This window comes from Rhodococcus sp. 06-470-2, from assembly GCF_002258235.1.
Classification (GTDB): Bacteria; Actinomycetota; Actinomycetes; order Mycobacteriales; family Mycobacteriaceae; genus Rhodococcoides.
The window spans coordinates 1-115343 of record NZ_NOYB01000047.1 but is presented as its reverse complement, the minus strand read 5'-3'; the positions used below and the strand labels follow the sequence as shown (position 1 = coordinate 115343).

61 protein-coding genes (1 of these 61 running past the window's edge) are annotated in these 115343 nt (G+C 65.4%); 13 read left to right on the top strand and 48 right to left on the bottom strand.

Translation table 11 applies throughout. The annotated features are described in order from the left end of the window. Positions 1-192, top strand: partial view of an esterase/lipase family protein gene (locus CH276_RS26935; protein WP_045200047.1) — the end only. The gene continues 747 nt to the left of window position 1, outside the view; the window shows 192 of its 939 coding nt (coding positions 748-939); the start codon falls outside the window, past its left edge; its stop codon occupies positions 190-192. Positions 193-271: 79 nt separating this feature from the next. Here CH276_RS26935 and CH276_RS26930 read toward each other — a convergent pair whose 3' ends face one another. The 5 genes from CH276_RS26930 to CH276_RS26910 all read right to left on the bottom strand — a co-directional run bounded on the left by CH276_RS26930 (position 272) and on the right by CH276_RS26910 (position 51161). After that, positions 272-6127 (bottom strand): amino acid adenylation domain-containing protein, encoded by a 5856-nt coding sequence (locus CH276_RS26930; RefSeq protein ID WP_094632375.1) that lies wholly within the window; start codon positions 6125-6127, stop codon positions 272-274. Between the two features lie 110 nt (positions 6128-6237). Next, a complete protein-coding gene (locus tag CH276_RS26925; RefSeq protein WP_094689139.1) occupies positions 6238-28011 on the bottom strand; it encodes a non-ribosomal peptide synthetase in 21774 nt (7257 codons plus the stop codon). A 53-nt stretch (positions 28012-28064) separates the two neighbouring features. Next, on the bottom strand, positions 28065-48935 hold the full coding sequence (locus CH276_RS26920) for a non-ribosomal peptide synthase/polyketide synthase (RefSeq protein WP_254924463.1): 20871 nt from the start codon (positions 48933-48935) through the stop codon (positions 28065-28067). Positions 48936-49218: 283 nt separating this feature from the next. Then, positions 49219-49644 carry a PPOX class F420-dependent oxidoreductase gene (locus tag CH276_RS26915; protein ID WP_094632371.1) on the bottom strand — a complete coding sequence of 142 codons (426 nt, stop codon included), beginning with the start codon at positions 49642-49644 and terminating at the stop codon, positions 49219-49221. Between the two features lie 59 nt (positions 49645-49703). Continuing rightward, the gene (locus CH276_RS26910; RefSeq protein ID WP_094632369.1) at positions 49704-51161 is read right to left on the bottom strand and encodes an amidohydrolase; all 1458 of its coding nucleotides are present in this window, start codon (positions 51159-51161) and stop codon (positions 49704-49706) included. Between the two features lie 73 nt (positions 51162-51234). Here CH276_RS26910 and CH276_RS26905 point away from each other — a divergent pair, with 73 nt between their 5' ends. Then, complete coding sequence (locus tag CH276_RS26905; protein ID WP_094632367.1) at positions 51235-51669, top strand: acyl-CoA thioesterase; 435 nt, start codon at positions 51235-51237, stop codon at positions 51667-51669. Here the strand turns inward: CH276_RS26905 and CH276_RS26900 are convergent. The 13 genes from CH276_RS26900 to mftE all read right to left on the bottom strand — a co-directional run bounded on the left by CH276_RS26900 (position 51645) and on the right by mftE (position 67790). Continuing rightward, positions 51645-53591: an acetoacetate--CoA ligase gene (locus CH276_RS26900; protein ID WP_094632365.1), complete on the bottom strand. Its 1947-nt coding sequence runs from the start codon at positions 53589-53591 to the stop codon at positions 51645-51647. The two genes, CH276_RS26905 and CH276_RS26900, sit on opposite strands and share 25 nt — an antisense overlap. Positions 53592-53622: 31 nt before the next feature. Further along, on the bottom strand, positions 53623-55239 hold the full coding sequence (locus CH276_RS26895; protein WP_176459468.1) for an AMP-binding protein: 1617 nt from the start codon (positions 55237-55239) through the stop codon (positions 53623-53625). A gap of 54 nt (positions 55240-55293) precedes the next feature. Then, positions 55294-56067: an ethanolamine ammonia-lyase subunit EutC gene (gene eutC, locus CH276_RS26890; RefSeq protein ID WP_094632361.1), complete on the bottom strand. Its 774-nt coding sequence runs from the start codon at positions 56065-56067 to the stop codon at positions 55294-55296. Between the two features lie 122 nt (positions 56068-56189). Then, a complete protein-coding gene (locus CH276_RS26880; RefSeq protein WP_094632359.1) occupies positions 56190-57602 on the bottom strand; it encodes an ethanolamine ammonia-lyase subunit EutB in 1413 nt (470 codons plus the stop codon). Next, positions 57599-59053: an ethanolamine permease gene (eat, locus tag CH276_RS26875; RefSeq protein ID WP_032397557.1), complete on the bottom strand. Its 1455-nt coding sequence runs from the start codon at positions 59051-59053 to the stop codon at positions 57599-57601. Before eat ends, CH276_RS26880 begins: the two co-directional genes overlap by 4 nt. Positions 59054-59193: 140 nt before the next feature. Continuing rightward, positions 59194-60171 carry a cation diffusion facilitator family transporter gene (locus tag CH276_RS26870; RefSeq protein WP_032397558.1) on the bottom strand — a complete coding sequence of 326 codons (978 nt, stop codon included), beginning with the start codon at positions 60169-60171 and terminating at the stop codon, positions 59194-59196. Between the two features lie 80 nt (positions 60172-60251). After that, positions 60252-60791 carry a DUF779 domain-containing protein gene (locus CH276_RS26865; RefSeq protein ID WP_176459467.1) on the bottom strand — a complete coding sequence of 180 codons (540 nt, stop codon included), beginning with the start codon at positions 60789-60791 and terminating at the stop codon, positions 60252-60254. Next, the gene (gene exaC, locus CH276_RS26860; protein WP_032397559.1) at positions 60791-62314 is read right to left on the bottom strand and encodes an acetaldehyde dehydrogenase ExaC; all 1524 of its coding nucleotides are present in this window, start codon (positions 62312-62314) and stop codon (positions 60791-60793) included. Before exaC ends, CH276_RS26865 begins: the two co-directional genes overlap by 1 nt. A 146-nt stretch (positions 62315-62460) precedes the next feature. Beyond that, positions 62461-63756, bottom strand: coding sequence for a transcriptional regulator (locus CH276_RS26855; protein ID WP_032397560.1), 1296 nt, complete (start codon positions 63754-63756; stop codon positions 62461-62463). A gap of 109 nt (positions 63757-63865) precedes the next feature. Then, complete coding sequence (locus CH276_RS28675; protein ID WP_176459466.1) at positions 63866-64003, bottom strand: hypothetical protein; 138 nt, start codon at positions 64001-64003, stop codon at positions 63866-63868. Between the two features lie 50 nt (positions 64004-64053). Continuing rightward, a complete protein-coding gene (gene mftG, locus CH276_RS26850) occupies positions 64054-65547 on the bottom strand; it encodes a mycofactocin dehydrogenase MftG (RefSeq protein WP_094632357.1) in 1494 nt (497 codons plus the stop codon). A 33-nt stretch (positions 65548-65580) separates the two neighbouring features. Beyond that, positions 65581-66978, bottom strand: a complete 1398-nt coding sequence (mftF, locus tag CH276_RS26845; RefSeq protein WP_094632433.1) for a mycofactocin biosynthesis glycosyltransferase MftF — start codon at positions 66976-66978, stop codon at positions 65581-65583. A gap of 125 nt (positions 66979-67103) precedes the next feature. Next, a complete protein-coding gene (gene mftE / locus CH276_RS26840) occupies positions 67104-67790 on the bottom strand; it encodes a mycofactocin biosynthesis peptidyl-dipeptidase MftE (protein ID WP_094632355.1) in 687 nt (228 codons plus the stop codon). Positions 67791-67860: 70 nt separating this feature from the next. Here mftE and CH276_RS26835 point away from each other — a divergent pair, with 70 nt between their 5' ends. From CH276_RS26835 to CH276_RS26825, 3 genes are all read left to right on the top strand, one after another. After that, positions 67861-68577: a GntR family transcriptional regulator gene (locus tag CH276_RS26835; protein ID WP_032398253.1), complete on the top strand. Its 717-nt coding sequence runs from the start codon at positions 67861-67863 to the stop codon at positions 68575-68577. A 125-nt stretch (positions 68578-68702) separates the two neighbouring features. Beyond that, complete coding sequence (locus CH276_RS26830) at positions 68703-70256, top strand: NCS1 family nucleobase:cation symporter-1 (protein WP_032398254.1); 1554 nt, start codon at positions 68703-68705, stop codon at positions 70254-70256. A gap of 10 nt (positions 70257-70266) precedes the next feature. After that, positions 70267-70998, top strand: coding sequence for an aspartate/glutamate racemase family protein (locus CH276_RS26825; RefSeq protein ID WP_094632353.1), 732 nt, complete (start codon positions 70267-70269; stop codon positions 70996-70998). 62 nt (positions 70999-71060) lie between these two features. On the opposite strand, the gene CH276_RS26820 is transcribed toward CH276_RS26825, so the two are convergent. After that, a complete protein-coding gene (locus CH276_RS26820) occupies positions 71061-71711 on the bottom strand; it encodes a Rid family hydrolase (protein WP_094632351.1) in 651 nt (216 codons plus the stop codon). Positions 71712-71743: 32 nt separating this feature from the next. Beyond that, positions 71744-73321 (bottom strand): flavin monoamine oxidase family protein, encoded by a 1578-nt coding sequence (locus tag CH276_RS26815; RefSeq protein ID WP_032397565.1) that lies wholly within the window; start codon positions 73319-73321, stop codon positions 71744-71746. Positions 73322-73571: 250 nt separating this feature from the next. On the opposite strand from CH276_RS26815, the gene CH276_RS26810 reads away from it, so the two are divergent. Together CH276_RS26810 and CH276_RS26805 are read left to right on the top strand one after the other, a co-directional pair. Continuing rightward, the gene (locus CH276_RS26810; RefSeq protein WP_094632349.1) at positions 73572-75080 is read left to right on the top strand and encodes an APC family permease; all 1509 of its coding nucleotides are present in this window, start codon (positions 73572-73574) and stop codon (positions 75078-75080) included. 2 nt (positions 75081-75082) lie between these two features. Next, entirely contained in the window at positions 75083-75829 is a 747-nt protein-coding gene (locus CH276_RS26805; protein ID WP_230596990.1) for an IclR family transcriptional regulator, read from the top strand. Between the two features lie 9 nt (positions 75830-75838). Here CH276_RS26805 and CH276_RS29150 read toward each other — a convergent pair whose 3' ends face one another. Continuing rightward, the gene (locus tag CH276_RS29150; protein WP_254924461.1) at positions 75839-75961 is read right to left on the bottom strand and encodes a hypothetical protein; all 123 of its coding nucleotides are present in this window, start codon (positions 75959-75961) and stop codon (positions 75839-75841) included. Between the two features lie 97 nt (positions 75962-76058). Further along, a complete protein-coding gene (locus tag CH276_RS26800; RefSeq protein WP_094632347.1) occupies positions 76059-79832 on the bottom strand; it encodes an nSTAND1 domain-containing NTPase in 3774 nt (1257 codons plus the stop codon). Positions 79833-80057: 225 nt separating this feature from the next. On the opposite strand from CH276_RS26800, the gene CH276_RS29145 reads away from it, so the two are divergent. Then, a complete protein-coding gene (locus CH276_RS29145) occupies positions 80058-80384 on the top strand; it encodes a LuxR C-terminal-related transcriptional regulator (protein ID WP_230596991.1) in 327 nt (108 codons plus the stop codon). Between the two features lie 43 nt (positions 80385-80427). Here CH276_RS29145 and mftD (CH276_RS26790) read toward each other — a convergent pair whose 3' ends face one another. Genes mftD (CH276_RS26790) through mftA form a run of 5 tightly spaced genes read right to left on the bottom strand, consistent with a single transcriptional unit; the run spans position 80428 to position 84523 of the window. Beyond that, positions 80428-81660: a pre-mycofactocin synthase MftD gene (mftD, locus tag CH276_RS26790; RefSeq protein ID WP_094632345.1), complete on the bottom strand. Its 1233-nt coding sequence runs from the start codon at positions 81658-81660 to the stop codon at positions 80428-80430. A gap of 8 nt (positions 81661-81668) precedes the next feature. After that, positions 81669-82847 carry a pre-mycofactocin synthase MftD gene (gene mftD, locus CH276_RS26785; protein ID WP_094632343.1) on the bottom strand — a complete coding sequence of 393 codons (1179 nt, stop codon included), beginning with the start codon at positions 82845-82847 and terminating at the stop codon, positions 81669-81671. Next, positions 82847-84079, bottom strand: coding sequence for a mycofactocin radical SAM maturase (gene mftC, locus CH276_RS26780; RefSeq protein WP_032397572.1), 1233 nt, complete (start codon positions 84077-84079; stop codon positions 82847-82849). The genes mftD (CH276_RS26785) and mftC overlap by 1 nt, the downstream gene beginning before the upstream one ends. 34 nt (positions 84080-84113) lie before the next feature. Continuing rightward, positions 84114-84407 (bottom strand): mycofactocin biosynthesis chaperone MftB, encoded by a 294-nt coding sequence (gene mftB / locus CH276_RS26775; RefSeq protein WP_094632341.1) that lies wholly within the window; start codon positions 84405-84407, stop codon positions 84114-84116. A gap of 2 nt (positions 84408-84409) precedes the next feature. After that, positions 84410-84523, bottom strand: coding sequence for a mycofactocin precursor MftA (gene mftA, locus CH276_RS26770; protein ID WP_080730438.1), 114 nt, complete (start codon positions 84521-84523; stop codon positions 84410-84412). A gap of 291 nt (positions 84524-84814) precedes the next feature. On the opposite strand from mftA, the gene mftM reads away from it, so the two are divergent. After that, complete coding sequence (gene mftM, locus CH276_RS26765) at positions 84815-85642, top strand: mycofactocin oligosaccharide methyltransferase MftM (protein ID WP_094632431.1); 828 nt, start codon at positions 84815-84817, stop codon at positions 85640-85642. Positions 85643-85677: 35 nt separating this feature from the next. On the opposite strand, the gene CH276_RS26760 is transcribed toward mftM, so the two are convergent. The 8 genes from CH276_RS26760 to CH276_RS26730 all read right to left on the bottom strand — a co-directional run bounded on the left by CH276_RS26760 (position 85678) and on the right by CH276_RS26730 (position 94366). After that, complete coding sequence (locus CH276_RS26760) at positions 85678-88011, bottom strand: HNH endonuclease signature motif containing protein (RefSeq protein WP_094632339.1); 2334 nt, start codon at positions 88009-88011, stop codon at positions 85678-85680. Positions 88012-88116: 105 nt separating this feature from the next. Then, on the bottom strand, positions 88117-88404 hold the full coding sequence (locus CH276_RS28280; protein ID WP_254924459.1) for a hypothetical protein: 288 nt from the start codon (positions 88402-88404) through the stop codon (positions 88117-88119). A 292-nt stretch (positions 88405-88696) separates the two neighbouring features. Then, positions 88697-89962, bottom strand: a complete 1266-nt coding sequence (locus CH276_RS26755) for an acyl-CoA dehydrogenase family protein (RefSeq protein WP_094632429.1) — start codon at positions 89960-89962, stop codon at positions 88697-88699. Between the two features lie 151 nt (positions 89963-90113). After that, positions 90114-91130 carry a helix-turn-helix domain-containing protein gene (locus CH276_RS26750; protein WP_082073742.1) on the bottom strand — a complete coding sequence of 339 codons (1017 nt, stop codon included), beginning with the start codon at positions 91128-91130 and terminating at the stop codon, positions 90114-90116. Between the two features lie 133 nt (positions 91131-91263). Continuing rightward, positions 91264-92523 (bottom strand): molybdopterin molybdotransferase MoeA, encoded by a 1260-nt coding sequence (locus tag CH276_RS26745; RefSeq protein WP_254925927.1) that lies wholly within the window; start codon positions 92521-92523, stop codon positions 91264-91266. Beyond that, positions 92523-92765 (bottom strand): MoaD/ThiS family protein, encoded by a 243-nt coding sequence (locus CH276_RS26740; RefSeq protein WP_045196011.1) that lies wholly within the window; start codon positions 92763-92765, stop codon positions 92523-92525. The genes CH276_RS26745 and CH276_RS26740 overlap by 1 nt, the downstream gene beginning before the upstream one ends. A gap of 18 nt (positions 92766-92783) precedes the next feature. Then, positions 92784-93797 carry a GTP 3',8-cyclase MoaA gene (gene moaA / locus CH276_RS26735; RefSeq protein WP_141214789.1) on the bottom strand — a complete coding sequence of 338 codons (1014 nt, stop codon included), beginning with the start codon at positions 93795-93797 and terminating at the stop codon, positions 92784-92786. 8 nt (positions 93798-93805) lie between these two features. Further along, positions 93806-94366, bottom strand: a complete 561-nt coding sequence (locus CH276_RS26730) for a molybdenum cofactor biosynthesis protein MoaE (RefSeq protein ID WP_176459465.1) — start codon at positions 94364-94366, stop codon at positions 93806-93808. A gap of 247 nt (positions 94367-94613) precedes the next feature. Between CH276_RS26730 and CH276_RS26725 the strand changes: the two genes are divergently transcribed. Next, positions 94614-95639, top strand: coding sequence for a helix-turn-helix domain-containing protein (locus CH276_RS26725; protein WP_082322636.1), 1026 nt, complete (start codon positions 94614-94616; stop codon positions 95637-95639). Positions 95640-95657: 18 nt separating this feature from the next. Here CH276_RS26725 and CH276_RS26720 read toward each other — a convergent pair whose 3' ends face one another. The 12 genes from CH276_RS26720 to CH276_RS26665 all read right to left on the bottom strand — a co-directional run bounded on the left by CH276_RS26720 (position 95658) and on the right by CH276_RS26665 (position 110102). Beyond that, the gene (locus CH276_RS26720; RefSeq protein ID WP_217901438.1) at positions 95658-96647 is read right to left on the bottom strand and encodes an NAD(P)/FAD-dependent oxidoreductase; all 990 of its coding nucleotides are present in this window, start codon (positions 96645-96647) and stop codon (positions 95658-95660) included. Further along, on the bottom strand, positions 96644-96958 hold the full coding sequence (gene fdxA, locus CH276_RS28780) for a ferredoxin (protein WP_032397576.1): 315 nt from the start codon (positions 96956-96958) through the stop codon (positions 96644-96646). The genes CH276_RS26720 and fdxA overlap by 4 nt, the downstream gene beginning before the upstream one ends. Positions 96959-96994: 36 nt before the next feature. Beyond that, on the bottom strand, positions 96995-99175 hold the full coding sequence (locus CH276_RS26710) for a molybdopterin-containing oxidoreductase family protein (RefSeq protein ID WP_082322638.1): 2181 nt from the start codon (positions 99173-99175) through the stop codon (positions 96995-96997). A 120-nt stretch (positions 99176-99295) separates the two neighbouring features. Further along, entirely contained in the window at positions 99296-99976 is a 681-nt protein-coding gene (locus CH276_RS26705; RefSeq protein ID WP_303396071.1) for a MadR family response regulator transcription factor, read from the bottom strand. After that, positions 99973-101361 (bottom strand): MadS family sensor histidine kinase, encoded by a 1389-nt coding sequence (locus CH276_RS26700; RefSeq protein WP_176459464.1) that lies wholly within the window; start codon positions 101359-101361, stop codon positions 99973-99975. The genes CH276_RS26705 and CH276_RS26700 overlap by 4 nt, the downstream gene beginning before the upstream one ends. After that, entirely contained in the window at positions 101358-102545 is a 1188-nt protein-coding gene (locus CH276_RS26695) for an iron-containing alcohol dehydrogenase (protein WP_254924471.1), read from the bottom strand. Before CH276_RS26695 ends, CH276_RS26700 begins: the two co-directional genes overlap by 4 nt. 198 nt (positions 102546-102743) lie before the next feature. Further along, positions 102744-104261 carry a MadC family VWA domain-containing protein gene (madC, locus tag CH276_RS26690; RefSeq protein ID WP_094632327.1) on the bottom strand — a complete coding sequence of 506 codons (1518 nt, stop codon included), beginning with the start codon at positions 104259-104261 and terminating at the stop codon, positions 102744-102746. Continuing rightward, positions 104258-105295 carry a MadB family AAA-type ATPase gene (locus tag CH276_RS26685; protein WP_094632325.1) on the bottom strand — a complete coding sequence of 346 codons (1038 nt, stop codon included), beginning with the start codon at positions 105293-105295 and terminating at the stop codon, positions 104258-104260. Before CH276_RS26685 ends, madC begins: the two co-directional genes overlap by 4 nt. 82 nt (positions 105296-105377) lie before the next feature. Further along, complete coding sequence (mdo, locus tag CH276_RS26680) at positions 105378-106649, bottom strand: NDMA-dependent methanol dehydrogenase (protein WP_032376592.1); 1272 nt, start codon at positions 106647-106649, stop codon at positions 105378-105380. A 199-nt stretch (positions 106650-106848) separates the two neighbouring features. Beyond that, positions 106849-108033: an MFS transporter gene (locus CH276_RS26675; RefSeq protein ID WP_094632323.1), complete on the bottom strand. Its 1185-nt coding sequence runs from the start codon at positions 108031-108033 to the stop codon at positions 106849-106851. A 123-nt stretch (positions 108034-108156) separates the two neighbouring features. Then, positions 108157-108933: a glutamate racemase gene (locus CH276_RS26670; protein ID WP_094632321.1), complete on the bottom strand. Its 777-nt coding sequence runs from the start codon at positions 108931-108933 to the stop codon at positions 108157-108159. Continuing rightward, positions 108930-110102 carry a cystathionine gamma-synthase gene (locus CH276_RS26665; RefSeq protein WP_032397583.1) on the bottom strand — a complete coding sequence of 391 codons (1173 nt, stop codon included), beginning with the start codon at positions 110100-110102 and terminating at the stop codon, positions 108930-108932. Before CH276_RS26665 ends, CH276_RS26670 begins: the two co-directional genes overlap by 4 nt. A gap of 81 nt (positions 110103-110183) precedes the next feature. On the opposite strand from CH276_RS26665, the gene CH276_RS26660 reads away from it, so the two are divergent. Then, positions 110184-111356 carry an acyl-CoA dehydrogenase family protein gene (locus tag CH276_RS26660; protein WP_094632319.1) on the top strand — a complete coding sequence of 391 codons (1173 nt, stop codon included), beginning with the start codon at positions 110184-110186 and terminating at the stop codon, positions 111354-111356. Between the two features lie 60 nt (positions 111357-111416). On the opposite strand, the gene CH276_RS26655 is transcribed toward CH276_RS26660, so the two are convergent. Then, positions 111417-112802, bottom strand: a complete 1386-nt coding sequence (locus CH276_RS26655; RefSeq protein WP_032397585.1) for a cystathionine beta-synthase — start codon at positions 112800-112802, stop codon at positions 111417-111419. A 96-nt stretch (positions 112803-112898) separates the two neighbouring features. Between CH276_RS26655 and CH276_RS26650 the strand changes: the two genes are divergently transcribed. Together CH276_RS26650 and CH276_RS26645 are read left to right on the top strand one after the other, a co-directional pair. Continuing rightward, positions 112899-113912 carry an SGNH/GDSL hydrolase family protein gene (locus CH276_RS26650; RefSeq protein WP_094632317.1) on the top strand — a complete coding sequence of 338 codons (1014 nt, stop codon included), beginning with the start codon at positions 112899-112901 and terminating at the stop codon, positions 113910-113912. Between the two features lie 71 nt (positions 113913-113983). Beyond that, complete coding sequence (locus tag CH276_RS26645) at positions 113984-115204, top strand: acetyl-CoA C-acetyltransferase (RefSeq protein ID WP_032397587.1); 1221 nt, start codon at positions 113984-113986, stop codon at positions 115202-115204. Positions 115205-115343 lie beyond the last annotated feature (139 nt).

Here is a 115343-nt window from a genome sequence, read left to right as displayed (position 1 = left end):
GTGTCGACACCTCCGGGGAACACCTTCCTCCGGTCGGGTGATCCGTCGACGGTGCACAACGTATGGGTTCAGGACGTGTGCCCGGCCGCCACGACGTCGCACATCGGCCTCGTCACCGATCCCGCGCCGCTGTACATGGTCAAGTCGGCGCTCGACCCCGAGTACGCAGCGACCACCCCGCCACCCTGCTGACACTGCTGACACTGCACGATCCGTAGCCACCGGGGCCTCGACGACATCACGTCGCGAGGCCCCGGTCGCGTTCGAAGACCTACCGGTCCAGCTCGGTCTGCAACACGGGTCCGATTTCGGCCAGTGCGGACTGCGACGCCATCTGCCAGTGTGTCGAATGCACAGGAACCACGGTGACGCCCCCGTCGACCGCGTCCTCCCACGTCGACGCCGCGACGGTTCCGGTCGGATCGTCGACGACCGACGCGAAGAGTATCGACCGCCCGACGAATGTCCGGGGCACGTACGAGTCGATCAGCTCTGCCGAACGGGCGATCCCCTCCAGTATCCCGGCGACCCGGTCGCGGGAAATCTCGTCGAACGGAGCCGGCATCGATGCCAACAGATCCGCCACGGAATCGACCGTGAGCTCGCCGATCTCGAGATCGGAGTCCGCTCCCAAGCCGAGGCCACCGAGCATCTCTCCGGCCGACACAGGACGGTCCACGACGTGGTCGGTCCTGCCCGCGACGAACGAATCCATCATGGCCAGTGTCGACACCGACTCGCCTTCACGCTGCAGTTGCACGGCCATCGCGTGAGCGATCGATCCACCCATCGACCAACCGAGCAGGTGGTACGGGCCCGACGGCTGCACGGTACGAATCCTGTCCACGAACAGGGCTGCCCACTGCTCGATCGATTCCGGCAGCGGCTCGGCACCGGAGAGGGCAGGCGACTGCAATCCGTAGATCGGACGGTCGTCGCCGAGGTACGCCGACAGTCCGCCGAAGGCCCAGGACAGCCCCACGATGGGATGGATGCAGAACAGAGGTGACGAGGAGCCACCGAGCCGAAGAGGAATCAACGTCTCCAGCCCGGTGGAGTCCGCCCCCTCGCTCGACTCCGTCGCAGCCGTCATCCGCGCGGAGAGCGAGCCCACCGACGCGTCGACGAACAACCAGTTCAGCGGTACCGGCGCGCCGCCTAGGGCTGCTCTGAGCTTGGAGACCAACTTGACCGCCAGCAACGAGTTGCCACCCAGCGCGAAGAAGTCGTCGTCCAGCCCGACGCGCTCGACGCCCAACACTTCCGCGAACACCGCGGCGACCGATTCCTCGACCGGAGTCTGCGGAGCCCTGAACTCACGGGTTTCGAATTCCGGGGCCGGCAACGCCCGACGGTCCAGCTTCCCGGCTGCATTGAGCGGCAACGCATCGAGAACCACGAACGCCGACGGCACCATGTACGACGGCACCGCCGACCCCAATTCCGACCGCACCGCCTCGGCATCGACCGCGGCACCGACAGCAGGCACCACATAGGCAGCCAACGACTCCCCCACCGACAACTGCGCGACCACCACGACGGCCTGACTCACCGACGACAACGCCGTCAACGCCGTCTCGATCTCCCCCAACTCGATGCGCTGCCCGCGGAACTTGACCTGAAAATCGGTGCGACCGATGTACTCGAGCCGTCCGGCATCCATCGACCACCGGACCAGATCACCGGTGCGGTACATCCGCGCCCCCGCAGGACCGAACGGATCGGCAACGAAACGCTCCGACGACAGATCGGGCCGCGCAACATAGCCCCGAGCCAACTGCACGCCGGCGAGGTAGAGCTCACCCGGCACACCCGCTGGTACCGGATGCAGCCGCGAATCCAGAACGTGGACAGAGGTGTTCCACTCCGGCACCCCGATGCTCACCGAACCGTCCACCGCGACGTCCTCGGAGACGTCGCGATACGTGACACTCACCGCGGCCTCGGTTGGCCCGTAAAGATTGTGCACCCGCGCGTTCGACACTGCCCGGCACGCACTCACGGTCCGCGCGGGCAACGCCTCCCCGATCACGAAGATGTGCCGAAGCGAAGAGATGGACTGCGCAGCAACCGATTCGGCGAACACCGTGAGCATCGACGGCACGAAGTCCGTCACCGTCACGCCGTGACGGGCGATATCGGCCGCAACGGCCTCCACATCACGTTGCGCGCCCGGGGCCGCCACGATCAACCGGCCCCCGGTGCGCAGCGGCAGGAAGAACCCCCACAACGACACGTCGAACGTCGTGGCAGTCTTCTGCAAGTAGACATCCGACGCGTCGAGACCGTACTCCTGCGCCATCCACTCCATCTGGTTGACGATCGCACGATGCTCCACGGCGACCCCCTTGGGCCGGCCGGTCGACCCCGACGTGAAGAGCACGTACGCCAGATCGCCACCCACCGAGCGAGGGAAGACCAACGGCCCGCTCGGCACCGGTGGGTCCGTGATGTCGACGACCGGAATCGCTGTCCCCGTGACGAATTCGTCCCGCGCCGTCGACAGAACGACAATCGGCGACGCCGTGTCGAGAATGTAGTCGTTACGCTCGGCGGGCTGATCCGGATCCACCGGAAAGTACGCCGCACCGGATCGCAGCACGGCGTACATCCCGACCACCAGCTCGACCGATCGACGCATGGCCAACCCCACCAGCACGCCGGGGCCGGCCCCACGCTCCTGCAACAACGACGCAGTGGCATCCACCCGGTCCGAGAACTCCCGATACGTCAGCGACCGCTCACCGAACACCAACGCCACCGCATCCGGCGATTCGACCACCGTGCGATCGAAGCCGTCCAGCAGCACCTGGCCCGAATCGACAGCCACCGTGCTGCCGTTGCCCCGCAGCGAAAGTTGTTCGCGCTCAGCCGAATCGAGAATCTCGATGTCACCGACCACGACACTCGGACGAGCGGTGACCGCCTCGAGAACGGTCACCAACCGCTGCCCGAAGGACGTCGTGGTCGACTCGTCGAACAGATCCGTCGCGTACATCAACTCGACGGCCGGTCCTGCGCCGTCGCCCCGCTCGGTGAAGGTCACCTGGAGGTCGAATTTCGCCGATGCCACGCCGGAACCGAATGCCTCGACCCCGAGATCGGGCAGCTCGAAGGAACCCTGTGAGAAGTTCTGGAAGAACAGTGCAACCTGCACCAGTGGATGTCGTCCTTGCGAGCGCACCGGATCGAGTACCTCGACCAGACGCTCGAAGGGCACGTCGACGTTGTCGAACGCCTCGAGGTCGGCCGTACGTACCGTGTCGAGAACCTCGGCGAACGAGGCATCCGGGGCAACGGGGGTTCGCAGCACCACCGTGTTGACGAACATGCCGACCAGATCGTCGAGCCGGGCGTCGCCGCGGCCACCCACCGGCGCACCCACGGCGATGTCGGCCGTGCCCGACAGTCTCGCCAGCAGCACGGCCAACGCGGCGTGCACCACCATGAACGGGGTCGACTCGCTCGCGCTGGCGCACTCGAGCACTCGGGCGTGCAGCTCGGGGGCGATGTCGAACGACACCACCGCCCCTCGTCCCGACGCGACCCGAGGGCGCGGCCGGTCGGCGGGCAGCTCCAACTGTTCGGGTAGGCCGTCGAGCGCATGCTGCCAGTACCGAATCTGCTTGTCGGCAACAGAGTTCGGGTCCGATTCGGAACCGAGCATGTCCAGTTGCCACAGCGTGTAGTCGACATACTGAACCGGCAGCGGCGTCCACTGCGGTGCCGATCCGCTCCGTCGCGCGAGGTATGCCGTCATGACGTCCCGAGACATCGGAGCCATCGACAGACCGTCGGCCGAGATGTGATGCGCCACGAAGGCCAGTACGTACTCCGGTACCGAACCGGCGGGATCGGTGACCTCGAACAGTCGAACGCGGAACGGAATTTCGGTCGTGACGTCGAACCCACGCGTGAAGAACTGCGTCACCTCGGCCAGAGCGCTCTCGCGGGTGACAGGCACCACCGCCGTGTCGACCTGCGTGTCGGCCTCGTCGAGCACTCGCTGATATCCGCTGCCGTCGATGTCGGGGTAGACGGTGCGCAGCGATTCGTGGCGACCCACCACATCGAGGACGGCGGCCTGCAGCGCATCGACGTCGAGCGAACCGCGCAGCAGCAAGGCAACCGGCACGTTGTTGATCGCGGACGTGGTGTCGAGTCGATTCAGGAACCACATGCGTTGCTGAGCGGACGAGAGCGGAATGTGTTGCGGCCGGGCCCTCGAGGCATCGAGCCGGGCCCGGACCGGAGCGTCGACGGAGTCGGCTGCGTTCGCGAGCGCTTCGACGGTGGACGACTCGAACACCGAACGCGCAGGCACGTGCACGCCGAGTGCCGATCCCAACCTCGCAGCGAGTTTGGTGGCGATCAACGAATTGCCGCCGAGCGCGAAGAAGTCGTCGTCGAGACCGACGCGTTCGACCCCCAGCAACTCGACGAAGATGTCGGCTACCGTCTGCTGGGTGGGGGTCGTCGGAGCGCGGAACTCGGCGACCTCGAACACCGGCTCCGGCAACGCATCTCGGTCGAGCTTGCCGGTGGGGGTCAGCGGAATCGACTCGATCGGGGTGACCACGGACGGCACCATGTGCGCAGGCAGACTGCGTCCGGCGGCCTCGAGCAGGTTGTCGACGTCGAGCTCGACACCTGTCGTCGGCAGTACGTAGGCCGCGAGAACCGTTGCTCCCGTCGGCCCCCGGTAGCCGAGGGTCGCTGCGAACTCGACACCGTCGAGTGCGGTCAGAACGGCGTCGATCTCACCGAGCTCGATCCGGAATCCTCGAATCTGGACCTGGAAGTCGTTGCGGCCCATGTATTCGACGACGGGTCCGGTCGGCCCGTCGCGCCAGCGCACGATGTCTCCGGTTCGGTACAGCCTCGCCTGATTCGAGTCCCCCTCGACCGCATAAGGATTGGCGACGAAACGGGTTGCCGTCAGGCCGAACCGACGATGGTAGCCGCGAGCAAGACCAGCCCCGGTGAGGTACAACTCGCCCGGCACGCCGGCCGGGACCCGACGCAGCCGGTCGTCGAGAACGTGATGACCCATCTCCCTGGTCGACTGCCCGAGCAACACCGCCTCGCCTGCGGTCAGCGGTTGCGAGATGTTGCACACCATGGACGCTTCGGTCGGCCCGTAGACGTTGTGGAACCGGCGGTCGGTGGCCCATTTCGACATCAGTTCCGACGAGAAGGCCTCACCACCGACGGCGAGCACTCGCAGGTCGGGCACATCTGCCGGGTCCAGCGAGGCCAGCGCCGCCGGCGTGATGAAGGCATGCGTGACTCGGTGGCGGCGCAACACCTCGCTCAGATCGGTACCACCGTAGACGCCCGGTTCGACGATGACCATCGTCGAACCGGCACCGACGGCCATGAGCAGTTCGAGTACGGACGCGTCGAAACTGGGGGACGCGAAATGCAGTGTGCGCGAACCGGAGTCCAGGCCGTACGTCTCGACCTGGGTCGCGGCCAGTGGTGCCAGGCCCGCCTGGGAGACGGCGACACCCTTCGGTAGGCCCGTCGAGCCCGAGGTGTAGATGACGTACGCGAGATCGGACGCGCGAATCGGCGCGCGGCGATCGTCCGCGACCACCGGCCCGTCCGACAGCCCACTCAGTTCGTCCTCGACATCGGATGCGTCGAGCACGATCCACGACACCGCGTTCGGCATCGCAGCCTCGAACTGCGTTGCCGTGACACCCATTCGGACACCCGAATCGGTGGCCATGTGCTCGATACGAGCAGCCGGGTAATTGGGGTCGATCGGCACGAACGCTGCCCCGGTCTTGGCCACCGCCCACACCGCCATGACCGATTCGATCGATCGGGTCAGGGCCAGCGCCACGAAATCCCCTGGCCCGACTCCACGTGCGAGCAGCAGGCGAGCCAGCCGGGAGGATCGGGAATCGATCTCCCGGTAGGTCAGCGACCGGTCCCCGAATTCGGCAGCGATGCCGTCCGGGTTCTTCTCCACCGCGGCCGCCAGCAGAGTCGGCAGCGCAACGGTACGGGCGGGCCGAGTACGCGTCGGCCGAGACCGGGTGGGCCTGGGACGGGCCGGCCGGCCCCCCGCTCGGCCGCCGGACTCGGACGGTGTGCCGGTCGATCCATCCGCACTCATGTTAAGCAATGACTCCTCACCAGTTCTTCGCCGCACCGTCGACCGTGGAGGCGACCGACGGTCACCCCCACGGTTGATCGTTCACGCGGTGGTCGGCGTTGCAGTTGGCCTCAGCCTATCGGTCGGCCCGTCCCGATCGGTTCAGGCAGACGGTGCACCGGGATCCCGTCCTGCATCGCCTCGTGGCGGTCACCGTCGACCGAAACGACGGCGACGAGATCCTCCCGATCGTCGGATGCCGACTCTTCGAGGGCAGCGATCGCTGCTGCGGTGAGGAACGCGTGCGTCGCCCATTCCGCGGACACGATCTCGGCGGCGTCCTCGGCCGACTGCGCCTGATCGAGGATCAGGGCCGCACCTGCCGTCACCGCGACCACTCCGGCCAGCACCGCCGCAGCGGTGTCGAAACGAGCGGGAACCGCGAGCCGCGAATCGTATTCGACCGACCACTCGGTGACGGCTCTCGCCGCCAGTGCCGCGAGGGTTCCGTGATCGACGACGGTTCCGTCGTTCCCGACCAGGGCCGGACTGTCGGGCCCGAGAACCGCGGTCCGATCGGTGTAGGTCACCGGTCGCGGGGAATGGGCGGCGATCGCATCGACGATGTCGGTGCGGCCGAGTGGGACGACCGTCATCGACCCGGCCCATGCCGGTACGTCGTCTTCGTCGACGACCGCAACCGTCGCGCCCGTCGGCTCGACCGACGCGGTCGTACCGTCCGAATCTGCCGGATCGACGGGAACGAGGGCCGCTCCCGCTTTCGCGACCGCCCAACGCGTCGCGACGGCCTGAACCCCGTCCACGATGGCGACGGCGACGACGACGCCCGGCCCGACGCCGTGGTCGATCAGGAGGCGGGCCAGACGCGACGACTGCTCGTCGAGCTCACGGTAGGTCGTCTCGGCACCGCCCGTGGACAGTGCGGGCGCATCGGGATCGGTGTCGACCGCGGTGGTGAGCACCTGGGGCAGTGTCAGATCCGATCGAACCGGTGCCGAACCGGTATCCGTGGTCTCTCGCGCGTCGGACAGCACCGCTCGTTCGGCGGCATCGAGTACGTCGATGTCTCCGACGATCGCAGACGGTGTTGCCGCCACGGCCTCGGCGATACGAGTGAATCGGGCTGCCAGCGATGCCACGGTGGACTCGTCGAAGATGTCGGCGGCGTACACCCACTCCACGATCAGGGTTCCGGTCCCCGACTCCCCTTCGGCGTGCTGTGTCTCCACCGTCACCTGCAGATCGAACTTCGCCGTCGGCTCGAAGCCGCTCACGGGTTCGACCACCAGGTTCGGCAGCTCGAAGCGCGCATCGCCGTGCGGTTCGACCGACAGGACGGTCTGGAACAGCGGGGTGTACCCGGCATGTCGGTCCGGGGCGATGGCGTCGACCACTCGCTCGAACGGCACGTCGGAGTTGGCGAACGCCCGAAGGTCGTTCTCGCGCAGCGTGTTCAACAGTTCTGCGAAGGTGGCGTCCGGGTCGACGTTCGTCCGCAACGCCAGTGTGTTGACGAACATCCCGACGAGCCCGTCGAGTTGTTCGTGCCCGCGGCCGGCGATGGGTGTGCCGACCGCGAAGTCGCGCGAGCCACTCATTCTCGACAACAACACGCCGAGTACCGCGTGCAGCACCATGAACAGGGTGGCGTTGTTCTCGCGCGCGATGGCGACGAGCCCGGAGTGGGTCGATTCGTCGAGCTGGGTACTCAATCCGGCCCCGCGCAGTGTCGCGGTGGCAGGCCGAGGTCGGTCCCACGGCAGCGACACGACCGGAGTGATGCCGGCCAGTTCGTCCGCCCAGAATGCCAACTGCTCGGACAGTATCGAGCTGGGATCGCTGTCCGATCCCAGGACCTGACGTTGCCACACGGCGAAGTCGGCGTACTGCACCGTCAGCGGTTCGGGAGTGTAGGCATTTCCCGAGGCTGCAGCGAGGTAAGCGGTCATGACGTCGCGGGCCAGGGGCGTCATGGACGCGCCGTCCCCACTGATGTGGTGCATGACGATGACGAACACGTGCTCGTCCGGGCCGGTGCGGAACAGGGCTCCGCGGATCGGTGGTGCCGCGGTGACATCGAAGCCGCCGTGGATCATCGCGCGAACACGATCGGCGGTGTCGGCATCGCTCGGCGCATCGACGGGCGTCAGGTCGGGAACGACACCCTCGACGTCCATGATCTCCTGGTAGGGCGAACCATCGGTGTCCTCCGGATACCGGGTACGAAGCGACTCGTGGCGTTCCACCGTCGAGGTCACCGCAGCCTGCAGTGCAGCGACGTCCAGTTCACCTCGAAGACGCAGGGCCAACGGCATGTTGTACGCCCCGGAATCGGGGTCCAGTCGGTTGAGTACCCACATGCGCTGCTGGGCGAGCGAGAGCGGAACCCGTCCGCCGGGTGCCCGTCGCCGCAACGGCACGTCGTTCGCGTCGTCGATACGCGATTCGGCCCGAGCTGCGAGCGCGGCAACGGTCGAGGCCTCGAACAGATCTCTGACACCGACCTTCTTGCCGAGCGCCGCGGCGACGCGTGCGGCGACCCGGGTCGCGATGAGCGAGTTGCCGCCGAGATCGAAGAAGTCGTCGTCCGATCCGACGCGCTCCACGCCGAGCAGTTCGGCGTAGATCTGCGCGATCGTCTCCTCGACGGCAGTTGCGGGAGCGCGGAACGTCTTGACCTCGAACACTGGTTGCGGCAATGCTTTTCGGTCCAGCTTGCCACTGGTGTTGAGCGGGAACTCCGAGAGCACCATCACCGTGGACGGCACCATGTATGCCGGCAGTGCACCGCCGACGAACGTGCGCACCTCGGCCGGGTCCAGCGTTCGGTCCGGCCCGGGAACGACGTAGCCCACGAGCTGATCTCCGGCACCTGTCGTCGCGACCACCGCGGTGGCCTGATTGACGTCGGGATGAGTCAACAGCGCGGTCTCGATCTCGCCGAGTTCTATACGCTGGCCACGGAACTTGACCTGGAAGTCGGTGCGTCCGATGTACTCGAGCACCCCGACCGTGTCCTGGCCCGGACGCCATCTGACCAGGTCACCGGTGCGGTACATCCGGTCACCGTTGGTGGCGAACGGGTTGGCCACGAACCGGTCCATCGTCAGGTCGACGCGGCCGAGATAGCCGTCGGCGAGCTGGGTGCCCGCCAGATACAGCTCACCCGCGGTTCCTGCTGCCACCGGGTGCAGTCGCCCGTCGAGAACGTAGGCCTGGGTGTTCCACTCCGGCGCACCGATCGGAACCGTCGAGACATCCCCCGGCCTGGTCTCCCAGAACGTCACCGTCACCGCGGCTTCGGTCGGCCCGTACAGGTTGTGAATGCCGGCCGAGCTGATCGCTCGGAAATCGGTCACCGTTTCCGGCGGTAGCGCTTCGCCGACCACGAACACGTGCCGAAGCGAACGGCACTGTTCCGCTGTGGCGTACGCGGCGAACACCGTGAGCATCGACGGTACGAAATCGGTGATGGTCACGCCGTGCCGAGCGATCCGATCGGCGACGTACGCGGGATCGCGATGGCCGTCCGGTGTGGCCAGAACAACCGTTGCACCGACCCAGAGCGGTAGGAAGAATCCCCACAGCGACACGTCGAATGTCGTTGCAGTCTTCTGCATGTAGACATCGTTCGCGTCGAGCGAATACTGCTGCACCATCCAGGCCATCTCGTTGACGACGGCTCGGTGCGACACCGCAACGCCCTTGGGTCGTCCCGTCGATCCCGAGGTGAAGATGACGTAGGCGGTGTTTCCCGGGCGCACCGGTGCCAGTCGATCGGCGTCGGTCAACGCACCGGTCGCGTGAACGGTGAGGTCGAGAGTGTCGAGTTCGAGAATCGGGAAACGCTCGGGTAGACCCGCCCGATCACCACTGGTGGAGAGGACGACGACCGGCTCCGCGGTGTCGAGGATGTACTCGATTCGATCCGAGGGGTGGTCCGGATCGATGGGCACGTAGGCACCACCGGCTTCGAGGACGGCATAGATGCCGACCATGAGGTCGATCCCGCGCCGCATTCCGAGTGCGACGAGCGATTGCGGCCCGACACCGAGAGACACCAGGTGTCGCGCGAGGCAATTGACTCGATCCGAGAACTCCGCATACGTGACGGTCGTGTCCTCGAACACCACTGCCGGCGCATCCGGATTCGCGACCACTCGGGCCCGGAACTGCTCGGTCAGCATGACGCCTGCGTCGACCTCGTGCGCGGTGTCGTTCCAGGTCTCGATCACGCGGGTTCGTTCTCGAGCCCCGAGTAGATCGATGTCGCCGACCGCGACCGTGGTGTCGGATACGAAGGTCTCGAGTATGCCGACCAGGCGTGCCAGCACGGAGTCGATGTACGCGGGATCGAACAGATCACTGATGTACTTGAGCGTGAACGAGATTCGGTCCTCGGCCACGACGAGCAGCGTCAGCGGGTAGTGGGTGTTGTCGTTGGAGCTCACGCCTTCGACGGTCATGCCGTCGATGGCCGCGGCCTGTTGCGTCAGTTGCGCTTCGTCCACCGGGTAGGACTCGAAGATGGTCAGCGTGTCGAACAGATTGCCGACGCCGATCGCCCGCTGGATGTCGACCAGCCCCATGTGGTGATGGTCGAGAAGATCTGCTTGTTCACCCTGGATCCGGCCGAGGTACGACTCCACCGTCTCCGCCGGGTCGAATCGCACTCGGACCGGAATGGTGTTGATGAACAGCCCGATCATCGACTCCACGCCCGGCAGACCTGCGGGGCGACCGGAAACCGTCGCACCGAACACGACGTCGGTTCGTCCGGTGATGTGAGCGACCAGCAGACCGTACGCCGCCTGCACCAGAGTGTTGACGGTGACGCCGAGCCTGCCACCGAGCGCTACGAGCGCCGCGGTGGTCTCGACATCGGTCGACGACTCCGCCTCGGCCGATCTCGACGAGATCTCTCGTCCGACACTCGGCGGAGCGACGAAGGTCGGTTCCTCGACACCGTCCAGTGCCCGAGTCCACGCGCTCAGAGACGCAGCCGGGTCCTGTTGATCGAGCCACGCCAGGTACGAGCGATACGTCCGCACCCGAGGCAGCGACTCGGTGGAGCTCTGCGCCGCGTACAGGTACAACAGTTCCTTCATCACCAGCGGCAACGACCATCCGTCGAGCAACACGTGATGATTGGTCATCGCGAGCTTGTACGTGGACGGCGTGATCCTGACGAGCAGGAATCGCAACAGCGGCGCGGTGGAGACATCGAAGTGTCGACGCTGATCCGCGGCCAGAGCGTCGGCCACGGCAGCGTCGCGTTCGGGTCCGTCGAGATGGGACAGATCGATCGTGTTCCAGGGCAGCCGAACATTCCGCTGGACGATCTGCACCGTCTCGCCGTCCGCGGTCGCGGTGAAGGACGTCCGTAGATTGTCGTACCGGTCCAGGAGTGTCTGCGCCGCGCGGTGCAGGCGATCGTCGTCGACGTCACCGGCGAGGTCGAGCACCACCTGCATCGTGTAGACGTCGATCGACGCGTCCGCGAACAGTGCGTGGAAGAGCAGTCCCTGCTGCAGCGGCGACAGAGACCAGATGTCCGTCAGCTCCGGGTACCGCGCCTCGAAGGACGAGATGTCGGGTTGTGAGAGCCGAACCAGCGGCACGTCCGACGGCGTCAGGCCACCCGAGCCGGGGGCCTCGGCATGCGCTGCGAGCGCGGTCAACGCGTCCGACCACAGCTGTGCGAGCCGCTCGACGGTCGCCTCGGTCACCGCTCCGGTCGGGAATGCGAACGACGCACTCAGTACGCCGCCGTCGTCGGTGTCGAGGACGATGGCATTGATGTCGACGGTCTTGTTGGCTGCCATGTCGGCGTCACCGGCCGCCGACAGCTCGTTGTCCGCTGCGGGTAGCCATCCGAGCGACTTCATCTCGTCCGGCACCTCGCCGGTGTTGACGCGTCCGAGGTAGTTGAAGCTGATCTGGCCGGTGCCGAGTTCGGAGAGCTCCGCTGCGGTCTCGGGGTTGAGGTACCGCAACAGTCCCCAGCCCATTCCTCGCTCGGGCAGCTCCAGCATCTGCTCCTTGACCGCCTTGACCGCCTCGCTCAATTGCCGGCCACCGGCGAATGCGGCATCGACGTCGATACCGGTGAGGTCGAGGCGCACCGGGAACAGGCTGGTCAGCCAGCCGACGGTGCGTCCCAGATCGGCTCCCGGCACCACTGCTTCCTCGCGGCCGTGCCCTTCGAGCTGCACCAGCGTGGCCGGTGCCGACATTCCGTGCTCCGCACGCAGTTTCGTGACCGCGAGCGCCAACCCGGCGAGCAACCCGTCGGCGACGCCACCGCGGAAGATCTCCGGCACGGTCGTCAACAGACTGCGGGTCACCTCGGGTGTCAGTTCGACATCGACCCTGTCGAGGGTGGCAACGACGTCGAGTGCAGGATCGAAGGGACGCTCGCCGAGAACGGGGTCCTCGGTGTCGGCGATCCGACGCCACATCGGCAGTTCCGCCAGGCGCGCCTGGCTCGAGGCCGCATCGACCAACGCATGCGTCCACCGCCGCATCGACGTTCCCACCTCGGGAAGAGCCGGGTTCGCTCCCGCGGACAACTGTGCCCACGCGGAGACGAAGTCGGGGATCAGGATTCGCCAGGACACTCCGTCGATCACGAGGTGATGGGCGATGACGGAGAGCGTGCCTGCTTCGGTGGGACCGTGATCGACCCACACGAAGGCCAGCATGCGCCCGGCCTCGGGGTCGAGGGTTCCGACAGCGGAATCGAATGCCGTTGCAGCGGAATCCGTGTCGGCCACAGTCAGCAATGAGCCCGCGTCGACACTCCCCGGTGCCGCAGCGTCGAGCCCCCACCCACGGTCGTCGTGGACCAGGGTGGAGCGCACCACGTCGTGTCGATCGATCACGGCGTTCAGCGTCGCGAGAATTCCGGCTCGGTCTATGCCGATCGGCAGTTCGAGCGTGACGGCCTGGTGGAAGCGCGACCGGCCCCCACTGCGCTCCATCAGTGCGGCACCGAACGGCGGCAACGGCATCCAGCCGATTCCACCGCCGTCGAGTTCCTCGAGCACGACCGCGTCGCTGCCTTCGCCGACGGTCACCGCGATCTCGGCGAGACCCGCGACGGTCTTGCGCTCGAACACATCTCGTGGCCCGAATTGGATTCCCCGCGCCTTCGCGCGGGAGACCAGCTGGATGGAGACGATACTGTCGCCCCCGAGCGCGAAGAACGAATCGTCGACGCCGACGGTGTCGAGCCCGAGCACGTCCGCGAAGACCTCCGCGATGATGCGTTCGGTATCGGTACTGGCGGTGCGGTATTCGGCGTCGCGTCCGAACTCCGGTTCCGGTAGTGCTCGTCGGTCGAGCTTGCCGTTCGGGCCGAGCGGCAAGGCGTCGAGAGTCACGAGACCGGCGGGAACCATGTACTCGGGCACCGATGCGGCGACGGCAGCGGTGACCGCGTCGGCGTCGATCGTCGCCCCGGCAGCGGGCACGAGGTAGCCCACCAGGATTTCACCGGCCGACGGCGTCCGACGCACGAGGACCACCGCCTGGTCGACGGACGGGTGTGCCGTCAGCGCGGCCTCGATCTCGCCCAGCTCTATCCGCAGTCCGCGCAGCTTGACCTGGAAGTCGGTGCGACCGAGGTATTCGAGCTCACCGTCGGCGGTCCACCGAACCAGGTCTCCGGTGCGGTACATCCTCGACCCGGCAGTGCCGTGCGGGTCGGCGACGAACCGGTCTGCGGTGAGGTCCGCCCGCCCCAGATATCCACGGGCGAGTTGAACCCCGGCGAGATACAGCTCCCCGGGTACCCCGACCGGAACCGGGTGCAGGCGTGCATCGAGCACGGTGACTCGGGTGTTCCAGACCGGAGCGCCGATGGGGACCGACGCGACGTCGGCCGGCACCACGCGGTGGTATGTCACGTCGACTGCGGCCTCGGTCGGGCCGTACAGGTTGTGCAGCTCGGTGGTCGGCAGTGCAGCGCGCAGGGCCGAGGCGACCGAGGCAGGCAGCGCCTCGCCGGAGGCGAAGACCGCACGCAAACCGGTGCAGTTCGAGACGCCGTCGGCGGCGGCGAACACCGCGAGCAGCGAGGGCACGAAGTGGGCAACGGTGATACCGCGTTCGGCGACGGTGTTCACCAGGTAGATCGGATCCCGATGACCGTCGGGTTCGGCGATCACGAGCTCGGCACCGATCTGCAACGGCCAGAACAGCTCCCACACCGACACGTCGAACGTGACCGGCGTCTTCTGCAACACCTTGTCGCTCTCGGTGAGTGAGTACTCCGCCTGCATCCACAGCAATCGGTTGACGATCGACTCGTGGCTCACCGCGACACCCTTGGGGCGACCGGTCGATCCGGACGTGAAGATGACGTAGGCGATGTCGGCGGGCCGCAGCGGTGCGATCCGCTCGGCGTCGGTCATCGGCGCAGCGGACACACCTGTGGTATCGACGGCGTCGACCAGGATTCGGGTGACATCGGATCGGAGTCCAGCGCCGTCTCGCTCGGTCGTGAGCAGGACCACCGGTGCTGCGGTGTCGAGGATGTACCCGATTCGTTCGGAGGGCAGATCCGGATCGACCGGAACGTAGGCACCACCGGCGGTGAGCACCGCATAGATGCCCACCAGCATGTCGACCGATCGCCGCATGGCGGTCGCCACGACGGTTTCCGGGCCCACCCCTTCCGAGACGAGAACTCGCGCCAGTGCATTCACGCGGTCCGAGAACTCGCGATAGCTCACCCGTTCGTCGCCGAAGCTCGTCGCGATGTTCTCCGGGCTCGCCGCAACCCGGGACTCGAACAGAGACACCAGCGTCGCCGCGGCATGCACCTCGTGCCCGGTCGCGTTCCACTCCTCCAGGACGCGCGAGCGCTCACCGTCCTCGAGAATGTCGACGTCACCGACCACGCGATCCGGGTCGTCGACGAGAGTGCCGAGAACGCGCACCAGGCGACGCGCGAGCGAACTCATGGTCGACTCGTCGAACAGATCTGTGGCGTAATCGAATTGGACGTCGATACCGGCGGGAGCGCCGGATTCGTCGACGTTCTCCCACAGTGTGACCTGCAGATCGAACTTGGCGAACGCGCTGCCGAGGTCTATTCCCTCGACAACGAGCTCGGGCAGCGTCAACGTCTGCCGTTCGAGGTTCTGGAAGGTCAGCATGACCTGGAAGATCGGATGCCTGGCCTGAGACCTGTCCGGTGCCAGCTCGTCGACGAGCCGCTCGAACGGCACGTCGGCATGCCCGAAGGCACCGAGATCGGCGTCTCGGACGAGCGCCAGTTGCTCGCGCAACGACGCAGCCGCGTTCACCCCGGTCCGCAGCGCGAGCGTGTTGACGAACATGCCGACGAGTCCGTCCAGATCGGCGTCGCCTCGGCCTGCCACCGGGGTTCCGATCGTGACGTCGTCGGTTCCCGCCATCGCCGACAGCAACACGGCCAGGGCGGTGTGCACCACCATGAAGTCGGTCGCATTGGCGGATCGAGCGAGGCGGGCGATGTTCGACTGCAGGGCCGCATCGATCGAGAAGTTGTACGCCGCACCACGATAGGACGCAACGGCGGGCCGTGGACGGTCGGTGGCCAGATCGAGCTGCGCCGGCGCTCCCGCGAGGACCGCCGTCCAGTACGCCAACTGAGCTGCCAGTGGCGACTCGGGGTCGTCCGCCGAACCGAGGACGTCCCGCTGCCACAGGGTGTAGTCCGCGTACTGCACGGCAAGTGGTGCCCACTGCGGACTCTCTCCCGCTACGCGGGCGGTGTAGGCGAGCATCACGTCACGGGTCAGCGGCCCCATCGAGAATCCGTCCGCGGCGATGTGGTGCGCCACGAACGCCAGTACGTACTCGGACTCGCTCAGCCGCAGAATCCGGACCCGAACCGGAACGGCACGGGTCACGTCGAATCCGGCCGAGACGAAGGTTCGCAGGACCTGCTCCACGGAGCCGGCATCGACGTCGTCGACGGCCACCGTCACGCCCGCCTCGGCGGTACCGAGAACCACCTGACTGCCTCGTCCGTCGACCTCCGGGTAGACGGTGCGCAGAATTTCGTGGCGTGCGATCACATCGAGGACGGCACTCGACAGAGCATCGGCATCGATATTGCCGGACAACCGAATTGCCACCGGAATGTTGTTCACGGCAGAGGTCGGATCGAACTGGCTCAGGAACCACATGCGCTGCTGCGCCATCGACAGCGGAACCACGTCGGGCCGCGGACGTGCCGTGAGGGCCCGTCGCGCACCGGTGCCCACCTTGGATTCGACGGCACGGGCGAGCGAGAGAACGGTCGGCGACTCGAATATCGATCGCACCGGCACCTGAGTGTCGAGCGCGGCTCCCAGTCGGGAGACCACCTGGGTCGCGATCAGCGAGTTGCCGCCGAGCGCGAAGAAGTCGTCGTCCAGACCGACGCGTTCCACCGAGAGCACCTCGGCGAACACCGTCGCCACTGCCTCTTCGACCGGGTTGGTCGGTGCACGGAACTGTACGGTCTCGAACTGCTGCTCCGGCAACGCTTTTCGGTCCAGCTTCCCGTTGGCGTTGCGAGGCAATGCATCGAGGATCACGAAAGCCGACGGAACCATGTACGACGGCAGCCGGCCGGACAGAGCCGAGCGCAGCCCGTCGGGGTCCACCGTGGCACCGGCAGCGGGCACGACGTAGGCCACGAGCCGGGCGCCGAGTCCGGTGTCGTCGAGTGCAAGCACCGCAACGTCGCCGACCTCGCTCAGCGACCCCAGTGCAGCATCGATGTCACCGAGTTCGATGCGGAATCCACGGATCTTGACCTGGAAGTCGGTTCGGCCGACGTACTCGAGTTGGCCGTCCTTGCGCCAGGTGACGAGGTCGCCGGTGCGGTACAGCCGTCCGCCCGGAGTGAACGGGTCGGCCACGAAGCGCTCCGCGGTCAGGTCCGGCCGAGCGACGTAGCCCTCGGCCAGCTGCACGCCCGCGAGATAGAGCTCGCCTGCCACGCCAACCGGTACCGGTGCCAGGCGCGAGTCCAGGACGTAGACCCGGGTGTTCCATTCGGGTCCACCGATGGGTACGGAGGTGCCGGTCGTCCGGGCGACGCGATGTGCGGTCACCGACACAGCGGCTTCCGTCGGGCCGTACAGGTTGTCCAGTCGCGCGGTGGAGGCACGCAGTGCGCGGTCTGCGGTCGCCACCGGAAGCGCCTCACCGATCGCCAGGATCCTCTTCAGACTCTTGGGAAGTGATCCCGCCGACGCGGCGACGAGGGCGTCGAGCACGGAGGGCACGGTGTGCAGCGTGGTGACCGATCGTTCGGCGATCAGGTCCACCAGATAGGCCGCATCACCCTGTGCACCGGCCTCGGCGATCACGACGGCACCGCCGGAGATCGTCGCCACCCAGAATTCCCAGACGGACAGGTCGAACGTCGCTGCGGTCTTGAGCAGCACCCGGTCGGTGCTGTCGATTCCGTAATGCTCTGCCTGCCAGAGCAACTGGTTGACGATCGCGCGGTGGCTCACCGCGACGCCCTTGGGTCGACCGGTCGATCCGGACGTGAAGATGACGTACGCGGTGTTGGCGGCGCGCAGCGGAGCGATGCGCTCGGCGTCGGTGACGGGCGCATCGGACAACGCCGCATCCGAATCGTGCAGCCTGGGGTCGGTGTCGATCGACACGACCGGCACCGTTGCGGTGTCGATGTCGACACCGGCGGTGCTGAGCACCAGCGCCGGAGCGGCGACCTCGAGGATGTAGGTGTTCCGCTCCGCGGGCTGATCGGGGTCGATCGGCACATACGCGCCGCCGGCCTTGGTGACTGCGTACATGGCCACCAGCAACTCGACGGACCTGCGGATCGCCAGGGCCACGGTCACCTGGGGGCCGACCCCCGAAGCGATCAAGACCCGCGCAAGCCGGTTGATCCGTGCGTCGAACTCACGGTAGGTCAGCGATTGCCGCGCGTCGATCAGCGCGATCGCGTCGGGGTCCGCCTGCACCCGACGGTCGAACAGTGCCGCCAGGGTCGGATCGGAGTCGACCGGATGCGCGGTGTCGTTCCATTCGTGCACGATGGTGTTGCGTTCGGTCGCAGTGAGGACATCGAGATCCCCGACGACGACCGAGGGGTCGTTCGCCACGGCCCGCAGCACCTCGACGAATCGCTCGACGAAACCGTCGATGGTCGATCGGTCGAACAGGTCTGTGGCGTAACTGAATTCGGCCGCCAACTCGGCCGGTGAACCGTCCGATTCGTACTGGTCCGATATCGACAGCTGCAGATCGGTCTTGGCCGTCGTCGTGTCGGCGTCGACCGCACTGACCGTCAGCCCGGGGAGCTCGAACGTCGAATCGGCGAGGTTCTGGAAACTCAGGCCGATCTGGAACAACGGGTTGCGGGCGGTCGAACGGACCGGGTTGAGCACCTCGACGAGGCGCTCGAACGGCACGTCCGCATGCGCGAATGCGGACAGGTCACGCTCGCGCGACTGCGCGAGCAGCTCCTCGAACGTCATCGACGGCTCGACCGTCGACCGGAACACCAACGTGTTGACGAACATTCCGATCATGGGATCGAGGGCACGCTCGCCGCGGCCGGCGATGGGGCTGCCGATGGCGATGTCCTCGGAACCGGAGAGCTTGGCCAGGAACACCGCGAACGCCGAGTGCACGACCATGAACAGCGTGGACCGATGTGCGCGTGCAAGTTCGGCGAGACCCTCGTGCAGTCCCGCGTCGACGGTGAAACGCACCGTGTCGCCACGGAAGCTCTGGCTCGGCGGGCGTGGGCGATCGGCGGGAAGCGCCAGCTGATCCGGCAGCTCGGCCAGAGCCTGCTTCCAGAACGAAACCTGCCGGGCGGCAAGTGAATCGGGATCGGATTCGGAACCGAGCACGTCACGCTGCCACAAGGCGAAGTCGACGTACTGCACGGGGAGCGGTTCCCAGTCCGGTGCGCTACCGGTCGAGCGCGCGGTGTACGCAGTCATGATGTCCACTGCCAACGGGCCCATCGAGGCACCGTCCGCCGAGACGTGGTGGACGACGAATGCCAGAACGTACTCGGCATCGGCGACGCGGAACAGTCGGGCATCGACCGGCACCTCGGCGGTGACGTCGAAGCCGCGTCGGAAGAATTCCCCGACGACCGCCGCGACATCGTCCTGCTCACCGGCGGACAGGTCGCGGACGGTCAGGTCCAGGGAGACCTCGGCGGCCGGAAGTACCTGCTGGTACGGGCCTTCGGGCGAATCGGGGTACTGCGTCCGCAGCGATTCGTGACGTTCGAGAACGTCGAGAACGGCCGAGTGCAACGCCGCGACGTCGAGGTCACCCGACAGCCGCACCGCGAACGGGATGTTGTCCACCGACGACGTGGTGTCGAACCGGTTCAGGAACCAGTAGCGCTGCTGGGCCGACGACAGCGGCGGGCGTTCCGGACGCGGTCTCGGTGCCAGTGTCGCCCTGGAACCGGATCCGACGGCTGTCTCCACGTGCGCCGCCAGCGCCGCAACGGTCGGGCTCTCGAAGAGGGCCCGTACCGGCACCACGGTGTCCAGAGCCGCGCCGAGCCGCGAGACGACCTGCGTTGCGATCAGCGAGTTTCCGCCGAGTGCGAAGAAGTCGTCGTCGAGCCCCACCCGGTCGATACCGAGCACACCGGCGAACACATCCGCGACGGTCTCCTCGACCGCGGTGGTGGGTGCCCTGAACCGACCGGCCTCGAACACCGGGGCAGGTAGTGCGGTCCGGTCGAGCTTGCCGACCGGGGTCAGCGGGATCGCATCGAGAACCACGATGGACGCCGGAATCATGTACCCCGGCAGCGACTTTCCGACGAAGGCGGCGAGTTCCTCGACATCGATCACGCTGCCGCGCACGGGCAGAACGTAGGACACGAGAGTCGTGACGCCGGAGGGAAGCAGATGACCCACCGTCACTGCGAAATCGACGCTGGGATCGGCGGCGAGCGCCGAGTCGATCTCGCCGAGCTCGATACGGAATCCGCGCACCTTCACCTGGAAATCGGTACGTCCCACGAACTGCAGCTGCAGATCGTCCGTCCACCGCACCACGTCGCCGGTGCGGTACATCCGTGCGCCGTCGATGCCGTACGGGTTGGCCACGAAGCGCTCGGAAGACAGACCGGGCCTACCGAGATAGCCGCGAGCGAGCGCACCGCCCGACAGATAGAGGTCACCCGCGACACCGGTCGGAACCGGTTCGAGTCGGGAATCGAGGATGAGCACGGACATGCCGTGGATGGGTCGACCGATGGTGATCGGTGCGCCGGGCGTCAACTCGGCGAAGCTCGAGATGATCGTCGTCTCGGTCGGCCCGTATCCGTTGAAGTACTTTCGGCCCGGTGCCCATCGGGCGAGCAGTTCGGGAGTGGTCACATCGCCGCCGACCGAGAGCACTTCGAGCGAGTCGATACCGTGCGGATCCATCGTGCCCAGAACTGCCGGGGTGATGATGGTGTGGGTGACCTTCTCCGCCTTCAGCAGTTCGGACAGCTCGGTGCCGCCGAGAATCGATGCCGGTACGACCACCAACGTCGCGCCGACGGAGAACGCTGCCATCCACTCCAGGACCGAAGGATCGAAGTTGGGCGAGCAGACGTGCAGGAACCTCGAGGCCGGCTTCAGGTGGTACAGGTCGGTTGCTGCATCGAGAACACCGCCGAGTCCGGCGTGTGTGACGACGACGCCCTTCGGCTTACCCGTCGAGCCGGAGGTGTAGATGACGTAGGCCGGGTTCTGGAACGTGACGGGCCGCAGTCGGTCGGCGTCGGTGACCGGCTCGGCGGACCGCGTGCGGACCTCGGCCACGAACTCGTCGTCGTCGAGGCTCGACCACGGAAGACTCGGGTGTCCGGCGGACAGCGCATCCGAATGCGCGCTGGTGGTCAGACCGAGCATGGCACCGGAGTCGGCGATCATGTGCCCGATTCGGTCCTCCGGATACGTGGGATCGACGGGCAGGTGGGCCGCACCCGACTTCGCCACTGCCCACACCGCCAGCACCATGAGGTAGGAGCGTTGAAATGCCAGTGCCACAACGGATTCGGGGCCCGCACCGCGTTCGATGAGAACGCGGGCGAGCTGGGAGGAGGTCGCGTCGAGTTCGGCGTAGGAGATCGATCGTCCCTCGTACCTGATGGCCACGGCCGACGGATCGAGGGCGGCTCCGGCCGTGAGTATCTCGGCCAGGGTGCCGCCGGCCAGCACGTCGTCACCGTGCACGTGTGTGAGGCGGTCGTACTCGTCGTCGTAGAGAATCGACAGGTCGCCGACCGGAACGTCCGGTGTGGTGGCAACCGCGTCGAGCAACCACCGGAATCGGCGCGAGAACACTTCGATCGTCTTCTCGTCGAACAGATCCCGCGCATAGACGAAGCTGGCCGCGAGACCGGCTCCACCGGGCTTCTCGTGCAGGGTCAACGACAGGTCGAACTTGGCGGTGTCGACCTCGACGTCCACGGCGGAGACCGTGAGTCCCGGAAGCTCGAAGTGGCTCGGCGGGAGGTTCTCGAAGGCGATCGCCACCTGGAACAGCGGATGACGCGCCGTCGACCGTTCGGGCTCGAGCAGATCGACCAGTCGCTCGAACGGGATGTCCGCGTGCGCGAACGCCTCGAGGTCCACGTCACGGATCTGTGCCAGCAGTTCGGTGAATCCTCGGCTTCGGTCGACCTTCGTGCGCAGCACCAACGTGTTGACGAACATGCCGATCACGTCGTCGAGTACTGCCTCGCCTCGTCCGGCCACGGCCGTACCGACGGCGACGTCGTCGGAGGTCGACATCCGCGCCAGGAACAGGGCGAGGGCACCGTGGACGACCATGAACAACGTGGTTCCGGTCGACTTGGCCAGCTCGGTCAGCGACTCGTGCACCTCGGCATCGATGTCGAACTGGAATCGCCCGCCCTCGTACGACTGCACCGCCGGACGGGGCCGGTCGTACGGCAAGGTCAGCTCGCTCGGCAGATCCGCCAGTGCAGTACGCCAGTAGTCGGCCTGCGTTGCCATCAGGCTGCCCGGTTCGGTGTCGTCTCCGAGAACGTCACGCTGCCATACGGCGAAGTCGGCGTACTGCACCGCCAGTGGTGTCCACGCGGGAGAGTCTCCGGCCACTCGGGCCACGTACGCAGTCATGACGTCGCGGGTCAGCGGACCCATCGACCAACCGTCGGCGCTGATGTGGTGTACCACGAACACGAGCACGTACTCGTCGTCCGAGATTCGGAAGAGCTTGGCGCGCAACGGAGCCGACTCCGTCACGTCGAAGCCCTCGGACGCGAAGGCGACGAGGTCGCCGATCACCTGTTCCGCCGAGGAGGCGATCGGGGTCAGGTCCGGTGCGACGGACGCGGCGGACAGGACCACCTGGTGCCCGGTGCCGTCCACGCTCGGGTACACGGTGCGCAGCGCTTCGTGTCGGTCGAGGACATCGGTGACTGCGGACTGCAGCGCGGAGACGTTCAGCGCACCGGAGAGCCGGATGGCCACCGGAATGTTGTTGACGGCGGATTCGGGCTCGAAGCGGTTCAGGAACCACATCCGCTGCTGTGCCAGAGAGAGCGGGATCTGCTCGGGGCGCTCCTGCGGCACCAACGGTGCCGAAGTCCCGTTTCCGACATGGCTTTCCAATGCTGCCGCCAGGGCCGCAACGGTACTGGCCTCGAACATCACGCGGACGGGCACGGTCGTGCGCAACTCGGTACCCAGCCGCGAGGCGACCCGGGTTGCGACGAGCGAGTTTCCGCCGAGGGCGAAGAAGTCGTCGTCGACGCCGATGCGGTCGATGCCGAGAACGGCAGCGAACACCTCGCCGACGATCTCCTCCATGGGATTCGTCGGAGCCCGGTACTCGGTCGCCTGGAAGTGCGGATCCGGCAGCGCTTTTCGGTCGAGCTTGCCACTGGCACCGAGTGGGAACTCGGCCAGTTCGACCAGTGCGGCCGGAACCATGTACTCGGCCAATCGTTCACGCAGCGCCCCGAGGACCTGGCTGTGGTCGACCGGTCCGTCGGCGGGAACGACGTAGCCCACCAGCTGGTCTCGACGGACCAGCACCACCGCTTGCTCGATGCCGGACAGTTCCAGCAATGCCGATTCGATCTCGCCGAGTTCGATACGCAGGCCACGCAGCTTCACCTGGAAGTCCGACCGACCGATGTATTCCAGTTCACCATCGGGGAGCCACCGCACCACGTCACCGGTGCGGTACATCCGAGAACCCCCGGGTCCGAACGGATCCGCGACGAAGCGGTCCGCGGTCAGGTCGGGGCGTCCCACGTAGCCGCGGGCCAGCTGGGTGCCTGCGAGATAGAGCTCGCCGGTCACCCCTGCCGGTACCGGAACCAGGTGCGAGTCGAGTACGTAGACAGAGGTGTTCCACACCGGCGCACCGATGGGCATGACTTCCGAGTCCTCGTCCGTGACCGCGTGATAGGTCACGTCGACCGCAGCCTCGGTGGGGCCGTACAGGTTGTGCAGTGACAGTTGTGGCAGGGCAGCGCGCAACGCATGCGCTGTCGTGGGGGGAAGCGCTTCGCCGGAGGCGAAGACCAGGCGGAGCGATTCGGCAGCGTGCGGTGCGCGCCGAGCTTCGGGTACGAACACCGACATCATCGACGGCACGAAGTGCACCACCGACACATGCTCACGAGCAATCACATCGAGCAGATACAACGCATCCCGATGACCATCCGGAACAGCGATGGCCACCGACGCACCGTTCTGCAACGCCCAGAAGAACTCCCACACCGACACATCGAACGTCGACGGAGTCTTCTGCAACACCACATCCCCGGCGGTCAACCCGTACTCGTGCTGCATCCACAACAACCGATTCACGATCGCCTCGTGCGAAACCCCCACACCCTTCGGACGACCCGTCGAACCCGACGTGAAGATCACGTACGCGAGATTCGACGCCCGCAACGGTGCCGTGCGCTCGGCATCGGACAACGGCAACGGCGACAGACCCGACACATCGACAGTGTCGATGTCGACCGTCTCGACCCCCGCGAACTGCACATGATCACGCGTCGTCGACAACACCCGAACCGGAGCCGCCGTCGCCACGATGTACTCGTTGCGATCCGCCGGCTGCGACGGATCGATCGGCACGTATCCCGCACCGGCCTTCACGATCGCGTACATACCCACGAACAGGTCCAGACTCCGCCCGATCGCGAGCCCCACCAGCGAATCAGGACCAACCCCCACCGACACCAGAAGTCGCGCAAGACGATTCGCACGCCCCGCGAACTCCGCATACGTCAACCGCTCACCCTCGAACACCAACGCCTGCGCATCCGGAGTCTCGGCCACCTGACGATCGAACAGGTCGACCAGCGTTGTGCCCGAATCGATTTCGGACGGCTCTCCGGCACCGAGCGCGAGAACAGACGTACGCTCGGCCGGGTCGATCAGGTGGATGTCACCGATCGTGGCCGTGGGCGAGTCGGTGATCGCTGCCAGAATCCGCTCGAACCGCCGACCGAATTCGGCCATGGTGGATTCGTCGAAGAGGTCGGCGGCGTAGGTCAGCGCCACGGTCAGACCCGACGGCTCGCCTTCTGCGGCAATCGAATTCCACAACGTCACCTGCAGGTCGAACTTCGCCAGATCCGCCTCGTAGTCGAGTGCGGCAACGCGAAGACCCGGGATCTCCACCGAGGTCTGGTCGAGATTCTGGAACGTGAGCATCACCTGGAACAGCGGATGGCGGGCCTGCGACCGCGCCGGAGCCAACGCATCGACCAGCTTCTCGAACGGTACGTCGGCGTGCGAGAACGCCGCGAGGTCGACGCCTCTCACCTCACGCAGGAAGTCCTCGAACGTCGCGTCCGATTCGACGGCGGTGCGCAGAACCAGGGTGTTGACGAACATACCGATGACGTTGTCGAGCACTGCGTCGCCACGTCCGGCCACCGGTGTGCCGATCGAGATGTCCTCGCTGGCAGAGAGTTTGGCGAGCAGAATCGCCAGTGCGGCGTGCACGACCATGAAGGTGGTCGCACCGTGTGCGCGGCCGAGCTTCTCGAGCGAGAGAACCAGGTCTGCATCGATCTCGAACTTGTACGTGCCACCTCGGGTGGTGGCGACGGCAGGACGGGGCCGGTCGGTCGGCAGTTCCAGTTGGTCGGGCGCTCCGCCGAGGCGTCCGCGCCAATATTCCTGCTGAGCCGAGAGCACCGACTCGGGGTCGTCCTCGTTGCCGAGAACCTTTCTCTGCCACAGCGTGAAGTCGGCGTACTGCACCTCGAGCGGAGTCCACTGCGGATCGTGGCCGTTCGAGCGGGCAACGTAGGCCGTCACCACGTCGCGAGTGAGCGGACCCATGGAGAATCCGTCGGCGGCGATGTGGTGGACCACGAACGCGAGCACGTGCTCGGTGTCCGACAACGCGAGCAGCAATGTCCGGAAGGGTAGCTGCACCGACAGGTCGAACGGGCGTAGAGCGAACTCGAGCAGGGTGGCGGGAAGCTCCGCCTCGTCCGCCGCCGAGATCTCCAGTTCGACTGTGGCCGAATCGGATGGGAGTACGTGCTGGTAGCCGACACCGTCGCGGTCCGGGAACACGGTGCGCAGCGACTCGTGCCGATCGAGAACGTCGGCGAGCGCGGCACGCAGCGCCGTGAGGTCGAGTGCACCGGACAGGGTCAGGGCCACCGGGATGTTGTTGACGGCGGATTCGGGCTCGAATCTGTTGAGGAACCACATGCGCTGCTGAGCCAGCGACAGCGGGACGTGGTCGTGATCCGGCTGCGCGGTCAACGGAATGCGGTGGCCGGTCGAATCCGACGCGTCCACGGCCGCGGCGAGTTCGGCAACGGTGGGAGCGTCGAAGAAGGCACGGACGTCGACGGCCGAACCACGTTCGGCGTTGACCCGCGCGATCACGCGGGTGGCGTTGAGGGAGTTGCCGCCGAGTGCGAAGAAGTCGTCGTCGACACCGATGCGTTCGATACCGAGCACGGTCTCGAAGATCGAGACCAACGCGGTCTCGGTCTCGGTGCTCGGTGCTCGGTATTCCTGCACCTGCGATGCGAAATCGGGTGCAGGCAGCGCTTTTCGGTCGAGTTTGCCGCTCGCGTTCAGCGGAAACTCGTCCAGGACGACGAACACCGACGGCACCATGTACTCCGGCATGCGCCGTCGCACGGCGTCCGCGAGGCCGTCGTGATCGAGATCGGGATCGGTGCTGACGACGTATCCGACGAGCTGCTGTTCCGACTGCTCGGACGAATGGAGCAGCACGGCCGCCTGAGTCACCTCGGGCTCGCCGAGCAGCGCCGATTCGATTTCGCCCAGCTCGATGCGCAGGCCGCGCAGCTTCATCTGGAAGTCGGTGCGCCCGATGTACTCGATGAGGCCGTCGCCGCGTCGGCGCACCAGGTCGCCGGTGCGGTACATGCGGTCACCCGGCTCACCGAACGGGTCGGCCACGAACCGGTCGGCGGTCAGGTCGGTGCGTCCGAGGTATCCGCGAGCGAGCTGCACGCCCGCGAGATAGAGCTCACCCTCGACTCCGCGGGGCGATCGCCGCAGTCCTTCGTCGAGCACGTACAGGTCGGTGTCGTCGACGGCGGTGCCGATGGGAACCGAGGCTTCTTCCACCTGTTGGGTTCGGTAGTACGTGACGTCGACGGCCGCTTCCGTCGGCCCGTACAGATTGTGCAGTTCCGCGTTCGAGATGGAGTGGAACGCGTTGACTGTGCGCGCCGGGAGTGCCTCGCCGGAGGCGAACACCATTCGGAGTGAATGGGCCTGCGCAGCAGTGGGTTCGGCGACGTACACCGAGAGCATGGACGGGACGAAGTGCGTCACGCTCACGCTGCGCTCGCCGATGATGCGGGCGAGGTAGGCGGGGTCGCGGTGGCCCTCGGGCTCGGCGATCACGAGCGTGGCACCGATCTGCAACGGCCAGAAGAACTCCCACACCGATACGTCGAACGTGAACGGTGTCTTCTGCAGCACGACGTCGTCGGTGCTCATCGCATATTCGCGCTGACGCCAGGAGATGTTGGCGACGATGGCCCGGTGGCTCACCGCCACGCCCTTCGGACGTCCCGTCGAACCGGAGGTGAAGATGACGTAGGCGAGGTCGTCCTCGGTCAGGGCTCCGCGCCGGTCGGCATCGGTGATCCGCCCTTCCGGCACCTCGGTCAGGTCGACGTCGTCGACGAGAACGGTGACGGTGCCCTCGGGCAACCGAGGCATGTCCGTCGTGGTCGTCAGAACCAGGACCGGGTTCGCGATGTCGAGAACGTACCCGAGTCGATCGACCGGATGATCCGGGTCCAGCGGAACGTATGCTCCGCCTGCTGCGGAGATCGCGTACATGCCCACCAGCAGATCGAACGATCGACGGATCGACAGTCCCACCGCTGAATCGGGGCCGACACCCTGTGCGATCAGTACCCTGGCGAGACGCTCGACGGAAGCGGCGAACTCGGCGTAGGTGCGAGTCTCGTCGCCGAAGACCAGCGCAGGTGCGTCCGGGGTGCGCTCGGCCTGATCGGCGAACAGAGCGTACAGCGTGGTGGCTTCGGGATCGGCAGAACTCGACGTCGAATCGTCGGCACCGAGAACGGACACAGCATCGGTGACGACGGTCGACACGACCGAGTCCAGACCACCTTCGGTGGCCTCGATCAGGCCCGCGAGGGTGTTGGACAGCACGACCGGGACCAGCGCGTCGGGGCCGAGGACGCCTCCCATGGCCGCGTCGAGGGTGGTGATCTCCTCGTCCAGGCGGGCGTAGGTCAATTCCGTACCGAGGTGCGTGAGAGCCACGCGGTCGGGTTCGACCGCTGCAACGCTCCGAACCAAGCGCGGAAGGTCCTCGACCGTCAGAGCTGCATCGCTTCGACGTCCTACCGCCATCTAACTTTTCCTCCTGATCGATCCACGTGCACAACCGGCGAACTCGGCATTCGTCACGACGACGCGATCACCGACTCCGCCCGTTCGATCAACGATGCCAGAGCGGCGGTCAGCCCCTCCGCACCGAGGGCGGGCAAGATACCCGGAATCAGTGCCGACAGCGTGACCGTCACCAGAGCCTGCGGCTTCATCGCAGAGCCCATCGTTGCCGACATCTGCGCCAGTTTGGCGTGCAGAGCAGCGAAATCGACCGTTGTCGATTCGTGTTCGATGGCCACCGCATCGGGTGCGACGGTCGCTGCCCGGGCAACCAGTTCGGGCAGATCGTCCACCGTCTTGGGTTTGGTTCGCGGTGCGAACTCCGCCTTCTCCTCGTCGGAGAGGATGTCGATCGACCGCAGCACCACGTCCGGATCCGACACGACGGCGTTCAGAATTCGCAGCAACCGATCGGCGAAGGTCGCGATCGACGACTCGTCGAGGATCGCCGTTGCGTAGGTGAACGTCGCCTCGATGTCGCGCAGTGCCCCGGTGTCGTCGAATCGTTCGACGGCGGTCAGCTGCAGATCGAACTTGGCCTGGTCCTCGCCCGCGGGCAAGGCCTGCACCTGCAGACCCGGCAGCTCGAACGTTCCGGTCACGTGGTTCTGGAACGTCAACATCGCCTGGAACAGCGGAGTGTAGGCACTCGATCGCGCCCGGCCCAGTGCGTCGACGAGTCGCTCGAAGGGGACGTCAGCGTGACCGAACGCCGCCAGATCCTTGTCCTTGGCCTGCTGCAACAGCTCGACGAACGTACCGCTCTGGTTCAGTCGAGTGCGCAACACGAGCGTGTTGACGAACATGCCGACGAGCTCGTCGAGTTGCTGTTCGCCGCGACCTGCAGTGGGTGTGCCGATGCTGATGTCGGATGAGTTGCTCAGCCTCGAGAGCAGCACGGCGAAGGCGCTGTGCACCACCATGAACGTCGTCGCGGAGTGTTCGCGAGCGATCTTCTCGATCGCCGATGCGATGTCGGTGCCGAACGAGAAATCGTACGAGGCACCCTGCATCGTCGGGCGAGGCGGCCGCGGTCGATCCAGCGGGAGCGCCAACTGTTCCGGTGCTCCCGCCAACTCGGTCGTCCAGTACGCGAGCTGCTTCGCGAGCGGACTGTCGGGATCGCTCTCGCTGCCGAGCACCTCACGCTGCCACAGCGCGAAGTCGGCGTACTGGACCGGTAGCGGCGTCCATGCCGGCATCTCCCCCGCAACCCGAGCGGTGTAGGCCACCATGACATCCCGGATCAGCGGACCCATCGAGAAGCCGTCGGCGGCGATGTGGTGGGCCACCACGGCCAGTACGTGTTCGTTCTCGCCGACCTGCAGCAGAGCAGCCCGCACCGGAACCGACTTCGTGACGTCGAACCCGGCACCGAGGGTTTCGATCAGGCGGGAGATCACCGCATCCGGTTCCACCTGCTCGGGCGTCAGCTCGATTCCTACCTCGGCGACGGAACCGATCTGCTGGACCGGCCCGTCCACCGAGTCGGGGTACGCCGTGCGCAGAATCTCGTGGCGTCCGAGAACGTCGTCGAATGCCCCGCGCAGGGAGTCGATGTCGAGCTCGCCGGTCAACCGGACCGCGACCGGGATGTTGTAGGCCGAGGAACCGGGGTCGATCCGGTTGATCGTCCACATTCTTTCCTGAGCGATCGAGAGCGGAAGCAGATCGGGTCGCTCTCGGACGGTCAGTTCTCGGCGCGCACCGCCACCGACGAGCGGGGCGATGTGGGCGGCCAGGCCCGCGACGGTGGACGCCGCGAACACTGCTCGCACCGGAATCTGAGCGTCGAGCGCCTGACCCAACCTCGAGACCAATTGTGTTGCGACCAATGAGTTTCCACCGAGCGCGAAGAAGTCGTCGTCGAGTCCGGCGCGGTCGAGGCCGAGCAGTTCCGCCACGGTGGACGCGACGATCTCCTCGATCGGAGTGACCGGGGCCCGGAACTCGGCAACCTCGAACTGCGGTGCCGGAAGGGCCCGTCGATCCAGTTTGCCGTTTGCGTTGAGCGGCAGGGCATCGAGGACGACGAACGCTGCCGGAACCATGTACGACGGCACGGCGCGAGCGAGTTCGGCTTCGACACTCGCCACGTCGAGTACCGCCCCGGACTGCCCGACGACGTAGGCGACCAGCTGATCCCCCATCGATTCGCCGCTGTGCACCACGACGGCGGTGTCGGCCACCGTTGTCTGAGCGCGCAGGGCTGCCTCGATCTCACCGAGTTCGATGCGGAATCCGCGGATCTTGACCTGGAAGTCGGCACGCTCGATGTACTCGAGGCGGGCCGCTGCCGGTTCGCCGTCGACGAGCGGAACCCGCCACCGCACGAGATCGCCCGTGCGATACATCCGCGTTCCGTTCGCGTCGAACGGATTGGCCACGAACCGTTCCGCGGTGAGGTCTGCTCGCCCGAAGTATCCCCGCGCGAGTTGCGTGCCCGCGAGGTAGAGCTCTCCGGTGACCCCGGCCGGAACCGGATGCAGGCGAGAGTCCAGCACGAACACGGCGGTGTTGGCCTCGGGCACGCCGATCGGCACGGCGACGGTGTCGGCATCGGTGACCGGATGCGAGGTCACCGACACCGCTGCCTCGGTCGGGCCGTAGAGATTGTGCAGCTCGGCAGAACCGTTGTGCCGCCGGAAATCCTGCGCAACCGCCGCGGGTAGCGCTTCGCCGATGGCCAGGACGCGTCGCAGATCGGGTGACAGTTCGCCCGCGGCAACGGTGCCGAGCATCGACAACATCGACGGGACCAGATGCAACGTCGTCACCGAGTGTCGACGGACCAGCGTGAGCAGGTAATCGGGATCGCGATGCCCCTCCGGATTCGCGACGACGAGTCGTCCACCCGAGGTCAGCTGCGACCAGAACTCCCACACCGACAGGTCGAACGTCGCTGCGGTCTTGAGCAGCGCCGCATCGGTCTCGTCGAGGCCGTACTCCGCACGCAACCAGTTCAACTGGTTGACGACGGCACCGTGCGAGACCGCAACGCCCTTGGGGCGTCCGGTGGAGCCGGACGTGAAGATGACGTAAGCGGTGTTGTCGGCGGAAAGCACACCCGAGCGCTCCGAGGCATCCACCGGCGCGGGCGAGAAGCTCGCGAGATCGAGCTGTGTCAGATCGACGACCGTGGCTGCAGAGGAGATCTCCGGACCGACGGCACCGGATGTCAGCACGCACAGCGGAGCTGCGGTCTCCAACACGAGCGCGTTGCGCTCGGCCGGCTGATCCGGATCGATCGGGACGTAGGCACCACCGGCCACGGAGATGGCGTACATGCCCACGAGCAGATCCACCGATCGCCGAATGGCAAGCCCCACCGGCACTTCGGGTCCGACGCCCAGGCCGATCAGGTGGCGGGCCAGACGCGAGACCCGTTCGGAGAACTCACCGTACGTCAGCGTCCCGTCGTCGTGCACGAGTGCAACGGCGTCACCGTTGCGCGCTGCCGAGTCCACGAACAGATCGGCGAGCGTGGTGCCGTCTGCGGAATCGAAGTCGCGGTCGGTGTCGTTCCACTCGTCGACGATGGCGGGCAGCTCACCGCCGAGGAACAGATCGAGATCGCCGACCGGCGTCGACGGGGACGCCGCGACGGCGTCGAGAACGGCCTCGAACCGGGCGACGAGCGAGCGAGCGGTGCGCTCGTCGAACAGATCGGTCGCGTACGTCAACAAGGCATCGAAGCCGCCCGACACCTCGTCCTCGCGCGGGGCGTCCGAGACGATCAGGTGCAGGTCGAACTGCGACGTCCCGGTCTCGGTGTCCAGTGCCGAGATGTCCAGTCCGTCGAGCTCGAATTCTCGGCGAGCGAAGTTCTGGAACGAGAAGCCGACCTGGAACAGCGGGTGACGCGCCGTCGACCGGGTGGGGTTGACCACCTCGACGAGCCGCTCGAACGGTATGTCGGAGTTGGCGAACGCCTGCAGGTCGGTCTCTCGAGCCGCGTCGAGAAGGTCCTCGAAGCTCTCTCCCCCCTCGACGTCGAGCCGCAGCACCAACGTGTTGACGAACATGCCGACGAGGTTTTCGATGGCCGCTTCACCGCGACCCGCGATGGGGGTTCCGACGACGATGTCCGGCGATCCCGATATACGCGAGAGCAGGACGGCGAACGCCGCGTGCACCGCCATGAACACCGTCGCGTTGTGCGCACGTGCCAGTTCGGTCAGTCGAGCGTGCGCGGCTGCGTCGATCCGGAAATCGATACGGCCGCCCCGGAAGGTCTGCTCGGCGGGACGCGGACGATCCAGCGGAAGTTCGATCTGCTCGGGCAGCTCGGCCAGCGCAGCTTCCCAGTACCGAATCTGCTGCGCAGCAATCGATTCCGAGTCCTCCTCGGATCCGAGGACCTGGCGCTGCCACAGTGCGTAATCGGCGTACTGCACCGGCAGCGGCGCCCACGCGGGATCGGAGCCGCGGGTGCGAGCGGCATATGCGGTCATGACGTCTGTGGACAACGGCATCACCGACAGACCGTCGGCGCTGATGTGGTGGATGACCATTCCGAGTACGAACTCGGTGTCCGAGACCCGGAAGAGCGCGGTCTTCAGCGGAACTCGGGTCGTGACGTCGAAGGTCGCCGACAGAAGTTCCAGAACCCGAGCGGTCACCGACTCCGCGTCGGTGTCGATCACCTCGAGTGTGGTCGGCACCTCCGACATCGGCACGATCACCTGGTGTGGGCCTTCGGGTGAATCCGGGTACACCGATCGCAGAGTTTCGTGACGCTCGATCACGTGGGAGACGGCACGCTGCAACGCGTCGACGTCGAGGCGTCCGCTGAGCCGAAGCGCGAACGGGATGTTGTACGCCGTGGACTCGGAGTCGAAGCGGTTGAGGAACCACATCCGCTGCTGTGCGAGCGAGAGCGGCACTCGGCTCGGTCGCGTCGATGCCACCAGCGCCGGACGCGCAGCTGCGCCCGAACCCTGCTCGACCCGCGCTGCCAGAGCAGCGACCGTCGGGGCCTCGAACAGCGCGCGGACGGGAACGGTCGTCTGCGCTGCAGCACCCAGCCTGGACACCACCTGCGTCGCGACCAGCGAGTTGCCGCCGAGCTCGAAGAAGTCGTCGTCGAGACCGACCCGTTCGATGCCGAGAACGTCGGCGAAGACATCGGCGACCATGCCCTCCACCGGAGTGGTCGGTGGCCGGAACTCACGTGTGCGCGCCGCCGGCTCGGGCAGGGCTCGTCGGTCCAGTTTTCCGTTGGCGGTCAAGGGAATCGCGTCGAGAACCACGAACGCCGAGGGCACCATGTACTCGGGAAGATTCTCCCCGACCGCTGCCCTGACGACGTCGATGTCGATCGTCGACTCGGCCGCGGGCACGACGTACGCAACCAGGCGTGCGGCACCGGGAGTGTCCTCGCGCACGATCACCGCTGCCTGCCCGACGGCGGGAGCGGATGCGACGGCGGATTCGACCTCGCCCAGCTCGATGCGGAAACCACGGATCTTGACCTGGTCGTCGGCGCGACCGACGAACTCGAGTTCGCCGTCGGTGGACCACCGTGCCACGTCGCCGGTGCGGTAGAGCACCGATCCGTCGCCTGCGAAAGGATCGGCGACGAACCTCGTCGCGCTCAACCCGGCGCGACCGAGATACCCGCGCGCGACCTGACCACCGGAGACGTACATCTCCCCCGGTACACCTGCGGGTACCGGCGACAGCCGTGAATCCAGTACGTACACCGACAGTCCGGAGATGGCGCGTCCCACAAGGGATCCCGATGCCTGCGCCGCGGACCGCGCGTCCACGACACGGTGCGAGACGTGCACCGTGGTTTCGGTGATGCCGTACATGTTGACCAGTTGCGGGGAATCGTCGCCGTGACGCTCGAACCAACCGGTGAGTCGTCGCAGTTCCAACGCCTCACCACCGAACACGATGTACCGCAACGAATAGTCGTCTGCCGAGCCAGCGGTGCGATCGACCTGATCGAGCTGGTAGAAGGCGGACGGAGTCTGGTTGAGAACGGTGACACGCTCACGAACGAGCAACTCCCGCAATGCTTCCGGCGACCGGGAGGTGAAGTAGTCGACCACGACGACGCTACCGCCGGTGGTCAGCGGGCCCCAGAGTTCCCACACCGAGAAGTCGAACGCGAACGAGTGGAACAGCGTCCACACGTCGTGTCGACCGAAATCGAAGTGCCGAGCCGTGTTCGCCAACAACCGTACGACGTTGCGATGCGGGATCAGAACGCCCTTCGGCTTGCCCGTCGAGCCCGAGGTGTAGATGACGTACGCCGTCGATGCCGCGGACGCCGGAACCGGATCGGCCGACGCCCCGTCGCCCTCTGCCGGGGCCGTGTCGATATCGATCCTGGGAAGCGCTGCGGGGAGCGCCACCTCCACACCGGTCCACGTCAGGACGGCCACCGGACGAGAATCGGTGAGGACGAATTCGATGCGGTCCGCCGGGTAGGACGGATCGATCGGTACGTAGGCACCCCCGGCTTTGAGCACCGCGAGCAGTGCCACGACGAGATCGGCGGTGCGCGGCAGCACGACGGCCACCAACGACTCCGGCCCTACTCCCTGAGCGGCGAGGACTCTCGCCAACGCAGTCGAGGACTCGTCGATCTCTCGGTAACTTCTGTGAGCACCCTCGAACACCACTGCCGGAGCGTCGGGGTCCTCGGCCACCCGAGCGGCGAACAGATCGACGATCGTGTCGAGCGAATCGGCGACGGCAGGCGCGTCCTGGGCGAGCGCGAGCACCCGGCCGCGTTCGGCTTCGTCCATCACCGGGAGGTCGCCGATTCGCTGACCCGGATCGCCGGCGACGGACTCGAGGACGCGGATCAGGCGTTCACCGAGTGCACGTGCCGTGCTGTCGTCGTACAGGTCGCGGGCGAAGGTGACGTCGATGGTCATGCCGCCGTCGACGTGGTTCTCGGTGAAGGTGAACTGAACGTCGAACTTGGCCGTCTCGACGTCGAGGTCGACTGCGCGCACGCTCAGGCCGGGGAGTTCGAGCTCGGTCTGCTCCATGTTCTGCACGGTGAGCATCACCTGGACGAGCGGGTGACGAGCAGCCGACCGCGGTGGGTCGAGTACCTCGACGAGCCGCTCGAACGGCACCTCGGCGTGGGCGAACGCCGACAGGTCCGTCTCGCGTGCCCGAGCCAGAAGCTCGGTGAACGCGTCGCCGTGATCGATGTCGGTCCGCAGCACCAGTGTGTTGACGAACATTCCGATGACGTCGTCGAGGGCTGCCTCACCGCGCCCTGCGACCGGGGTTCCGATCGCGATGTCGGTCTCACCGGACAGTCGGGCCAGCAGCACGGCGAGCGAGGAGTGCAACACCATGAACAGCGAGCTCTGGTTGGCGCGCGCCACGTCGCCGAGGCGGCCGTGCGTCTCGGCGTCGAGGGCGAGCGTGATGTTGCCGCCGCGGTACGACGACCGATCCGGGCGGACACGATCGCCGGGGAAGGTGACCTCGTCCGGCAGCGAAGCGAGTGCCCGAGTCCAGTGCCGAATCTGGTTCGAGACCGGTGACGTCGGATCGTCCTCGGAACCGAGGACGGCCTGCTGCCAGAGGGTGTAGTCGACGTAGCGGACGGCGAGTGGAGTCCAACCGGGCTCGGTGCCCGCGCTACGGGCTGCGTACGCAACCATCAGATCCCGAGTCATGGGACCGATCGAGAAGCCGTCCGCAGCGATGTGGTGGGTGACGAACGCGAGAACGTGGCGGTCCGAGTCGAGCTCGAACAACGCCGCACGCAACGGCGGCGCAGCGGTGACGTCGAACCCGCCCATGGCCAGCGCCGCCAGGGCCGACGGCAGTTCGGCGGTGGTGGTCGCAGTCGGCACCAGATCCGGCGTCACCTGTTCCGTAGGAACGATCACCTGAGAGGCGACGCCGTCGACCTCCGGGTAGACCGTTCGCAGGGACTCGTGTCGCTCGACCACGTCGGCCACTGCCGCGCGCAGAGCGGCAATGTCGAGATCGCCGCTGAGCTCGATGGCGACAGGGAGGTTCTCCGTCGCGGATTCGGGGTCGAACCGATTGAGGAACCACATCCGGCGCTGCGCGAGCGAGAGCGGTACCAGGTCCGGTAGATCGGTGCGCACCAGAGGAATCCGACGGCCCGAACCCGAGAGCTCGTCGAGCTTGGCCGCCAGTGCGGACACGGTCGAGGCCTCGAAGATCGTCCGGACGGTCACGGTGGTGTCGAGTGCCGCGCCGATTCTCGACGCGACTCTCGTGGCGACGAGGGAGTTGCCGCCGAGAGCGAAGAACTCGTCGTCGGCACCGACGACATCGATACCGAGAACATCGCGGAACACCTCTGCCACAACGATTTCCGATGTGGTGGACGGCGCGCGGAATGGGCGCTGCTCGATGTTCGGCTCCGGCAGAGCGCGACGATCGAGCTTGCCGTTGGGCGTGAGCGGCAGTGCGTCGAGCACGACGGTCGCGGCCGGAACCATGTAGCTCGCGAGCGAGCGCGACGCGAAGTCGGCCAGCTCGGCGACGTCGACGGTCCCGCCGACCGCGGGTACCACGTAGGCGACCAGCTGGTCGCCCGCGGCAGCGGTCTGCCGAACCAGAACGACGGCGGATTCCACGGACGGGTGTCTGCGCAACACGGTCTCGATCTCGCCGAGTTCGATGCGCAGTCCACGCAGCTTGACCTGGAAGTCGGTGCGGCCCAGGTACTCCAGCCGTCCCGAACCCGAGGACACTGCACGCCAGCGCACCAGGTCACCGGTGCGGTACATGCGAGTACCCGGTTCTCCGAACGGGTCGGGAAGGAACCGATCGGCCGTCAGGTCCGTCCGTCCGAGATAGCCGCGCGCCAGCTGAACCCCGGCGAGGTACAGCTCGCCCGCCACCCCGGGAGCGACCGGAGACAGTCGAGCGTCGAGAACATACGTTCTGGTGTTCCACACCGGCACACCGATCGGAACGAGGTCGACGTCCGCCTCCGTCACCGCGTGATAGGTGACGTCGACCGCAGCCTCGGTTGGACCGTAGAGGTTGTGCAGCGCCACGCCCGGCAGGACGCGTCGGAGCCGGTCGCCGACCTCGGCGGGCAGCGCCTCCCCGGACGCGAACAGAGTCCGCAGAGAGGTGGTCGCAGGCGACGGTGCCGCGGCCACGACGGAGACGAAGACCTCGAGCAGCGACGGTACGAAGTGTGCCGTGGTGACGGACTGCGCCTCGATCGTCTCGAGCAGGTACTGCGGATCACGATGGCCCTCGGGCTTCGCGATGACCAGCGTGGCACCGATCTGCAACGGCCAGAACAGTTCCCATACCGACACGTCGAACGTGACAGGGGTCTTCTGCAGCACGACGTCGTCGGTGGCGAGCTCGTACTCCGACTGCATCCACAGCAGGCGGTTGACGATCGCCTCGTGCGTGACGGCCACACCCTTGGGCTGGCCGGTCGAACCCGATGTGAAGATGACGTAGGCGGTGTTCGACGGTGCCAGCGCACGGATTCGGTCCGCGTCGGTGATCGGCGTATCGGAGAAGCCGGACAGATCGAGGGTGTCGATATCGATGACCTCGACGCCGTCGGCCGCCACCTCGTCGCGCGACGTGGTCAGCACGCAGACCGGTGCCGCGGTTCCGAGAATGTGCGCGATCCGCTCGGCCGGCTGGTCCGGATCGATCGGAACGTACGCACCACCGGCGGCGATGATCGCATGAATTCCGACGAGCAGTTCCACCGAGCGACGGGCAGCGATGCCCACCGCGCTCTCGGGTCCGACACCGCGGGCGATCAGGAACCGAGCCAGGCGGGCGACCCGCTCCTGGAATTCGCCGTGAGTGAGCGTGTCGTCTCCGAAAACCAGTGCAGGAGAGGCCGAATCGACCTGCCCGGCGAGCGAGGCCAATGTCTGGGCCCGGTCGAGCTCGTGCTCGGTGTCGTTCCAGTCGACCAGCACCCGCCTGCGTTCGACGGGCTCGAGCAATTCGATGTCGCCGACCACGGTCGAGAGGTTGCCCGCGACGGCTTCGAGAACTGTGATCAGGCGATCGCCGAGCGCGACGACCGTGGCCTCGTCGAAGAGATCGGTGGCGTAGGTGACGTCGACGGTCATGCCCTGCGGAGCGCCGCTGGGTCCGATCGACTCGACGAACGTGAACTGCAGATCGAACAGCGCGACCAGCGTCTCGAAGTCGACACCCGAGACCGACAGTCCGGGCAGTTCGAGATCCTTCTGTCCCAGGTTCTGGAACGCGAGCACCACCTGCACGAGGGGATGACGAGCCGTGGATCGGGCGGGGTTCAGGATTTCGACGAGACGCTCGAACGGTACGTCCACGTGGGCCAGGGCCGACAGGTCGGTCTCGCGGGTGTCGGCGAGCACCTGGTCGAATCGACGCGAGGTGTCGATCTCGGTGCGCAACACCAGGGTGTTGACGAACATGCCGATCAAGTCGTCCAGGGCGGCCTCGCCACGACCGGCGACCGGGGTGCCGATCGCGATGTCGGCTTCGCCGGACAACCGCGACAGCAGTACGGCCAACGATGTGTGCACCACCATGAACAGCGATGCGTTCTCTGCTCTGGCGGCATCGATCAGTGCGCGGTGCAGATCCTCGTCGATGGAGAACCGCACGAGCGCACCACTGTTGGATGCCACCACGGGCCTCGGGCGATCGGACGGCACGTCGAGCTGGTCCGGCAGGCCGGCCAGAGCGGTTGTCCAGTAGTCGATCTGCTGCGACACGACCGACTGCGGATCGTCCTCGGAACCGAGTACTTCGCGCTGCCAGAGGCTGTAATCGGCATAGTCGACCGGCAGCGGAGACCAGAAGGGCTCCTGGTTCAGCGAGCGAGCCGCGTACGCGTTCATCACGTCTCGGGTGAGCGGGCCCAGCGAGAATCCGTCGGCCGCGATGTGGTGGACGACGAAAACCAACAGGTGCTCGGTTGGGCTGACCTCGAAGAGTCTGGTCCGGAAGGGCAGGTCCTTCGACAGGTCGAATCCGGTGGTCGCCAGATCTCGCAACGCGCCCGCGACATCGTGGGCGGCGATCTCGATGGGCGTCAGATCCGGTGTGGCCGATGCTGCGTCGACGATGACCTGATGAGCGGTTCCGTCGGTCTCCGGGAACACCGTGCGCAGGGACTGCTGCCGGGCCACGACGTCCGCGACCGCGATCTGCATGGCGCGACGGTCCAGCAGACCGGACAGTCGCACGGCGATCGGAATGTTGTTGGCCGCGGATTCGACGTCGAACTTGTTGAGGAACCACATACGCTGCTGCGCCAGAGACAACGGAATATGTTGCGGCCGTTGTTGAGGCACCAGCGGTGGACGGCTTCCGGTGGCGACCAGTGTGCCCAACCGCGCGGCCAGATCGGCCACCGTCGAGGTGTCGAAGAGCTCTCGCACCGCGATTCGGGTGTCCATGGCGACACCCAGTCGCGACACCAGTTGCGTTGCGATGAGGGAGTTTCCACCGAGATCGAAGAAGTCGTCGTCCAGACCGACACGCTCGAGTCCGAGGACCTGGGCGAAGACCTCGGCAACGGTCCGTTCGATGTCGTTGGTCGGTTCCCGGTACTCGGTCACCTCGAAAGCGGGATCGGGCAGGGCCTTGCGGTCGAGCTTTCCACTCGCTCCGAGCGGGAATTCCTCGAGCACGATCAGCGTCGACGGCACCATGTACTCCGCCAGTCGAGACCGCAGCGCGCCGAGGACTGCCCCGGTCTCCACCGAGGCACCGGACGGCACGACGTACCCGACGAGTTGCTCGTGGCGGACCACCACGACCGCCTGGGAGATCGAGCGTTGCGCCAACAGTGCCGATTCGATCTCGCCGAGTTCGATGCGCAGGCCGCGCAGCTTCACCTGGAAGTCCGACCGACCGACGTATTCCAGTTCGCCGTTGCGGTTCCACCGCACGACATCGCCGGTGCGATAGAGGCGTCGGCCGCCCGTTGCGAACGGATGGGCCACGAAGCGGTCCGCGGTCAGGTCCGACCGTCCCACATAGCCACGTGCCAGCTGAGTACCCGCGAGATAGAGCTCACCTGCGACACCGACGGGAGTGGGATTCAGTCGCGAATCGAGCACGTAGACAGAGGTGTTCCACACCGGCGCACCGATGGGCATGACTTCCGAGTCCTCGTCCGTGACCGCGTGATAGGTCACGTCGACCGCAGCCTCGGTCGGGCCGTACAGGTTGTGCAACTCCACTCCCGCGATTGCCCGCCGTAGCGCGCGGGCCGTGGTGGGAGCCAACGCCTCACCGGATGCGAACACCAACCGCAGCGAGGCACCCGACGCTCGGCGTCGCTCCACCTCGGGTACGAACACCGACATCATCGACGGCACGAAGTGCACCACCGACACATGCTCACGAGCAATCACATCGAGCAGATACAACGCATCCCGATGACCATCCGGAACAGCGATGGCCACCGACGCCCCGTTCTGCAACGCCCAGAAGAACTCCCACACCGACACATCGAACGTCGACGGAGTCTTCTGCAACACCACATCCCCGGCGCTCAACCCGTACTCGTGCTGCATCCACAACAACCGATTCACGATCGCCGCGTGCGACACCCCCACACCCTTCGGACGACCCGTCGAACCCGACGTGAAGATCACATACGCGAGATTCGACGCACGCAACGGAGCCGTGCGCTCGGCATCGGACAACGGCAACGGCGACAGACCCGACACATCGACAGCGTCGATATCGACCGTCTCGACCCCCGCGAACTCCACATGATCACGCGTCGTCGACAACACCCGAACCGGAGCCGCCGTCGCCACGATGTACTCGTTACGATCCACCGGCTGCGACGGATCGATCGGCACGTACCCCGCACCGGCCTTCACGATCGCATACATACCCACGAACAGGTCCAGACTCCGCCCGATCGCGAGCCCCACCAGCGAATCAGGACCAACCCCCACCGACACCAGAAGTCGCGCAAGACGATTCGCACGCCCCGCGAACTCCGCATACGTCAACCGCTCACCCTCGAACACCAACGCCTGCGCATCCGGAGTCTCGGCCACCTGACGATCGAACAGGTCGACCAGCGTCACCTGGTCCGGTACCTCGTGTTCGGTGCGGTTCCACGCTGTCACGACTCGGTCGCGCTCGCCGTCGTCGAGAAGGTCGATGTCTCCCACCGACAGCGAGGGATCTGCCACCACGGCACCGAGTATCCGCACGAAACGTTCGGAGAACCCTCTCACCGTCGCGGCGTCGAACAGGTCGGTCGCGTAGGTCAACTCGGCGGCCATGCCCTGCCCGCGACCGTCCACTCCGATGGACTCGGTGACGGTCAACTGCAGGTCGAACTTCGCCACCTCGGCATCGAGAGCGACGCTGTCCACCGACAGACCCGGTAGGTCCACGTGCGTGCGGGTGAGGTTCTCGAACGAGAGCATCACCTGGAACAGGGGGTGCCGCGCCTGCGATCGGGACGGATTGAGCACCTCGACCAAACGCTCGAACGGCAGATCGGCATGTCCGAACGCGCCGAGCGCCACTTCGCGGGCGCGCCCGATCTGCTCCGAGAACGTCCGACCCGACTCGATGTCGGTGCGCAACACGAGGGTGTTGACGAACATGCCGACCACGTCGTCGAGGGCTGCGTCGCCACGGCCTGCGACCGGGGTACCGATCGCGATGTCCTCGGTACCGGACAGACGCGCGAGCAGCACCGCGAGAGCAGCGTGCACGACCATGAACAGCGAGGCGTTGTGCGTGTGGGCCAGCGAGGACAGTCCCCGATGGACCTCGGCCGGTACGTCGAATCGGATCGACGATCCCTGGTAGGACTGGCGATTCGGGCGCGGCCGATCGGTCGGGAGATCGAGCTGGTCGGGCAGACCGGCTAGCATGTCGGCCCAGTAATCGACCTGACCGGAGATCAGTGATTGCGGATCGTCCTCGGAGCCGAGTACCGAACGTTGCCACAGGCTGTAGTCGGCGTACTGCACCTCCAGCGGCATCCACGCCGGGTTCTCCCACGCGGTGCGCGAGGCGTACGCGATCATGAGGTCGCGCGCCAGCGGACCCATCGACCAGCCGTCGGCCGAGATGTGGTGCACCACCATGGCGATGACGTGTTCGCGAGGACCGATCTCGAACAGGCGTGCCTGAATGGGAACGTTGACCGTCACGTCGAACGTGGTCGATGCCAGCGAGAAGACCTGCCGCTGGATATCGGCCGCGGACGTAGGAACGGGCATCAGGTTCGGCACCGTCTGAGCGGCGTCGAGGATGGACTGCTGCGGGCCCGCTGCGGTGTCCGGGTAGACGGTGCGCAGCGACTCGTGCCGGTCGATCACGTCCATGATCGCCACCTGCAGCGCCGCGACATCGAGTTCGCCGGTCAGTCTCAGTGCGAACGGAATGTTGTACGCGGTGGAGTCGGCGTCGAATCGATTGAGGAACCACATCCGCTGCTGCGCGAGCGAGAGCGGGATTCGCTCGGGCCGCACGGTCGCGACGAGCGCGATGCGGCCACCTTCTCCTGCGGCCTGCTCCACCCGTACTGCGAGCAACGCCACGGTCGATGCCTCGAACAGCATGCGCACCGGCACGGTGGCATCGAGAGCAACTCCCAGGCGCGAGACCACCTGGGTGGCGATCAGCGAATTACCGCCGAGCTCGAAGAAGTCGTCGTCCAGACCCACACGCTCGACTCCGAGGACGTCGGCGAAGACGTCGGCGACGATCTCCTCGATCGGTGTCGTCGGAGCACGGAACTCGCGCACCTCGAACACCGGAGCCGGCAGTGCCCGGCGATCGAGCTTGCCGTTGACGGTCAGCGGGATCGCGTCGAGCACCACGAAGGCCGACGGCACCATGTACTCCGGAAGCATCTCTGCGATACCGGTTCTGATGTCCTCGATATCGACGATCGGCCGACCGTCGACCGCAGCGGACACCACGTAGGCGACGAGCCGAGCTGCACCGGGAGAGTCCTCACGAACGATCACGGCGGCCTGGGTGACGGTCGGCTGCGCGGTCACCGCTGCCTCCACCTCGCCCAGCTCGATGCGGAATCCCCGGACCTTGACCTGATCGTCCGAACGACCGAGGTACTCGAGCTCGCCTGCAGCGTTCCACTGTGCGAGGTCACCGGTCCGGTACAGCAACGACCCCTCGTCGGCTCCCGACGCGAACGGGTTCGCCACGAAGCGAACCGATGTCAGTTCTCGGCGACCGAGATAACCACGGGCCAATTGTCCACCGGCAACGTACATTTCGCCGGGAACCCCGACCGGAACCGGATGCAGGCGGGTGTCCAGCACGAACACCCGCAGTCCGGCGATCGGCTTGCCGACCACCGACGCACTGCTCTCGACGGACGCGGCGTCGAGCGCTCGGTAGGACACGTGCACGGTCGTCTCGGTGATGCCGTACATGTTGACGAGCTGGGGCGCACGGTGACCGTGCCGCTCGAACCACCCGGTCAGCCGTCGTTGTTCGAGGGCTTCACCACCGAAGATCACATAGCGCAGCGACAGTTCGCCGTGCTCGGTTGCCGTGGTGCGATCGGCCTCGGAGAGTTGATAGAACGCCGAGGGTGTCTGGTTGAGCACCGTGACCTGCTCGTCGACGAGCAGCCGGTGGAATGCCTCCGGCGATCGCGAGGTGAAGTAGTCGACGACGACCAACGTGCCGCCGTAGAGCAACGGGCCCCACAGCTCCCACACCGAGAAGTCGAAGGCGTACGAGTGGAACATCGTCCACACGTCGTCGGCGCCGAAGCCGTAGACCGACTCGGTGTTGTCGAGCAGCCGAACGACGTTGCGATGCGGAATCATCACGCCCTTGGGCTTGCCCGTCGAACCCGAGGTGTAGATGACGTAGGCGACGTTCTCGGGCCGCAGCGGACTCGTCCGGTCACCGTCGGTGACGGGATCGCCGGACACCGACGACAGATCGACGGTGTCGATGTCGAGCAGTGCTGCGCCGGTGCGAATTTCGACCTCGGGCGGAAGTTCCACTCGGTCCGAGCCGGACAGCAGAACGGTTGTCGGCCGCGCGTCGTCGAGCATGTATTCGACTCGGTCGAGTGGGTAGCTGGGGTCGACGGGCAGGTATCCACCGCCGGCTTTGATCACCGCGACGAGCGCGACGACCAGTTCCGCCGAGCGCGGGAGGGCGACGGCGACCAGGCTTTCCGGGCCGACACCGTGGGAGATCAGAACGCGGGCAAGGCGATTGGTGTGAGCGTCGAACTCGGCGTAGGTCATCGACGAGCCGTCGAAGCGAACTGCGACGGCGTCGGGGTGCGCCGCGGCAGCAGCGTCGAGCAGATCCACCAGGGTGAGTTCGCGAGAGACGTCGTCTCCAGAGGCGTTCCACTGCGAGAGCACGGACCGGTGCTCCGCGGCATCGACGATCGTGACGTCGCCGACCGGCACGGTGGCGTCCGTGGTGACCGCATCCAGAATGGCCAGGAAGCGACGCGCGAAACTCTCGACGAGATCTGCGTCGAACAGATCCGTTGCGTACTCGAACACCGCGTCGATACCTGCGGGTGCGCCGTCGTCGAGATGTTCGGTCAGCCACAGCTGTACGTCGAATTTGGCGATGGGTACATCGAATTCGGCGGCTTCGGCGCGCAGGCCACCGACGGTGAGTTCGCGAGACATTGCCGATTCCAGCGAGATCGCGACCTGGAACAGCGGGTGCCGGGACGTCGAACGCACCGGGTTCAGCACCTCGACGAGGCGTTCGAACGGCACGTCTGCGTGCGCGAAGGCGGACAGGTCCGTGTCACGAACGCGCGAGAGGAGTTCCTCGAACGTCAGCGCCGGATCGACTTCGGTGCGCAGTACGAGGGTGTTGACGAACATGCCGACCAGGTCGTCGAGCGCGGGTTCTCCTCGACCGGCCACGGGAGCACCGATGGCGATGTCGGTGGTGCCGCTGAGCCGGGCGAGCAGCAGCGCGTACGCGGACTGCATGACCATGAACAGCGAGGCGTTGTTGGCACGGGCCAGGCTCGCCAGCGAGGCGTGCAGACGAGCCGGAACGTCCACCCGGAGCTTGCTGCCCGCGTTCGAGGACACTGCGGGGCGCGGCCTGCTCGACGGCAAAGTCAGCTGATCGGGTAGATCCTCGAGAGTCGCTCTCCAGTAAGCGATTTCGCGCGACGCCAGCGACAGCGGATCGGTCTCGGGACCGAGTACCGCTCGTTGCCACAATGCGTAGTCGGCGTACTGGACCTCGAGAGGCTTCCACTCGGGGGCGCGTCCCTTGATCCGGCTCGAGTACGCCACCAGCACATCCCGCGCCAGCGGACCGAACGACGCCCCGTCGGCGGCGATGTGGTGCAACACCATCGCGAGTTCGTGCTCGGTCGGTGAGATCTCGAACAGTGCGATGCGGAACGGTGTATCGACCGTGACGTCGAATCCCTTGCCCACCAGTTCGTGCAGGCGACCGCCCAGTTCGTCGCGTTCGACACGGACCGGCAGAATCGTCGCCGGGGTCCGCGCCGCCGTGAGTACGACCTGTTCGGGAGAGCCGTCCACCTCGGGGTAGACGGTACGCAGCGTCTCGTGCCGGTCGACGACGTCGGCGAATGCGGCCGAAAGTGCCACCACGTCGAGCGGCCCGGTCAGACGCACGGAGAACGGCAGGTTGTACACCGCTGTGGTGGGGTCGAAGCGGTTGAGGAACCACATGCGCTGTTGCGCAGGTGAGAGCGGGATACGCTCGGGCCGTTCCCGCGACTCCAGCACCGGGGTGTCCGCCCCGAGCCGAGCCGCCGATTCGGCCCTGGCTGCGAGTGCCCCGACGGTGGGAGCCTCGAACAGCTCACGAACGCCGAGGCGAACTCCGAGAGCGCTGCCCACTCGGGTCACCAACTGCGTGGCGATCAGAGAGTTGCCGCCGAGCTCGAAGAAGTCCTCGTCCAGACCGACCTTGGAGGCCCCGAGCAGATCCTCGTAGATACCGGCGACGACGTACTCCGCACGACTCTGCGGGGCCCGGTACTTCTTCGCACTGCTGAACATCGGTTCCGGCAACGCTTTTCGGTCGAGCTTGCCGCTGGTGTTCAGCGGCAGGGCATCGAGTACGACGACCGCTGCAGGCACCATGTACGACGGTAGGGAGTGACCGGCGAACTCGATCGCCGCGGCGGATTCGATGGATCGTCCCGGGGTCGCGACGACGTACGCCACCAACTGATCACCGGTGACCGTCTGGACCACCAACACCACTGTCTGCGAGATGGATTCGTGGGCGAGCAGAACCGTTTCGATCTCACCGAGCTCGATGCGCTGTCCACGGAACTTGACCTGGAAATCCGTCCGTCCGATGTAGTCCAGCACGCCGTCGCTGCGCCAGCGCACGAGGTCGCCGGTGCGGTACATCCGTTCGCCGCCGGTGCCGAAAGGGTTGGCGACGAAACGATCCGAGCTCAGATCGGGCCTGCCCACGTAGCCGCGCGCCAACTGGACGCCGGCGAGGTACAGCTCTCCCGATTCGCCGATCGGGGTGGGTCGCAGGCGACCGTCGAGAACGAAGGCTTTCGTGTTCCACTCGGGCACACCGATCGGAACGGTGCGGGTGTCCTGCGGGCCGCTGGGGTGATAGGTGACCGAAACGGCGGCTTCGGTGGGGCCGTAGAGATTGTGCAAACCGGCTCGACACATCGAGCGGAACGCCGCCGCGGTCTCGACCGGCAGTGCCTCGCCGATGACGAACACGTGGCGCAGCGAACTGCAGGTGCCCGCGGGCGCGTTGGCCACGAACACCGTCAGCATCGACGGCACGAAATCGGTGACGGTGACTCGATGTTCGGCGATCTTGTCGGCCACGTAGACCGAGTCTCGATGGCCGTCGGGAGTGGCGAGCACCATCGTCGCGCCGACCCGCAGCGGCAAGAAGAAACCCCAGAGCGAGACGTCGAAGGTGGTGGCCGTCTTCTGCAGGTAGACGTCGGAGGCGTCCATCGGATACTCCGAGAGCATCCATTCCATCTGATTGTGGATCGCCGCGTGTTCGACCGCGACACCCTTCGGACGTCCGGTCGAACCGGAGGTGTAGATCACGTATGCGGTATTCGAAAGTCGCAGTGGCGCAGTACGTTCGGCATCCCGAACCGGCTCCGCGGACCTGGACGTGCAGTCAACGAGGTCGACCGCAACCGTCTCGGTTCCCTCGGGCAGCGCAACGTCGTCGCGAGAGGAGATCAGCACGCAGCGCGGCTGCGCGGAGTCCAGAATGTACGCGGTGCGATCGGCAGGGTGGTCGGGGTCGATGGGCACCCAGGCACCGCCGGCCGCCACGATCGCGTACATGCCGACGACGAGGTCGAACGAACGGCGGATCGAGAGTCCGACGAGAGTCTCGGGGCCTACCCCCATGTCGATCAGGTGGCGAGCCAGACCGTTCACCCGCGCCGAGAGTGCGCCGTAGGTGAGCGCTTCCCCCTCGTACACCAGGGCCGTCGCGTCGGGGTGCGCGGCCGCGGCGGCCTCGAAGGCGGACAGCAACGTGCGTGGTTCGGTCGGGTGCTCGGTGGCATTCCACTCCGCCACGACGAGTTCGCGTTCGACACCCTCGGTCAGGGCCAGGTCCCACACCGCGTCCTTCGGCCCCGATGCCACGAACCGGGCGAAGAAATCGACGAACCTCTCGTGGTTCCGACCGGACTGCTCGGGTCCGTACAGATTGGGATTGGACTCGAAGTCGATGTGGGTGGTCGACCCGGCAACACTGGTGTAGAGGTTGAGCCCGAAATCCTCGATGAGGCCGGTCGAGAGAATGTTGATGCCGCCGACCATCGAACCGAGGCGCACCTCGCCGAAGAACAGCATGATGTTGACCCACGGGCCGAAGAACGAGGCCTGGCCGCTGACCGCTCCGGCATCACGCCGAATGTCCTCGTGCCGGTAGCGCTGGTGACGCAGCGCCCCGGAGACCTCGGCGTTGACGCGCGCGAGCAGCGTCTCGACGGTGGTGTCACCCGAGACGTCGAGACGTAGGGGAACGACGTTGGAGACCATGCCGCCGGAGCGGCGCAACACTGCAGTGGTGCGCGCGGTGACCGGGAGTGAGAGCACGACGTCCTCACGTCCGGTCATCTGCGCGAGGTAGGCGGCGAAGCCGGCGATGACGATGGTCGCCATCGTCGTGTCGGTCTCGACACGCAGGGCTTCGAGTCTGTCCATCGTCTCGGCGGACAGAGCTGTGCTGTCGATCTGGCTCGTCGCCGCAGGGGCAGCGGTGTGACCGGCGAGAGTGGTGACTCCGTCGATGCCGTCGATCCGCGAAGCCCAGTACTCACGGTCGGCCTCGAAGCGGCTCGAGTCACGGTAGGCCACGTCGATGTCGTAGACCTTGGTCAGGTCCGATGCGAGATTCTTGCTCGGTTCGGTGCCCTCGACCGCCGCGGTGTAGAGCTCGGCCGCGCGGTTCATGAACGTGACGGCACCGAATCCGTCGAGCACAACGTGATGCACGCGCTCGTACCAGAACCAGACGTCGTCCTCGAGGCGCAGGACGGTCGCGGCGATCAGTCGGTCGCGGAGAATGTCGATGGGCGCGCTGTAGTCGCCGTGCATCCAGGCCAGGGCCGCTGCCCGCGGATCGGCCTCGCCGCGCAGGTCGAGGTAGTTCAGAGAGTCGTCGAGGGTGGGATCGACGACCTGCCGGGGCTCGGCGTCGATCTCGACGATGCGCACGAATCCGGACTGCAGCTCGAGTGCTGCCTGCGAGGACGCTCGACGAAGCAGATCCACATCGAGGTCGCCGTGCAGCTCGATGTACTGGGCGATGTTCGCGGGTACCGAGGGGTCCACATGCTGCGCGAACCACATTCCCAATTGGGCCGGTGACAGTGGGAACGACGAATGCTCAGGACCGCCGACTCCGTCGTCGCGTCCAGCACCTTCCACACCTAGCGGGTCCAATCGAATCCTCTCTTTCCCACAATCACATGCGCCCCCACCGGCTGCCGAATCGGCAGCGATCGGTGGGCACCGAACACATCGAGCAAATTGCCTACGTCGTTCTTTATTTTCTCACCGGAAACAAGTCGAAGTTACCTTTCAGTACATATCCGTGTGTATGCACCGGGTCGTTACAAGTCGGTACCCGATTCGGAGTCGCCCGACACACTCCGACTCCATTCGGCACCCGGTCAATCTACAGGCCCGATAGCGCGGATCCCGTCGGTCGTCATCCCGTCATGTCGAAAGCGGCGATTACCTTGGTCGGCGTGATCCGAACGATCAATTCGCCCGGTACGCCGTTGCGGATGCCGAACTCCTCGGCTCGCTCGCGGCCCATATACCTGGCCGCGATCCCGGTCGCTGTGCGGACCAACTCCGCCGGGTCCTCGTCGACCGACGCAATGCCCTGCACCTGGACGAATCCGTACGGCGGCTCCTCGAGATCGACGGTGAGGACGACGCGGGGATCACGGCGGATCGATTTTCCCTTGGCCGTGTCTCCCCCGGTGTTGAACACGATCGCGTCGCCCTCGACGACGAACCAGATGGGTGCCACCAGTGGCCTTCCGTCGGAGGCGAGGTACCCGAGCTTTCCGGTGCGGGTGCCCGCGGACAGAAACTCGCGTACGCGCGGATCGGTGATCGACGTCATCGCAGTCACGCTACGCGGGTGGTCCGACAGAATCGATCCGTGGCTTCGCCCGGGCCCACCTACACCGCCGCTGCGTGAGTGAGCGCACCGGCGCAGATCGTGGCTCTGATCTCCGTCTCGGCGAGATCGTGCACCGAGCGGTGCACGGGATGCTCGACGAGCACGGCGATGTCCGCCGCATCCCCCACTCGGAGTGGCCCACGGCCACCGCACGCCGCGCGCAGAGCAACCTCGAGGGGTACTGCTTCGTCGAGGTGCCACGGAGGTCGCTCGTCGTCGGTACGGAACACCGCAGCCGCGACTCCCGCCAACGGCTCCGGCGGACTGACCGGCGCGTCGGAACCGAAGAGCAGCCTCGCACCGCTGCGGTGCAACGTTCCGTAGCCGTAGGCCACCGAACGCCGTCCTGCCCACAGATCCTCGGCGATGTCGCGATCGGACATCGCGTGCTGCGGCTGCACCGATGCAGCGACACCCAAGGCGGCGAACCGCGTGATGTCCTCCGGCAGGATCTGCTGAGCATGTTCGATTCGACCACCGCAGCCGGCGCGCTCGAACGCATCGAGCGCGACTGTGTTGGCGCGATCACCGATCGCGTGGACGGCCGACTCGATGCCGCCGCGTGACGCCCGCGCGACGAGATCGAAGAGACTGCCCGGGGTCTCGAGCAACAGCCCGTACGCGTCGTCCCCGTCGATCCCCGGGTATCGATCGTGGCAACACGCGGTTCGGGTGTTGAGCGAACCGTCGAGCATCACCTTGAGCGGGCCGCGTCTGATCAGGTCCGAGTGGGCCGAGACGTCTCCGGTCCGCTCGCCGCGATCGAGTGCCTCGTCGAGCCATTGGGGCCACACCGTCGTGTCGATGCGGACGGCAGGCGAGCCGGCCGTCAACCGTCGATCCCAGACCGTCTTGTTGTCCGCGAACTCGAAATCCACGACGCCGGTGACACCGCGGACCGCCAGTGCTGCGGTCGCGTCGAGCACGGCCCGATCGAGTTCGGCCGGGTCGTCCTGCTCCTCGAGCGCCATGACCGCTTCGAGGCCGTCGACATCGCGGAGCACACCGGTGGGGTGATCGATACCCAGATCGTCGAGCAGCGCCGGGCTCAGCCACAACGTGTGCAGGTCCATGCTCGTCATCGCCACGCGGGCACCGGGCAGCGCATTCTCGAGCAGGTCCTTGTGCGGCTCCTCCGGCCAGTGCGCGTCACGAAAGCCGTTGGCGCGCACCACCGATTCGCCTGCTGTCCGAGCATAGGGATACACCAGTGCGACGGCATCGGCCGCCGACGCCGCGGGCCCGACGTCGATTCGTCGCCGCGCCGCCGCCCACTGTGTCAGGTGCACGTGCGAGTCCACGAACCCGGGCAGCGCCACCCCGCCACCACCGTCGAGTACCTCGTCGCTCGATGCGCGTCGGGTGCCCGCAGGGGTGATCGACGCGATGACCGAGCCCGCGAGTTCGATGTCGACGAGCAGCCCGGAACCATCCAGTGCGACGTTGGCGATAATCACTCCTGGGACTCTAGAGCGTCCTCCGCACGGGCGCGCATGCCATCCTCTAGCGATGAAGCCAGAGCCTGTTGCGATGCGGACAGAGTCGACCGAGCCCGTCGGATATCACGCGAGCGTGACGGTGCGCTGGTCCGATATGGACGCCTTCGCACACATCAACCATGCCCGGATGGTCACCCTGCTCGAAGAAGCGCGCATCGAATGGCTGCTCAGCGAGGGCGAGGCCAACGAGTCTCTGATCAAGAGTGCGTTGATCGCCGATGTCACCATCGCGTACAAGAAGCCGCTTCGGCACTCGGACGGTCCGCTGGACGTCACGCTGTGGTTCGAGAAGGTGCGCGCAGTCGATTTCACCATCGGGTACGAGGTCCGTGCCGCGGGCGCAGCACCCGATTCACCGCCCGCCGTGGTGGCGACGACCCGGATGGCGATGGTCGACGTCGGTGCCGAGACCTTGCGCCGCATCGCGCCGGAGGAAAAGGCCTACCTGGCCCGCTGGACGCGCTGAAACTCGGTCGCCCGATCCAGGAACCACGCCAACGCGGCCGGATCGTCGACGGCACTCGCATCGAGAGTGCCTGCAGCAGTGGCACCTTGGAAGAGGCGTTTGAGTGGCACCTCGAGCTTCTTCCCGGTCCGGGTGTGGGGTACCGCGGGTGCGGCGATGATGTCGTCGGGAACGTGTCGCGGCGATGCCTGTGTTCTGATGACGGATGCGATGCGCTCCCGCAGTTCGTCGGTCACACCGTCCGGGACCACCACGAACAGGGGCATCCAGTATCCACCGTCGGGTAGCTCGATGCCGAGGACGAGCGCCTCGGTCACCTCGTCCAGAGATTCGACGGCCTGGTAGATGTCGGCGCTGCCCATGCGAATTCCGTTGCGGTTCAGCGTCGAATCCGATCTTCCGTGCACGACGACGCTGCCGCGGTCGGTCATCGTGATCCAGTCACCGTGCCGCCAGATTCCCGGATAGGTGTCGAAATAGGCGTCCCGGTATCGAGATCCGTCGGCGTCGTTCCAGAAGTACAGCGGCATCGACGGCATCGGCTCGGTGACGACCAGTTCGCCGACGGTACCGCGGACGGGATCGCCGTCCTCGTCGTAGGCGTCGAGCGCGACCCCGAGAAAGGGCACCGACAGCTCCCCCGCCCAGACCGGGGCGGTCCGCACTCCCCCGGCGAACGCCGACACCACGTCGGTCCCGCCGGAGATGGAGAAGACCGGCAGGTGCGCTCCGATGTTCTCCGACAACCAGATCGACGACGATGCAGGCATCGCGGACCCAGTGATGCCGACGGCCCGCAGCGCCGACAGATCGTGGTCGGTGCCGGGATGCGTGTCGGCCTTGATGCACGAGAGCACGTACCCGGGGCTGGTACCGAGGTACGTCACACCCAGCCTAGCGGCGATGTCCCACAGCGCATCCGGCGTGGGGAACGCCGGACTTCCGTCGGCGCACACGATCGTGGATCCGACCAGCAGGCCGGCGATCTGGAAGTTCCACATCATCCAGCTGGGGCTGGTGTACCAGAAGAACACGTCTTCGGGGCCCAGATCGGACTGTAGGGCAACGGATTTGAGATGCTCGAGCACCACACCGCCGTGACCGTGCACGATTCCCTTCGGCAGACCCGTGGTGCCCGAGGAGAACACGACCCACAGCGGGTGGTCGAAAGGCACCGACGCCGGGGCCAGTTCACGACTGTGCTCCGTTGCGGCAGACCAGCTCACTGCGTTTCCCGACGCCTCGCCGACCGTCACCACGACCTGCAGTGTCGGCAGCCCCGACGTGAGCGCGTCGACGTCGGCGGCCTTGTCTCGGAACTTCCCTCCGTACACGTACCCGTCGGCAGTGATCAGTGCCGTTGGTTCGAGCTGGCCCAGACGGTCGAGTGCCGCCGAGGCCGAATAGTCCTGCCCGCACGCAGACCAGACCGCCCCCAGGCTCGCGGTCGCCAGGAAGGCGATCACCGCCTCGGGGACGTTGGGCAGGTATCCGACGACGCGGTCGCCGCGTCGGACTCCCGCGTCGGCCAGCATGCCTGCCAGCGCCCCGGCCTGATCGATCATCTCCTCCCACGTCACGGTCCGCGTCGAACCGTCTTCGCGGGCGTGGACGATCGCAGCGCGGCCCGATCGAGCGTGCCGAACGACCTGGTCCACGTAGTTCAGTTCCGTACCAGGAAACCAGTGTGCTCCCGGCATACCGTGCTCTGCGAGCACCGTCGTCGGCACACTGGAGGAGCGAACCTCGAAGAAATCCCACACCGCTCGCCAGAACAGTTCCAACTCGTTCGTCGACCATCGCCACAGAGACGAGTAGTCCGGTAGCAGCACATCGTGGCGTTTCTCGACGAATCGCGCGAACTCGGTCACCCGAGCCTCGGCGACGTCGGAATCCGTCGGTGTCCACAGCGCACTGGTCATGGCAGCGAGTATGGCAGCCCGAGGGCGATATTCAGATCAATCCGAGCGACCGTTCGCGCATTTCCACCTTGCGCACCTTGCCGGTGACCGTCATCGGGAACTCGTCGACCACGTGCACGTATCGCGGGATCTTGTAGTGCGCCAGCCGTCCGTCGCAGAAGGCGCGCACCGCAGTCGAATCGAGAGGCGCTGCACCGTCTTTCATCTTGATCCACACCATGAGCTCCTCGCCGTACTTCGGGTCGGGCACACCGATCACCTGGGCGTCGAGGATGTCGGGGTGGGTGTAGAGGAACTCCTCCACTTCGCGGGGATAGATGTTCTCGCCGCCGCGGATCACCATGTCCTTGATCCGCCCGGTGATCGCCACGTAGCCGTCTTCGTCCATCACCCCGATGTCGCCGGTGTGCATCCACCCCTCGCCGTCGATCGCCTCCGCGGTCTTGTCTGGCTGCTGCCAGTAACCGAGCATCACCGAATAGCCGCGAGTGCACAGCTCGCCGGCCTCGCCTCGGGGCAGCGTCTCGCCGAGGACGGGGTCGACGATCTTGACCTCGAGGTGCGGACCGACGCGTCCGACGGTCGACACCCTCTGCTCGATGGAGTCCTCGCTTCGAGTCTGCAGCGACACCGGAGACGTCTCGGTCATGCCGTAACAGATCGACACCTCGGCCATCCCCATTCGGTCGATGACCTGCTTCATCACTTCGGTGGGACACGGCGATCCGGCCATGATGCCGGTACGCAGACTGCCGAGGTCGAATTCGTCGAAGTTCTCCAGTGCCAGTTCGGCGATGAACATCGTCGGGACTCCGTAGAGCGACGTGCACTTCTCGGCGGCGACGGCCGTCAACGTCGCCACCGGATCGAACGAGGGACCGGGAATCACCATCGCTGCGCCGTGCGAGGTGCACGCGAGATTGCCCATCACCATGCCGAAGCAGTGGTAGAACGGCACCGGAATGCAGACGCGGTCCTCTGCGGCGTAGTGGCAGAGCTCGCCGACGAAGAAGCCGTTGTTGAGGATGTTGCGATGGCTGAGAGTCGCACCCTTGGGGAATCCCGTTGTCCCCGAGGTGTACTGGATGTTGATCGCATCGTCGGGACCAAGTCGCTCGGACACATCGGTGATCATCCGCGGAGTCTTCGCCAACGCTCGATGCCCGCGATCGGTCATCGCCTCCCACTGGATGCTCCCGATGAACAGCACCGCACGCAGGGATTCCACCTCGGGGCGCACGTCGTCGATCATCGCCACGTAGTTCGATCCCTTGAACTCCGTGGCCGACAACAGCACCGACACCCCGGCCTGCTTCAGCACGAACTGCAACTCGTGTGAGCGATAGGCGGGATTGATGTTGACCAACACGGCACCGATCTTGGCCGTCGCGTACTGCGCCAGAACCCATTCCGGGCAGTTCGGAGCCCAGATTCCGACACGGTCCCCCACCTCGACTCCGGCCACGAGCAAGCCGGCCGCCAACAGGTCGACGTCGGCGACGAACTCCGAGTAGGTCCACCGCCGCCCGGACGCGACGTCGATCAACGCGTCACGATCCGAGTACAGCGCCGCGGTGCGATCCAGATCGGCACCGATCGTGTCGTCCAGAACTGCGGTATCCGACGCGCCGGAAGAATAACTGTCCATGGACCCCACGGTAGTGAGCCCGGTCACGTACAGCCACCCCCGAATAGGGGGACGTCACTCGAGTGTGAGGGCCTCGGCCGCTTCGAGCACATCGGCTCGCGAGGTGTCCTTCAACGCCACACCCGACCGCCCGAGTCTCCTGGCACCGGCCAACAGGCCGGCCACGATTCGTGCCGACTGTGCGTACCCCTGTCCCTCCGGCGGATGGATGTTGGAGATGCAGTTGCGATCGGCGTCGGTGCACCCGGGTTTCGGCAGATGCGTCAAATAGATGCCGAGACTGTCGGCAACCGACAACCCCGGACGCTCCCCGATCAGAACCAGCACCGTCCGAACACCCATCGCCGCGGCGATGTGATCACCGAGCGCCACCCGCGCCTCGGTCGCGATCACCGGAGCCGCGATCGAATAACGATCGGAGAGCTCTGCTTTCAACGCGTCCAGCATCGCCACACCGTGATCGGCGAGCGCACGCGGGGACAAGCCGTCGCCCAACACGATGCCGATCTCGTCCTCGGAATGCGGCACCGCCGACAGATCCTTCGGCTGCCGACCCAGATCGGGCCGTCGCAGATACTCCGCACGACTGGTCGCCAACGACGTCACCACCGACGGTGCACCGAGACCGACCTGCTCGACCCGGCCCACGAACTCCTCGACCTCGAGCGGCATGTGCACCGCATCGCGCGCGGCGGCATGAGCAGAGCGAAACTCGAGCACCCGCGTGGTCGGCAACGAATCACCGATGCGCCCCAGTCCGATCCGGGCCTGCGTCATCGCCCGCATCTCGCCCCAGAACTCTGTTTCCGATCGTTCCGCGGGCTCCACTCCTGCACTCCCTGGTCGTTCCGCGGGCTCCACTCCTGCACTCCCTGGTCGTTCCGCGGGCTCCACTCCTGCACTCCCTGGTCGTTCCGCGGGCTCCACTCCTGCCACCTCCGATTCACCGATCATCGCGCACTCATCAAGGCCCGTAGCGGTGAACCCGCCGCATCGACGTCGAGGACCCGGCCGTCGGCGTCCACCATGCCGAGACGGGAGAGCCACGACTCGAATTCCGGTGCCGGCCGCAGACCCAGAACCTGTCGGACGTAGAGCACGTCGTGAAAGCTCAGCGACTGGTATCCGAGCATGACGTCGTCGGCACCGGGAACCGCGATGACGAACGCGACCCCGGCCGCGCCGAGGAGCGTCAGCAGGGTGTCCATGTCGTCCTGGTCGGCCTCGGCGTGGTTGGTGTAGCAGACGTCCACTCCCATCGGCAGTCCAAGCAGCTTGCCGCAGAAGTGATCTTCCAGGCCCGCCCTGATGATCTGCTTGCCGTCGTACAGGTACTCGGGCCCGATGAATCCGACGACGGTGTTGATCAGTAACGGCTCGAGATCGCGGGCCACGGCGTACGCGCGCGTTTCGAGGGTCTGCTGATCGACGGGGCGGTCGCCGGTGCCGACGTGCGCACCCGCCGACAATGCCGAACCCTGACCGGTTTCGAGATACATGACGTTGTTCCCGACGGTTCCGCGGTGCAGCGATCTTCCGGCCTCGTTGGCCTCCCGCAGCAGCGGAACGTTCACTCCGAAGCTCGAATTGGCTCCTTCGGTGCCCGCGATGGATTGGAACACCAGATCGACCGGAACGCCCTTGTCGATCAGTTCCATCGTCGTCGTCACGTGCGAGAGAACGCACGACTGCGTCGGAATCTCGAAGCGTTGCCGAATCTCGTCGAGCAGATGCAGCAGGTCGGCCGTCGCCTGCGGTGAGTCGGTGGCCGGGTTGATCCCGATCACCGCGTCGCCCGATCCGAGCAACAGTCCGTCGAGCGTGGCCGCGGCGATTCCGCGGGGATCGTCCGTCGGGTGATTGGGCTGGAGTCGCGTGGTCAGTGTTCCGGGCAGCCCTATCGTCGTACGGAACGCCGACGTCACCTGCGCGGCCCGCGACACCGCGATCAGATCCTGGTTCCGCATGATCTTGCTGACCGCCGCCACCATCTCCGGGGTCAGTCCGGCAGCAACCGAGCGCAACGTCGCCGCCGCGTTCGGCCCTGCGGTGACCTGCAGCAGCCAGTCCCGCAGACCTCCGACGGTCAGGTGCGAGACCGCCCCGAACGCGATTCGGTCGTGTGAATCGATGATGAGCCGGGTGACCTCGTCGCTCTCGTACGGAACGAGCAGATCGTGCAGGAAGACATCGAGCGAGACCTCCGACAATGCCCACTGCGCTGCAGCTCGTTCGGCATCGGATTCAGCTGCGCAACCGGCCAATTCGTCTCCCGACCGCAGCGGGGTCGCCTTGGCCATCAGGTCCACCAGACCGTCGAAGGTGTAGGTGGTTCCCGAGACCTGTTGGGTGTAGATCGTCATTCCAGTTCGGCCTCGGCCTCGGCCAGTGCGGCGAATTCCTCGTCCGGCGAATTCGCAACCAGATGATGCCTGCTGTAGATGCCGAAGTAGGCCATGAACGCGACGAACACGGCCAGGCACCACAGCGCTGCGGTGGAGTCGACGACGAAGGTGGCGACAACGGCGAGGGCTGCGATGACCAACGCGAATCCTGTGGTCACGACGCCGCCGGGGGTTCGGTATGGGCGTTCCATGTTCGGCTCGTTACGACGCAGCACGATGTGGCTGACCATCATCAGAACGTAACTCAGAGCCGCACCGAACACGGCCATGTTGAGCAACATTCCGCCCTGACCGGTCAACGAGAGCAAGAAGCCGATGACGCCCGGCACGATCAACGCCAGTGTGGGGGCCTTGCGAGAGTTGGTGATGGACAGCGTCTTCGGCAGGTACCCGGCGCGCGAGAGCGCGAACAGCTGGCGTGAGTACGCGTACATGATCGAGAAGAACGACGCGACGAGTCCGGCCAGGCCGATGTAGTTGACGATCTTGCTCGCGGTTCCGTCACCGAGAGCTTCCACCAACGGGTTCCCCGATTCCTTGACGGCGTCGGCACCGCCGGCCCCGGTCACCAGGAACAGCACGACGGCACCGGTGACGAGCAGCACGCCCATGGCGGCGATGATGCCGCGCGGGACGTTCTTCGTCGGATCCTTGGCCTCTTCCGCGGCCAGCGGAACACCTTCGATGGCGAGGAAGAACCAGATGGCGAACGGAACGGCAGCCCAGATTCCGAGGTAGCCGAACGGCAGGAATCCGGAGGCTCCGGCGGCGTCGGTGGGGGCGATGTCGGTCAGGTTGCTTGCGTCGAACTGTCCGATGGCGGCGATGGCGAAGACCACGAGTCCGACCAGTGCGATTCCGGTGATGACGAACATGATCTTGAGGGCTTCGCCTGCGCCGGACAGATGGATCCCGATGAACACGGCGTAGACCACCAGGTAGACCCACCAGCCGTCGGTGATACCGAACAGTCCGAGTGATTCGACGTAGGCACCGATGAACGTGGCGATTGCCGCCGGGGCGATCGCGTACTCGATGAGAATGGCTGTGCCGGTGGCGAATCCGCCCCACGGCCCGAGCGCTCGGCGGGCGAAGGTGTAGCCACCGCCCGCTGCAGGCAGCGCCGAGGACATCTCTGCCATGCCGAGGACCATGGCCAGGTACATGCCCGCGATGATGATCGCCGCAATCAGGAGGCCACCGAAACCGCCCTCCGCGAGACCGAGGTTCCACCCCGAGTAATCGCCGGAGATGACGTAGCTGACTCCGAGGCCTGCCAGCAGGACCCAGCCCGCTGTCCCCTTCTTCAGGGTACGTTTGGCCAGGTAGTCACCGCCCTCGACGTGCGACCGAGTGCCCTCGTGAGAGCCGGATTTCGATTGAGACGACTGGGGGTCTACCACGGACATTGCAAGCCTCTCGTAGCAAGTTCGCTCGGAGCGGGGTCACGCCCGAGGGGACGATTCACAACACGTGTGGCGCGCGAATCGGTTCAAGATAGGCCCGTGATGTAAGCGCCGCGTCATCGGTGAGTGACGGGCGAATTACGTCAGGTTCCGACGGCGTTGACGTCGCCGATGTCTCCCTCGTCCGGTTCGGCGACTGTCAGTACCGCGTCCACCACAGCCCTGTTGGTTTCCAACTCACGCTCCAGCCGCCGGAGCGTGTGCGCGATGCGTGATTCTGCGAAATCACCGACGAGATCGACACTCGCCACCACGTAGATCTGTTTGGGACCGACGAACTCGATGCGCACGAATCTGACCGACGCCACCTCGGGAAGTTGCTCGATCCGCTGCACCACCGCGTTCCATAATGCTCTCGATCCTGGTTCGCCGGTCAGGAATCGGCGGTTTCGATCGATCAACACGAAGGCGACGATTCCGAGCAGTACACCCACCAGAATGGATCCGATGGCATCGAAGGCCGCGGACCCCGTCAGTTGATGCAACCCGATTCCCGCACCGGCGATCACGATGCCGATCAATGCGGCGCTGTCCTCCGCGAACACCGCGCGCAGCGTCGGATCCGAGGTCTCGAGTGCGTAGTCGAGGAAGTCCTTGTCGTATTCGGCCGCTTCACCGCGAATCTGCCGAACCGATTGCAGGAACGACACTCCCTCGAGCAGAAATGCGACGGCGAGCACCACATACGCGACGAGGTAGTTCTCGCTGCTCGATTCGCCGGCGAGCAACGAGGTGATGCCGTGCCACACCGATACCGCAGCACCGGCGACGAAGAGACCGATGGCTGCGAGCGTCGACCAGAAGTAGGTCTCGCGCCCGTAGCCGAGCGGCCGCCGATCGTCGGGCCCGCGCGAACCTCGACGATTGGCGACGAGCAGGAAGATCTCGTTACCGGTATCCGCCCACGAGTGCGCAGCTTCGGCAACCATCGACGCCGACCCGGTGAACACTGCGGCGAACGTCTTGGCGATCGCGACGCCGAGATTGGCGACGAATGCGATCACCACGGTACGCAGGCTTTCGCCGCCCTCGGCCGCGTCGGATTTCGATGAACTCTTCATCGCTCGCACTGTATGCGCTGCGCGCAGTGGTGCGGTTGTGTGCCACCTGCGGCATCCAACCGCACCACTGCCGCAGGCACTCAGCCCTGAAGCATCCCAGGGACGGGACACGCATCGACGGCCTCGGCGACCACCAAGGGGTCTGCGGGAACCTCCGGCCGTCGACCTTCTTCCCAGTCGACTCCCACCAGTGGTGGATGCTGCGCGAGAATGTCGTTCTCCTCGGCGGTGTATGCACGTCCGCGGCTGAGGAACCGCACTCCCTCGGGCGATTCGAGCGAGAATCCACCGCCGCGGCCGGGAACCACGTCGAGCACGAGCTGGGTGTGCTTCCACGCCTGGAACTGGGATCCCGAGATCCACACCGGCACACCGTCGCTCCCGGTCGGCAGGTCCTGTGGGACATCACCGACCCCCAGCCGAAGGTCGATGTACCCCAGGAGAACGTCCCGGTCGCCGACGATGAATTCGCCTGCGGGATAACACATCGGCGACGACCCGTCACAGCATCCCCCGGACTGATGCATCATCAGTTCCCCGTGGATACCGCCGAGGCGACGGAGCAGGTCCATCGCCTCGACGGTGGTCTTCAGCCGCGCGGGCTGCGCAGCGCTGTTCATCAGAAGAAGCCCTGGGCCTTCTGGGCGTAGCTGACGAGCAGGTTCTTGGTCTGCTGGTAGTGATCGAGCATCATCTTGTGGTTCTCGCGGCCGATACCCGACTGCTTGTAGCCACCGAACGCGGCGTGCGCGGGGTACTGGTGGTAGGTGTTGGTCCACACGCGGCCGGCCTTGATGTCGCGTCCGGCTCGGTAGGCGACGCCGCCGTCGCGAGACCAGACGCCTGCACCGAGTCCGTAGAGGGTGTCGTTGGCGATGTCGATGGCATCGTCGTAGTCCTTGAAGGACGTGACCGACACGACCGGGCCGAAGATCTCCTCCTGGAAGATGCGCATGTTGTTCTTGCCGGTGAAGATCGTCGGCTGGACGTAGTAGCCACCGTTCAGATCTCCGCCGAGCTGCGCACGCTCACCGCCGGTGACGACCTGTGCGCCCTCGCCCTTGCCGATCTCGATGTACGAGAGAATCTTCTCGAGCTGATCGTTGGACGCCTGTGCGCCGATCATGGTCTCGGTGTCGAGCGGATCTCCCTGTCGCACAGCCTTGGTGCGGATGGCGGCCAAGGCGAGGAACTCGTCGAAGATGTCCGCCTGGATCAGCGAGCGCGACGGGCAGGTGCACACTTCACCCTGATTGAGGGCGAACATCGTGAAGCCCTCGAGCGCTTTGTCCTGGTAATCGTCGTTGGCCTGCAGCACGTCGGAGAAGAAGACGTTGGGGCTCTTGCCGCCGAGTTCGAGAGTCACCGGAATCAGGTTCTGCGACGCGTACTGCATGATGAGACGGCCGGTGGTGGTCTCCCCGGTGAAGGCGATCTTGGCGATGCGCGGGCTGGACGCCAGCGGCTTGCCTGCCTCGACTCCGAATCCGTTGACGATGTTGACGACGCCCGGAGGCAGGAGGTCGCCGATGATCGAGATCAGGTGCAGGATCGATGCGGGGGTCTGCTCGGCGGGCTTGAGCACCACGGCATTTCCGGCCGCGAGAGCGGGCGCGAGCTTCCATACGGCCATGAGGATCGGGAAGTTCCACGGGATGATCTGCCCGACGACTCCGAGCGGCTCGTGGAAGTGGTATGCCACTGTGTCGCTGTCGATCTCGGAGAGTGATCCCTCCTGCGCGCGGATGCAGCCGGCGAAGTAGCGGAAGTGATCGACGGCGAGCGGAATATCGGCGTTGAGAGTCTCGCGAATCGGCTTGCCGTTGTCCCAGGACTCCGCCAGTGCGATGGACTCGAGGTTCTCGGCGATTCGGTCGGCGATCTTGTTGAGAATCACGGCGCGCTCGGCGGCGGAGGTCTTGCCCCATGCGGGCGCTGCGGCGTGTGCGGCATCGAGCGCGAGCTCGATGTCCTCGGACGTGGAGCGGGCGACCTCGCAGAAGTTCTCTCCGGTGACGGGAGTCGGGTTCTCGAAGTACTGACCCTTGACCGGCGGTACCCACTCGCCGCCGATCCAGTTGTCGTAACGCGACTGGAACGACATGACGGAATCGGCGGAACCTGGACGGGAGTAGACGGACATTGAAAATCCTCCTGATCGACACGTGCTTCACAGTTGATGCGGTGTGTGATTCAGGACACTAGGGCTTGCAACGTTGCAACTACGTTGCCGATGCGACTGCATCTGTGTTGCCGCTGCTGCCGGAGGTACCGACAGTGGCGATAGCGTCAGATTCCGAGTTCGCGGTCGAGGAGATCGATACGCGCACTGACCTGCCCGTACAGCGCGGAGTCTCGGCTCAGGGTGGCCCGGTAGGCCTCCCACGCGATCACGTCCGATCGACCGTGAATCGACGACGTCCACTGCGCCAGTAACACCGGATCTCCGAGTCGGAGCAACGCGGCCTGCATTCGGGACCGCAGTTCCTCGCGGATCTCCTCGATGCCGGGCGCGGACGATCCGGGCAGCACCGGACCCGAGTAGATACGAAGAGCAGCCTCGACGTCTCCGCGGTCGAGGGCACGCCGGATGTCGCCGACGTCCGAGGACAGCTCGCCGACCAGACGGTAGGGCCGCGACGCCAGGCCTGCGGTACCGAATGCCTTGCGCAATCTCGACATCTCGGCGCGAATCGTCACCGAGTCCAGCTCCTGCTCGTCGAGCAGCACCGCGAGGTGGTCGGAGCTGAGCCCTTCGGGATGCTCACCGAGTAGAAGCAGTATCTCCGCGTGTCGCTGGGAGAGCGGTATCCGGCCGGAACCACGCACCACTCCCGGCCGTCCGGATCCGAGAACCTCGAGCCGAGGAGCAGTGTCGCCCAACGATTTCGGCGAGTTCATCAGATGCAGGCGCAATTCGGACTCGGCGGCGGCGACGGTGGCACGCACCAGCGAGAGCACCTCGGGCACCGCGACGCGCGGGCCACCGGTGATGTCGATCGCCCCCAGGATGTGGCCACTGGTGGGGTGGTGAACCGGTGCCGCCGAGCAGCTCCACTCGTGCACCGACCGAGAGAAATGCTCGGACGCGAAGATCTGCACACTGTGGTCGACTGCGAGCGCGGTACCGGGGGCATTGGTGCCCTTGTTCTCCTCGCTCCAATCGACCCCCTCGGCGAAGTCCATCGTGAGCGCTCGGTCCTTGGCTGCGGAGTCACCCTCGACCCACAGCAGCCGGCCTTCGGCATCGGAGATGGCGACGAGTAAGCCGGTGTCCGCCGCGTCCTCGACCAGCAGCTTTCGGATGACCGGACGAATGATCGCCATCGGATGCCCGTTGCGGTAGCGCTCGAGATCCGGCCCGGTCAATGCCGGAGTGTCGTTTCCGCCGTCGGGATCGACCCCCTTGGTGCGACTGCGCATCCACGAGTCGAGTACGACGGACCTCACCGTCGAACCGTGAGTACGGAGGTCGTCCACGAAAGATTGGTGGGCACTGGACATCTGGCGCGCGAGCACAGCGACGTCCTCGCCGGGACGCACTGCGACCCAGGGGTTGCCGCCACTGTCCGATCGGCTTGCCATTCGACGCTTCCTCCGTGACCTGTCCACATCGTTGTTACCCAGCTCACAGACCAGGATACAGCCGTGGCCGGCGCGCGCGGCTGTGGCCGGTCGCGCCGACCTCGGTTGCCTACTTCTTCTTGGCGCTCGACGTGATGATGTCGTTGCTGGTGTCACCACTCGACTTGGCCCGCTTGTCCGCGCGCTTGTCCTTGAGAGATTTGCCGGATTTCTTGGTCATCGTGTTGCGGGGCGATTTGTCCGACATGGCAGTAACCCATCTATCGGGGAACCCGAACGGTCCCCAGACCATGAACGCTACGCCTCGACACCCCTACCGTGGTCTGCAATCAAGGCCGCTGCGCGCTCGGCGAACATGATCGCCGTCGCATGCGGGCCGCGGCTGGGCACCACCGGAAACGCCGAGGTGTCGACGACGAGGACACCGTCGACACCGCGCACCCGGCAGTGGTCGTCGAGCACCGCCTCCGGGTCCGATTCCGGGCCCATCTTGGCGCTGCCGGACAGATGCAGCGAAGTACCGAGTGCCGCGAGGGGGTCGTCGATCGCGGGCACATCGACGATCTCCGACATGATCGGCGACGCCAGTAGATCGCGCGCGAGTTCGACGCCCTCGCGCATAGCGCGCCGGTCGACCTCCGATTCGAGATAGCGGTATCGCACGTCCGGGGACTCGAACGGATCCAAGCTTCGCAGCGTGATGCTCCCGCGTGCCGTCGAGCGCATGAGGCCGACACCGAACACGTGCGGCCCACGCGAAAGACCGGAGATCAATCGATCGAATCTCCTGGTGTACGGCCTGATCTCGACGTCGCCCGAGTGCAACACCGCTTCCAGAGCACGAGATACCGTCGAGAATTCTTCGGTCGTCGCTACCGGAACGGCAACCTCGGGGTGGTCGCTGAAGCCACGGCCGACGCCCGGATTGTCGGAGATCACCGGAATCCCCAGCGCAACACTGCTTTCGGCCGGACCGATGCCGGATCGAAGCAGCAACGCGGGGGTGTGCACAGCACCAGCAGACAAAATCACCCTGTCGGACTTCACGATACTGCGTACACCGTCGACGATGATCTCGACCCCGGCCACCCTGTCTTTCTCGAACATCAACGACGACACCGTCGTATTCCCTTGTACCCGTAGGTTCTTTCGATCGATGACCGGCAGAAGGTATGCCAGAGCGGCACTTACACGGGTACCGTTTCGGATGTTCGACGGAACTGCGCCCACTCCTCCCACGGCCGCGTCGGGTGCGTTCATGTCCTCGTGGAATCGAAAACCTGCGTTCGCGGCCGCCTGCACGAACGATGCGGTCAGCGGATGTCGGTCCTGCTCCGACGTGCGCGAGACCGGCATCGGCCCGCGGGAACCGTGCCACCGATCGACCGCGTCGGCATCGAGATCGGTTTCGGAGCCGATGTAGAACGGCAGCACCTGATCGAACGACCACAAAGACTGCGGCCAGGCATCGAAGTCACCCGGCGTGGCGCGGACGAAGTAGCCGCCGTTCACTGCGCCGGAGCCTCCCAGCACCCGGCCTCGCGCGATCGTCCGGGACACACCGGCCGCGAGTTCGGCCGTATAGGTTCCCACCCATTCGCTACCGGGGCCGATGGGAAGTGTCGACGCGTCGAGCACGGCCGCCGGAACGTCGGCGACGCTGTGGAACGCAGGCCCGGCTTCGAGCAACAGCACCGACCGATCGGGGTTCTCACTGAGCCTCGATGCGAGAACGCAGCCGCAGGAACCACCTCCGACGACGATGACGTCGGCGAACTCGATCGGGTTCACACCGTCGACGGAGCAGACCGGGGTGGCACCACGTCAGCCGTCGAGGCGGGGCTTGAGGGCGTCGACGCTGCGGGCGGACAGTGCACCGTGCCACAGCCCCGCTCCGTAGGCGACGTCATCGGCTCGTTTGTAGAAGGCATAACGCACCGGATCGAGACCGCCGGGCTCCCGGTGCTTGTACCAATCCGAGAACGCCTCTGCCACAGCCAATCCCAGTGCAATTCTACGAATACGACTCGACAGCAGTACGGCGAGCAGGGTGATCGGCCAATAGTGCCGACACAGGGCCGACGCCAGTTGCCACAACCCCGCCACGAAACCCTCGGCCGCGAGGATGGCCGCGATCCGAGTGGGCTGGTCCAGACCGACGAACATCCTGCGCAGGCGAACGATCGTCACGCCGAGTGTGGCGGCAGCGCCGACGAGACCGATCCGCGTCAGACTCGCCGCGAGCAGACATGCAACCAACGTCCACGGGGACATCGCGATGGGCGGCACCATTCCCGGATGACGTGCCGACAACGGTGTGGCACCGGTGCCGTAGAACAGCTTGCGGGCGAACCATTCGGCGAAGGTGACGCGATGCTCGTGCGCGACGTGGGCGACGGGTTCGTAGCGCAGCCTCCACCCCGCTTCCTGCAATCGCCAGCACAGGTCCACGTCTTCGGCCACGTGCATCGACTCGTCGAATCCGTCGCAGTCCATCGCCACCGACCGACGCATCAACATCGCGGCGCTGGGGACATAGGACACCGAACTGCCTGCCCGTACCGCCGCTTCCTTGCGACCCAGGTCGAGCGACGAGCGGGCATGTTCGTACCTGGCCAGCGCACTGCCCTCGGGCTCGAGTGCGACGATGCGGGGGGCCACCAGGGCGACCGCCGGATCCGAGAAGTGGCCGAGCATCACCTCCAGCCACCCCTTACGTGGCACGACGTCGGAGTCCAAGAACGCTACGAAATCCGTTGTTGCACATCGCAAGCCAGTGTTTCGTGCGGCAGCAGGTCCACGTGAGCGCTCGTGCCGCAGCACCGTCATGCTGCCCACGCTCCACGAGATCCGCGGTACGGCGACCGGCACGTCCGAGCCGTCGTCGACGATGATGACGTGCAGCCCGTGGAGCGACGCGATCAAGCGCTCCAACCCCGCCTCGTTGTTCTTGAGCGGCACGACGACGGTGACGTCGCTCGGCGAGGGAATCGACATCGGCCGCGGATTCCCGACTCCGGAGTCGAGCAATTTGCGGGCCACGAGCGCGGACTGCGAGTCGGTCACTTCGATGAACCCGTCGCCGATCATGGCGGCCGCGGTCGGTGCCAGCTTGAGCATGCGGGTCGGTGAACCACCGATCAGGACGCGCCCTTCGGAGAATGTACGTACGCGTGGATCGACTCGCACCCCGAAGCCGTCAGGCAACCGACCTTCACCCATCAAGAGATCGTAAGCGGACAAGCCGCCGGAGTGTCGGCCACCCGAGAAATCGGACGGAACATACCTGTTCCCCGTTTTCCGCAGCTTCTGGTCGGGGTCGCGACCAGGCGTTTCACCGGGTTCGGTCATGAGATCACGCCCTGCTCGGAGGGACTCCATCGCCCGACTGCATGGGCCGCTCGGGTGCACATCTGCTCGAAAGCGCGACGCCCTTCCTCCGCATCGGCCCCGGTCGGATCGCCGAGCACGCCGTTGGCGGTGATCGGAGCCAATCCACCGTCGCGAAGTGCCGGGAGCAGGGCGGCGATATCGGTCACATTTCCCACCTGCGCCTTCGTCATGTCCACCGCCTCGGGCGAAAGATGCAGCAGCAACGACGTTTCGGTCCGGCCGGCGTGAGCATCTGCTCCGGGTATCGCGCACGGAAACCACACGACATTGCGGCCCTCGTACCGGAGCTGCAGCACTGCGGTCCGCACCGTCGGTGCGTTTCCGCCGTGGCCGTTGACGAACACCACCCGCTCGGCCCACCGGCAGGCGGAGCGTCCGTACTCCACCAGAAGCGTTTCGAGCGCGGCCGCACCGATCGAGACGGTGCCGGGAAATCCTTCGTGCTCACCACTGGCTCCGTAGGCGATCGGCGGGGCAACGGTTGCATGCGGAACGGTTCGCGCCACGGCGTCGGCGATACGAGTGTCGGTGTCGAGGGGAAGGTGCGGTCCGTGCTGCTCGATCGAACCGACCGGCACGACGAGGGTTCTCGACCGGTCGACGTCCGGCCAGTACTGAGCACCGAGTGAGTCCCTGGACATGGATGCAGATGATATCGGATGGAACGAAGCCGTCACGCCGCCGAAACACACGGTCGTTAATCTTCCATTCGTGCCACCCCGCCGTCGGTCCATATTGCTCTCGCAATTGTCGATATCGGCACCCGGTGGCCCGCAGCCGTCGATCCTGCGCGAATTGCGTCGGGTAATTCTCGCGGGCGACGCTCCACCGAATACCCCTATTCCGCTCAACGAAGTGGCCGAACTGTTCGGGGTGAGCAGAATACCGGTGCGCGAGTCCCTCAAGACGCTGATCGGCGAGGGCTTGGTCGATCATCGGCCGAATCTCGGCTACACGGTCGCCCAATTGACCGCGGCCGAACTACGCGAAATGTACATCGTCCGAGAGGTTCTGGAGACTGCAGCGCTGCCGATCGCCGTCGAATTCGCCACCGATGCCGACCGTGAACACCTCATCGAGATCAATCGGCAGCTCGAAGCGTCACTGGCTCGCGACGACTCGCGGGAGTATCACCGACTCTCACGTGAATTCCATCTGTCCCTGACGCGGCCTTCTCGGATGCACCGGTTGCTGCACATGCTCGAATCCGCCTGGAACATCACCGAACCCGTGCAGCCGATGGTGCATGTCGCCGGTTCCGACAGGGCATCACTGCACAGCGACCACGCCGATATGCTCACGGCATTCCTGGACGGTGATTCCGCGGGACTGCTCGGCGCAGCACAACATCACCACACGCGTCTCAATTCGGTCATTTCGACACTGTCGAACGACCATGGATTGTTTGCCGATCCGCCGTCGGAATAGCCGAGGGACGAATCCGAAAGATATATCGCTCGCGTCACGAGTGCGCAACACTGCGCCGCTAGCTTTTCCTCATTCGCTCGTTCACCTCCTTCGTTCACCTCAATGCCATGCCGTCAGGAGCATCGATGACAGATACAGCGCACGGTCCCGCTCAAACGGGAGATCTCGTGGAAGCCGCGGGCCACCCCGTCGGCGGTGGCCTGATCAAGGACAGCTACGACCCGCGGCTGACCAACGAGGATCTCGCTCCGCTGAAGAAGCAGACGTGGACCTCGTACAATCTCTTCGCCTTCTGGATGTCCGACGTGCACTCGGTCGGTGGCTACGTGACCGCGGGCAGCCTGTTCGCACTCGGCTTGGCCAGTTGGCAGGTGCTGATCGCGCTGCTCGTCGGCATCACGATCGTGTACTTCTTCTGCAACCTCGTCGCCAAGCCGAGCCAGGTGTCCGGAGTTCCGTATCCGGTCATCTGCCGCAGTGTCTTCGGTGTTCTCGGTGCCAACATTCCGGCGATCATTCGTGGCTTGATCGCCGTGGCCTGGTACGGAATTCAGACATTCCTGGCCTCGGCCGCTCTCGACATCGTGTTGATCAAGCTGTTCCCGTCTCTCGCTCCGTATGCCGTCACCGCCGACTACGGTTTCGCCGGACTCTCGCTGCTCGGCTGGGCGAGCTTCCTGTTTCTCTGGGTCGTCCAAGCGGCGGTGTTCTGGCGGGGCATGGAGTCCATTCGCAAGTTCATCGACTTCTGCGGCCCCGCTGTCTACGTCGTGATGTTCATGCTGTGCGGCTACCTCATCTGGAAAGCCGGCTGGGGCGCAATCGATCTGAACCTCGGAGAAGTCGAGCACACGGGTCTGAGCTCCATTCCGGTCATGCTCGGTGCGATCGCTCTCGTGGTGTCCTACTTCTCGGGCCCCATGCTCAACTTCGGCGACTTCTCGCGTTACGGAAAGTCCTACGCCGCCGTGAAGAAGGGCAACTTCCTCGGTCTGCCGGTGAACTTCCTGGTCTTCTCGATACTCGTCGTCGTCACTGCGTCGTTGACGCTTCCGGTGTTCGGTGAACTGATCACCGACCCGGTCGAGACCGTGGCACGGATCGACAGCACGTTCGCCATCGTCCTGGGCGCGCTGACCTTCACGATCGCCACCATCGGTATCAACATCGTCGCCAACTTCATCTCCCCTGCATTCGATTTCTCGAACGTCAGCCCCCAGCGCATCAGCTGGCGCGCGGGCGGAATGATCGCCGCCATCGGCTCGGTGCTGATCACGCCGTGGAACCTCTACAACAACCCCGACGTCATCCACTTGACGCTCGAGACCCTCGGTGCATTCATCGGACCACTGTTCGGCATCCTCATCGCCGACTACTACCTCGTCCGCAAGCAGAAGGTCGTCGTCGACGAGCTGTTCTCGATGTCGTCCACCGGGCTGTACTGGTACTCCAAGGGTTACAACCCGGCGGCGGTGTACTCCACCGTCGTCGGCGCGCTGGTCGCGATGTTCACCGTCCTCTTCAACGGGGCCATCGACGGCATGGAGATCGCCGGCATGTCGACGGCGTCGAAGTACAGCTGGTTCATCGGCTGCGGTATCGGGTTCGTCATGTACTTCTACCTGGCGACACGAACCAAGCTGGCTGTCACCAACTTCGACGTCCCAGCGAAGGCTTAGGATTTCTTCCGTGCTCATCAAGGTCATCAATCCGAACACCACCAGTTCGATGACCGCAACGATCGGTGACTGTGCCCGGGCCGTGGTCGGCCCGGGCACGGTCGTCGATGCGGTCAGCCCCTCGATGGGGCCCGTGTCCATCGAGAGTCATGTCGACGAAGCACTGAGTGTCCCAGGCATTCTCGCCGAGATCGCCCGGGGGGAGGCCGCTGGGGTCGACGGTTACGTCATCGCCTGCTTCGGAGATCCCGGTATCGACGCGGCCCGCGAGCTGGCGGCCGGGCCGGTCGTCGGTATCGCCGAGGCGGCCATGCACGCCGCGAGTTTCCTGGGTCGGGGATTCAGCGTCGTCACCACACTCGGACGCACCATCGGACGTGCCCAGGATCTGGCGAACCACTACGGCTTCGGACGCCACTGCCTCGGCGTTCATGCGTGCGAGCTGCCGGTCCTCGATCTCGAGACCGATCCCGACGCCCGCAAGATCGTCACCGAGGCGTGCCGCGTCGCCGTCGAGACGGACGGTAGCGATGCTGTGGTTCTCGGCTGCGCGGGTATGGCCGATCTGTGCCGACACATTTCGGCCGAGATCGGAGTACCTGTGGTCGACGGTGTGGCCGCGGGCACGTTGTTCGTGCAGTCCCTGGTCTCGCTGGGACTGAGCACCGGAAAGCGCGGCGAGTTCGCTACGCCACCGGCCAAGCTCTACACAGGAATGCTCGAGGGATTCAGTAGACAGTAGCGCCCGAAATCCGCTGGAGTGCAATTTCTCGATCCGATCGCAAGATCGATGCACTCGAACAACTACTTGACCGCGTCCACTTCTACCTCGACGAGCCAGCCCGGAACCGGAAGCGAGGCGACCTCCAACGCGAATCGGGAAGGTCGCGCGGAGTTGCGTTCCAGCGGTGCCGCAGGCTCCGCGCTACCGAGCGGAACGAGTTCTGTCTCATCCGTATCGAGATTCGTATTTGCGAAGAACTGCCGATAAGCACGGTTCCAGCCCGCATAATCGGCGATGCCGGTGCCGGGCGCGTTGTCGAGAAACACGCGCATCGTCACGACGTCCTCGAGTGTGTAGCCCTCTTGTTCGAGGTTGTCGCGGATCTTCTTCAGTACGTTGATGCCTTGTGCTTCGGTGACTGTGACACCTGGAGGCAACGTGCCACCCGGGAACTCTTCGGTGTCGATGTAGGACTCGGGGGTACCGGTCGCAGCAGCGTCGTTCATGGCTGTACCTCCGATACCGCTGGTCTTGTATACAGTTGCATCGCCGGATATCTCGACGCCTTGCGCGATCATCGGGTTGTCCTCGCCGGGTTCGATCACCGACCGTGCGCCCGCAGTGGTTTCGGTTGTGTCGCCCGAGGCCTCGGAATCCGAGGAGCATGCTGCGGTGAACAGAATGGTTCCCGCTGCTGCAGCGGCGATGAGTGAGCGAGTGACGTGTGACAACGTGGTGCCTTTCGACAGGTATGGGATTTCGATCAGGACGTGGTGACGCGCTCGTGCAGCGCGGTGACGACCTGGCGAGCCGATGTGAAGGCACCGTGCTGCCAGGCAATTGCATTGGAGAGGTGATCGCCTGCGAAATAGATTCGCTCGACAGGTGCGAGCAGTTTCTCGTATTCCGGCGTGGCGGCACCGCCGTGCGAACCACCCGACCCCTCCCAATTGGCCCACGCACTCTCCGAATACTTGGTACGACGCCAACTGCCGGAGAAGGAACTCACGATATCGCGGGTGTATTTGTCGCCGTGAATCATGGATCCTTCGGCGATTGCTTTCGCCAACCTTTGCTTGTGAGTGAGGGATTCGAAGGCCTGATGCCTCTTGCCGCTGTTGTAGTACCCGACGACGACACCGCGATCGGAGTTGTAGTGGTCGTACGGGAACATGATTTGCGAAATGTCGAGGTCGGTGTTGCTGGCACCCCCGTAGATGCGCTCGTCGGTCTCCCACCATCGGCGTGAGTACTCGATCCCGAGCTTGCCCGACGAGAACGGCTTGGCCGCTCTGTTCGCCGCCAACACGTCTGCCGGTAGATTCGTATCGAGGCGTCCGATCAGGTTGGGTGGAATCGTGCAGATCAGGTAGTCGGCGTCGATCGATTCCGCTTTTCCGTCTTTCGTGTATTCGACGGCGACGCGCTCGCCGGCGTTCTTCATCGACGTGACCTCGGCTCCGTAGACGATGTTGTCGACGCCGATCGACTCCTCGAAGGCGTAGTAGATTCGGTCCATGCCACCGACAGGTGAGAACATCAACATCGCTTGGTCGTAACCGAACTCGAAGCTGAAGTTGCGGCCTATCCCGCTGCGGATGACGTCGGACATGCTGTGCGGCTTCGTTTCGGCACCGAAGTCGACACCTGCGCCCGGTTCGGACGAATAGCCGCGCCGCGTCGATCCGAGATACCGCCCGTCATCGGACAGGTCACCGAAATCGCTGAGGAACTCGGACAGGGCGTCCTTGTCGTCGCGGCTGAGCACGTCGTCCAGAGCACCCCGGTTTGCGGCTTTCTGAAGCAGTTCCGACATGTATCCGTACGTGTCTGCTTTCGCCGCTCGGTAGCTCACCGACTGCTGATTGAGCGCCGTGTCGCTCTTGTAGTTGACTACGGTGTTGGCATTTTGATTGCCGAATGTCTGGAGCTCGACACCGAGCTCCTTGCAGTAGTCCATCGTGATGTGGCTCTGCGGTATTCGGGTCGCGCCGACGTTGTAGAAGTGGCCGTCGGAGAACGTGCACGTTTGAGTTTCCCCGTTCAGATCCGTCTCCTCGGCACCACCGCGGACAGACCACACACGGCCGCCCGGCCGGTTCCTCGCTTCGAGAATCGTCACCGAGTATCCCGCTTTGCGGAGCTCGTAACTCGCACACAGTCCTGCAGGACCACCGCCGAGCACGACCACCGAAGGACTTCCCTCGACCCTCCCGATCAGGTCGGACCTCGCCGGCGGTCTGAACCGTGTGGGCACCGCCTGAGCGGATGGAGCGAGGCCGATCGTCGACATCGCTCCATAGGCGAGCCCGGCCCCTCCCGTGACTCCGAGACCTCGCATGAACGATCTCCGTGTTACTGGCAATTCATGCTCCCATTCGTGCTGCCCGGTGCCTCGGTGGTCCGGGATCGAAAAGTTTCGAGTGCAATCCTGAACGGCAGGTAATTCGGGAAGATCAACCTCGGGAAACCATCGAGAAAGCGCGAGTGAGAACGGACAGGATTTCGGACGAGGCATTCCCACTCGTACGGTTCCAGCTGATTCATGTTCGCAATGCCCGTGCAACATGCGCCCACTATTTTCGGCAACCATGTCCGCACTCGAGCACGCGATCGCCAGGTCGTTCTCTGCCGGTGAGCCGGCGCAGCCCGCACTGTCACCTCTCCGCGCGCTCGGAAGGCGACAGCTGTCAGGGGTCGAGGTACTCGCCCAGTCGATCGCCACTACTGCACCCGCTGCATCGATGGTGGTGCTGCCCATCGCCATGCTGACGAACGACACAATGCTCGGAGGTGTGTTGACGATCGCTGCCGCGACGATCGTCGTATCGCTCATCGCATTCTGTATTTCGCAGTTCACCCGCAGGCTCGCCGCATCCGGAGGGTTGTACAGCTTCACCTTCCACGGCGCGCGAGCTCGCGCTGCGCTCACCGTCGGTACTGCCATGCTCGTGAAGTACTGCGCCAGTGGAGCGCTGACTCTCTACAGCGGCGGCCAGGCCGTCATGACTGTGCTCGACCAGTTCCACATCGATGCGCGCGGAGGCATTCCTACGATCACCATCTACCTGCTGATCGCCGCATCGATCCTGGCCTGTCTGCTGCGCGGTGTCAGGTTCGCCGCAACGGCGATACTCGTCGTCGAAGTATGTTCACTGGTTTTCATCCTCGTACTGCTGATGATTCCCGATGGTGCGGGCCGCGCAGTCGATGTGGAGACCGCAGAGTCGTCACACGGGCTACTGCTGGTCGCGCTGGCGGCGATGTTCTCACTGGCAGGCTTCGAGAGCGCCGCGTTCTTTGCTCCCGAGGCACGTCGCCCGCTCGTCAACGTCACTCGCACTGTGATGCTCACCCCCATCATCTGCGGAACACTGTTCACCTTCGCTGCGTGGGCTGTGTGGTCCGGCCGAGGCAGCACTCTCATCGAGGCGTACCTGCACGGTTCGTCCACCGGCATCGATCCGTCGCTCGTGATCGCGGTGAACGTAGGACTGAGTTGCTCGTGGCTGGCCTCCTCGATGGCCTCCTCCAATGCGGCGTCTCGCTTGGTCTACACGCTGGGGATCGAAAGGGTGATACCCCGAATATTCGGCTCTGTTCACCGACGATTCCGCACTCCGTCCGTGGCGCTGGTCTGTGTTGTCGTCGGCTTCGCTTCGGCCAGTATCCTGTTCTCGGTCGTGTCGGAAGGGCCGCTGATCGACAACGTGAAACTTGCTGCCCGCGCCGCCCTGATCGTCGGATACGTACTCGTCGCGGTCGCCGCCGTATTGTTCCTGCGCCGCATCGGTGAACTCGAGACACCTGTTGTCGTCGCAGCCGCGCTCGCCTCGGGCTGCGGCGTCGGGGTCCTGATGCTGCTGTTGTTCACCGACGGGATCACCGACAACCTCGTTCTGATCTCGGTGTTCTCGGTCATTGCACTGTCCGGAACGATATGGGCCTCGTGGCTGCGTACGCGCTCACCTCTCGGCCTTCGATCCATCGGTGTGTTCGACAGCGCGGAAACCACGGACGTGCTGCCCGGTTCCGCGTCCTACGGTGAGAACTCCCGTGGCGCTGTCGCTTTGGTCAAGCAGCCGCGCAGGGAGCGATGACAGTGGCCGTGCGTACACCGCGGGTCGCCGAGGTCTCGGGTCACGAGCCGCGCGCAGTACAGAAAGCGCTCGCTCTCCTCGAAGCCGTCGCACACATCGGACCAGGGGCGAGCGCCAAGGAGATCGCACAGGCAACAGGGGTTGCGCCCGCAACTGCATACAGGCTGCTCAATCTGTTGGTCGCAGACGGGTACCTCGTACGCATCGACGACCTTTCCGGGTTCGCGCTCGGTCGACGTACGCGCGAACTCGCGGGACCCGATCCCGGTCACGATCCCGATTCCATTCGCCGCGACGTGTTGGACAGTCTGCGATCCCACATTCGATTCGGTGTGTACCTCGCGTCGTACGAAGGCGGCCGCATCAGTCTGGTGGATCGAGATCCGGACCACGATTTGGTCGCAGAGAGCGCCATCTTGATACATCCCCATGCATCGGCCATCGGAAAAATGATGCTGGCACGTCGCTCCGAGACCCTCCCGACCGGGAAACTGCGGGTTTTCACATCACACACCATCGCCGACAGCAACGCACTGTCCGCGGAGCTGACCCGAGTTCGCACGTCGGACCTCGCCACCGAAACCGACGAGATGAGAATCGGGCGTTCGGCCATTGCGGTTCCACTTCGAGACGAATCGGGCTCGGTCAGTGGATGTCTGGCAGCGATCGGCAAGACCGGACGACTACGGACGGACGACTCCGATCTGATCGATCTGCTCCGAGCATCAGCGGGGAGGCTGCGCCCATGACAGTCCAATTCAGCGACGAACGGACGCGATCGTGCAGCCGATCGCTCCGCCGGCGACCAGCACGCCGACGAGCAGCAACACAACCTGCAGAGCAGTCGACATCGAGTCCTCGAACGACGCTACGTAGACCACGACACAGGACGCAACGATCGCGATGAGAGCAGACAGTGTCGGGGGGGACCTTCGGTGACTCGTCGGTCATGGTGCCAGTACACCATCTCCGAGTCCATCAGGTCTCGCACAACCTCCGATAGGCAACACCGGGTAGGTACTGTGCCCATTCGGTTTCCGTCACCACCGACCCCCCGGATTCGCACAGCTGAGTACGAACCTCGTCGGGGTCGGTCCGCCAGATGCGGACATCGCGGGCCGTGCCACCGCCGAACAGCACTCGTCCGTCCGCGGCGAACACAGCATCGTTGACACGCATGCCATAGGCGGTGAGGGCAGCGTACTGCGATGGCGCGGCACGGTCCGTGACATTCCACAGCCACACCGAGGATCCCCCGTCGCCCGCGGCCAACCGCGTGCCGGACCGATCGAACGAGAGCGAGTAGATCGGGCTGGAGGGCCCGACGATGCGAGATAGGTGTTGCGGGGCAGCCGCATTCGTCATGTCCCACAGTCGAATCGAACGATCCGCACCGCCGGCGGCGAGAGTTCGCCCATCCGGTGAGATGGCCACGGCCTGAACGGAGCCTCCGAATCCGCCGAGTGTGGTCGTGCGGCGCGGGTCGGTCGGGTTACTGATATCCCACAGTTCGACCACGCCCCCGACACTGGCGATGGCCAGTACCGAACCGTCGGGAGACAGCGCCATGCCCGCCGGATAGTTCCCCGCCTGCAAGGTCGACATCTTCATCGGGGCAGCCGGATCCTCGAGCGACCACACCGACACGTCGTTCGAGTTCTGACCCGACGCGACCAACATCGTCCCCGAGCGATCGAACGCCAGCACCGCGGTCAGGCTGCCGGTCGCCTCCCGAACGCAACCCAGGGCCACCGGATCGCCGAGATCGGTTGTGTCCCAGAGCTGAAATCCCCCAGTTGCGGTGCCGACCGCGGCCAGAGTGCCGTCGGCCGTGAGCGCCACCGCACCCGTCTGCGCCATTCCGTCACCGAGGACCAACGGCTTCGACGGCACCGGATGCTCCACGTCCTCGACATCCCAGAGGGTTGTTGCGGACGCGCGACGACCTGCACCGACCAGTAGCCGGGTGCCCGCTGTATCGACAGGATTCTGGAAGATCGTGTCTCCGGCGTCCGCGAGGGCCGGACCCGGAAGCGGCCAGATTCGGGTTGTGCCATCACCACTGGCGGTCACGATCGACGAGCGATCCGGCGTGAATGCCAGCGAACTCACCTGGATCGGACCGGGAAGCGTGAGCTGCAGCGTCCCCGATGCGGCGTCCCACACCTTGGACGAATTGTCCGAGCTCGCCGCAGCGATCTGGACTCCGTCGCCGCTGAACGCGACATCTTTGACGTAGCTGGTGAATCCCGTCAACGCAGGCAGAGGAGAAAGTCCGCCCGCGTCGACGGCCCACCGCAGAACCTCACGACCGGTGGTACCCGCTGTCAACGTCCTGCTGTCGGGAGAAAATGCCAACTGCAGTGCGGTGTAGGTGGATCCGTCCGAGGGGACGTCGATCAACGGCACGGTGGGGGCTGCCGGAGACGAGGTCAGCTGCCTCGCGTCCCACAATCGCAGCGCGCGGCCGGCACCGACCGTCACCAGGAACCGGCCGTCCGGGCTGAATTCCGTGGCCGACGGCGAACCTGGTTGGGCGATTTCACCGACCGTGCGGGGCGTGGCGGGTTCTGCCACGTCGAGAAGAGGCAATCTGTCGTCCTGGGTGCCGACGAGCAGAAATCGTCCGTCCGGCGAGAACGACAGGTTCCCTACACCGACCACATCCGTGCTCGACAACTTCGTCGGTGTCGCCGGGTCGGATACACCCCACAGCTCGACACCGAAGGTTCCACCGACAGCGATGACGCCTCCGCGCGGATCGAACGTCAGCACCCGCGAGTCACGCGTGACCATCTCACCGAGCCGCGCATGGCCGTCGGCGAGCGACCACATCCGCACGTGCCCGTCGGAACCGCCTGTTGCCACCATGACTCCGCGTGGGTCGACCGCGGTCACGGCATTGCCCTCGACACCGAGCAGCCGCACCGGAGTATGAATCGCCGAGGAATCGAGCAGTGCCGATCGCGCCTCGGACGTTCGGTCCACCTCGTAGGACGCCAGCGCGAAGTAGGCCGCCAGCCCGGGATCCTGCGTTCGTAATTGCTGCGTGACGCCGGCGATCTGACGCGAGACGGCCTCGGCCTCAGCGTGTTCGGCTGCGAGCCGTCCGGCGTTCGCGTCCGATCGGGCGACGAACGCCGTCACTGCCAGTGTCACCGACAGTACGGTCAGAATCGCCAGTGCGGTGACGAGCGTTTCCAGGGTGCGTCGTCGACGTCGGTCGTTTCTGTACTGTTGCTCGACTCGATTCGCGCTCGCTTCGAGGTAGAGCTTCTCGGTGGAGTTGAGGTCGCGCCGACGCACCGGTCCGACGGATTCCTGTACCACCAGCAGCCTGGACTCCGGCAACAGCGAGCCCTCGTCGCGGTCGTTGTTCTCCCACAGTTCGGCCGCCTGGGTGAGCCGACGGTGTTCGACCAGCCACTGACGGTCGTCGTCGAGCCACTCACGCAGCCGCTTCCATGCCGTGAGCAACGCCTCGTGCGTCACCTGGACCGTCTCTTCGTCGACGGTCAGCAGTCTGCGCGCGGCGAACCGTTCGATGACGACATCGACGTCGGTGACCACGTTCATGTCGTCGTCTCCGTGGAACAGCTCGACACGATCGACGCGGCGACGAGTGACCACGTCGTCGTCGAGATTGACCAGACGCATGAAGATGCGGCGTGCTTCGCGCTGCTGCTCGAACGTCAAGGCGGAGAACACTTCCTCGGCGCTCTGGCCGACCGCTCCGCCGATTCCGCCGGTTGCCAGATAGTCCGCGACGGTCAGAGTCCTTCCGCTCGAGACCTGCCACGTCGTCAGCAATGCGTGCGAGAGCAACGGCAGGGCACCCGAGTCGTGGGCGAACTGCGATCCACGCGGACCCAACTCCCCGACCAGTACCTGTACGAGGGCATCGTCGACGGTGACTCCCGCCTTCGCTGCAGGCGAGACGATGACTTCCCGCAACTGCGATTCGGTGAGGCGGCCGACGACCACAGGGTTGTCGGACAGTCCGGCCAGCAGAGCATCCTCCGACACGGCGTTCTGGTAGAAGTCGGCCCGCAGACCGATGACGAGGACCGACCCGGAGTCGGTCGAGTCGGAGGCCGCACGAAGAAAGTTCTCGCGCTCGCGCGCTGTCGCCAGCGTCCACAACTCCTCGGCCTGATCCAGAACGACGACCGATCCCGACGCGAACGACCCGACTCGCTCGGGAAAGGCACGGATATCGCCCACGCCCGAACAGATTTCCGAACCGGCGAACCTCGATGCCAGGCCGGCGCGCAGCAGCGAGGACTTCCCCGAGCCCGATGCACCGACGACGAAGACGATGCCTCCACCGTTGTCGAGAACACCGCGGACGCGCGTGCTCAGACGGTCGATGACGTCGTCGCGTCCGAAGAACCACTCCGAATCGGCGGTCCCGAACGCCTCGAGGCCCTTGTACGGTGGGCTGCCCTTCGCCGGGTCGACCGTGCGCCTGCCCGAGACGGACCGCACCCTGGACACCGCGTCCCACCACCGCGCCCGCTCGTCCTCGTCGTCGACTCCGCAGGCGACCAGTACCGCGGCGAACATCTCGGCGCTGGCCTTCGTGGGTACGTGGTGACCGGAGAACCAGCCGCTGATCGTGCCGTGCAGGCCACCGGAACGCTCGACGATGTCGCGGACCGTGGCATTCGCCTGGATCCTGATCGCACGCAACGCCGCGGCGAATTCGGTGCGATCCGAGATCGACGAGGGATCCGGGCGATCGGAGGTCATGGGCGAAAACTATAGAGCCGGCAGATCATGCACCGATGCCTCGAACAGCCCACTGAGCAGGACAAACAGCAAAATTGCTGCGTTTGAATGACGCACACGTGGAACCCGGAGTCGTCCGTATTGACCTTGTATGGACTTGCGCGCACAGCTGGATCCGCGACGCCATTGCTTCGACGATGGACGCTGAGGTCGGGGATGGACGGATACACGAGGGGGAGAATTTTCGTGCTCGAGCAGACGTCGGCATCGGCGGTACATCACCCGTTTCGAAGGCCGAGAGAGTCGGCACCCACTGCACTCCCGACACCGACCGACACTCGTCGCCCCAAGCCTGCGTTGAGCGCGCGCGAGATCGAGGTCATGCTGGCCTGGTTCGCCTCCGACTCGAAAACGGTCGCAGCTCGGTCCGTCTACATATCGGTGGGCACGATCAACACACACATCACCCGGGTCCGACAGAAGTACGCGGCAGTGGGCCGCAGCGCGCCGACGAAGGCGGCCCTGTTCGCCCGCGCCCTGCAGGACGGTCACACTCAACTCTCCGATTGGTGACCGCCGATGCGGCTGCCCCTCGCGCGGGATGGCCGGGCGCGAATCACCGGATGGGTTGTGCCGTCCTTGTTCGCATCGGCGTCGGGTATTCCGGAACGGGCAGTCGATCGGCGCGAGCGAAGTCGGTCGGTAGTACGACATCGGATGGTCCGAGCGTGTGCACCGATGCGTGCCCGAGACCGAGCATCGCGGAATCCAGTCCGCCGCGGAGGATGTCGAGCACGTTCTCCACTCCTGCTCGACCGTTCGCGGCCAACCCCCATAGATAGGCCCGACCGATCAGCACTGCCCGCGCACCCAGCGCGAGCGCTTTCGCCACGTCGCTTCCCCGCCGGACGCCACCGTCGAGGGTGATCTCGACCTGCTCTCCCACTGCCTCGGCGATGGACGGCAACACCCGAATCGACGCCGGGGAACCGTCGAGATTGTTGCCACCGTGGTTGGACACCGAGATCGCGGTGACGCCGGCGTCGACGGCCCGTAACGCGTCGTCGACCCGCGAGATGCCCTTGAGCATGAACGGACCGTCCCACTGCTGACGTAGCCAGGCGATGTCCTCCCACGTGGGTAGCGGCGTGGACTTCCACTCGCGATATGCGGCGAAAAACGTCGGCGCGGGCTTTCCGGGCGGAGCGAGGTTGGGTGCCGTCAGATCCGGGAGGGTGCCCGTGCGTGCCCACCGCGCAAGCCATCGCGGATGCGCGAGTGCTTCCGGTGCGAACCGGAGCATCGCCCTCGGATCGAGGCGATCGGGAATCACCGGACTCCCCCAGTCTCGCCCCTCGGAGAACGACCAGTCCATCGTCACGATCAACCCGACGGCACCCGCATTGCGTGCCCGATCGAGCATGTGCAGCAACAACTCCCGTGATCCGACCCAGTGAAGCTGAAAGAACGTCTGCGGGTTCGCTGCGACGACCTCCTCGATGGGTTTGCTCGCGAACAACGACAAACCCATCGCCACACCGCGTGCCGCTGCCGCCCTCGCGACGGCAACCTCGCCGTCGGGGTGCACCGCTTGCACGCCCGTCGGGGAGATCATCACCGGAAACGACAGCGGTTGCCCCATCAGCGTCGTCGACAACTCACGTTCGTTCGACAGCCCTGCCACGTGCGGGGCGAACCCGAGTTCGGCGAACGCAGCGGTGTTGTCCGACGCAGTGATTCCGCGTTCCGATCCCGCCACCAACGCCGAGTAGACGGACTTCGGAAGACGCTTCTGCGCGCGCCGCTGGGCCTGCGCAACGGACTCGAACCAACCGGACTCGGTGAGCACGCAGCGCTCTAGACGCCGAGCCTGCGGTCGAACCCGGCCGGCATCACCACATCCGACGGCGAGAGGTCCTGTACCGAGGTGTGCCCGAGCCCGAGGACAGCGGAATCGACTCCGCCGCGCAGGATGTCGAGTACGTTCTCGACGCCCGCCTGACCGTTCGCCGACAGGCCCCACAGATATGCCCGCCCGATCAGCACCGCTCGCGCACCCAACGCCAGCGCCTTCACCACGTCGCTGCCGCGCCGAATCCCGCCGTCGAGGGTGATCTCGACCTGATCGCCCACCGCCTCGGCAATCGCGGGCAGCGCCCGGATCGGTGCGGGAGTCCCGTCGAGGTTGTTGCCTCCGTGGTTGGACACCGAGATCGCCGTGCACCCGGCGTCGACGGCTCGTTTGGCGTCGTCGACGCGCATCACGCCCTTGAGCATGAACGGCCCACCCCACTGCTCACGCAGCCACGCCACGTCCTCCCACGTCGGCAGCGGGGTGCCCATCCATTCGCCGTATGCACCGAAGAACGTCGGGGCCGGACCGCCCGTGGGCGGGGTCAGGTTGGGGGTCGTCAGATCGGGGATCTTGCCGGTCTTCGCGAACTCCCACAACCACTTCGGCCGCATGATGCCCTCGGGAGCGAACTGCACCATCGCCTTGAGGTCCATCTTCTCCGGGATCGACGGGCTACCCCAGTCGCGGCCGTTGGAGAACGACCAGTCCAGGGTCATGATCAGCCCGACCGCCCCGGCTGCGCGTGCGCGCTCCATCCGTTGCAGCAGTATCTCGCGCGATCCGACCCAGTACATCTGGAAGAAGGTCTGCGGGTTCGCCGCCGCGACCTCCTCGACGGACTTGCTGGCGAACGAGGACAAGCCGATCGGAATACCCCGCGCCGCAGCAGCTCTCGCGACCGCGACCTCACCGTCGGGATGCACCGCCTGCACGCCCGTCGGCGAGATCATCACCGGGAACGACAGCGTTTGCCCCATCACCGTCGTCGACAGATCACGCTTGTCCGATAGCCCGGCCACGTGCGGGGCGAAGCCGAGTTCACCGAACGCCGCCATGTTGTCATCGATCGTCAGTCCGCGCTCCGAGCCTGCCACCAGGGCGGCGTACACGGACTTCGGTAGACGCTTCTTCGCACGCCGTTGCGCTTCGGCAACGGTCTCGAACCACGCACTCTTCGCCATCAGCTTTCCTGTTCCATTCCTGCGAGCGGGTTCTCGTCACAGATCTTCGCCGGCGGACGCATCATCAACGTGAGCGGCACCGACTTTCGTGGGGTTTTGCGTTGCCCGGTCCGGGAATGGTCGACACTGGATTTGGGGATCTCCCCCGCCGCTGCCAACGCCATTTCACCGTTCCCGATGACGCATTCGGGGTCCGGTCCGTCCATGGGCAGACCGGTGAAGAATTTCGCTGCCATGCAGCCACCACGGCACGCGTCGAAGTGGGCGCACTTGGTGCACGCGCCCGAGGTCTGCGGCGAGCGCAGATCCTGGAACAATTCCGATGTTTGCCATACGGATTGGAACCCGCCCATGCCATCTTTCGCGTCACGGACGATGTTGCCGGCGAGGAAGTTCTCGTGAATGGCGAACGGGCAGGCGTACACGTCGCCGATCGGATCGATCAGGCACACCACTCGTCCGGCACCACAGAGGTTGAGCCCGGGCAGAGCGTCACCGAATGCCGAGAGGTGGAAGAACGAATCCCCGGTCAACACGCCCTCACCGTTGGCGACGAGCCAGTTGTAGAGCTCACGCTGCTGACCGGCCGTCGGGTGCAGATCGTCCCAGACATCCGCGCCCCGGCCGGATGGCCGCAACCGGGTGATCCGCAGTGTCGCAGCGTATTTGTCGGCCAACGCTTTGAAGTCGTCGAGCTGACTCACGTTGTGCCGGGTGACGACCACCGAGATCTTCGCGTCCCGAAAGCCGGCCTCCTTCAAGTTCTCCAACGCCCGGCACGCCATGTCGAACGAACCGGGTCCGCGGACCGCATCGTTGACCTCGGCGGTTGCGCCGTCGATGGAGATCTGGACATCGACGTAGTCCGACGCGGCCAACCGCGCGGCCACCTTCTTGTCGATCTTGACCCCGTTGGTGGAGAACTTCACACCCACCTGGTGCGCGGTCGCATAATCGACGAGCTCCCAGAAGTCCGAGCGCACCGTCGGCTCCCCACCACCGATATTGACGTAGAACACCTGCATCTTCTGCAGCTCGTCGATGATCGACTTGCACTGCTCGGTGCTCAGTTCGCGAGGGTCACGGCGACCCGACGAGCTCAGACAGTGCACACACGACAGATTGCAAGCGTAGGTCAGCTCCCAGGTCAAGCAGATGGGCGCGTCGAGCCCGAGCTCGAACTGGTCGACCAATTTGCCTACCGGAGCGGGCCTTTCGAGGGTGGAGGTCATGGGCGGAAGTCCTCTTCTACTAATGGGTCAGGCTCTACGGGCGAGTGATCATGCTCGAGTCGGCCAACGTTGCGAGGGCCTTCACGTATGGGGCCGACTGCTCTTCGGTGATCCCTGCGGCCTCGATCGCCGACCGCATGTCCGAGTGTTCCGGCAGCGATTCGATGATCGCCACGATCGTGCGGTTCTTCAGAAACGAGAGCTTGCGAGTTCCGAAGTGATACAACAGGGCCCCGAACGATTCCGGACGCAACGCCACCTGCGGATGCAGAGCCCACGGCGCATCCAGATCGAACTCGTCGAGGTCGTCGCGCACTGCAGTGGTCATGATCAGTACACGCCGCACATGCCGTCGATCGACACTTCCTCGACCAACGACTCCTCGACGAGATCGGATTCGACCACGGCCGTACCGACCACAGCGTTCTCGTTCTTCTTCGACATCTGGAACCTCCTGCGAAATATGCTCGGTCACAATCCGATTGGTTGTGTCTCGGATCACCACGCTAGCGGCCGATCACGACTCGGAAGCGGCGTGAGAGCAGAACTGGTCGGCCGTCGCGATCAACCGTCCATATGGGTAGGTATCGTCCCGTCCGGCGTGCGGGGCCAGCATCGTCCAAGCGGCCCGACCTGGTAGGGAGTGGCCGATTCGTCGACCGATGTGTGGAACGCTCGACCTCACCGAAGGGGCGGCCACGCCGAGTGGACGTGCGACGAACAGAAATGACATCGATGACCGAACTGGATGCACTCGCACCGAGCCCCGATGGAGTCTGGGCGCACGAGAACGTGGTGGTCCGACACCTGCATGGACTCGAGTTCGACGCGGTCCGAACCGGATCGACCGTGCAGGTGTGTCATGGCCTGACGTCGGCCCAGATCGGTGAGCGCCTCGTTCCGATCGTGACCGCACAGGCACGTCATGTGGGTCTTTCGCAGCGGGAATTCGAGTTGGTGCTGGTCGGGATCGTCCGCACCACCGTCGCCGATCCGGTCGACGCCTGGGCCACCTACTATCGCAATTCGCTGGACGAACTACTATCCGGCACTGCCGATTTCGCTCCCGTCCACGATCACGCAGAAAACCTGATCGTCGGATCGGTGCTCGATATGGGATCGTGTTTCGGCTTCTTTCCGCTCCGACTGGCAATGAAGGGGCACTCGGTGACCGCAACGGACCTCTCCGACGGCACCATGCGGTTACTCACCGTCGTAGCCCCGCATCTCGGGATCACACTCGACACCGTGGTGTGCGACGCTGCGAACGTTCCCGTCGCAGACAGCAGCGTCGACACGGTGACTGCTCTGCATCTCCTCGAACACGTCGACGCAGAGACAGGATCTCGCATCGTGAGAGAGGCACTACGCATCGCGCGCACCCGTGTCGTTGTTGCAGTGCCCTTCGAGACCGAGACCACCGCCTGCCACGGACACGTTCGCACGTTCGACGAATCATCGCTGGTGGAATTGGGTCGGTCGACGGGTTCGATGTTCGAGACCTCGGAGCACCACGGCGGGTGGCTCGTGATCGACAAGACCAGGGCACGCCAGTTCACCTGAACAGGTTTCGCATCCGAGGCGTTACCCCAGCACACCTAGAACGGCGGCTCGCCGGTGTCTTCGGCGGTCGGTTCTGTTATCGACTCATGGTTGTCCGGTGGGTCGGGGTAGGCGATGATGCCGGAGTTTCTCGGTTGGGTGGGGATGTGTGGTCTGAGGTCGTTGCCGAGGATGGGAACGGCGGTGCCGTTGGCGGGCAGGGTGATTCGGGTGGTCTTCGATGTCGATGTCCACAGGATCCCTCCGCCGGGGAGCATGACGGCTGTCCAGTAGCGGGCGGTCTTGACAGTGTGGTGGTACTCGCACAGGCACTGCAGATTGTTGACGGTGGTCCAGCCGCCGCCGACGGGGTTGCTGTGGTCGAACGGGTTCACGTGGTCGAGTTGGCAGCGGGCGGCGGGGCGGTGGCAGCCGGGGAAGCGGCAGTGTTTGTCGCGGAATCGGACGGCGGCGGTGGTCAGGGCATCGGGTCGGTAGAACAAGGCCCGGTCGGTCAGGGGGTCACGGGGTACCGACTTTCCGAGGGTGGGGTCAGCGGCGATGGCAGCTTCGAGTGCGGCAGCAAGGGACGCGTTGCCGAGATAGAGGCCGCCGGATGTGCGGGTTACCGATGTGTGGATCGTGCGGTTGTTGGGCCGGATTGCGAAGGGCAGGTCGAGGGCAGAGCTGTGCCGTGTGCCCCGGCCGATGGGAGTGTGGGTACAGAACAGCGCTGCGGCGGAGGCCAGCGATTGCGTCCGCCGTTGCCTGTCCGCGCCTGCCCCGGTCTCGGTCTCGGTCTCGGTCTCGGAAGGAGCTGAATGGGCAGAGGTGTCCCCCGCGGAATCCTCCGTCTGATGATTCTCCGTCTGATCGTGCATCGAAGTCGGTGATGTCGCAGTCCCCGGTTCCGGCGGGATAACTGTTCCTGGCGTGGGGCCCGTTGTCGGTGGTGATACTGATGTCGGCGGGACCGTCCCGGGTCGCTCGAGTCGCTTTGGAGCAGAGCCTGTTTCGCTTCGGTCCGGTGCAGTGCCGGACTCCGGCGATGGTGCTGGATCGGAGTCATGGTCGGGATCTGCCCTTTGGTCGGAGGCAGATCCCGCCGCTGTCGGTGGTGCTGATGCGGTTGCTGTCGCGTTGGTAGTAGAAGGCGAGGTGGTTGTGTTCGCTGCCGGCGCATCGATCGGAGAGCGTACGGGTGTGGGCGATGCTGCGGTTGCGGATTCGTTCGCCGCTTCCGCATGCGGGGCAGTGGTCGCATCGGTGATGACGTCGACGGAAGCACCTGTGGTCGTGCAAGTCTCGGTCTCTGGTTCTGGGTTGCTGTCGGTGCGGCTGCGAGTCTCGGTAGCGCGTGTTCCCGACGCAGTGTTCGTCCCTGAGTCCGCGTCCGTGCCCGTGTCCGCTGTCGCGGCCGACCCTGAGTCCTGTACCCGAACTCGGGTTTTCGGTGTTCGTTCCCATTCCCCGGTTTCCGGGTTCTGCACAGCCAGTCCGAGTTTCTCGGCGAGGGTGACTGCGTCGGTGAGCAGGATCTGCCACTGACTGTTGCGGGCGAGTTCCCGGGCGAGATCAGGATCGATCGAACCGTGTCCGGCCAGATACGCCGGGTTGGCGAGCAGCCCGATCAGGGTGGCTATATCGACGGTGACCATCGTCAACGGCACCCGCCGATCGGGCAACGCCGCATCCTTTTTGGGGCAGTCCTCCCGTCGGCACAGGCACGCCAAGCGGGGTTCGCCGTGCATCCGGGCCATGAACGCATCGCACAGGCGTTCCTTCTTCCCGCGCGGGTCTTTCGGGCACAAGGTGTCGGCCATCTCCTCGAGCAACTGCCACGCAGCGGCAGCTTCCGGGGCGGTCAACTCCGCCCGGATCCGCGCCAGTTCCCCGGCCGGGGTGTAGGTGACGGTCCGGAACCTCTTCGCGAACTCGCGTAGTGCCGCTGCTTCTTCCGGGGCGACCCGCAGCAGGATGTCCCAGATCTCCTTCTCGAGCGGACCCGGCGACAACCGGTGGGCTGCTTCGACGACCTCGGCTTCGACGGAGGTGACGATGTCGTCGGAGAGGTTGTCGAGGATCCGGCACACCGTCCGCACCCGTGGAAGGTCGACCTCCCCGCCCTCGAATGCTTTCCGCAGCAGGGGCAGTCGGGTGTGCAAGGCGACGGCGATGGACACGTACGATTCGGCGACCGTCGCCGAACATCCCAACGCGACGGCCATTTCGGTGCGCCCGTATCGGCTGTAGTGCTTGTACTTGATGTCGTGGGTGATCCAGCTCCGATGGACCTCGTAGCAGGCGGTGATCTTGCGGGCGGCCTGCCGATTCTCCGCACGCGCAGCAGCAGTCAACGCCTCCAGTGACACAGCTGGCAGTGCACCCATCTTTCACCCCCCGGTGAGCAACGTTTCAGAACGTGCGTTCGAACTGAAAGAAGACTAACCCGGGCCACCGACAAGAAAGGAAAGCGCAGACTCGGCAGCTCGTGCTCACCACCCCGACCAGCACAAATCAGCCGAGCTCGAACTCAGAACGTCGTGATCTGAGCCGCGGTCGTGCGGTGCCGACCACAGTGAGCCCAGCCGATACCCTGGCCTTGTGGAGCCCGACCATAGGAGATGTCTCGACGTCAGTAGGGCGTGCGGTTTCTCCAACACTTCGCCGCAACGGTCGTTGAATCGCCGCGCGATGACCCTGGAAACGTCGACGTGTGGAAGATCCTTGCCGACGAGTACCACGTCTGCCGTGCAGAACAAGAAGTCAGCTGCCCGGTGCACCGGGTACGCGAGCCGAATGCGTACATGTCGTAGATCTCTCCGTCTCGAAACCCGCGGCCATATCGTCCAGCGCAGCGTCGAAGACGTGACGCCGCACGTGCCCGACTACCTCACGGTCCGTGACGACCCGACAATCGGTCAGCATCACCACACTTTTAGAATCATCCGACCAAATGACCGAGAACCATTGGCCTCGTTGCCCTTTCTCCAGTGTGTACGAACCGGAATCGGCGCGCGAGCCCGTTCGTGGTGTCAGGATCGATCGAATCCTGACACCACGAGCGCCATCGGCCTAGGCGTGCTCGGGTACCGACAGTCGATTCTCCGCTGCGGCGAGTGAGTCGAATCCGTCTGCCTTGAGCAGATTGTGGACGTTGCGCCGGCGAACGCCCATGTTCCCGCCGTCGTACACCGGGAAGCAGAGGACGTCTTCCATGATCGCAGCGATCGGGGTCAGGTTCGTGTACGCATCGACGCCGACGAGACGCATGGCGTCGTACACCACCTGCACGGCCGTCTCGGACGCGAATATCTTTGCTTCGTTGGCCAATTCACGGTCGCGTCCACCGGTGCGATCGAAGTGATCGGCAGCCTTCCATGCGAAGTAGCGGACCGCCTCGATCCGAGTCTTGATGTCCACCAACATGTATCCCGCGTTCTGGTACTCGATGACGGGTACCGGACCGGACCGGTGGTCGGTCTTGGCGAATTGCAGAGAGTAGTCGAATGCAGCCCTCATCCTGCCCACGCACGCGGCGGCGATGGACGAGCAGGTCCAGGAGAAGGCGGTGGCGACGATGTCCAACCCGTCGCCCGGCTTACCGATGAGGTTGCCGACCGGCACTCGCACGTCGCGGAATTCGACTCGCGGCGAGTTGGTGGCGCGGTGTCCGATGGTGTCGATCATGTCGGTGATCTCGACCCCCGGCGTCCCCTTCTCCACGACGATGACCGCGAGCGACTCCGACGGCGGGAGCGCAGGATCGGTGCGGCACACCACGCTGATCAGGTCGGCACCCTGACCGTCCCAGCCCGAAGCATTGGTGGTGTAGTGCTTGGCACCGTTGATGACCCACTCGTCGCCTTCGCGTCGCGCGAAGGTCCGAATTCCGACGGTAGGGTCCTCCGAGTCGTAGTTGGCCCCACCGGTCACCTCGGTGTATGCGATCGCAGCCAGCCGAGGCTCGCCGTCGCAGAACAGCGGGAGCCAGCGATTCTTCTGTTCCTCGGTGCCGAAATTGATGATCGGATTCAGTCCCAATCCGGTGCCGAGCAACGCTGTCGGAGTGTTGATGTCGACCCGAGCGAGTTCCTCGGCCGCAAGGGCGAACGTCAGGTTGTCGAAGTACGCGCCGCCGTATTGATCGGGAACCAGTCCCTTGACGAATCCGAGCCCGGCCAGCTGCTTGTAGACCGGCTGCAATGCGTAGAAGCGATCCTCCGGCCGGGGCAAGGGCGAAATAGCGGCTGCTACTTCGCTCAGGATCTCGTCTGCCACTTGCCGCGCCTGCATGCGCACGGCCATCTGCTCGGGGCTGAGCTCGAAACTCAGGGTCATGTGGGACTCCTCGATGTCTGTCCTGGTGGGGTGAAGAACGGAATCGGGCGACGCTGCCCTGCACACCAGTTTCATCGGGTGAGTCGTCCTGGTCTTGTACCGGACTGCGCCGTGATCGGTACCGTTCTGCACACTCGGACAGAGCGTTTCGCTACCGCTGCACCAGCTGCGGCAGTTCCCTGGTCTTCATCGACGCTCGGTATTCGACCGGACTGCATCCGAAGTGCGATCGAAACGACTTGGCCAGGTGCGCCGAATCCGAGAATCCCCACGCCGCTGCGATCGTTCCGATCGACCGATCGTCGCGCGAATCGGCAAGCTCACGACGACACGCCTCGACTCGATGCTCACGTACCACGGCACCGAAAGTCGTTCCCGCCCTCTCGAACAGTGCATGGAGAGTGCGAACCGATACCCCTACGTGGCGGGCTGCCTCGGTGGCGGGAACTCGGCCGAAGGGAAGCCGGGAGTCGATGAACCGAACCGCGGACACCCGGAGTGCTTCGTCGGTCTGCAACGAGCACGCGGTGTCCCGCTCGGCCGTTGCTCCCAGCACCGCGCGGAGCAGATCGACATGGGCGGCACCGATCATCTGCCGCTCGGTGGGGTGCAGTGAGGAATCGCTCCGCCAGGTCTCGACCATCAGTGAGCCGAGCAAGCGAGCCGAGCCCGACGAGCTCGAAAAGCGCCGAGCAGTGGTCCCCGCCGACGGTGCGACGACGTCTGCCAGCAATGGCCGTGGCAGACGGAACGACAGGACCCGCCACAGTTCGTCGTTGCCCGGTTCGACGAACTCGAGGCGGTACGGGCGGGTCGAATCGACGACGGCGAATTCGCCTCGGGAGACGGTGCACTGCCGCCCGTCCTGGGTGGTCGTACAGTGCCCATCCAGTTGGAGGTTGACGAAGACGACGTCCTCGTCCGCGCGGGCGACTTCGCGCTTTCCGTGGTCGATTCGCTGGGTGCAGGAGGCGATCTCCGCGGCATTGCCACCTCCGACAGCCGCAGAGCGCACCCACCCGGGCAGTCCGGACCGGGACGAACTGCGTTCGACGTGATCGCGGGATCGCCACGGTGCCAGTGGGGTGAATGCCTGACACAGGACGTCGGCCCAGTAGCTCATCTGATCGGCATGGCCGAGTCCCCGGGTTGTCCAAAATGACGTCATGATGCACTCCGCGATAGGTTCGAGTGCACCAACGGTAGGCCCTTGGCGTAAGCCATCCGAGGCGTTTGCGTTACGAAATGCGTCCACTCTCCTCACATCGACGGGTGGTGCGCCGAGAGAATTTCTCGGATCTTCAGATGCACGTGCCTCGCCGCGACGAGGCGAGAGAGTCGAGCATCCACGCGGGGTACTCACCGGACGGCCCGAGGTCGCCGTCGGAGGGCGGGATCACGATCACACAGTTGGCGTCGGCGAGCGCACCGACAGAATGCGATCGGATGATTCTGGCCCCTTCACCGTCGACGATGCCCAGCATGACCCGGGGTACCGGTGAGGCAGAAACGGCCTCCCCCGCTACCCTGACCGTTCTGATCGTTCGCTCTGCTCGCGGGTTTCGCAGTGCCGCAACGATGATCGGCCGGACGAACAGTTCGTACGAGATCAACGCGCTGACAGGGTTTCCGGGCAGACAGACGATCGGAGTTCCCTCGACCTTTCCGCATCCCTGCGGTTTGCCCGGTTTGACTGCAACCGAGACGAATTCGACGTCCTGGTCTGCAAGCGCAAGCCGGATCACCTCCTCGGTGCCCGCGCTGATCCCACCGGTCGTGACGACGAGGTCGGCAACCGCCGCGCATCGGGCCAGTGCCGCCCGACACTCATCGACGTCGTCGGCGACGGCCGGTTCGAGGTGAACGTCGGCACCGCACCGAAGCAGATCCGCGACGATCATCGCCGAGTTCGCGTCGTAACACTCGCCGCGTGCGAGTTCGGTCCCGACCGGCCGAACCTCGGATCCTGTCGACAGCACCGCCACGATCGGAGCCGACTCGATCAGCACATGGGTGCGACCGAGCGCCGCCAGAACACCGACCTGTGCCGACGTGACCGATGTGCCTGCCCGGACGGCGACGTCGCCGACCTCGAAGTCCGAGGCACGACTGCGGATGTTGCTCTTCGAGCCGACCGAGTGGATCGTCACCTCCTCGATACCGAATGTCTCGACGAACCCGCTGGTTCCCTCGACCGGAATCACCATGTCTGCGCCGTACGGAACTGCGGCACCGGTCATGACCTGTACCGACTCACCCGGATGAAGGTGCAGCGGTGCCGGTTGTCCACCTGCGACACTGCGCGCGGAGACGAGCAGACGTACGGGCAGATGTTCCGGACCGATGACATCGGCAGCGCGAACGGCGAATCCGTCGACCGCCGAATTGTCGAAGGCCGGCAGTGCGTGGTCGGCAACGACATCCTCGGCGAGCGTTGCCCCTACCGCATTGCCGATCGGCACCGAACGCACCGACGCCGATACTCCCAGTTTTCTTATCGCGCAGCGGTGTTGGTCCACCGTTCGGAGATGGACCTGGACGCTGTCCACTGTCGTCGACATCATCCGCCGGAGATCGGAGGCAGGACCGCGATCTCGTCCCTATCGGAGCACGGCGAATCCTCGTCGCGTGCCAGCGATCGTCCATTGATCCAGATGCGCGACACCGCCAATACCTCCGCGAACGACGCACCGTATCGTTCGACCGCAGTATCGAGCACCTCTCTGACGGTCGATCCCGACATGCTGTTCGACGCCTCCCCGGCAATCTGTCGTGCCGCAGCGAACATCACCAACTCGGCCATACGATCAGCCCCCTTCGATCATCCACCGATGTAGGACATTTCGATCCGATCTCGCACCGGATCCTCGTTCGTTTCCGCTCGAAGTTCCGAGTACCGATCGTCCCGTCGCACCCACAACGCCGTGAGGCGGGATACGAGTTCGTCCTGCGACGCCCCCGAGCGCAGCAACGCGCGCAGGTCCGTTCCGGTCGACGAGAACAGACAGGTGTACACCTTGCCGTCGGCAGACAGCCTCGCGCGCGTGCACGTTCCGCAGAACGGCTCGGACACCGACCCGATCACGCCGATCTCTCCACTGCCGTCGAGGTATCGATATCGAGTCGCCACCTCACCGTCGTACACCGCCTCGACCCGCACCAGCGGGTGGACGCGGCCGATCGTCTCCACGATCGCTTGCACGTCCATGACCTGGGACAACTCCCACCGATTCGTAGCACCGACGTCCATGTACTCGATGAAGCGCACCACGACGCCGGTGCCCTTGAACCGCTCCGCCAGAGTCAGAATCGAATCCTCGTTCACCCCGCGACGCACCACGACATTGACCTTCACCGGAGACATGCCCGCGTCCACCGCCGCGTCGATACCGTCGAGTACCGTCTGCACGGGCACCCGAGTGTCACTCATGCGAGCAAACGTTGCCGGATCCGTCGAATCGAGGCTGACGGTCACCCGCCCCAACCCCGCGTCGACCAACTTCGCAGCATGTGCGCCGAGCAGAGAACCGTTGGTGGTCATCGCCAGATCGATACCGTCGATGGCGCTCAGTCGCTCGACGAGGGAGACAATTCCGGTTCGCAGCAGCGGTTCTCCACCGGTCAGGCGCACCTTGCGAATACCGATGTCGGCAGCAGCTCGGGCGACTCTGTCGATCTCCTCGAACGACAGCAGTTTCGCGGTCTTCAAGAATTCGTGGTCGGGACCGAATTCGGACCGCGGCATGCAATAGACGCACCGGAAGTTGCACCGGTCGGTGACGGAAATACGCAGGTCCCGAAGTGGCCGGCCCCGAACGTCTCTCGCGTCGGTCACGACATCCCTCACGAGGCGGCACCGCAGGTGAGCGGCGACCACTGCGAGGCTGCATGGTGGACGTTCTCGATCTGCACACCGGTCTCCACCCAGGATTGCGCGGCGTCCCGCTGTTCGAGCTTCCACACCGGAACGGACGCCTTGACGATGTCGATGCAGAACTGAGCCGCCAGAAACGCGGCGACGCGATGACCCGCGGACACACAGACCAGGACACTCGCTTCACCCACCGCGACGGATCCGGTCCGGTGCAGCAGGGCGATACGGCCGATGTCGGGCCAACGCTGTTGCGCCGTCTCGGCAATCTCGAACAGGCGTCCGCGCGCGACGGACTCGTAGGACTGATAGTCGATCGACACGACCCCGTCGGTCCGTCGACCTGCGGAGTCCCTCGAATACTCGCGCACAACCCCGGTGAAGGTGACAACGGCCCCGCACTGGGGCATGGTGGCCCAGGCGGTCGCCGCCTCGACCGACAACGCGTCGGAGGTGACTGCGACTCGCACCCCGCTTGCGCGGGATTCACTGTCGTTCCCGTCCAGCTGCACGACTGTGTCGACGTCGCCCATGGTGCACCCCTTTCGTCGAATTCGGTTCCAGCTTGGTCCAGAGGGCTGCAGTGCATTTGACCGCCAGCGACCGTTAGTTGACCTGCAGAGACCTCGCCACGCCGTGCGGATCGGACTTTCCGGCAATGTTACGAACAGCGAATCAACCGGAAACATTGCGCGCTAACCTCGAACAAAGCTCCTGCATCGCAGTGACGACACGGTCACCAGGACCGACGACGGTGGGCTTCGACGAAAAGGGGTTCCCATGCTGTCCAGATCCGGATTCTCGATCCCGACTCGGACGACCAGCCGCAGTGACTGGTGCGACATGCTCAGCGAGCATTTCGTCGCACTGGACGTCGCGGACGTGGCCGACAGCCGATTCACCGGGGCCGTCCGGTCGATGTCGCTTGCACACCTTCAGGTTTCGAGTGTCAGATCCACCACGCAGCACATCGCGCGTACCGACTCGTTGATCGATCGGGATCGCATCGAGTACGTCCAGATCGGAATGATCAGACGCGGCTCGGCCATCGTCGTGCAGGACGGCCGCGAATGCACTCTGACGCGGGGCGACTTCGCGATCTACGACACCTCGCGCCCGTTCGACTGGATCATCGACGGCCACCCCGACGACGATCAATGGGAACTGGAGGTCTTCACCTGGCCCCGTCACATGCTTCGGCTCGACGCCCGTGAATCCAGCGACATGACGGCGATGGCATTCGACGGATCCGCCGGATTCAGTGGGCTACTGGGCCGGTTTCTTCACGATCTGAGTTCGACGCGCTCGTCACTGGACATCACCGGAGCGCAGGCGATAGCGGACGAGGTCGGCGATCTCGTCAGCGTGATCGCCCGCAACACCACCACGAACTCGACCGTCGACTCGCCCAGTGCAGCTCTGGTTCGGTCAGCGCAGCGGTACATCGAGGACCACCTCGCAGATACCGAGCTTTCACCCACCTCGGTGGCGTCGGCGATGTTGGTCTCGACGCGACAGTTGCATCGTGTGTTCGCCTCGAGCGGCACGACGGTGGCCCGCACCATCAGAACCAAACGGCTCGAGCGCTGCCGCCGCGAGATCGTCGGCAGCATCACTCTGGACAAGTCGCTCGGGCAGATCAGCCGGAGATGGGGCTTCGCGGACCTCGCCGTCTTCAGCCGCGCCTTTCGTGAGCAGTACGGCATGAGTCCGCGGCAGTACCGCGCCAGCGTCTGTGCCCGGTCGGACGACCCGCGTGCGGTGACGCGCTCGACACGGCCGACCGACCGAGAACAGAGGTACTGACGCGACGAGCGACTCGAGTCAGTGGATCGAGTCGCTCGAATGGCCCGGAACGATCGGTGCCGAACCGTCGACGAGTGGTGCGATGTGGTTGACCGCCGTGGCGGCCTCGGCGAATCCGACCGCGATCAGCTTGACCTTGTCCTGGTGTCCGGCAACATCACCCACCGCGAATACTCGCCGACGATTGGTCCGCATCGTCCGGTCGACGGCGATATCGCGCTGGTGCTTGTCCAGACCCCACGTCCCGATGGGACCCAATGCCGCTTTGAAGCCCAGTGCGGCAACGACACTCGACACTGCGAGTCGACGGCGTTCGGTTCCGTCTCCGTCGACGATCGTCACCGATTCGACGGCGTCCGAGCCCGCGATCTCCTCGACCTCGTACGGGGTGAGTACATCGACACTCGACCGCTCCAACAGTCCCAAGCTGTGAGCATGAGCCCGAAACTCGTTGCGGCGGTGCACCAATACAACCGACTTCGCGATCGGCTCCAAACTCAGAGCCCAGTCCACCGCCGAATCACCGCCCCCGACGATCATCACGTGTTCGCCGGCCAACTCGTTCAGTCTCGGCACGAAGTAGCGAAGCCCACGATCGTGGAACTCCGAACCCGTCGGCAGCGGTCTCGGCGTGAATTTGCCGATCCCCGCTGCCACCAGAACCGCCTTCCCGACGACGGTGACACCCTTGTCCGTCGTGATCCGGACGGCCTCCTCGGATTCTTCGAGCTCGGTCGCGACGTGTCCCATCAGATACGTCGGTTTCGCCTGCTCTGCCTGCTCCACCAAGGCGTCGACCAGATGCTGCGCCTTGATTGCCGGAAAGCCGGCGACGTCGAAGATCTTCTTCTCCGGGTACAGCGCTGCCAGCTGACCACCGGGATGCGGTAAGGCATCGACGACGGTGACCGTCAGCCCACGAAAGCCCGCGTAGTACGCACCGTAGAGGCCGGCCGGGCCCGCGCCGACGATGATCAGGTCGCACTCGAAATCGGTTGCGTCACTCACTTCTTCGCCACTTCGTCGATCGCCGGGTGGTCGTGTCCGACCGGACCGAGATCCTCCGCGCCACCCGACGCATCGGCATCCTCGCAGAACTCCACTGCGATGTCGACGAACCGCTTCTGCTCGTCCGGGATCTTGTGTTCCCAGAAGATCGCGTCGTTGGGGCACGCGGGCATGCATTTGCCGCAGTCGACGCACTCGTCGGGATTGATGTACATCATCCGAGCACCCTCGTAGATGCAGTCGACGGGGCACTCCTCGGTGCATGCCTTGTCCAGCAGGTCGATGCACGGTTCGGTGACGACGTAGGCCATCTCGAAATCCTCGTTCTCGTAGTAGGGAAGGTGTTGTCAGGCGTCGAGCGGTCGCACGTCGACCAGAGTGTCCGAGAACGTCGGGGCATTCCCGAGGTCCGCGAATGCCGTGGGGTTGAGCGAGGCCGGGGTCGAGAGGGAGAGCATGTTCTTGCGCCACGCGCCCATCGCGCACACCGTCACGCCCTCCATGACCGACTTGTCCAGCTTGGCCAGGACGGTGAACTCACCGCGGTCGTTGAACACTCGAACCACATCACCGGAGGCGACACCCCGCCGCTCGGCGTCGGCTGGGTTGATCAGCAGGGTCGGCTCCTTCTGCACCTTGCGATGCATGTCGAGATTTCCGAAGCTCGAATTCAGGTAGGCGTGCGACTTGGGCGTCAGCAGGTTGAGCGGATACTTCTGCGCCAGTTCGGGGTTGGTGCGAGACGATTCGCGCGGCGCAATGTAGTGCGGAAGCGGATCCACCGGTTGGCCCGGCTGGTGATCGTTCGATCCCTGCCGGAAGAGGGGCAGAACGAAGTTGCCGCCCGCCGCTGCCGAGGACAGGAACTCGGTCTTGCCGGACGGCGTCCGGAAATTGCCCTCGGCGTGGGGGGCGTACTCGTCGGGACCGGGAAGATTGAGCCGCTGCCACCCGAGCTGTTTGAGCGAGTCGATCGAGATGCCCTCCATGGCAGGCGCATTCCAGTCGTACGAGAGGGCTATGAGTTCCTCGTCGGTTCGGGAGAACACCGGCTCGGTGAAGCCCATGGCCTTGGCCAGTCGCCGGAAGAGCTCGGTGTTGGGGACCGCTTCTCCCATCGGCTCGATCGACCGATTGTTGTAGGTGACGAACAGGTGCCCCCACGAGAAGTTGATGTCGTCCTGCTCGAGCTGTGTGGTCGCCGGCAGGATGATGTCCGCGTAATCGGCTGTGTCGGTGATGAAATGGTCACTGACGACGGTGAACAGATCCTCGCGGCTCAGCCCGTCGATCATCCGTTTCTGATCCGGGCACACCACCACCGGATTCGAGTTGTAGACCATCAGGGCCTTGAGGGGCGTGTCCAGATTCAGCCCGCCGGTCAGCGCTTCGCCGAGTTGATACAGGTTGATCACCCGCGTGCCTGGCGTCTGCAGATCCGTCTGCAGGAACTCGGGCCAGTTCACCGGGAAAGCCCACAGGGGTAGCTGCAGGATTCCGCCTCCTGGCTTGCGCCAGGCACCCACCAACGACGGCAGGCAGGAAATGGCTCGGACACTCTGCCCGCCACCGGCGCTCCGTTCGATCGCGACACCGATGCGAATCACGGCCGGCTGACTCTGCGCGTATTCCCGCGCCAGGGTGTAGATGTCCTCGACGGGGATGCCCGTCTCCTCCGATGCCCACTGCGGGGTGTACTGCTTCACCCGCTCGGCCAGCTCGTCGAAACCGATGGTGTGACGCTCGATGTAGTCCGCGTCCGTCAGCCCCTCGTCGATGATGACGTGCATCATCGCCAGCGCGAGCGCGCCGTCGGTGCCCGGCCGGATCGGGATGTACCAACTCGCAGCCTTCGCGGTCCTGGTTTTGACCGGGTCGATCACGACGACCTTGGCACCGCGCTTCTTGGCCTCGGCCACATACGGCCACAGGTGCAGGTTTGTACTCATGATGTTCGACGCCCAGATCAGAATGAACTTCGAATGGACGAAGCTTTCCGGGTCGACTCCCGCCGTATCGCCGACCGTCATCGCGTACGCAGTGCACGACCCTGCGTCGCAGTAGGTGCGCTCGGCAACCGTTGCCCCGAGACGGTTGAAGAATGCGTCGCCGACGTTGAGCCCCTGCGTGATCCCCTGGGTGCCGAGGTAGTTGCACGGCATGATCGCTTCCGGGCCGAATTCCTCGGCGATGGCGGTGAACTTCTCCGCGATGGTCGCAACGGCCTCATCCCACGAGATTCGCTCGAAGCGACCGGAGCCTTTGGGTCCGGATCGCTTGAGCGGGTACAGGACTCGATCGGGGCTGTAGACCTTGTCCAGGTAGTTGTCCACCTTCACGCACAATCCACCGTTGGTGTACGGGTTGGTCTTGCTACCGCTGACGCTGGTCGCCACACCGTCCGCGACGGTGACCACCATCGAGCACGAATCCGGACAGTCCTGGCCGCAGGCTCCGAGAACGGTGAGCTCCGCGGGGCGGTCTGCGGGAGCGTCGTCTTGGCGTGTGCCTTCTTGAACAGTCGTCATGGGGTGCTCCTCGGCATGGATATCACTGGTATGTGTTATCCGAAGCCTGCACCGCCCAGACGCTCTCGACAGGACACCGAGCGCCGTCTACTTTGCACTCTGCGCCCGAAGGCTCTGCAGTCAGATCAAGCCTTGCTTACTCGCCGCGTACACGGCCTCGGCTCGTCTGGACACCGCGAGCTTGCGCATGATGTTGCTGACGTGGAATTTCACCGTCGTCGCCGAGATGAACAGGCGCGCCCCGATCATGTTGTTGGACAGGCCCGTCGCGAGCAGCCTGAGGACCTCGAGTTCACGCTCGGTCAGGCGCTCGATGCTGCTCGGTGTGCCGTTGAGAGAGCGAACGACAGCCGAGGCGCTCCGCGAGTCGAAGGCACTCTCGCCGCGCGAGACCGCGCGGATCGCGCGTACCAACTCGGTGGTGTCGACGTCCTTGACCACGTATCCCCGCGCACCCGCATGCACGGCCTCCACCACGAGCCGGTCGTCGAGGAAGGTCGTGAGCACCAACAGTCCGATTCCGTTGTGTGCCTTCGCCAACTGCGCACACAAGGCAAGACCCTCGTAATCCGAACTGGCCGACAGCTTGAGATCCATCAGCACGATGTCGGGCTCCACCCGCGCGACGACGGCCAGTCCCTCCTCCCGCGTCGACGCCTCCCCCACGATCGTCAGATCCGCCTCGCGTTCGAGCACCGACCGTAGCCCTTCGCGCAGGATCGCGTGATCGTCGACCAGCACGATGCGCACCGTGGGTGCAGCCACATGCCCTTGGCCGTCGCGGATCGTCGGTACGCTCACAGGGTGTCGCCCTTCTCCGATGTACTGCCGAGGGGATCGCTCCCGAGGGGGATTCGCACGGTCACTCGCACTCCTCCGGTACGGGCACGCCTGATCTCGAAGACGCCACCGTGCTCGCGGGTCCGGGCCGCCATGTTCGCCAATCCTCGATGCCTGCCGTCGACGTCGGTGGACTCGGACAGATGCAGCATCATCCGCAGATGGGCCGGATCGCCGTCCCCGTCGTCGGCGATCGACAACTGCACCTGATCGGGCGAGTAGGTCAGTCTCAGAATTGCTCGCGACGCATGGGCGTGCACCGCGGTGTTGAACAGTGCCTCGCCGGCGATGCGCAGCAGAGCGTGCTCGCATTCGCTGCTCAGCTCGACCGGAGTTCCCTCCACTCGCAACGACACCTGCAACTCGTCGGGCATGTGTACCACCGACAGTTGCTCGAGCATCTCGGGCAGGGACGTTCGATCGGCATCCTGCGGATGGTTGAGCGCATAGATCGCAGACCGCAACTGTTCGACGGCTCGACGCGTCAACTCCTTGGCCAGATCGAGCCGTTCACCGCGCTCCTCGGCCGGAATGTCGCTGCGGCACACCTCGATCTGCATACCCGCCGACAACACCGCCTGCGTCACGCTGTCGTGCAGTTCGCGGGCGATGCGATGGCGTTCGTCGTCGAGCACCTGATGTCGATGCGCGGCGCCCAGCTGCCGCTGAGTCACCTCGAGTTCGGCGTTGCGGGCCGCCAGATCCGCTGCTGTGCGGTGGGCCTGCGCGTAGGCGTTCTCGGTGCGTTCCAGCAGCTGTCGCCGGCTCTGGAACAGAGCCGAATTCTGCAGTGCCACAGCCGTTTGACTCGCCAGAATGCTCAACACAGCCGCGTCGGTCGCGTCGAGCACCCGGTGGTCGCCGGTCCACGCCGCGAACGCGCCGACGACGCCACCGTCGAACGCGATCGGCACGAATGCGTGATGGGCCGAGATGACCGGACTCTGCCCGTCACCGCACGTATCCGTTCGAATCGACTCGAGGCAGTCGATGACGTCGTCCGGCAGCGGCGGACCCTCGACGTTGTCGACCAGGAACGGCGTCGCGTCCGGTCCGAGCACCAGCCGCCGGGGACCGGCATCCGGGAGCGCACCGTCGGCGAGCGCGAACACGACCCACTGCGCGCTCAGATGGGCACGAGCGGCTTCCGCGACCGCGCACACCAGCGTCTCGGGGCCGTCGACCGTCCGCACCAGAGCCCGCGAAATCAGCTCCAGCGCATAGACGACGCGTTCGAGCCGTTCGGCCGCGCCGCGATACTGGGGATAGAACGTGTTCTTGCCCGAGCGCAGTCCCGTCAGCAGCGACAGATCGGGGCCCGACGTCACATCGGGTCCCGACGTCACAGCGCACTCCGGAACAGTTCGACCATCTCGAGGTGCGTCGCCGAGCGCGGATTGGTGGACATGCAGGCATCGTGCAGAGCGTTGGTGGCCAACACATCGAGATCCGACTCACTGACTCCGATCTGTGCGAGGCCGGACGGGACACCGACCTGTCGCGCGAGGCGGTCGACGCGGTCTGCCACGGCCATCGCGGCCTCCTCCGGCCGGGCTCTGCCCTCGGGAAGTCCGAGGCTCGTCGCGATGGCCACGTACGGCAGCGGATCCTCGGCTGCATTGAAGCGGATGACATGAGGCAGCAGTACGCCGTTGATCACACCGTGCGGCAGGTCGAGCAGTCCACCCACCTGATGGCTCATGGCATGCGTTGCACCGAGGATCGCGTTGGTGAAAGCCAGGCCGGCTTCGAGGCTCGCCTGGGCCATCGATCCGCGCGCAACCATGTCGGCGGGTTCGTCGATGGTGCGTGCCAGCTGCGACATCACCATGGTGATGGCCCGTAGGGCATGGTGATCGGTGAGTTGGTTGTGTCCGAGCGAGACGAAGGCCTCGATACCGTGAGTCAGGGCATCCAAACCCGTTGCTGCGTTGAGCCATTCGGGCATCGTGGTGAGCAGTCGCGGGTCGATCACGGTGATATCGGGGACCAGAGCTCTGCCGAGAATGGTGATCTTCGTCGAGCGCGCCGTATCGGTGACGATGCAGAACTGGGACACGTCGGCACCCGTACCGGACGTCGTCGGCACCATGACCAAGGGTGGAATCGGGCGCGTGGCCTGATCGACACCTTCGTAGTCGAGGATTCTGCCGCCGTTACCGGCCAGGATCGCAATGCCTTTGGCCGCATCCATCACCGATCCCCCGCCGATGGCCACCAGCACATCGCAGACCGACTCGGTGTAGACCGCATACCCGGCTTCGATCTCGACATCCTTGGGATTGGGCGTCAGCTCGCTCCACACCTGGGGAAACAGGCCCTGTGCGGTGAGCAGATCGATCAGCTGACCCGCCCACCCGCTGTCGATCAGACCGGCATCGGTCACCACGAGCGGACGCACTCCGCCCAGCCGAAGCGTCGCGTGCGCCACTTCACCCAACGAATCCTGACCGAACACGATCTCCGGGGCATGGAACTTGAGCACGCGCGGTGCCTCCGGGCGGCTGCGTCGATCTTCGAGGTCGTGCAGCGCCTTGCCTACGTTCGCAGTAGCTGCCTGGTCCACCGTTCACACCCTCGCTGTCCATCGGCCCGAGACATCCGGGCATGTGATTCAGGTTACAACCCTACGAGGGGGGCCCGTCGAATCCCACCAGCACCGGACCAGGTTCCCACCTACCCGATCGGGTAGGTACCCGAACCCCGACGGTCAGGGTCGGAGGCTGGCTCAGGACAGCGCATGCCCCAGTTCGGCCGCCTGCGCCGTCAGCTGGTCCCCGTCCCTCGCGACGACGACCCGGTCGCAGACCTGCTCGTAGTCCTCCATCGAACACGCAGCCTGAGCCCAGTAGCGGCGCGCCTCGGGGGTGATCCACGCGACGCGGTGCACCTTGGACCGAATCCTTTTCAGCGCATCGAGTCCCGACGGGCGGCCGTTGCACCGGCCGTCGCCGACGATGATCACCGCGGTGCGCTTGTTCAGCACGTCGGCATGCGAGTCCAACAGAGCGGCGAACATGCTGCCGTAGTCGCTACTGGCTTCGAGGTCCAGACGCGCATCCGCGAGCACCGCCGCCAGCGCGCCGTCCCCCGTACTGGCGAGCAAGGTGGTCGTCACGTCCACCGGCGCGTCGACGAACCCCATCACCGTGCATCGGTGCGCGCGCGCATGCATGGCCTGTGCCAGGCGCAGGGTGAACGCCGTGATCGGCCGAACCGACAGCGAAACGTCGGCGAGCACGAGGAGTCGGACCTTGTCCGGTACCGGTGTCTTCGTCACCAAGCGAAACGGAATTCCGTCGGTTCGCAGACTCGACCGGACGGTGCGCCTCATGTCCAGCGGCCCGCGCGAGTGCTCGCGCGGCCGCGGGCGCGGGGTGCCGCGCATGTGCCGCAGCAGTTCGTGACTCGCGCGCTCGATCTCGGCGTGCCTGCCGATCACCTGCACCGCACCGTCGATCGGTATCGGTGAGGGCATGGTGCCGGTCAGCTCACCCAACGCCGCGACGAAAGCCTCGACGGCATCGGTGATCCGATCCAGCATCGCGGCACTCAGTGGACCCGAATCACCGCCGTCGCCGTAGACGCTCCGCGGATCGTAGTCGTCGAACCACGCCAGCACGCTCGCCGGATCTTCCCAGTTCAGCTGTCCCGCAACCGCTCCGCTGGTACTCGACGCCAACTCCCCTGCCGCCGTCGATCCGGACCGCTCCAGGTCGACGGTGTAGGTGACCCCGCGACGGCCCATGTCGCCGTCGGTGTCGATCGACAGATCATGATCCTCGGACGAAAGGCTGATGTCGTCGTCGTCCTTGTGCGGGTTGAAGCCCTTGTCGGCTTCGGGCGCGTCGAGCAGATCCCCGATCTCCACGGCCCGTTCGTTGTACTCGGCGTACTTGGCGGCCTCGTGGTCCGCTCCCACCTCGAGGTCCGTCGGAAGTCCGCCGGCGACCTGCGCACCCAACGGCGATCGATGCTCGTCCACGGCACTGTCGATGGCGGCCTCGAACATCGACTCGAACGCGAGATCGAAGCCGTGCTGTTCGTGGTCGTACTTGGCGCACGTCGCGCGCAGGGCCGCACGCAGAATCGTGAGGTCCCGGCCCCCGAGGAGACCGAGGACGCGTCGTACCTCGATCACCTCGGCCGGCGACGCCGCTACTCCGAAGCGCCGCAGCGTCCGGCCGAAGACAGCCGCCAGCACGTCGAGCACCACCGATGCCGAGAACGATTCGTGCCCGGTCATCGTCGTATTCCGATGCCGCCCTTGTCGCGTCCACCGTGTCCGCGAAAGGCCGTCGCGGTCGTGTTGACGATAGTTCCCAGTGACGTTGCGGCAGAGGTTGTTTCGGCGACCGGCCCGGCCAAGGCGATCTTCATGTCCGAGGAGTACTTGACCAGCGCGGCGAGCAGATACTTGCGGGTGTCCTCGGAGTGTCCGAGAACCGACGCGATACGAGCCGCGTCGATCACTTCCGAGATCGACGGGCTCTTGCGCAGCGGTAGTTCGCGCAGTTCGGTTGCCAAATCGACGATCTCGGCCACGATGTGCGCGGGCACCTCGGGCGCACGAGCGGTGACGATCTCGCGCTCCCGCGCAGCCGTCGGGTAATCGAGATGGAAGTGCAGGCAGCGTCGCTTGAGCGCCGAGGACAGCTCACGAGTGTCGTTGGAGGTCAATATCACCCACGGATCGCTGCGCGCCGTGAAGGTGCCGACCTCGGGGATCGTCACCTGCTTCTCGGCGAGCACTTCGAGCAACAGTGCCTCCATCGACTCCTCGGTGCGATCCACCTCGTCGACCAGCAGCACCACCGGCTCCTCCGAGAGCACCGACTCCAGCAGGGGGCGCACGGCGAGGAAGGGCTCGGAGTACAGGCCGAAGTCCTTGGCCGCGAGCAGCTTCGAGGCATCGTCGATATCGGTGACGTGCTGGGTGAGCGCGCCGATGTGTTCGCGCAGCATCTGCACGTGCAGCAGTTGCTTGGCGTAGTCCCACTCGTAGAGGGCTCGGTTGTCGTCGAGGCCCTCGTAGCACTGCAACCGAACCAGCTTCCGTCCGCTCGCCGCAGCGAGAGACTTGGCCAACTCGGTCTTGCCCACGCCCGCAGGGCCTTCGAGCAACAGTGGGCGATCGAGCGCTGTCGCCAGATGTACCACGGTGGCGAGGTCGTCGTCGGCGATGTAGTCCTGCTCACCGAGCGCGCGCTGCAGATCGGCGGCGTCGGTGAATCGAACGGTGCCGGTGTCGTCGCTACGCACTGTCGACAGCGAGGTCATGTGTTTCCCTTCGTGGTGCGGCGGAGCCGCAGTGGTGCGGTCATGCGCCGCCCGGGGCACATAACCGCACCACTGCGCAGCATCAGTACGACTCGTTGATCGCGTGCGAGACGACGGGGATCATCGACTCCACGGTCACCTCACGGGGGTTGCCCGGGGTGCACCAGTCCTCCTGGATGTGCTCGGAGATCTTCAGCACCGACTTCTCGTCGCCCTTGATCACGTCGCCCTTGCCCGCGTACTTGCCGGTGTTCATCCTGTTCTTGTCGTACGTCGCCGAACGGATGGAGCCGAAGTTGTCGGGAATTCCGACGTCCTTGGCGAGCCTGATGGCGGCTTCGACGGCAGCATCGGCCGCCTGCACGGTGGTCATGTTCTTGGTATCGACGCCCATGGCCACGGCGATCTCGGCGTAGCGCTCGTAGCGCGAGGGCAGGTTGTACTCCCACACGCGCGGCAGCGCGATGGCGTTGTTGAGGCCGTGAGCGCTGTCGTAGAACGCGCTGATCGCGTGCGAGATCGAGTGGATGACACCGAGTCCGCCGGAGTTGAACGCCTGCGTGGCGATGTACTGGGCGTTCATCATGCCCTCGCGAGCCTTCAGGTTGCCCGGGTCGTACACCGCTTCACGAAGGTGCTTGGACACCAGGCCGATCGAGTAGATGGCGTTGCCGAGCGACGGCGCGAAATCGAGACGCGAGACGTACGGCTCGGCACCGTGGGCGAGAACGTCGAAGCCGCAGAACGCGGTCCACTGCTGCGGGCAGGTGTAGTAGAGCAGCGGATCGTCCAGTGCCAGAGTCGGTGTCGACGCTTCGTCGAACGCCAGCCACTTGTGCGGCTTCTCCATGTCCGAGGTGTCGGTGATGACGTAGGCCCAGGACGTCTCCGAACCCGTTCCTGCAGTGGTCGATACGGCGATGTGCGGTGGATTCTGCTTGTTGGTGGACTTGGAGAATCCCTCGAACTCGTTGATGTTGCGTCCGTCGTGCGCGACGACGACGCGAATGCCCTTGGCCGCGTCGTGGCTCGAACCACCACCGACGGAGATGACGCTGTCGCACTTCTCCTTCTGGTACAGCGCGGCACCGTCCATGACGTTGTAGTCCTTGGGATTGGACTCGACCTTGTCGTAGAGGACCACCTCGACGCCCTGGTACTCGATCTTGCCGATCAGTTCCTCGATGATTCCGGAACCGCGCAGACCGGTCGTGACGAGCAGCGAGCGCTTGAACCCGAGTTCCTTGGCCTCGACACCGATCATGTCGTGGGCACCGACTCCCAGCTTGGCGCGCGGCAGCGGATGAAACTCCTTGATGGGGAATTCCCAGATCTGATTGAGCTCGATAACCATCGGTGTCTCCTCGGTGAGTGTGAGTGACAAGACGCCTTCTGCTGTGATCGGCGTCTCACTGATGACCACACTCCACCGCCGCACACCGCGTTGGGAACACCTCGAGGCGGGAACCCTGCCATCGACCCGACCGAACTACCCGATCGGGTAGGAGTACTCGCTCACCCTCGGCAGAGGAGGAACCACAGACTCTGGCGCACTACCGATCTCGGCGCTGCGCCAGCGAGAATCCGAGAACCGAGAACAACGCCATCGCGATGACGAACGCGCCGTACACCTCCACCGTCGTGCTCAACCCCAGCCGATGCACCGACAGACCGGCGACCACGGCGGGCACGCTGAAGGCGAGGTAGCTGATGACGAACGTCGTGGCGAACACCCCGCCTCGCTCCGCTGCGGGAACCAGGGCACCGAGCGTGCGCATTGCGCCGAGAAAAGTTGCTCCCCAACCCGACCCGGCGATGACAGCCCCGACGAAGTACAGCCCGATCGAGCCGATCTCGACCGATACCAAGGTCAGCGCCACACCGATCGCAAGCACGGACGCGCCGATCATCATCACCCTGCGAGGAAATCCGTTGCGCACCACGGCAGCTGCTATCGAACCGGAACCGAACAGTGCGAAGATCTCCAATCCGCCCACGATGTGGTTGTCGACACCGAAGACAGTGCCGATGATGGACGGACCGAGCGAGAGGTGGAAACCACCGAGAGACCACGTGGCGAACAGGGCGGGGGCGATGAGAAGGAACGGTGCCCGCACCGACTTCGGGATCGACATCCTCGGCAGCAGGGTCGACGCGAGGTGGCGTCGGGAATCGAAGCCGCGCAACGCCGATGTCTCGGGGACGAACAACAGCGCCACCGCGAGGACGAGCGCCGCGCCGATCAACAGAACGAACACGAGGATCTCCGGTGCCGGAGCCAACTGCACCAGCAACCCGGCACCGAGCGCCCCGGCCGCCAGACCGAACGAAGGTGCCACGCTGTTGAGCAGCGGCCCGGTGGACACGTCGGGCTGGAGATCGATGATGGCCGCACTCATCGCACCCGTGGCCGCGCCTGCAGCAATCCCCTGCACCACGCGAGCGGCGATGAGGAGCGGCACGCTGTCGGAGACGATGAACAGCACCAGGCTCACCACGAGCATCAGCAGCGACGCAATCAGAATCGGCTTACGACCGATGTGGTCCGACAGGCTGCCGACGGTGAGCAGCGTCGCCAGGAGCGCCACCGCGTAGACGGCGAAGATGAGCGTGAGTGTGATCGCGCTGAATCCCCACGACTGCTGGTACACCGGATACAGCGGAGACGGTGCTGCCGACGACGCCATCAGCACGATGAAGGCAACGCCCACCACCCAGAAGGCGTATCGATGCGGCATCCTCGCCGCGGTCCTTCCGGCACTACCGCGCACTTCGACGCCGACCATGTGTTTCCCTTCACCGCAGTGACCGTTAGCTCAGTGAAAGACAACGCTCGGGAGCGTCCTGCATTCCCCGATGGGTCAGTGCTGCTCTGCTCGCAGGTCGTCGAGTAGCAGCTTTCCTTCGGGATACCGCTGCGCGCTCGCAGGCAACCCGCCCTCGATTCCGCTGAGCCACACCGAGACGCGGCCGGTACCCGAACCGCTCGAGCCGACCTCGTCGACGCGCCGGACGGTCTGATTGGCCACGGCCTCGGCGCTGTCGAACATCGTCACCTCGGTGGGCAGCTGCGCAACGATCTCGCCCCGCACCAGCGGGTAGTGCGTGCACCCCAGCACGACCGACTGGACGTCGTCGGGAGTGGCAGCCACGGCGGCGGTGATCGCAGCGCTGATCCCCCGCTCGTCTCCGCGGTCGATCGAATCCGCCAGACCGTGGCAGGCCACGCTCGTCACCGTCCGATGCGAGGCGAACTCCTCGATCAACCGCGCTTGATAGGCACTGGCCGTCGTTGCTGCCGTTGCCCAGATCGCAATCCGATCACTCTGCGCCGCAGCGGGTTTGATCGCCGGGACGGTACCCACCACCGGGATCGTGTCACCGAGCGCGGCCCGAACGTGGCTCAGCGCCGTCACGCTGGCGGTGTTGCACGGAAGCACGACCACCTCGGCACCGAGATCGACGGCGTGCTCGGCGGTGGCGACCACCCGGTCGATCACCCACCGATCCGGTTTGGGTCCCCAGGGAGCGTTGTCGGGATCCATCATCAGCACCAGATCGAGCTCGGGTCGCACCTGGCGAAGCCGCGCAGCCGTAGGAAGCATCCCCAGGCCCGAGTCGATCAGTGCGACGATCATGCCAATGCTTGCTCGACGTCGCCGACCAGGTCGGCACCGTCTTCGATGCCGACCGACAGCCGCACGAGATCGTCGGGTACCTCGAGCAACGAACCGGCCGTCGAGGCGTGGGTCATCGCGCCGGGATGTTCGATCAGCGACTCGACGCCGCCCAGGGACTCCGCCAGGGTGAAGATCTCGGTCTTCGCGCAGAAGTCGAGTGCAGCCTGCTTGCCGCCGGCCAGCCGCACCGAGACCATGCCGCCGAACCGTCGCATCTGCTTCGCCGCGACCGCATGAGACGGGTGCGATTCGAGTCCGGGATAGATGACCTGCGAAATGGCCGGATGCCCCTCGAGGAATTCCACGATCTTCTCGGCGTTGTCGCTGTGTCGCTCCATCCGCAGCGCGAGAGTCTTGATGCCGCGCAAGGTCAGGAACGCGTCGAACGGTCCCGGAACACCGCCCGCGCCGTTCTGCAGGAACGCGAACGCCGTATCGAGCTCTTCGCTGTCGGTCACCAGTGCGCCGCCGACGACATCGGAGTGTCCGCCGATGTACTTGGTGGTCGAGTGCAGCACTACGTCGGCTCCGAGGCTCAGGGGCTGCTGCAGGTACGGGGACGCGAACGTGTTGTCGACGACCAGCTTGGCCCCGCCCTCGTGCGCGACGCCCGAGAGCGCCTCGATGTCACCGACGTTGAGCAACGGGTTGGTGGGCGTCTCGACCCAGACCAGCTTGGTGTTCGGGCGCATCGCCGCGCGGACCTCGTCGACATCCGACACCGCAGCCACCGAGTACTCGATGCCCCACTGGGTGAAGACCTTGTCGATCAATCGGTACGTGCCGCCGTAGGCGTCGTTGGGGATGACGAGGTGGTCACCGGGGCGAAGCGCCGAGCGGAGCAGGCAGTCCGTCGCCGCCATGCCCGAGGAGAACGCGCGCCCGTAGGTGCCGGACTCGATGGCCGCCAGGTTGGCTTCGAGCGGCCGACGCGTCGGGTTGCCGGTGCGCGCGTATTCGAAACCGCTGCGCATACCGCCGACGCCGTCCTGAGCGAAGGTGGAGCTGGCGTAGATCGGCACGTTCACCGCGCCGGTCAGCGGATCCGGCTCGTAGCCGGCGTGCACCGCCTTCGTGGAAAAGCCCTGCCAGGAGGTGTTGTCTGCCTTGCTGCGCTGCTCACTCATGCCCTCCACCCTAATCGGCCTGCGTCGCCCGGCGGGGTCGTGGGTAACCTGCGAAGACAACCCCCAGCGGAAAGAGGCACCGTGGCCAACTCCCAGAGCGTCGACGAACTGTTCGCGATCGATTCACTCCTCGACGACGAGGAGCGTCAGATCCGAGACACCGTCCGCAAGTTCGGCAACGAGCGCATCCGGCCACACATCGCCGACTGGTTCGACGAAGGCACTGTGCCGGCCCGTGAACTGGCCAAGGAACTGGGCTCGCTCGGGTTGCTGGGCATGCATCTCGAGGGCTACGGCTGCGCCGGAACCTCCGCGACGGCGTACGGCCTGGCCTGCCTCGAGCTCGAGGCGATCGACTCCGGCATTCGATCGCTGGTCTCGGTGCAGGGCTCGCTGGCGATGTTCGCCATCTGGAAGTACGGCTCCGAGGAGCAGAAGCAGCAGTGGCTACCGGGCATGGCCGAGGGATCGCTGATCGGTTGCTTCGGGCTCACCGAGGCCGACTTCGGATCGAACCCAGGAGGCATGCTCACCCGCGCCAAGCGCGACGGTGACGACTGGATCCTCAACGGCAGCAAGATGTGGATCACCAACGGGCCGGTCGCCGACGTCGCCGTCGTGTGGGCCCAGACCGACGACAAGGTCAGGGGTTTCGTCGTCCCCACGGACACCCCCGGATTCACCGCCAACACGGTCAAGAAGAAGCTCTCGCTCCGCGCGTCGATCACCGGCGAGTTGGTGTTCGACGACGTCCGGCTTCCTGCCGACGCGATGCTGCCCGAAGCCCGCGGCCTGAGCGGCCCGTTGAGTTGCCTGAACGAGGCCCGCTTCGGCATCGTCTTCGGTGCCATGGGCGCGGCGCGGGATTGCATCGAGTCGGCGATCGAGTACTCCAAGACCCGCGCGGTGTTCGACAAGCCGCTGGCCGGGTACCAACTCACCCAGGCCAAGCTCGCCAACATGGCCCTCGAACTCGGCAAGGGTCAGCTGCTCGCGCTGCACCTGGGCCGACTGAAGGACAAGGGTCAGCTACCGGGTGAGCGAGTGTCGCTCGGCAAGCTCAACAACGTGCGCGAAGCGATCAAGATTGCTCGTGAATGCCGAACGATCCTGGCCGCCAACGGAATCACGCTGGAATACCCCGTGCTACGACACGCCAACAACCTCGAATCGGTCCTCACCTACGAGGGCACGTCCGAGGTTCATCAGCTCGTGATCGGACAGGCGCTCACCGGCACCAGCGCTTTCCGATGAAGCGGCTGCGCCGCATGTGAATGGAACTTCGTAGCCTGCTACGAAGTTCCACTCACATGCCTAGGCTCCCTTGCTGAGAAATCCGAGCAGATCGTGGCGGGTGATGACGCCGACGGGCTTGCCTTCCTCGACGACCATCAGCGCATCGGATTCGCCGAGTGCCTTGGTGGCGTCGGAGACAGTCTCTCCGGCACCGATCAGCGGGAACGGCGCGCTCATGTGCTTGGCGACGGGGTCGGCCAACGCGGCCCGTCCCTCGAACACGGCGCTCAGCAGATCGCGCTCGGTGACGCTGCCGGCAACCTCGCCTGCCATGACGGGCGGCTCGGCACCGACCACGGGCATCTGCGAGACGCCGTACTCGCGCAGGATCTCGATGGCGTCACGCACGGTTTCCGACGGGTGGGTGTGCACCAGGTCCGGGAGCGCGCCGGACTTGCCGCGCAGCACTGCACCGACGGAGGTCTCCTCGGTGGTGCCGTCCAGGCGTGAACGCAGGAATCCGTACGAGGACATCCAGGAATCGTTGAAGATCTTGGCCAGGTAGCCGCGTCCGCCGTCGGGCAGCAGCACGACGACCAGCGCGTCGGGACCTTCACGCTCGGCGACCTGGATAGCAGCAACGGCAGCCATGCCGCACGAGCCGCCGACCAGCAGGCCCTCCTCCCGTGCGAGGCGACGGGTCATGTCGAACGAATCAGCATCGGAGACCGCGATGATCTCGTCCGGGATGGACGGGTCGTAGGCGGTCGGCCAGAAGTCCTCGCCGACGCCCTCGACGAGGTACGGGCGTCCCGTACCTCCGGAGTACACCGAGCCCTCGGGGTCGACGCCGATGACCTTGACCTTGCCGCCGGAGACCTCCTTGAGGTACTTGCCGGTGCCGGAGATGGTGCCGCCGGTGCCGACGCCTGCGACGAAGTGGGTGATCTTGCCGTCGGTGTCGGCCCAGATCTCGGGACCGGTGGTCTCGTAGTGGCTGGCCGGGCCCGCCGGGTTGGAGTACTGGTTGGGCTTCCAGGCTCCCTCGATCTCGCGAACGAGTCGATCCGAGACGCTGTAGTAGCTGTTGGGGTCCTCGGGCGCGACGGCCGTGGGGCAGACGACGACCTCGGCTCCGTACGCGCGCAGCACGTTGCGCTTGTCCTCACCGACCTTGTCGGGGCACACGAACACACACTTGTAGCCACGCTGCTGCGCGACCAGTGCGAGACCGACGCCGGTGTTGCCGGACGTGGGTTCGACGATGGTGCCGCCGGGCTTCAGTTCGCCGGACGCCTCGGCTGCGTCGATCATCTTGACGGCGATGCGGTCCTTGGACGAACCACCCGGGTTGAGGTATTCGATCTTGGCCGCGACAGTGCCGGCGCCGTCGCCGATGACGGTGGACAACTTCACCAACGGGGTGTTGCCGATGAGTTCGGTGATGTGCTGTGCGATGCGCATTGCTCCATCTTCCCAGATGCAGGTATTCGACTCTCGGTCACGGCCGTCGACACCCGCATACGATGGTGAGGAAGGCATGAGGAGAGGGATCGATCTGTGACGGCGAGCGGATGGCGTACCGCTGCGAAAGCGAGCGCCGCGACAGTGCTGGCAGGCTCGGGAGCAGGGACGGCGTCCTGGGCCGCGTACCGACATCTGATGGCACAGGCCGCTGCGGCGCGTGGCGTCATCGGGCGCACCACGGCCAAACCACCGGAGGCGGACGGCGTCTACACAGCGGGCTGCGTGGCCCCGGAACGGTGGCGATTGGGAAGTTCAGCAGATATTCATCTGATGATCTTCGGCGACTCCACCGCGGCAGGCGTCGGCTGCACCGTCGCCGACGAGGTTCCCGGCGTTCTGCTGGCCAGAGGATTGGCGGAGGAAACAGGCCAACGGATTCGCTTGAGCACCAAGGCAATTGCCGGTGCCACATCCAAGGGACTCGAAGGCCAGGTCGACGCCATGTTCGTCGCAGGTGCCCCTCCCGACGCCGCGGTCATCTTCATCGGCGCGAACGACGTCACCAAGAAGTTCTCCATTCCGGCTTCGGCGGCCCGACTGGGCGACGCGGTGGAGCGGCTCACCGCCAAGGGCTGCGTCGTCGCCGTGGGTACGTGCCCCGATCTCGGTGTCGTGACGGCCATTCCGCAGCCGCTGCGTACCGTCGTCCGCAATTGGGGTCGCCGCCTCGCCCACGCCCAGACTGCCCGCACGCTCGGCGCGGGCGGGCATCCGGTCGCCCTGGCCGATCTGCTGGCTCCCGAGTTTCTGGCGGCCCCCGACACCATGTTCTCGGCGGACCGCTTCCATCCCTCGGCGGCCGGCTACGAGCTTGCCGCACAGCAGATTCTGCCGGTGCTCGCCTCCGCCCTCGGCGTGTGGCACGGTGGTCCGCTGCCCGAACTGCCGACGGTGTCTGCTGCCGTCGAATCGCGCAAGCCGATCCCCCGTGCCACCGCAGCCCTCGACCGATTTCTGCGCCGGCGAACAGCAGAACTCGACGCCGAGATCACCACTGCGTCGGAGGATCTCGTACGTCGCGGCAGCGCCGATTCGGCGGGGTTGTAAGTTCGGTCAGGAGACATCGCCTACCCGGCGGTAGCAAAGCAGGTACGCAGTATCGATTCGAAGGAGATCTCATGCCAGAGGCAGTCATCGTCGCCACCGCGCGCTCACCGATCGGCAGGGCGATGAAGGGGTCGCTCAAGGACATTCGCCCCGACGACCTCACCGCTCAGATGGTCGCCGCTGCGCTGGCCAAGGTGCCCTCGCTCGACCCGAAGGACATCGACGACCTGCTTCTGGGCTGCGGACTGCCCGGCGGCATGCAGGGCAACAACCTCGCTCGCATCGTCGCGGTTCAGCTCGGCTACGACTCCCTGCCCGGAACGACGATCACGCGATACTGTTCGTCCTCGCTGCAGACCACCCGCATGGCGCTGCACGCGATCAAGGCGGGCGAAGGTGACGTGTTCATCTCGGCCGGTGTCGAGAGCGTGTCCAGCTTCGTTCACGGCAGCTCCGACTCGCTCCCCGAGAGCCACAACCCGATCTTCGCCGACGCCGAGGCCCGTACCAAGAAGGCACAGGAAGAGGGCGCGGACAGCTGGACCGACCCCCGCGAGAACGGCGAACTGCCCGACGCGTACATCGCGATGGGCCAGACGGCCGAGAACGTCGCGCTTCTGACCGGCATCACCCGCGAGGACCAGGACCACTGGGGCGTGCGCAGCCAGAACCGTGCCGAAGAGGCCATCAACGCCGGATTCTTCGAGCGGGAGATCACCCCGGTGACCCTCGCCGACGGCACCGTGGTCAGCACCGACGACGGCCCTCGCGCCGGCACCACGTACGAGAAGATCAGCCAGCTCAAGCCGGTCTTCCGACCCAACGGCACGATCACTGCCGGCAACGCCTGCCCGCTGAACGACGGCGCAGCAGCGCTCGTCATCATGAGCGACACCAAGGCCAAGGAACTGGGCCTGACCCCGCTGGCGCGCATCGTCTCCACCGGCGTCACCGGCACCTCTCCCGAGATCATGGGCCTCGGACCGATCGAGGCCACCCGCAAGGCGCTGAAGATCGCGGGCATGTCGATCTCCGACATCGACCTGTTCGAGATCAACGAGGCCTTCGCGGTGCAGGTCCTCGGTTCGGCGCGCGACCTCGGCATCGAGGAGGACAAGCTCAACGTCTCCGGCGGTGCCATCGCCATCGGCCACCCGTTCGGTATGACCGGTGCCCGGATCACCACCACGCTGCTCAACAACCTGACGACACACGACAAGACGTTCGGCGTCGAGACCATGTGCGTCGGCGGCGGCATGGGCATGGCCATGGTGCTGGAACGTCTCAGCTGATCCGAGACTGCACAACGAGAAAAGCCCCGCCTCTCCCGAAGGCGGATTCTAGGGGTCCTCGCAACACCTGATGGTCAGATGCCTGTCAGTAGATCACGTAAACGCTCGGCTGGAGTTTTCCAGCCGAGCGTTTTGCGTG

Coding starts and splice junctions, on each gene's coding strand:
- CH276_RS26685 (WP_094632325.1), bottom strand. CDS start 105,295: ATGACCTCGCTGTCGACAGTGCGTAGCGACGACACCGGCACCGTTCGA.
- CH276_RS26870 (WP_032397558.1), bottom strand. CDS start 60,171: ATGAAGAGTTCATCGAAATCCGACGCGGCCGAGGGCGGCGAAAGCCTG.
- mftA (WP_080730438.1), bottom strand. CDS start 84,523: ATGTCGAAGAAGAACGAGAACGCTGTGGTCGGTACGGCCGTGGTCGAA.
- mftF (WP_094632433.1), bottom strand. CDS start 66,978: ATGGGTGAAGGTCGGTTGCCTGACGGCTTCGGGGTGCGAGTCGATCCA.
- CH276_RS26900 (WP_094632365.1), bottom strand. CDS start 53,591: ATGACCAGTGCGCTGTGGACACCGACGGATTCCGACGTCGCCGAGGCT.
- CH276_RS26750 (WP_082073742.1), bottom strand. CDS start 91,130: ATGACGTCATTTTGGACAACCCGGGGACTCGGCCATGCCGATCAGATG.
- exaC (WP_032397559.1), bottom strand. CDS start 62,314: ATGTCCGTCTACTCCCGTCCAGGTTCCGCCGATTCCGTCATGTCGTTC.
- CH276_RS26815 (WP_032397565.1), bottom strand. CDS start 73,321: ATGCGAGGTCTCGGAGTCACGGGAGGGGCCGGGCTCGCCTATGGAGCG.
- CH276_RS26730 (WP_176459465.1), bottom strand. CDS start 94,366: ATGGGCGACGTCGACACAGTCGTGCAGCTGGACGGGAACGACAGTGAA.
- CH276_RS26745 (WP_254925927.1), bottom strand. CDS start 92,523: ATGTCGACGACAGTGGACAGCGTCCAGGTCCATCTCCGAACGGTGGAC.
- CH276_RS26755 (WP_094632429.1), bottom strand. CDS start 89,962: ATGACCCTGAGTTTCGAGCTCAGCCCCGAGCAGATGGCCGTGCGCATG.
- CH276_RS26810 (WP_094632349.1), top strand. CDS start 73,572: ATGTCCGCACTCGAGCACGCGATCGCCAGGTCGTTCTCTGCCGGTGAG.
- CH276_RS26830 (WP_032398254.1), top strand. CDS start 68,703: ATGACAGATACAGCGCACGGTCCCGCTCAAACGGGAGATCTCGTGGAA.
- fdxA (WP_032397576.1), bottom strand. CDS start 96,958: ATGGCCTACGTCGTCACCGAACCGTGCATCGACCTGCTGGACAAGGCA.
- CH276_RS28675 (WP_176459466.1), bottom strand. CDS start 64,003: ATGTCGGACAAATCGCCCCGCAACACGATGACCAAGAAATCCGGCAAA.
- CH276_RS26930 (WP_094632375.1), bottom strand. CDS start 6,127: ATGAGTGCGGATGGATCGACCGGCACACCGTCCGAGTCCGGCGGCCGA.
- CH276_RS26880 (WP_094632359.1), bottom strand. CDS start 57,602: ATGACGATCTACACCCAACAGGTCTCGGGAACCACCTACACCTTCGAC.
- CH276_RS26675 (WP_094632323.1), bottom strand. CDS start 108,033: ATGCCGCATCGATACGCCTTCTGGGTGGTGGGCGTTGCCTTCATCGTG.
- CH276_RS26710 (WP_082322638.1), bottom strand. CDS start 99,175: ATGACGACTGTTCAAGAAGGCACACGCCAAGACGACGCTCCCGCAGAC.
- eat (WP_032397557.1), bottom strand. CDS start 59,053: ATGTCCGTGGTAGACCCCCAGTCGTCTCAATCGAAATCCGGCTCTCAC.
- CH276_RS26865 (WP_176459467.1), bottom strand. CDS start 60,791: ATGAACAGCGCTGCGCAGCCCGCGCGGCTGAAGACCACCGTCGAGGCG.
- CH276_RS26925 (WP_094689139.1), bottom strand. CDS start 28,011: ATGGCGGTAGGACGTCGAAGCGATGCAGCTCTGACGGTCGAGGACCTT.
- CH276_RS26645 (WP_032397587.1), top strand. CDS start 113,984: ATGCCAGAGGCAGTCATCGTCGCCACCGCGCGCTCACCGATCGGCAGG.
- CH276_RS26740 (WP_045196011.1), bottom strand. CDS start 92,765: ATGGCCGAGTTGGTGATGTTCGCTGCGGCACGACAGATTGCCGGGGAG.
- CH276_RS26895 (WP_176459468.1), bottom strand. CDS start 55,239: ATGGACAGTTATTCTTCCGGCGCGTCGGATACCGCAGTTCTGGACGAC.
- mftE (WP_094632355.1), bottom strand. CDS start 67,790: ATGTCCAGGGACTCACTCGGTGCTCAGTACTGGCCGGACGTCGACCGG.
- madC (WP_094632327.1), bottom strand. CDS start 104,261: ATGACCGGGCACGAATCGTTCTCGGCATCGGTGGTGCTCGACGTGCTG.
- CH276_RS26655 (WP_032397585.1), bottom strand. CDS start 112,802: ATGCGCATCGCACAGCACATCACCGAACTCATCGGCAACACCCCGTTG.
- mftD (WP_094632343.1), bottom strand. CDS start 82,847: ATGGCGAAGAGTGCGTGGTTCGAGACCGTTGCCGAAGCGCAACGGCGT.
- CH276_RS26905 (WP_094632367.1), top strand. CDS start 51,235: ATGCGGACAGAGTCGACCGAGCCCGTCGGATATCACGCGAGCGTGACG.
- CH276_RS26670 (WP_094632321.1), bottom strand. CDS start 108,933: ATGATCGTCGCACTGATCGACTCGGGCCTGGGGATGCTTCCTACGGCT.
- CH276_RS26800 (WP_094632347.1), bottom strand. CDS start 79,832: ATGACCTCCGATCGCCCGGATCCCTCGTCGATCTCGGATCGCACCGAA.
- CH276_RS26665 (WP_032397583.1), bottom strand. CDS start 110,102: ATGAGTGAGCAGCGCAGCAAGGCAGACAACACCTCCTGGCAGGGCTTT.
- CH276_RS26855 (WP_032397560.1), bottom strand. CDS start 63,756: ATGGCAAGCCGATCGGACAGTGGCGGCAACCCCTGGGTCGCAGTGCGT.
- mdo (WP_032376592.1), bottom strand. CDS start 106,649: ATGGTTATCGAGCTCAATCAGATCTGGGAATTCCCCATCAAGGAGTTT.
- mftC (WP_032397572.1), bottom strand. CDS start 84,079: ATGACCTCCACCCTCGAAAGGCCCGCTCCGGTAGGCAAATTGGTCGAC.
- mftM (WP_094632431.1), top strand. CDS start 84,815: ATGACCGAACTGGATGCACTCGCACCGAGCCCCGATGGAGTCTGGGCG.
- CH276_RS26725 (WP_082322636.1), top strand. CDS start 94,614: ATGCTGTCCAGATCCGGATTCTCGATCCCGACTCGGACGACCAGCCGC.
- CH276_RS26915 (WP_094632371.1), bottom strand. CDS start 49,644: ATGACGTCGATCACCGATCCGCGCGTACGCGAGTTTCTGTCCGCGGGC.
- CH276_RS26760 (WP_094632339.1), bottom strand. CDS start 88,011: ATGGGTGCACTGCCAGCTGTGTCACTGGAGGCGTTGACTGCTGCTGCG.
- mftB (WP_094632341.1), bottom strand. CDS start 84,407: ATGACCACTGCAGTGCGCGACGACCTCGACGAGTTCGATCTGGATGCG.